We start from the raw sequence: 115,343 nt of genomic DNA on the forward strand, positions 1-115,343 counted from the left end.
TCCATGTGAGTGGAGTCACTTCCCGCATGGCCCCAACGAGCGCCAGCGATTTCACCTTTTGGCTTGATGTAGCTGTATCCACTGGTGGTACCGATAAACTCTGGCCATGAACGGATGCTGACCAGTGACGCATCCTGGCGATGCAGCAAGCCGCGAGCCTGTGTCATATCCAGCATCAATTGTGGTTGGGCGGGGATCGTGACGCCAAAATCCGGTTCTGGTTTGACCGTCGGTGGGGTGCCGCGTTCGACGGGTAAACCTGCGTCGGACCAGGTTTGCCAGCCACCGTCGAGCAGGCGAACATCTTTTACACCCGCATACAGCATGATTTGTGCCACGCGTGCGGCGGCGTACACATCGCGGCCATACAAAATGACCGTGGTGTCGTGGCGGATACCGTGTTTAGCCAGCATCGCTTTTAGCTGTTCGTCGGAGACTTTATTCCACAGCGGTTCGCTTTCCACTTCGTTAGTGTCAATGTATCCCGCACCCGGAATATGGCTCAGCAGATAAAATTTTGGCGCACCCCAGGCCGCTTCAATGACTTTCCAGTCACCAGCCGGTTTTGCGGTAACGTCTTTACCTTGCTGAAGATCGTGCAGCCATTGTGGGTAGACCAACTGTTCGAAGTGCGGCAGGCGCTGCAAGCGTGCAGGGTCCTGTAGCGCATCGCTAAGGGTCGAAATATGGTTAAAACCCACTTTTTGCAGGCGGTTTTTGACGGCTTTCACATCGCTGTCGTTGCCATACAGTGCCACTGGCGCATCGGCTTTTAACTGATGTGCCTGAACCCAGGCGGTAAGTTGTTCATCGTTCATCTTGTCGAGCCAGGCGGCAGACAGATTCAGTGCGGAGGGTTCGTGCCCGGAAGGGCCATTGAGCGACTGAGGCCAGCCATTATAAAAAGCGCTCTGACGGGTATCGATTGCCGCGCCTTGTTTTTGCTGTAACTGGTTGAGGGTAAGCGTTTGTGCTGTTTCAGCAGCCCAGGAAGAAGCGCAAGCGAGCCCTAAAGCCAGTGCCAGCGCGGTCATTTGAGAAACACGTTTCATCGAATAGCCCGACGTTGAAAAAAAGAGGACGACATTGTGTGCCGCCGGTTAAGTAAAATCCTTGCGTTAACGCAGCATAACGCCACATTCACGCCCAGGAATCCATTTGTACTACACGGCCTGCCGGGGGGATGTCTTGCGTATCGTGGGTTACTTGCACCACAGGTATCCCCAACTTCCGCACTTCGGTGAAAACCCACAGGCGAAACGTATCCCGCAGTGACGCATCCAGGCGACTGAAGGGTTCATCCAGCAGCAAAGCCTGCGGTTGTGCCAGCAAGGCGCGAAGCAGGGCGATGCGTGAGCGTTGCCCTCCGGACAGCGATGCCGGGTCGCGATGATAAAAGCCTGCCAGGTCCGCGCGCTCAAGGGCATGTTCCACTTCATCGCGTCTCGCCGTACCTTTCAGGTCAGCGGGTAGTGCCAGTGATAAATTTTGCCCAACACTGAAATGATCAAACAGCAGGGCATCCTGGAACAGAATACCAATCTGGCGCTGTGCGGTAGGTAATGTGTCAATGCGCCGTTCATTGAGCCATAGTTGACCGGAGGCACGAAGTTGATCGGGGAGCGCACCAATCATCCACGAAAATAGTGAAGACTTGCCGCTACCCGAAGGCCCCATAATAGTGACGATGTCACCTTTATTGACCTGAAGGTTGACGCCCGTCAGCAGCGGAGTTGAACCCAGGTACAGGGAAACATCTTTCACTATGAGCATTAGCGGAGTCCTTGTCGAAAGCGGCCAACCCAGGCGGAGAGCGAGGCTGCGAGTGCGAAAACAACCAACGGTAACAGCAATTGCCATAGCGCCTGTGCCGCCAGAATAGCGGTGCTGCCACCGCTGCTTAATGCTACGGCTTCGGTCGTGAGTGTGGGATAACGACCTGCGCCCAACCATAATGTTGGCATGTACTGGGCAATACTCACCGAAAATCCTACGGCGAAAGCAATCAGTGCCGGGCGCAGAATCAACGGGCATTTTACCTGCCAGAAGATGCGGTTTTGTGTCCAGCCCAGCGTTTGCGCAATCACAATAAGGCGCGAGTCAATACGCTGCCATGCAGGTTTAAGCACAAACAGCATCCACGGTGTTACCCACAATAAATGCCCCCAGACCACCGTGATAAACTGGCCATCCTGTTGGGCATATAGCGCCAGCGTATATTGCCCGGTGACCAGCGGTAACGCGGGTAAGATAATGGGCAACCAGACCCAACGGTGCCCGGTTTGTGGCCCCCATTCCAGCCATATCAACAGCGTGGCCAGCGCAAGCGTACTGGCCAGAAGCCCCATTAGCAGGCTATTGATCAGCGCATCTCGGTTCAGCGATGAGTATTCTGCCATCAGGAGCAAAACGACTGCGCACACAATGCCGCTGAGGGGCAGAAGCTGTATCAGCGAGCGTCCGGCTGTACAGGATGAAAAATGCAGGCGTACACCGCTGATTGCCGGAATTGTGCGCCGCCAGCCGCGCCAGAGCAGATAGCCCGCCAGCGCAAAAATGACCAGTAACAGCACCAGCAGCAAACTGGCGAGCGCGCCTTTTGTCTGCTGGTCGGCGTCGCCCTGACTTAACCATTGCCAGCTCAATACCGCGAGTGTTGGCGGGTTGCCGGGGCCAAGGACGATGGCGACATCCACGACGGAGAGCGACCACGCGACAATCGCCAGCATAACTTTCCCTAGCGCTGGCGCGATAGAGGGCAGTACCAGCCAGTTCAGACACTGCAATCGGCTGTAACCCAGAGAGTCCAGCACGATGACCTGTTGCGACAACTGCTTGTCACTCAATAAAGCGGAAAGGATCCAGAGCAAGAAAGCGCTTTCTTTCACCGCCAATGTGATGCCCAGACCCACACCGTAGCGGTCCAATAGTGGGCTGAGAAACGGCAATAGACGGTAGAGCATGCCGCCTTCGGCAAAAAGTAACAGCGTGCTGGTGGCAAAGGCAACGTGCGGAACCGCCAGCAGCCAGGGGAGGTGAGTACAAAGCCGCACCCATCTGGCGCCGGGCCAGAATGCAAGAACGGTCAGCAGGGCGATACTGAGCGCGCCAGTGGCTGCCAGCGTGACAGAAACCAGTGTCGCCAGTAGCGCTTGCAGGAGTTGGGGATCGGCAAACAGCGCCAGCCAGTGTGCAATGGAAAGCGCTGGCGCAATTAGCGTAAAAGCCGCAGGGACCAGCGGCAAATAGATTGCCGTCATGAAGGCCCAGAGCAGCAGAATTAATGCGTACCGTAACGGCGTAGCCATTCTTGTTCCAGTGCATTTACCCAGGCTGCGTGTGGCTCAGGCAGGACAGCGGGGAGTCCTTTCGGGATTCGAGCCAGTAGCGCCTCCCGCTGTTCGGCTGGTAATTTTTTGGGGTCAAGCACTGAAGGATCGCCCCAAAAGGTGGGGTCAGCTTTGCGGAGCTGCGCTTCAGGCGAGAGCAGGAAGTTAGCCACCACTTTCGCCCCAGCACTGGCACGCGCATTAGCGGGAATGGTGACAAAATGCACATTGCCCAGCATGCCCTGAGAGAAGCCAAAACTATAGCTATTTTTCGGTAACTCGCCGCGAGCGATTTTTTGCTGTGCATGCGCGGGGTTAAAGGTTAACGACATCCGCAGCGTGCCGCTATTCAGCAGGGCATCCATCCGCGCAGGCGTAGGGGGAAAGTCTTTCCCTTCGCGCCACAGTACGGGATGTAAAGCATCAAGATACTGCCACAAGGGGGCGGTAACCTCGGCGAACGTGGCTGCATCGGGAGCACTTTTCAGTGCTTGTGGTTTTGCAGTGAGCGTAATCAGCAACTGTTCGAGAAAAGCGGTACCGGTAAAGTCGGGTGGGCGCGGATAGGTCACCGTGCCGGGATGCGCTCGCGCAAACTCCAGCAGTGCCTGCGCAGAGCGAGGGGGGTGTTCTGTGATATCCCGATTGGCGATAAAGGTTAACTGCGCGCCACCCCACGGAGATTCGGCACCCTCAGTTGGAATGGCGAAGTCTTCAGTCACCGGTTGTTGGGTATCCACGTAGCGCCAGTTGGGCAGCATTTGCGCCCACTGCGTTTGCAGCAGACCAGCGTCTTTCAGCGTGCGAAAATTCTCGCCATTGACCCACAGGAGATCAACCGAACCGCCTGTTTTACGCCCTGATGCCGCTTCGGTCTGGATGCGTTTTACAGCATCGGCGGCATCCGCCAGACGGACAATTTTCAGGTTAATGGCATAGTGTGTTTTCATCTCACCGCTAACCCAGTCGAGATACTGATTAACGGCGTTATCGCCTCCCCAGGCGTTAAACCACACCGTCTGACCCCGGGCGTCGTTTTTGATGTGCTGCCAGTTATCACTCTGCGCAAAGGTCGCCAGCGGAGAGAGCAGCAAACTCAGGCACAATAAACAGTAACGCATAGTATCTCCAGTCGTTTATGGAGGCTTCAGGAACGCTTCCTGTGCCGCTCAAGATAAAGGCCTCTTGCCACTGAAATCACGACACTCAGGGCAAACAGAATAAACAGCCCGGTCACGAACCAATATGTGCCGCCGGTCAGCAGGCTACCAGCCCATGAGTAAACGATAGTGGCGGGCAACTGGCCAATACCGGTGGCGATGAAAAAATGACGAAAGCGGATGGACGTCAGGCCGGCGGCGTAACTGACCGGATCGAATGGAACGAAAGGTAACAGGCGGCAGACCAGAATGGCGTGTTTACCGTAGCGCTCAAAAAAGGCGTCCATATTTTTCAACACCGTTTTACCGGTTAATCTTTCTACTGCACTGCGGCCGAACACCCGGGCGATAAAAAAGCAGAGTGCTGCCCCCGCCATCGCACTGGTCCAGGAGAGAACACCTCCCCAGAATGCGCCAAACAATGAGGCATTCGCAAAGGTGATCAGGAAGGCGGGAAGCGGGGCGATGATCGCCTGTAAAATCATCAGGAAGAACGATACGACCGCGGCCTGGGGACCCCAGGAACGAATGAAATTTTCAAGAGCATGCTGATCAAGCGTGGTAAACGCAGTCAGGCTCTGTGTGAGAAAGTCTCTCACGTCGGGCAGCCATGCCCACGCCATTAACGCGACGACCAACAGGGCAATGAACCCAGCCCGGCAACACTTTCTTAACTGTGTCTTATTCAGCGTTCTCATTTACCGGCAAGCTCTCGATTTGCAGAGGGGTAGACATGTTTATATCGGGCCCAGGCTTTTGCCGCCTGCACAAGGGCAAACAAGGCAAAGCCTGCAACACTGAGTTTAACGATAAACGCCCAGGTGATGCCTTCACTGGCGAGTTCGTGTGACATCAGCGTATAGATAAAGATACCAGGTAACGTGGTGACAGCTGAAATCAGAGTAAATGACCAGAACGGAATGGCCGTCAGTCCGTAAGCATAGTTTTGAATATTATAAGGAAACAGGGGGACGAGACGGGTCAGGATCAGAAAGTCGATACCGCTATGGGCAATCCCTTTTTCGATCGCCTGAAACGTCGCCGTATGCCCGACGTGTTTCAGTAATAGTTCCCGCCCAAGCCAGCGTGCCAGTAAAAATGACAATGCCGAGGCAACGGTTGCTGCCAGTAAAGAGATGAGCGTGCCAACCAGTGGGCCGAAAAGGATACCGCCGACAATCACCAGAATGCTGCCAGGTATCAGGCACAGTGCCGAGACGATAAAGAGCAGAATATAAAGCGCGTAGCCGAACAGCCCGCTTTGGCGGATGACAGCTTGTAAATGATGGAGATTGGTTATCAGGTCAGACAGACCAAAATAGTGGAAAACCCCAGCCAGGGCGCAGAATAGCACTGCCACAATCAGCAGTCGGTATTCTGCCTTATGCGAACTTCTTTTTCATGGGGGGTCTCCTGTAAATCCGTGGGTGATGAAGCGCTTTCACCAGCGAAAAGTGCGCGCGAAGATATATTAAAATCCCGCTCGCAACAATGTATTACCGTCGCTTTATTGATTTTGCACAGAATATACTGACTCTCCAGGCGAGGCCCGGAGAGCGAAAAAATGCTGATGATTAGACGCGGAATTTTGCCCACACTGGCGCGTGGTCGGACGGTTTTTCCATGCTGCGGATCTCATAGTCGATACCCGTTTCTTCGCAGCGTTCCGCCAGCGGATTGCTTGCCAGCAGCAGGTCAATACGCAGACCACGGTTATCGTCGAAGCCTTTCGAGCGGTAATCAAACCACGAAAACTGGTCGTTTTTATCAGGATGCGCGTGACGATAGGTGTCCACCAGTCCCCAACCTAACAGACGTTCCATCCACTCGCGTTCTTCCGGCAGGAAGGAACATTTCCCGGTACGCAACCAGCGTTTGCGATTCTCTTCTCCGATGCCGATATCCAGGTCGGTTGGGCTGATATTCATATCACCCATGATCAGCACCGGATTATCGCGTTTCAGCTCCGTCTCAAGATAGTTTTGTAAGTTCTGATAGAACGCCGCTTTTGCCGGGAATTTAGTTTCATGGTCGCGGCTTTCACCCTGTGGGAAGTAGCCGTTGATGACGGTGATGTTGCCAAGCGGAGACGGGATCTCCGCCATAATGATACGGCGCTGAGCCTCTTCGTCATCATTCGGGAAACCACGGCGCACTGCGATCGGTGTTTCTTTGGTTAACAGTGCCACACCGTAATGGCCTTTCTGACCGTGATAGAAAACGTTGTAGCCCAATTTTGCTACCTCTTCGAGAGGGAACATATCGTCGTGAACTTTTGTCTCCTGTAAGCCAATAACATCCGGTTGGTGTTTTTCGACAATGGCTGCCAGTTGATGAGGTCGGGCACGCAGGCCGTTGATATTAAAAGAGACAAATTTCATAGTCGCTGCCACTTTGTAAGATGAATAGTGCAAGGATGGTAGCAGAATTTCTACGAACTGACTGCTTCTTGTCACCTGATTCCAACAATGATTGCTAATGGTGTTAACGATGGAGCAAAAACTGCACCGTTTTGGCGCGAAGCGCGTCGCTATGGGGCAATAATTTCCGATAAATTTCGTATACGATCACAATTCCAGAATTATATTTGGCGACTGAATAAAATTGCGGTTTTTCCTCTATTTAGTCCTCTGATACGCAAACATATTCACTTTATATGCACAGATAGTGAATATCGTTGTGTTGTAACTTGTTGATATTCCGTTCAACGACTCCGTTTATGCACTTTTTTCGCTGGCTGGCACGAACCCTGCAATCTACATTTACACCGCAAACACTATATTTATTAACATATAAATAACCTTTTATTTACCGTTGAGGTCGCTATGTCTCTGTCAGTTACGCGTGAAAATTTTGATGAATGGATGATGCCTGTCTATGCCCCAGCGCCTTTTATTCCGGTGCGTGGTGAAGGTTCACGTCTGTGGGATCAACAGGGTAAAGAGTATATCGATTTCGCGGGAGGCATTGCGGTTAACGCACTGGGACATGCGCATCCGGCATTGCGTGAGGCATTAAACGACCAGGCCAGCAAATTCTGGCATACCGGCAACGGTTACACTAACGAACCGGTATTACGTCTGGCGAAGAAGCTTATCGACGCGACGTTTGCCGAGCGTGTTTTCTTCTGCAACTCCGGCGCAGAGGCTAACGAAGCCGCACTAAAACTGGCGCGTAAATTTGCCCACGATCGGTTTGGCAGCCAAAAAAGCGGCATTGTGGCATTTAAAAACGCCTTCCACGGTCGCACGCTGTTTACCGTCAGTGCCGGGGGGCAGCCAGCCTATTCACAGGATTTCGCACCACTGCCGCCGGATATCCGTCATGCGGTGTATAACGATCTCGACTCCGCCAGCCAATTGATTGATGACACCACCTGTGCGGTTATTGTGGAGCCAGTGCAGGGGGAAGGTGGCGTCGTGCCGGCAACCACCGCGTTTTTACAGGGGCTGCGTGAATTATGCGATCGTCATAATGCGCTGCTGATTTTTGATGAGGTACAGACCGGCGTTGGGCGTACCGGCGAACTGTATGCCTATATGCACTACGGTGTGACACCAGACCTGCTGACGACGGCCAAAGCGCTTGGCGGTGGATTCCCTATTGGCGCGTTATTGACTACAGAACGTTGCAGCAGCGTGATGACCGTGGGCACTCACGGCACAACTTACGGCGGAAACCCATTAGCCACTGCCGTAGCGGGTAAGTTGCTGGAAATTGTTAACACGCCGGAAGTCCTCAATGGTGTGAAACAGCGTCATGACCGGTTTGTGGAGCGTATTAACGCTATTAACGAACGTTTTGGATTGTTTAGTGAAATCCGTGGCCTGGGGCTGCTAATTGGTTGTGTGTTGAATGCGGAATTTGCCGGAAAAGCGAAACAGATCTCCCAGGAAGCGGCCAATGCAGGCGTCATGGTGTTGATTGCCGGCGGTAACGTGGTGCGTTTTGCGCCTGCGCTAAATGTCAGCCAGGAAGAGGTGGCAACCGGACTCGATCGTTTTGCGCTGGCATGCGAACGCATTAAAGCAGGAGGTTCATCATGATGGTGATCCGTCCTATTGAACACGCGGATATCACCGCGTTAATGCAGCTTGCCAGTAAGACCGGCGGTGGGTTGACGTCATTGCCCGCAAATGAAGCCACGCTGGCGGCGCGTATTGATCGTTCGTTGAAAACCTGGCGTGGCGAGTTGCCTAAAAGCGAGCAGGGCTACGTTTTTGTATTGGAAGACAGTGCCACCGGAACCGTGGCGGGGATTTGTGCGATTGAAGTGGCGGTAGGGCTTAACGATCCCTGGTACAACTACCGTGTTGGCACGCTAGTTCATGCTTCGAAAGAGTTGAATGTCTATAACGCATTGCCGACGCTGTTTCTCAGTAACGATCACACCGGAAGCAGTGAGCTTTGTACCCTGTTTCTCGATCCGGACTGGCGTAAAGAAGGTAACGGCTATTTGCTGTCGAAGTCGCGCTTTATGTTTATGGCGGCGTTTCGTGACCGTTTTAACGAAAAAGTCGTTGCAGAGATGCGGGGTGTCATTGATGAACACGGTTATTCACCATTCTGGCAAAGCCTTGGCAAGCGCTTTTTCTCGATGGAATTCAGCCGCGCAGATTTTCTCTGTGGCACCGGACAAAAAGCGTTTATTGCAGAGCTGATGCCTAAACATCCTATATATACCCACTTCCTGTCGGAAGAAGCGCAAAGCGTGATTGGCGAAGTGCATCCGCAAACGGCGCCAGCCCGTGCGGTGCTGGAGAAAGAAGGGTTTCGCTACCGCAACTACATCGATATTTTCGACGGCGGGCCGACGCTGGAATGCGATATCGACCGGGTACGTGCTATCCGCAAAAGTCGACTGGTGGAAGTGGCTGAAGGTCAGCCTGCACTGGGCGAATTTCCTGCCTGCCTGGTGGCTAATGAAAATTACCAAAACTTCCGCGTCATGTTAGTGCGTGCCGATCCGAATACCCAGCGACTGGTACTGACGGCAGCGCAACTGGACGCCCTGAAATGCCACGCGGGTGACCATGTACGTTTTGTGCGTCTTTGTGCAGAGGAGAAAGCAGCATGACATTATGGATAAACGGCGACTGGGTGACCGGGTTGGGCGCACGTCGGGTGAAAACGAACCCGGTGAGCGGGGATGTGCTGTGGCAAGGCAATGATGCCGATGCGACTCAGGTAGCACTGGCATGCCAGGCGGCGCGGGCTGCCTTTCCGGGTTGGGCAAAACAGGCTTTTGCTGCCCGCCAGGACATTGTCGAGAAATTCGCGACGCTGCTGGAGAGTAATAAAGCAGAACTGACGGCGATCATTGCACGGGAAACCGGCAAGCCGCGTTGGGAAGCTGCAACCGAACTGACGGCGATGATCAATAAAATTGCCATCTCAGTGAAGGCGTATCATACCCGTACCGGAGAACAGCATAACGCGCTGCCAGATGGTGCAGCGACGTTACGTCATCGCCCACACGGTGTGCTGGCCGTGTTTGGCCCGTATAACTTCCCCGGTCATTTACCTAATGGTCATATCGTTCCGGCGTTGTTGGCTGGCAATACGCTGATTTTCAAGCCCAGCGAGCTGACGCCGTGGACCGGTGAGGCGGTGATCAAACTGTGGGAACAGGCGGGATTACCGCCGGGCGTATTGAACCTGGTTCAGGGGGGGCGTGAAACAGGACAGGCACTGAGTGCGCTGGAGGACCTTGATGGTCTGTTGTTTACCGGTAGCGCCAATACGGGTTATCAGCTGCATCGTCAGCTATCTGGCCAGCCGGAAAAGATCCTCGCGCTGGAGATGGGCGGGAACAACCCGCTGATTATCGAGAACCCCGAAGATATTGATGCGGCGGTACATCTGACTATTCAGTCAGCGTTTGTTACAGCCGGGCAACGGTGTACCTGTGCCCGTCGTCTGCTGGTTAAAAAAGGGGCGCAGGGCGATGCGTTTCTGGCGCGGCTGGTGGATGTCTGTCAGCGTTTAATACCGGACAACTGGGATGCACAACCGCAACCGTTTATTGGCGGGCTTATTTCTGAACAGGCCGCGCAACATGTTTGTGACGCCTGGCAACGCCTTGCAGCGCAGGGAGGGCGAACCCTACTGGCACCACGGCAGGTACGCGCGGGGACTTCACTGTTGACCCCCGGCATTATTGAACTGACCGGCGTGGCGAATGTCGCGGATGAAGAAGTCTTCGGCCCGCTGCTCGGTGTCTGGCGTTATGACAGCTTTGATGATGCGATTCGCATGGCCAACAATACCCGCTTTGGTTTGTCGTGCGGGCTGGTTTCACCGGATCGCAATCAGTTTGACCAATTGCTGCTGGAAGCTCGTGCGGGCATCGTCAACTGGAATAAGCCGCTAACCGGGGCGGCAAGCACCGCGCCGTTCGGTGGGATTGGTGCTTCAGGCAACCATCGCGCCAGTGCGTGGTATGCCGCAGATTATTGCGCCTGGCCGATGGCGAGCCTGGAATCTCCGACCCTGACGCTGCCGACTGCGCTTAGCCCAGGACTCGATTTTTCACGCGAGGATAAGCCATGAAAGCGCGCGAAGTAAATTTCGACGGTCTGGTGGGACTGACTCACCATTATGCGGGGTTGTCATTTGGCAATGAGGCCTCAACCCGACACCGTTTTCAGGTGTCGAATCCCCGTCTGGCGGCGAAACAGGGCCTGTTGAAGATGAAGGCGTTGGCCGATGCCGGATTCCCGCAGGCGGTGATCCCACCTCACGAGCGTCCCTATATTCCCGTGCTGCGTCAGTTGGGATTTAGCGGCAGTGACGAACAGGTGCTGGAAAAGGTGGCACGGCAGGCACCTCACTGGCTCTCCAGTGCCAGTTCCGCTTCGCCGATGTGGGTGGCGAATGCGGCCACGGTCTGTCCTTCGGCAGATTCGCTGGACGGGAAAGTGCATCTGACGGTCGCCAACCTGAATAACAAGTTTCACCGTTCGCTGGAGGCTTCGACCACTGAAGCGTTGTTAAACGCGATCTTCCGTGATGAGAGCCGCTTTACGGTCCATACTGCATTGCCACAAGTTGCGTTACTGGGTGATGAAGGTGCGGCTAACCATAACCGCCTCGGCGGTGATTATGGTGATCCCGGCGTGCAGGTGTTTGTCTATGGTCGTGAAGAGGGCAACGGCGCGCAGCCGAAGCGTTATCCGGCGAGGCAATCACGTGAGGCCAGCGAAGCTGTTGCGCGCCTGAATCACGTGAACCCTAAGCAGATTATCTTTGCTCAGCAAAACCCGGATGTTATCGATCTTGGTGTGTTTCATAACGATGTTATTGCGGTATCAAATCGTCAGGTGCTGTTTTGTCATGAATTGGCGTTTGCCAACCAGCAGGCGTTGTTAGAGCAGTTACGTAGCCAGGTGGCGGGATTTACGGCGCTGGAAGTTCCCCTGGCGGAAGTGTCAGTGCAGGATGCTGTGGCAACGTATCTGTTTAACAGCCAGCTACTCAGTCGTGATGACGGTTCAATGATGTTGGTCTTGCCGCAGGAATGCCGGGAGCATGCAGGGGTATGGCATTATTTAAACCGTCTGCTTGAAGATGACAACCCGATTGACGATCTACGGGTATTCGATCTGCGCGAAAGCATGTCCAACGGTGGTGGCCCGGCGTGTCTGCGACTTCGGGTCGTGTTAACCCCACAGGAGCAACAGGCGGTGAACCCGGCGGTTCTCATGAATGATGTGCTGTTTAACACGCTGAATAACTGGGTTGATCGTTACTATCGCGATCGCCTTACCGCAGCCGATCTTGCTGACCCGCAGTTGCTGCGCGAAGGGCGTGAAGCATTGGATACGTTGACACAATTACTCAAACTCGGTTCGGTGTATCCCTTCCAGCAGGAGCGTACACGTCATGGATAATTTCCTTGCGCTGACGCTTGCGGGAGACTCGCCAGATACCTCCCGGGGGAAAGCTCACGGTTTTGACTGGCAATGGATTGGGCATGGCATGCTGGAACTGACGCCGGTTGTCCCGGTTGAGCGTTCGCTGGTTTTGTCTGCGGGCATTCATGGTAACGAAACCGCACCAGTAGAAATACTGGATACATTGCTGTCCGGGTTGTTTAGCGGCAAGCTGCCGCTGACATGGCGGCTATTGGTGATCCTGGGCAATCCGCAGGCGCTAGCTGCGGGCAAACGCTATTGTCATAGCGATCTGAACCGTATGTTTGGTGGCCGCTGGCAGCTCTTCGATGAGAGCAGTGAAACACGGCGTGCCCGCGAGCTTGAACTGTGTCTGGAAGATTTTTACGCGCGGGCAAAGGCACCTGTTCGCTGGCATCTCGATCTCCACACGGCTATTCGCGGGTCACATCATTTGCGTTTTGGCGTGCTACCGCAGCGTGATGTGGCATGGGATGAGGCGTTCCTTCGCTGGCTGGGGGATGCGGGGCTGGAGGCTCTGGTTTTCCACCAGGCACCAGGCGGAACGTTTACCCATTTTAGTGGGGAGCATTTTGGCGCGCTGGCCTGCACGCTGGAGCTGGGCAAGGCGCTGCCGTTTGGGCAAAACAACCTGTCACAGTTTGCTCACACTGCGCAGGCGCTGGCAATGTTGTTGACAGGCAGCCCCGCAGCGGCAGCTGAGACGCCGCCGTTACGTTATCGCGTGGTAGCGCAAATTACACGGCGCAGCGACGATTTCATTCTCTACATGGACAACCAGACACTTAACTTTACCGCATTTAAAGAGGGAACCGTACTGGCTCAGGATGGTGATGAACGTTTTATCGTCACCCATGACGTTGAATATGTTCTCTTTCCTAATCCCAATGTGGCCTGTGGTTTACGCGCGGGACTGATGCTGGAAAGGTTGTAAAAGATATATCCGCCCTTGGGTTAATCTCTGAGGGCTTATTTTTGCGTGCTGTTTATATTTATTACGGATTATTCCTGGTAAGTTGCTTTCTTAATAACCAGAGTTCAGGTATAGTTCTTCATAATCCTTTCAAAATCATCCTGTTGTAATTTTTTATTTCAACTCTCCGCAATTTATTCTTTTTTTCTTCATAATTGATGAAAGTTTGTTTTTTACACTTTCATTGTTTTACCGTTACTCTGATTAATTGACGCTTAAGCCGGTAAAGTTAATCTCGTCAACACGACATCACATTGCATAAGAGTCGTATGAATGTCGTAAGAATAACTGAAAGGAAGGATAGAAATTATGCGTAAACTGACTGCTCTGTTTGTTGCCTCTACCCTGGCGCTGGGCGCTGCAAATCTGGCTCATGCCGCTGACACGACCACAGCCGCTCCGGCAGATGCCAAACCGATGATGCACCACAACGGTAAGTTTGCCCCGCATCATGACATGATGTTTAAAGACCTGAACCTGACCGATGCACAGAAACAACAGATCCGCGACATCATGAAAGGTCAGCGCGATCAGATGAAACGTCCTCCGCTGGAAGAACGCCGTGCAATGCACGATATCATCGCCAGCGATAGCTTCGATAAAGCGAAGGCTGAAGCGCAGATTGCGAAGATGGAAGAACAGCGCAAAGCTAACATGCTGGCGCATATGGAAACGCAGAACAAAATCTACAACATTCTGACCCCGGAACAGAAAAAACAGTTTAATGCCAATTTTGAGAAGCGTCTGACAGAACGTGCAGCGCAGAAAGGTAAAATGCCACAGGCTGCTGAATAATCGGTAGGCGTCTATACTCAAACATTCACGCTGTGTCGGAGCAGATTGCCCCACACAGCGTGAAAAAAAACTCAAGACCGCCGGCCTTGTCCACAACACGTTTAACGATGTGGGCAGGATCGGCGGTTTTTTCTTTCCCACCTATTGCACAGCGCTTCGGACACGTTATGCTCCTGATGCCCGCGAAAATGCTACCTGGATCAGCGCGTTAAACTTTTTTGCAAAACGCCATGGTCATCGCTAAGGCAAATCAACTCTGCTGCCGATAACAACGTGCAGGGTGAATGATAACAATGATGATTTGGCTGCCTGATGACGGCATGTCGGCGCACAGTGCCTTTCTGGAGGGATGATGGAGTACTTTGATATCCGCAAGATGCCGGTTAATCTCTGGCGTAATGGTGCGGGAGAAACGCGTGAAATATGTTGTTTTCCGCCAGCAACACGCGACTTTCACTGGCGGGCGAGTATTGCCTCCATTGCTGCGAACGGCGAATTTTCACTTTTCCCGGGAGTTGAACGCGTTATTACGCTGCTCGAAGGGGGAGAAGTCACGCTGGAAGGCGCTAACACGCTACCGCATACGCTAAAACAGCATCAGCCTTTTACTTTCGCCGGTGACCGTGTGGTAAAAGCGAAGCTGACGGAAGGGCAGATGTCGATGGATTTTAATATCATGACCCGTCGGGATGTTTGCCAGGCTAAAGTTCGTGTGGCTGACCGGACGTTTACGACCTTTGGTTCGCGTGGCGGCGTGGTATTTGTGATTAGCGGAGCCTGGCAACTGGGGGATAAGTTGCTGACGGCTGACCAGGGGGCGTGCTGGCATGACGGTAAGCATACGTTGCGACTGTTGGAGCGCGAGGGGAAGTTGTTGTTTAGTGAGATTAACTGGAAGCCAGGTTTTTCGCCTGATTCGGTGCAATGATGTCGTTTGGGCCGGATAAACCCTTTTGTGGTTATCCGGCACGGGTAAATCAGCGAATTACGCTTTTTTCCAGAAGTCGTCAAACACCGTAATCGGTGGGCGGCGTTTGTGTTCTGTCTTCACGTACCAGCCTTCAATTTTCTTCGCAACGTCGGCATCCAACGTTTTTCCTTCCAGATAATCGTCAATGTTGTCGTAGGTAACGCCTAATGCGGCTTCATCTGGCAGAGAAGGGCGATCGTCTTCGAGGTCGGCGGTTGGTGCTTTCTTATATAAGTGCTCAGGGCAACCTAATGCAGCAAGAAGCTGCTTACCCTGACGCTTGTTGAGGCGGAATATTGGGTTAATGTCCGTGCCGCCATCGCCATACTTAGTAAAGAATCCGGTAATGGCTTCTGCGGCGTGATCGGTACCCACGACAACACCGCTGGTCATTCCGGCGATACTGTATTGTGCCTTCATACGCTCGCGGGCTTTTTCATTGCCGCGCACAAAATCACTCAGTTCGATACCTGCTTCACGTAATGCCTGCTCGCTGGCCAATACCGCGCCTTTGATGTTGACGGTGAGCACGCGGTCAGGTTGTATGAACGCGATCGCGTCCTGACAGTCTTGTTCATCGGCCTGTACACCATAAGGCAGTCGTACAGCAATAAACTGTAACGCATCGTTACCCGTTTCTTCGCGTAACTCGGAAATCGCCATTTGGCATAACTTTCCGGCCAGGGTGGAGTCCTGCCCACCGCTAATCCCTAACACCAGTGATTTAAGGAAAGGGTAGGTTTTGAGGTACGATTTCAAGAAATCCACGCTGCGGCGAATTTCCTCTTCTGCATTAATGTGTGGTTTGGCACCAAGTGCCCGGATTATCTCTTGCTGCAGAGTCATTTAACCCCCTCCAAAAAATGAAATGATCAAAAATAACGATGTGTTAAAGCTAACGCGTTGACGCCCAAACGACAAGGGATGCAGCCGGATATAACATCATTTTGTTTTGATAGAATTTTCTGAAATGACCCGAGTATCCACTGACAGCTTGAAAAATGCGTTGTTGTGCTCCAGGCTTATATAACACGCTGAAAAAAAAGAGGACGGAATATGAACAAGAATCTAACAGGAATTCTGAGCGCAGCGGCGGTATTGACTATGCTGGCAGGGTGTACGGCTTACGATCGTACCAAAGACCAATTTGTGCAGCCCGTGGTGAAAGATGTGAAGAAAGGGATGAGTCGGGCGCAAGTGGCGCAGATTGCCGGCAAACCGTCATCTGAAGTCAGCATGATCCATGCGCGTGGTACATGTCAGACCTACATCCTGGGTCAACGAGATGGTAAAGCAGAGACCTATTTTGTTGCATTAGATGATACTGGGCACGTGATTAATTCCGGCTACCAGACCTGCGCGGAGTATGACACCGACCCGCAGTCTGCGAAGTAGTTGCATCTGTTTATTGCCTGAGCACTCTGCAGAACCGGCCACTGTGCCGGTTTTTTTGTGTCACGCGATCTTATTTATTGTCGCGAATTATTTGCCTGAAGTGTGAGGGGTGTCATAACCACAGGTCAAGGAGAGACAATTTAGTTGGTCAATGAAATACCATCCGCGGGTGCAATCCCGTATACTCATTTCAGCCACCTAAAAAAGTAATTTAGCTGACGCAAGTTACCCAGAGCATGGATGCAGGTTATGGCTTGCGGAGTGTCTGGTACACAGATAATCGCACATGAGGATCGTTTTAATGGAAAAGAAACACATTTATCTGTTTTGTTCTGCGGGCATGTCGACTTCTTTGTTAGTCTCGAAGATGCGTGCTCAGGCTGAAAAATACGAAGTACCGGTTATCATTGAAGCGTTTCCCGAAACGCTGGCCGGAGAAAAAGGCCCGGTAGCCGATGTTGTGTTATTAGGCCCACAGATTGCTTATATGTTGCCCGAAATTCAGCGTTTGTTACCCAACAAACCTGTAGAAGTGATTGACTCGCTGTTGTATGGCAAAGTCGATGGTTTAGGCGTGCTTAAGGCTGCAGTTGCAGCAATTAAAAAAGCCGCAGCAAATTAATTATTTTATTTTAAATTTTCCCGTCAAAGAGTTATTTCATTAACATTCACCGCAATTGTTAATTGCGGTATTTAAGGGTATTTTTCTATGAGTAACGCTATTGCTTCACTTGAAAAGGTACTCCTTCCTTTTGCTGTAAAAATTGGAAAGCAGCCACACGTTAATGCAATCAAAAACGGTTTTATTCGTTTAATGCCGTTAACCCTCGCAGGGGCAATGTTTGTATTAATCAATAACGTTTTCCTGAGCTTTGGGGAGGGGTCGTTTTTTTATTCCATGGGCATTCGACTTGATGCTTCAACTATTGAAACGCTAAATAGTTTAAAAGGCATCGGTGGGAACGTCTATAACGGTACGCTGGGTATTATGTCATTGATGGCGCCATTCTTTATCGGTATGGCGTTGGCAGAAGAACGCAAAGTCGATGCACTGGCTGCTGGTTTATTATCTGTCGCCGCATTTATGACAGTCACACCTTACAGCGTGGGCGAAGCCTATGCCGTGGGTGCTAACTGGTTGGGCGGTGCAAACATTATTTCCGGTATTATTATCGGCCTGGTGGTCGCGGAAATGTTCACCTTCGTCGTGCATCGTAATTGGGTTATTAAATTACCTGATAGCGTTCCGGCTTCTGTTTCTCGCTCGTTTTCTGCATTGATTCCTGGCTTCATTATCCTCTCTATTATGGGGATCATCGCCTGGGCGTTGAACACCTGGGGAACGAACTTCCACCAGATCATCATGGATTCCATTTCAACTCCGCTGGCGTCACTGGGTAGTGTGGTGGGTTGGGCGTACGTGATTTTTGTTCCGCTGTTGTGGTTCTTTGGTATTCACGGTTCTTTGGCACTGACTGCACTGGACAGCGGTATCATGACCCCCTGGGCGCTGGAAAACATCTCTATCTACCAACAGTTTGGTTCCGTAGACGCGGCACTGGAAGCGGGTAAGACGTTCCACGTCTGGGCGAAGCCGATGCTGGACTCCTATATTTTCCTGGGAGGGAGTGGGGCAACGTTGGGTCTGATTATTGCTATCTTCCTGGCTTCTCGTCGCGCTGATTATCGTCAGGTAGCAAAACTGGCACTGCCATCAGGTCTGTTCCAGATTAACGAACCTATTCTGTTCGGTCTGCCGATTATCATGAACCCGGTTATGTTTATTCCATTCATCCTGGTTCAGCCGATTCTGGCAGCGATTACGCTGGCTGCGTATTACACAGGCATTATTCCACCGATTACCAACATTGCACCGTGGACGATGCCAACCGGGTTGGGCGCATTCTTTAACACCAACGGTAGCGTCGCTGCTCTGCTGGTCGCGTTGTTTAACCTTGGTATCGCAACGCTGGTGTACCTGCCATTCGTGGTCGTCGCCAACAAAGCTCAGAACGTGATTGATAAAGAAGAAAGCGAAGAAGATATCGCTAACGCATTGAAATTCTAAATTTAATCCGGCATGGCTATGCGGCCATGCCGGACTGAACCAGAGGAAAAGAGTATGTTAGATATCGAAAATATCGTCGATACGCAGTCAGAGGCTGAAGAGCTTGAAGAAGTGGTGATGGGGCTCATCATCAACTCGGGTCAGGCACGTAGTCTGGCGTACGGCGCGCTCAAATTGGCCAAACAGGGTGATTTTGAGTCAGCGAAGACCATGATGGAGCAGTCTCGCATGGCGCTGAACGAAGCACACCTTGTCCAGACCAAACTGATTGAAGGCGATCAGGGTGAAGGTAAAATGAAAGTCAGCCTGGTGCTGGTCCATGCACAGGACCACCTGATGACGTCGATGCTGGCACGTGAACTGGTGACAGAACTGATTGAGCTTCACGAGAAGCTGAAATAGCGAGGAGTGCAGAATGCAGCTACAGGTTAACGCACCGGAAATCAAAACCGTCTATGAGCAGCAGCTTTTTAATGGCAAAAATTTTCATGTGTTCATCTATAACAAAACTGAGAGCATCAGTGGGCTGCATCAGCATGATTACTACGAATTTACCCTGGTCTTAACTGGACGTTACTATCAGGAGATCAACGGTAAGCGTGTACTGCTTGAGCGCGGAGACTTTGTCTTTATCCCGTTGGGATCGCACCATCAAAGTTTCTATGATTTCGGCGCGACGCGAATTCTTAACGTTGGTATCAGTAAACGTTTTTTTGAACAGCACTACCACCCGTTGCTGCCATTTTGTTTTGTTGCATCGCAGGTGTATCGGGCGAACAGCTCGTTTCTTACCTACATCGAAACGGTTATAGCATCACTGAACTTTCGTGAAAGCGGACTGGATGAATTTGTAGAAGTGGTCACCTTCTATATTATTAATCGGTTACGCCATCATCGGGAAGAACAGGTGCTGGATGATATTCCACAATGGCTTAAAACTACCGTGGAAAGCATGCATGACAAAAGGAAGTTCAGCGAAAATGCGCTGGAAAATATGGTACACCTGTCCGCAAAATCCCAGGAGTATCTGACCCGTGCAACCCAGCGTTATTACAGTAAAACGCCAATGCAGATTATTAATGAAATCCGCATTAATTTTGCTAAAAAACAGCTGGAAATGACTAACTATTCTGTAACTGATATTGCCTATGAGTCTGGTTACAGTAGTCCGAGCCTGTTTATTAAAACGTTTAAAAAGCTGACGTCGTTTACACCTAATAGCTACCGTAAGAAATTAACGGAATTTAATCAGTAAATTTTATTTACCAACAACCAATTTTTATAGCTTGCCCAAAATAGCGCTGGGACTGCCACGCTATACCTGACGAATGGGTTGAGCATAATACGTGTCAGTGTTTTTACACTGAAGGGAGAAATTATGAGCCAGAAATTAAAAGTCGTCACTATCGGTGGCGGGAGCAGCTACACCCCTGAATTACTTGAAGGCTTTATTAAGCGTTATCATGAATTACCGGTCTCTGAATTGTGGCTGGTGGATGTCGACGGTGGTAAAGAGAAGCTGGACATTATTTTTGACCTCTGCCAGCGCATGATTGATAAAGCTGGCGTCCCGATGAAAGTGTACAAAACGCTGGATCGCCGAGAAGCGCTGAAAGATGCTGATTTTGTCACCACGCAGTTGCGCGTAGGACAACTTAAGGCTCGTGAACAGGATGAACGTATCCCTCTGAGCCATGGTTATCTGGGGCAGGAAACTAACGGTGCTGGAGGCCTGTTTAAAGGACTACGTACCATTCCGGTGATCTTTGACATTGTGAAGGATGTGGAAGAACTGTGTCCGAATGCGTGGGTGATTAACTTTACCAACCCGGCTGGCATGGTAACTGAAGCGGTCTATCGCCATACTAACTTCAAGAAGTTTATCGGCGTGTGCAATATTCCAATCGGTATGAAGATGTTTATCAGCGACGTCCTGGCGCTGAAACAGAGTGATGATTTATCCATCGATCTGTTTGGTCTGAACCATATGGTCTTCATTAAGGATGTTCTGGTCAACGGTGTGTCACGTTTTGATGAACTGCTGGACGGCGTAGCGTCGGGTCAGTTGAAAGCCTCTGGCGTGAAGAACATCTTCGATCTGCCGTTCAGTGAAGGGCTGATTCGTTCACTGAAACTGCTACCGTGCTCGTATTTGCTGTACTACTTCAAGCCAAAAGAGATGCTGGCGATTGAAATGGGCGAATATTACAAAGGTGGCGCACGCGCACAGGTAGTACAGAAAGTTGAGAAGCAACTGTTTGATCTGTATAAAAATCCTGAGCTGAATGTTAAGCCGAAAGAGCTGGAACAGCGTGGCGGGGCTTATTACTCTGATGCCGCGTGTGAAGTCATCAATGCTATCTACAACGACAAGCAGACCGAGCATTACGTCAACATTCCTCATCATGGTCATGTTGATAATATTCCTGCGGACTGGGCTGTTGAGATGACCTGCACGCTGGGACGCAATGGTGCAACGCCGCACCCGCGTATCACCCATTTCGATGAAAAGGTCCTGGGCCTTATCTATACCATTAAAGGTTTTGAAGTGGCGGCGAGCAACGCAGCACTAAGCGGCGAGTTGAATGATGTACTGTTGGCGTTAAACCTGAGTCCACTGGTGCATTCAGACACTGATGCTGAAATTCTTGCCCGTGAGCTGATCCTGGCGCATGAAAAATGGCTGCCAAATTTCGCTGGATGCATCGAGAAGCTTAAAAGCGAACAACACTAACTGAGGTTGGCTATGGAACGCGTACTGATTGTGAATGCGGATGATTTTGGCCTGAGCAAAGGGCAAAACTACGGCATTGTTGAAGCCTGTCGCAATGGCATAGTCACCTCAACCACTGCTCTGGTGAATGGCGAGGCGATAGAGCATGCGGTACAGCTTAGTCGCGATTTACCGGAACTTGCCGTTGGGATGCACTTTGTCCTGACGCTTGGCAAACCGTTAACGGCGATGCCGGGTCTGACGCGTGACGGTGTGTTAGGGAAATGGATCTGGCAGATGGCAGAGGAAGATACATTGCCGCTGGACGAGATTTCTCAGGAGCTGGCTGCACAGTATCAGCGTTTTATTGACCTGTTCGGGCGGGAGCCGACGCATCTGGATAGTCATCACCACGTGCATATGTTCCCGCAGATTTTCCCGATTGTCGCCAGTTTTGCCGCGGAGAGGGGTGTTGCGTTGCGGATCGATCGGCAGACGGTGTTCCTGGCGTCCGATTTACCGGAAACGTTGCGTACCTCCCAGGGATTTAGCAGTGAGTTTTATGGCGACGCGATTTCTGAGGCCCTGTTCTTGCAGACGCTGGACGCGTCCGCAGACCGGGGAGAGTCCTCGCTGGAAGTGATGTGTCATCCGGCGTTTATCGATGACATCATTCGACAAAGTGCCTACTGTTACCCCCGCTTAACTGAGCTTGACGTACTGACGTCTTCGTCATTGAAATACGCTATTGCGGAGCGCGGTTATCGTCTTGGCAGTTTTCTGAACGTTTAATTCCTGAGTTGGCGGCGCGTCGGTGCGCCGCATTTTTTTGTCTGCGTCATTGATATTTGCCGCAACCAGTCCGTCCCCCCCCCGTTATCGCCACCCACTTCACGAATTCACTGTTTTTGCACCGTCCGAGGGTAAAATCAGCTAAGATAGCGTTTTTCAGATTTTTAGAATTTGTCTTTAGTGAAGCAACTGATTATGAAACCTCTTCGCCAACAAAATCGTCCGGTTATCAGCTATGTTCCTCGTGTGGAGCCAGCTCCACCAGAGCATGCGGTGAAAATGGATGCGTTTCGTGACGTATGGATACTGCGCGGAAAATATGTCGCTTTTGTCTTAATGGGGGAGGCGTTTCAGCGTTCGCCTGCATTTACGGTTCCGGAGTCGGCACAGCGCTGGGCTAACCAAATTCGCCAGGAAAACGAACTGAGCGATTAATTAGATATAAAAAAACCGCCGGAGCATAACTCACCGGCGGTTTTTTGTTTTATACAGACAGGATTTTAGCGATGCGCCAGTTCGGCGTGATCGTCGCTGTCCAGAATCGTTTTATCGGTCTGTTTCAGCCATTGGCTGGTAAGCGTACCCGCGGTCATGGAACCGCTAACGTTCAATGCAGTACGGCCCATATCGATCAGTGGTTCAACAGAAATCAGCAGAGCAACCAATGTGACCGGCAGACCCATGGCAGGCAGTACGATCAGTGCCGCGAAGGTCGCGCCACCGCCCACACCCGCAACCCCTGCGGAACTGACGGTCACGATACCCACCAGCGTGGCAATCCACATTGGGTCCAGCGGGTTAATACCGACAGTCGGTGCCACCATCACGGCCAGCATCGCCGGGTACAGACCCGCACAACCGTTTTGACCAATCGTTGCACCAAAAGAGGCGGCAAAGCTGGCAATGGACTCAGGGACGCCCAGGCGACGGGTTTGTGCTTCGACGTTCAGTGGAATAGAAGCGGCGCTGGAGCGGCTGGTGAAGGCGAAAGTCAATACCGGCCAGACTTTGCGGAAGTATTTCAGTGGGCTAACGCCGTTAATACCCAGCAGGATGCCGTGTACGACGAACATAATGCCCAGGCCGAGATACGAGGCAACGACGAAGCTGCCCAGCTTGATGATGTCCTGCAGATTGGAACCGGCAACCACTTTGGTCATCAGCGCCAGAACACCGTACGGAGTCAGTTGCATCACCAGACGAACCAGCTTCATCACCCAGCTCTGCAGGGTATCGATAGCCGTTAATACGCGCTCGCCTTTTGGCGCATCATCTTTCAGCAGTTTAAGTGCCGCAACGCCCAGGAAGGCCGCGAAAATAACGACGCTGATAATCGACGTCGGGTTTGCACCCGTAAGATCGGCAAATGGGTTTTTCGGGATAAACGACAGCACCAACTGCGGCACGCTGAGGTCGGCAACTTTACCCACATAATTGGTTTCAATGGCGGTCAGGCGTGCGGTTTCAGCGCCGCCTTGCACCAGCCCTTCAGCAGTCAGACCAAACAGGTTTGTCACCAGAACACCCACCAGCGCGGCGATCAGCGTGGTAAACAGTAGCGTTCCGATAGTGAGGAAACTAATTTTGCCCAACTGAGAGGCGTTATGCAGACGCGCAACGGCACTGAGAATAGAGGCAAAAACCAGCGGCATAACAATCATTTGCAGCAGTTGTACGTAACCGTTGCCGACAATGTTAAACCACTGTACGGAATCTTTCAGTACCTGGCTGTCGGACCCGTAAATGGTGTGCAGGGCGAGACCAAACACCACGCCCATGACCAGACCGACCAGTACTTTTTTGGCCAGACTCCACTGTTTGTGGCGGGCTTGCGCCAGCACGAACAGCAGTACTACGAACACGATAATGTTCGCGATTAATGGAAAGTTCATCCCCGTTCTCCTGATCTTATTATGCGTATCACCATGTAATGGTGATTCTGTTGGCGCAAGATTAGCAGAACTGTGACTTGCCTCTTATATTCAAATGGAATTGTTTATACCTAAAATGACATTTTGGCTGTTTTATTAATCAGCCTGGTGCTTTATAAACCGATTAAACTGCATCTGTAGCGTGTTAATCATCTGCGATGACCAGCGCACTGCGCTGTTTTCCGGCATCGTCTGAGGCATCCAGATGGCCCAGGCAAACAGCGCCATGCACAAAAAGCGCTCCAGCTGATTTCCCTTCTGCGGGACGAGGATTGGCAGACGAAAGCGCCAGCGACAGGGCCAAAGCAGGGGAACGCCTGCCGGGGTCAGCATATCGGCCAGTATGTGACTGAGATAGCCCAACACCATACCTTGTAGCGCATCGGCCGGGATTATCCAGCTATCCGGGACTTTCAGGTAAAACGTGGCCAGCAGGGCAAAGACGGCCAGCAGGCTGTGTGTAAACCCGCGATGGCCAAATGCCCGGGCAATAGGCTTTGATATCCACTTCAGCCGCTGCCCAAGCAGGGATTTCGGGTGATCGATATCGGGCAGCAGACACGTTAGAATGGCCGAAGGCACAATATGCCACCAGTCACCCTGAGCGAGAACGGGTGTCAGCTCGGCATTTTTGGCAAATACCGCACAGGCAATAGAAAAAAGAAGGTGGCCTTCCGCCGTCATGATAAAACCCAATAAACTGTCAATTCATACAGTATAGGGGTTTTATACAGTAGGCGGAAGAGGTGACGTTGTAACCCTTTGTCACAAATGCACGATTAACGCGCCAACCAACCGCCGTCTACGGCAAGCGTGTAACCATTAATATAATCAGAAGCCTGGCTGGCGAGAAAAACGACCGGGCCTTGTAAGTCATCCGGTGTTCCCCAGCGCCCCGCGGGAATACGATCGACGATTTGCTGATTACGCGTACTGTCTTCACGCAACTGCTGCGTATTGTTTGTCGCCATATAACCTGGTGCGATGGCATTGACATTAATTCCCTGAGCTGCCCACTCATTAGCCAGTAGGCGGGTGATCCCAAGCACGCCGCTTTTTGATGCGGTGTAGGACGGAACGCGGATTCCCCCCTGAAAAGAGAGCATTGAGGCAATATTGATAATTTTACCGCCGTTACCCTGCGCCAGGAACTGACGCGCCACTGCCTGCGACAGAAAGAAAACGGATTTGAGATTCAGGTTCATTACGTCATCCCAGTCTTTTTCACTAAAATCCAGCGCGTCCTGGCGACGAATCGTACCTGCATTGTTAACCAGAATATCGACCCGACCAAATACCGCAACAGTTTGCGTCACGATGCTGGACAGCGCCTCCTGTTGGCTGAGGTCGGCCTGAATGGCCATAAAGCGCCGACCAACTGCGGTGATTTTTTCCTCGGTGTCATGCGGGATTTTGCGGTTTACGCCAACCACGTCACATCCGGCTTCAGCCAGCGCCAGGGCCATACCTTGCCCAAGCCCGGTATCACAACCGGTGACGATTGCGACTTTATCCTTAAGACGAAACGCGTCCAGAACCATGTTCACCTCAGCTATTTTTACTGTTAATGCATTGCGATAGCAGAAGGATAGAAGAGGTTGAACAAAAATACAATAAAATTGAAACGGTGTTTTAATTTTATTGGTCAAGCAAAGAAAAGGGCAATATGGTCATTGCCCGGAGGGAGATTAACCGTGAAGATGCCCGGCAGTGAGCTCCGTCAATGAGGCCAGTTTGACGTCGGCAAGCACAAAACGGGGATCATCCTGATTTTCATGGGCGGGGACAACAATTGAGCGCATTCGAGCGGCTTTCGACGCAATCATCCCGTTCACGGAATCTTCCAGCGCAACACAAGATAACGGGGATACCCCCAGCTTCTGGGCACAATCGAGGTAAACCTGCGGGTGCGGTTTGCTGTAAGGTAATTTTTCTGCCGAGGCCAGTGCGTCAAAGCTATCGCGCAGATCAAACATGGTCAGCACTTTTTCCAGCATATGCAGCGGTGACGCGGAGGCCAGTCCTACCAGCATCCCCTGGGATTTGCATAGCGCTACAGCTTCACGTACGCCCGGCAACAGTGGTCTTGTTTCTTCTACCAGCGCAATGGCCCGTGTAATGATGCGTTCCGTCACCTCCTGACGAGAGGGACCGTTCCACGGTTGCTGTGCGAACCAAAGATCAACAACCATATCGATACGTAAACCGAGCGTATCGGGAAGTTCATGGCGGCGGGTGATATCTACGCCTAAACTTGCAATCACATCCAGTTCAGCCTGATCCCAGAGCGGTTCTGAATCGACCAGTAATCCATCCATATCGAAAATTGCAGCAAGAATTTGACGCGGGGTTGACATCACAACCTCTCCTTTAGGGTGATAACAGGGATTAAGAGCCCACCAGAACGAGCTCTAAGCGTTCATTATGGCTAATTTGGCAGTATACCGCCTTTAAAGATCAGGCGAAAACGGTTATCAACGGGTAAACTTAGGCCAAAATGACACGTCTTTATCAAGGGGAACTCATGACGTATCAACAAGCTGGACGCATTGCTGTCTTGAAAAGGTTGCTGGGATGGGTAATTTTCATCCCGGCGCTGATTTCAACACTGGTTTCAGTACTGAAGTTTATGTACGCGCACAGCGAAAAGCAGGAAGGGATTAATGCAGTCATGCTCGATTTTGCCCATGTGATGATCGACATGATGCGTGTGAATACGCCGTTTCTTAACCTGTTTTGGTATAACTCGCCGACACCGGATTTTCAGACCGGACTGAATCTTGTTTTTTGGTTGATTTTCATTCTGATATTCATCGGTCTGGCATTGCAGGACTCTGGCGCCAGAATGAGTCGTCAGGCACGTTTTTTACGCGAGGGCGTTGAAGATCAGTTGATTCTGGAACAGGCAAAAGGCAGTGAGGGGTTATCGCGTGAGCAAATTGAGTCGCGTATTGTTGTGCCACACCATACGATCTTTTTACAAATCTTCCCGCTCTATATTTTGCCGGTGATCGTTATCGTGATCGGCTATTTCTTCTTTTCATTACTGGGCTTTTTGTAAGTCCGCTATTATCAGGCCTGGACTGCGTGAAGCATCAGGCCTGATAAACAAAGCCGCCTTCGGGCTATCTGTACGTTAAGCAGCCAGTAACCTTTCCATCGCTTTTTGCGCCACCACCAGGTGCTGCCCGCCAAACAGAATTGCCCGATTAAGCAGCGTATACAGCTGATAGATAGGCTGCCTGTCGAGAAAATCTAACGGTAGCGGCGAGACAGACTGATAACCGTCATAAATCTGCGGTGGCTGATCGGTATGTAACGGCAACATTGCCAGATCGCACTCTCTGTCGCCCCAGTAACAGGCAGGGTCAAAGATGTAAGGGCCATTCGGTCCGAGTGCACAGTTTGCCGACCACAAATCGCCGTGCAGGAGAGAAGGCTGTGGCTGATGGGAGGATAGTCGCTGCTGAACGTGATCGACAATGGCGTCAATATTGCCAAACGCGATACCTTTTTCCGCCGCAAGTTCCAGTTGCCAGCCGATGCGTTGTTCGGCGAAGAAGGTTGACCAGCGACGCTGCCAGGCATTGGGTTGCGGTGTAGTGGAGAGTGCATTATCGAAGTCGAGGCCGAACTGTGGCTGATCGCTCCATTCGTGCAAATGTGCAAGTTGTTGTCCGAGAATAAACGCGTTGTGGGCATCAAGCGGGCGGGGAGGGAGGAAGTCCATAACCAGAAAACTGTAATCTCTGTCGGCACCCACTGCCCAGACTTTGGGAACAGAAACGGTTTGACTCCGGGAAAGCAGTTCTAACTGGTCTGCCTCCGCCGTAAAGCCAGACAACAGCTCTCTTTCATCACATTTGACGAAAAAATCGCGCCCCGCATAGCGTAAATGCCATGCGGCGTGGATCTCTCCGCCGGGCAGTTCATTACGCAGTTCGATTTCGCCTTCACCTAATTGCTCGCTTAAAAGACGACTGATAGCCTGCCACATGATGTCTCTCCCCATGTTGTCTGCCAGATCATAAGGTTAGCGCAAGAATGCGGTAAAAAAACACGAACTGACGCACACCGTAGACGCGTCATCGCTGGAAAGGCACTTATTGTATGTCGTGCTTCCACACCTCCCTGAGAAATGACGACTTTCGGTTTAACATGATTCACTTCTTTGTAATCACGTGATTTTTTATCATAGACGCATAATACACATGTCGACAGTTTTGTCGGTAAATCCCCCTTAATGCTTGATAAGGGGGATGGTGTAATCACTGGGCAAGATACGAATATATTTTTTGCGTATCGTCCAGCGCGCACAGACGAGTGCCCTGATTCAGCGTTGCTGCGCTACCCGCAGCGACGCCAAAACGCACAATCTCTTCAAACGGGGCATTTTCTGCCAGTTTCAACGTCATCGCGCCGACCATACTGTCGCCTGCGCCAACGGTACTTTGGCTTTTCACCGGCGGTGGGACGACCTGGACGCATGTTTCTTTATTGACGCCCAATGCCCCTTGTGGCCCAAGAGAGACCACAACGCGAAGCGCTTTGCCGCTTTGTATAATCTCCTGTGCTGCTTTGCGAACGTCATCGGGTTGTGTGAGTTCGCGTTTCACCAGTGCACTCAATTCTTTGAGGTTGGGTTTTACCAGTTCGATACCGCCGATGGCTAATGCCGCTGTCAGCGCCTCACCAGAGCTATCGACAATGCAGCGAATACCCTGTTTTTGTACGGTGGTGATGAGCCGTGTCAGTTTTTCTATTTGTACACCGGGCGGCAAACTGCCGCTAATGACCAGTATCGCACCCGATTCAATTTCCAGTACCTGATCCTGCAGTTGGTAGAATTCGTCATCAGTCAGCGTGGCACCGGGCATGACAAAACGATACTGCTCACCGCTGGATTCGACGTGGACATGGAGATTTTGTCGGGTCCAGTCTTTGGCTTCGATAGTCGAGACGGGAACATTTTCGTCGGCAAGTAAAGAAACTAAGTGCTCGCCAGTCGCACCACCGACCGGAAAGATGGCCGTTGCAGTTCCGCCAAGATGTGCAATGGCACGGGCGACGTTGATGCCTCCACCGCCAGGTTCAAAAACCGGTGAGGTACAGCGAAGTTTACCTTCGGGGTAGATTTGTGGGGTGATTGTTGCGCTATCGAGAGAGGGCGCAAGTGTTAACGTATAGATACGTACCATCTTTACCTCCTGTTAGGCTGACCCCAGTCTGGCACTTAACGTCACGAAAGTGAAGTAATTAACAACATGATTTCTCGCAGCTTTATTTAAAATTCTCGTGCCAAAGATATATAAATAAAATAAAGGATTAAGAACGCTCTTATTCAAAAAATGAAATAAGAATTTATTGCTATGTTATTCGAGTCTTTTTATAATTTGTTACCTTTCAAGGGTCTTTTGTCATTGATCCACATGAAAGTTTCCGAGACCGTTATGGTCTCTTTTTTTGTTGTACGGACTCTTTATAAATGAAGCTTTTGAAGACAGTGCCCGCAGCAGTATTGCTGACGGGGTGCGTGTTTGCGTCAATGCATGCCGCCGCCGATGATTCCGTTTTTACTGTCATGGATGACCCTTCCAGCGCGAAAAAACCCTTTGAAGGTAACCTGAACGCGGGATATCTTGCCCAGTCAGGCAACACAAAAAGTTCTTCTTTAACCGCAGACACCACCATGACCTGGTATGGTCAATCTACGGCGTGGTCTCTGTGGGGAAATGCCAGCAACACCTCCTCAAATGATGAACGTTCATCTGAGAAATATGCTGTAGGTGGTCGTAGTCGTTACAACATGACTGACTATGACTATCTCTTTGGTCAGGCCAGTTGGTTAACAGACCGTTATAACGGATATCGTGAGCGTGATGTGCTAACGGCCGGTTATGGTCGCCAGTTTCTTAATGGACCGGTGCACAGCTTCCGCTTTGAATTCGGTCCTGGTGTACGTTATGACGAGCACACTGATGGCACCACTGAAACGCAGCCGTTAGGTTATGCGTCCGGGGCTTATGCGTGGCAGATGACGGACAACACCAAGTTTACGCAGGGGGTGTCGGTATTTGGTGCCGATGATACAACGCTGAATTCTGAAACGGCTTTGAATGTTGCTATCAACGAACACTTTGGATTGAAGGTTGCGTACAACGTGACCTGGAACTCCGAACCGCCGGCAACCGCGCCGGAGCATACCGATCGCCGCACGACGGTTTCGCTCGGCTATCGGATGTAATAGTTAGCTGGGCCAGTTAAATGGCCCGGCTTTTATAAATTAACGTTAAGTACTTTTATTATCCTAACCGCGCTTTATTTTTGATGCTTTTCTGACATCCCGCATTTTTAGACGCTTTCAATTTAATGAATAAATAGGCTGTCCTGAAAATGGCATTTCAGCATTACCGTCATAATTAAACACAATTAACAGTCTGTAGAATATATTTGCTCAGGTTGGCATAGTACTTCTGACGTTTAACCCCAGATCATGGCTGCCCAGCGTAGCATCAGCATTGCCGCACAAATAACCAGCAGTATTACAACTATCTTCCCGTGTTTTTTGGCAAAACGATTTGTTGGCATTGTTCTTTTCCTGCCCAGGTCAGACCATTCGACTTAGTGTAACAAAGATAGAAGGGTGTCCGTGAATTGATTTACATCATGGAAAGCGCATTGATTGCAGCTTTGATCGGCTCGTAATGCCGTGTACACTGTCAAACGGTGTTATCAAAAAACGGGCGTAGGTCCAGCGTTGCCTGTCAGGTGACCTGTGACATATTTCGCAGAGTGAAGCGGGAATCAGCCCAGACCTTTTTGATAATTTTAAATATTGAATCTTTGTATGTGCTCTTACGTGTGGGGCACCACTGCAAATAAGGATATAACATGCCTGTTATTACTCTTCCTGATGGCAGCCAACGCCATTACGACCACGCTGTAAGCCCCATGGATGTTGCGCTGGACATCGGTCCAGGTCTGGCGAAAGCGACTATTGCTGGCCGTGTTAACGGTGAGCTGGTAGATGCTTCCGATCTGATTGAAGATGATGCGAAACTCTCCATTATCACCGCGAAGGATGAAGAAGGTCTGGAGATCATTCGTCACTCTTGTGCGCACCTGTTAGGGCATGCGATCAAACAACTTTGGCCGAACACCAAAATGGCGATCGGACCGGTTGTTGACAACGGTTTTTACTACGATATCGATCTTGACCGTACGTTAACCCAGGAAGATGTCGACGCGCTCGAGAAGCGGATGCACGAGCTCGCTGAGAAAAACTACGATGTCATTAAGAAGAAAGTCAGCTGGTACGAAGCGCGCGAAACCTTCGTGAAGCGTGGTGAGACCTATAAAGTCTCTATTCTTGATGAAAACATTGCCCATGATGACAAGCCTGGCTTGTACCATCATGAAGAATACGTCGATATGTGCCGTGGTCCGCACGTGCCGAACATGCGTTTCTGTCATCACTTCAAACTGATGAAGACCGCAGGGGCATACTGGCGCGGCGACAGCAACAACAAGATGCTGCAACGTATTTATGGTACTGCATGGGCCGACAAAAAAGCCCTGAATGCATACCTGCAACGTCTGGAAGAAGCAGCCAAGCGTGACCATCGCAAAATTGGTAAGCAGCTTGACCTGTATCATATGCAGGAAGAAGCACCGGGTATGGTGTTCTGGCATAACGATGGCTGGACTATCTTCCGCGAGCTGGAAGTTTTTGTTCGCTCGAAACTGAAAGAATATCAGTATCAGGAAGTTAAAGGTCCGTTCATGATGGACCGTGTGCTGTGGGAAAAAACAGGTCACTGGGACAACTACAAAGATGCGATGTTCACTACCTCGTCTGAGAACCGTGAATACTGCATTAAACCCATGAACTGCCCGGGCCACGTTCAGATCTTTAACCAGGGTCTGAAATCCTATCGTGATCTGCCGTTGCGTATGGCTGAATTTGGTAGCTGTCACCGTAACGAGCCGTCAGGTGCGCTGCACGGTCTGATGCGTGTACGTGGCTTTACTCAGGATGATGCACATATCTTCTGTACTGAAGAGCAGATTCGTGATGAAGTTAACGCTTGCATTCGTATGGTCTACGATATGTACAGCACTTTTGGCTTCGAGAAAATCGTCGTCAAACTGTCCACTCGCCCCGAAAAACGTATCGGCAGCGATGAAATGTGGGACCGTGCTGAAGCTGACCTGGCCGTTGCGTTGGAAGAAAATAACATCCCGTTTGAGTTCCAACTGGGTGAGGGCGCGTTCTACGGTCCGAAAATTGAATTTACCCTGTATGACTGCCTCGATCGTGCATGGCAGTGCGGTACTGTACAGCTGGACTTCTCCCTGCCGTCCCGTTTAAGCGCCTCTTATGTTGGCGAAAACAACGAACGTCAGGTGCCGGTTATGATTCACCGCGCAATTCTTGGGTCTATGGAACGTTTCATCGGTATCCTGACTGAAGAGTTCGCCGGCTTCTTCCCGACCTGGCTTGCGCCGGTTCAGGTTGTGGTCATGAACATTACCGATTCTCAGTCTGAATACGTCAACGAATTAACGCAGAAACTACAAAATGCGGGTATTCGTGTAAAAGCAGACTTGAGAAATGAGAAGATAGGCTTTAAAATCCGCGAGCACACTTTACGTCGTGTCCCTTACATGTTGGTCTGTGGCGACAAAGAGGTAGAAGCAGGCAAAGTTGCCGTGCGCACCCGTCGTGGCAAAGACTTGGGCAGCCTGGACGTAAATGAAGTGATTGAGAAGCTGCAACAAGAGATTCGCAGCCGCAGTCTTCAACAACTGGAGGAATAAGGTATTAAAGGCGGAAAACGAGTTCAAACGGCACGTCCGAATCGTATCAATGGCGAGATTCGCGCCCTGGAAGTTCGCTTAACAGGTCTGGAAGGCGAAGCTTTGGGTATTGTGAGTCTGAGAGAAGCGATCGAAAAGGCTGAAGAAGCTGGAGTAGATTTAGTTGAAATCAGCCCTAACGCCGAACCGCCAGTTTGTCGTATTATGGACTACGGCAAGTTCCTTTATGAAAAGAGTAAGTCTTCTAAGGAACAGAAGAAAAAGCAAAAAGTTATCCAGGTTAAGGAAATTAAATTCCGTCCTGGCACCGACGATGGCGATTACCAGGTAAAACTCCGCAGCCTGGTACGCTTTCTGGAAGATGGCGATAAGGCTAAGATCACGCTGCGTTTTCGCGGTCGTGAGATGGCCCACCAACAGATCGGTATGGAAGTGCTCAACCGCGTCCGTGACGATCTGAGTGAACTGGCAGTAGTCGAATCCTTCCCAACGAAGATCGAAGGCCGTCAGATGATCATGGTGCTCGCTCCTAAGAAGAAACAGTAAGGCCTTCAAGTAGCAATGTCTGTGGAGCCTGCGGGTTCCACAGCCGTTGTTCGCCTACGTTTCGTTTATTAACAATGCGAAGTGGAAGTTATTAAAATGCCAAAAATTAAGACCGTACGCGGTGCTGCTAAGCGTTTCAAAAAAACCGGTGGTGGTGGATTTAAGCGTAAGCACGCAAACCTGCGTCATATTCTGACCAAAAAATCTACTAAGCGTAAACGTCACCTGCGTCCAAAAGGCCTCGTGTCTAAAGGCGATCTGGGTCTGGTTATCGCGTGCTTGCCGTACGCATAAGCCGTTAACGTTTAATTCATTTTTTTACTAAGAATATAGAGACAGGAGAGCACATATGGCTCGCGTAAAACGTGGTGTAGTTGCCCGTGCACGTCACAAGAAAATTTTGAAACAAGCTAAAGGCTACTACGGTGCGCGTTCTCGCGTATACCGCGTTGCCTTCCAGGCTGTTATCAAAGCTGGTCAGTACGCTTATCGTGACCGTCGTCAGAAAAAGCGTCAGTTCCGTCAACTGTGGATTGCGCGTATCAACGCAGCAGCACGTCAGAACGGTATTTCTTACAGCAAATTCATCAACGGCCTGAAAAAAGCCTCTGTTGAAATCGACCGTAAGATCCTGGCTGACATCGCAGTATTCGACAAAGTAGCGTTCACCGCTCTGGTCGAAAAAGCGAAAGCAGCTCTGGCATAAGCCGGTGAAAAGAGGGAGCCTGGCTCCCTCTCTTTTATTTGTAGTTCAATCAATTGGTTGACAATTTATCCGTAAGCCTTTTCAATAAAGGTTGTCCGGTTTTTACCACACAAGGTAACGCAAGCATGAATGCTGCTATTTTCCGCTTCTTCTTTTACTTTAGCACCTGAACTCAGGAGGCTTGCGCGTGAAAGAAGAAACGGAAAACAGCGCCTAAAAGCCTCCCTGGTGGAGGCTTTTTTTATACGCGTCATCCTTCAAGTTGTCTCTGTGTTGGCTGCATTCGCTCTTTTGCCGCCTTGATACAACTTGAATGATTTTGCGTATATACGAGCGACTAGTGAATATCGCAACATAACGAGGAAAACCATGTCACATCTCGCAGAGCTGGTTGCCAGTGCAACGGCCGCCATTAACCAGGCTTCAGATGTTGCCGCGTTAGACAATGTCCGCGTCGAATATTTGGGCAAGAAAGGGCACTTGACCCTTCAGATGACAACCCTGCGCGAGCTGCCACCAGAAGAGCGCCCGGCAGCAGGTGCGGTAATCAACGAAGCCAAAGAGCAGGTACAGCAAGCGCTGAACGCGCGTAAAGCCGAATTAGAAAATGCTGCACTGAACGCGCGCCTGGCTGAAGAAACTATCGATATCTCCCTGCCGGGACGCCGTATCGAAAATGGTGGACTGCACCCGGTAACACGTACTATCGACAGGATTGAAAGTTTCTTCGGTGAGCTGGGCTTTACCGTGGCAACAGGTCCAGAAATTGAGGACGATTATCATAACTTTGACGCGCTGAATATTCCTGGCCATCACCCGGCGCGTGCCGACCACGATACCTTTTGGTTTGACGCAACGCGTCTGCTGCGTACGCAGACCTCCGGCGTGCAGATCCGCACCATGAAAGAAAAACAGCCGCCGATCCGCATCATTGCGCCGGGCCGTGTATATCGTAACGACTACGATCAGACGCACACCCCGATGTTCCATCAAATGGAAGGCCTGATCGTTGATACCAATATCAACTTCACCAACCTGAAAGGTACGCTGCACGATTTCCTGCGTAACTTCTTTGAAGAGGATCTGCAGGTTCGTTTCCGTCCTTCTTACTTCCCGTTCACTGAACCTTCTGCGGAAGTTGACGTCATGGGTAAAAATGGAAAATGGCTGGAAGTACTGGGCTGCGGTATGGTTCACCCGAACGTGCTGCGTAACGTCGGTATCGATCCAGAAATTTACTCCGGTTTTGCCTTCGGCATGGGGATGGAGCGTCTGACCATGTTGCGTTATGGCGTTACCGATCTGCGTTCTTTCTTCGAAAACGATCTGCGTTTCCTCAAACAGTTTAAATAAAGGCAGGGTAATACAATGAAATTCAGTGAACTGTGGTTACGCGAATGGGTTAACCCAGCAATTGATAGCGATGCGCTGTCAAACCAAATTACGATGGCGGGCCTGGAAGTTGATGGTGTGGAAGCCGTTGCCGGTGAATTTAACGGTGTTGTTGTCGGTGAAGTAGTTGAGTGCGGTCAGCACCCGAACGCTGACAAACTGCGCGTCACCAAAGTGAATGTCGGCGGCGATCGCCTGCTGGATATCGTCTGTGGTGCGCCGAACTGCCGCCAGGGACTGAAAGTTGCGGTAGCGACCATTGGTGCCGTTCTGCCGGGTGATTTTAAAATCAAAGCGGCGAAACTGCGTGGTGAGCCGTCTGAAGGCATGCTGTGCTCGTTTTCTGAGCTGGGTATTTCCGACGATCATAACGGTATTATTGAACTGCCTGCCGATGCGCCGATTGGCACCGACATCCGTGAATATCTGAAACTCAACGATAACACCATTGAAATCAGCGTTACGCCGAACCGTGCCGACTGCTTAGGCATTATCGGTGTTGCGCGCGATGTGGCTGTGCTGAACAAAGCTCCGCTGGTTGAACCGGAAATCACCCCGGTAGCGGCGACCATTAACGATGTACTGCCTATTCAGGTCGATGCTGCTGACGCGTGCCCACGCTATTTGGGTCGTGTGGTGAAAGGTATCAACGTGAAAGCGCCTACGCCACTGTGGATGAAAGAGAAACTGCGCCGTTGCGGTATTCGCTCCATCGATGCAGTGGTTGACGTGACTAACTATGTGCTGCTCGAACTGGGCCAGCCGATGCACGCATTCGACAAAGACCGCATTGAAGGCGGAATTGTCGTGCGTATGGCAAAAGAAGGGGAAACCCTGGTCCTGCTCGACGGCAGTGAAGCAAAACTGAGTGCGGATACGCTGGTGATTGCTGACCACAACAAAGCGCTGGCCATGGGGGGGATCTTTGGTGGTGAGCACTCTGGTGTGAACGATGAAACGCAAAACGTTCTGCTGGAATGCGCGTTCTTCAGCCCGTTGTCTATTACCGGTCGCGCGCGCCGTCACGGCCTGCACACCGATGCTTCTCACCGTTATGAGCGTGGTGTCGATCCTGCGCTGCAGTACAAAGCAATGGAACGTGCAACGCGTCTGCTGATTGATATCTGTGGCGGCGAAGCCGGCCCAGTGATTGATGTGACCAACGAAGCGACGTTGCCGAAGCGTGCCACTATTACGCTGCGTCGTAGCAAACTGGATCGCCTGATCGGCCACCCTATTGCCGATGAGCAGGTGAGCGATATTCTGCGTCGTCTGGGCTGTGAAGTGACTGAAGGCCAGGGCGAGTGGAAGGCTGTCGCGCCGAGCTGGCGTTTCGATATGGAGATTGAAGAAGATCTGGTCGAAGAAATCGCCCGCGTATACGGTTACGACAATATCCCGAATACCCCAATTCAGGCAGGACTCATCATGGGTGAGCATCGTGAAGCGGATCTCTCGCTGAAACGTGTTAAAACCATGCTGAATGACAAAGGCTACCAGGAAGTTATCACCTACAGCTTTGTTGATCCTAAAGTCCAGTCGTTGTTGCATCCGGGAGAAGAGGCGTTGCTGCTGCCAAGCCCAATCTCTATCGATATGTCAGCAATGCGTCTGTCTCTGTGGACCGGTTTGCTTTCAACGGTGGTTTATAACCAAAACCGTCAGCAAAACCGTGTGCGTATTTTTGAGACGGGTTTGCGTTTTGTACCGGATACGCAGGCTAACCTTGGGATCCGTCAGGATCTGATGCTGGCGGGCGTGATCTGCGGCAACCGTCATGATGAACACTGGAATCTGACGAAAGAGACGGTTGATTTCTATGATCTGAAGGGCGATCTGGAAGCGGTTCTCGACCTGACCGGCAAACTGGCGGACATCCAGTTCAAAGCTGAAGCGAATCCGGCCCTGCATCCGGGTCAGTCTGCGGCGATTTATCTGAAAGGTGAACGTATTGGTTTCATTGGGGTTGTTCATCCTGAACTGGAACGTAAACTGGATCTGAACGGTCGCACTCTGGTGTTCGAACTGGAGTGGAATAAGCTCGCAGACCGCGTGGTGCCTCAGGCGCGTGAAGTTTCTCGCTTCCCGGCGAACCGCCGTGACATCGCTGTTGTTGTGGCAGAAAACGTTCCCGCAGCGGATATTTTATCCGAATGTAAGAAAGTTGGCGTAAATCAGGTAGTTGGCGTAAACTTGTTTGACGTGTACCGCGGTAAGGGTGTTGCGGAGGGTTATAAGAGCCTCGCTATCAGCCTGATCCTTCAGGATACCAGCCGTACACTTGAAGAAGAGGAGATTGCCGCTACCGTCGCCAAATGTGTAGAGGCATTAAAAGAGCGATTCCAGGCATCATTGAGGGATTGAACCTATGGCGCTTACAAAAGCTGAAATGTCAGAATATCTGTTTGATAAGCTTGGGCTTAGCAAGCGGGATGCCAAAGAACTGGTCGAGCTGTTTTTCGAAGAGATCCGTCGTGCTCTGGAAAATGGTGAGCAGGTAAAACTCTCTGGTTTTGGTAACTTCGATCTGCGTGATAAGAATCAACGTCCGGGACGTAACCCGAAAACGGGCGAAGATATTCCCATTACAGCACGGCGCGTGGTGACCTTCAGACCCGGGCAGAAGTTAAAAAGCCGGGTTGAAAACGCAACGCCCAAAGAAGAGTGATTTAACGATACGCAAAGTATGACGCGTATAACTAAAAAGGCCGCTATGCGGCCTTTTTCCTTTTCACTACTGAATCAGCACCGTAGAATCTCCCCATCTTTTTTCAGCAGAATGGAAAACATGCTGACTTTCGCCCATCAACAGCAGCGACGAAACGTGCGCTGGATACTGTCTCTGTCAGTGCTGATGCTGCTGGCAACCATGATAAGTTTGTGCGCAGGAGAACAGTGGATTGCTCCCGGCGATTGGTTTAGCGCTCGTGGCGATCTGTTTGTCTGGCAAATTCGGCTGCCCCGTACACTTGCCGTATTGCTGGTAGGTGCCGCACTGGCCCTGGCTGGCGCGGTGATGCAGGCGCTGTTTGAAAATCCGCTCGCGGAGCCTGGCTTACTCGGTGTGTCTAATGGCGCGGGGGTAGGGCTTATTGCGGCTGTGCTGTTGGGGCAAGGGCAATTGCCCGGCTGGGCATTGGGCCTATGCGCCATTGCTGGTGCGCTGATTATCACTCTCATTCTTCTTCGTTTTGCCCGTCGACATTTATCGACCAGTCGTTTGCTGTTGGCAGGCGTGGCGCTGGGGATTATCTGCAGCGCTCTGATGACCTGGGCTATCTATTTTTCCACCTCTTTTGATCTTCGACAGTTGATGTACTGGATGATGGGGGGCTTCGGTGGCGTAGACTGGCATCAGGCCTGGCTCATGGTCGCGTTGCTCCCCGTATTGCTGTGGATTTGTTGCCAGTCGCAGCCGATGAATATGCTGGCGCTGGGCGAAACCTCCGCGCGCCAGCTGGGGCTGCCTTTATGGTTCTGGCGCAACCTGCTGGTGGTTGCCACGGGATGGATGGTTGGCGTGAGCGTGGCGCTGGCAGGGGCAATTGGTTTTATCGGGCTGGTAATCCCCCATATTCTGCGACTGTGTGGATTAACCGACCACCGCGTTTTACTCCCTGGGTGTGCGTTGGCAGGGGCAATTGCACTACTGTTTGCTGATGTCGTCGCACGTCTGGTACTGGCATCGGCTGAATTACCCATTGGTGTGGTGACAGCCACTATGGGTGCACCGGTATTTATCTGGTTATTGTTAAAAGCTGCGCGCTAGAAAGTGCAGGTTCGGTCTATGCTTAAAAGCTGAACAGGGTCATTCCACTATTCACCTGTTGTTCTGGAGATGCTATGCAAAACACGCTTTTTAATACGGAAGTGACAACCATCGACGGCGAGGCGACCTCATTGCAGGCGTATGCCGGAAATGTACTGCTAATTGTCAACGTAGCCTCAAAATGTGGGTTAACACCGCAGTATGAGCAACTGGAAAACCTGCAGAAAGCCTGGCATGGGCAGGGTTTCACCGTTCTGGGATTCCCCTGCAACCAGTTTCTGGGGCAGGAGCCCGGCAGTGAAGACGAGATTAAGACATATTGCAGCACAACCTGGGGCGTTACCTTCCCGATGTTCAGTAAGATTGATGTCAATGGCGAAGCCCGCCATCCGTTGTATCAGAAACTGATTGATGCGGCACCCACGGCGGTTGCACCTGCAGATAGCGGATTTTATGCGCGCATGGCGAGTAAAGGCCGCGCACCACTCTACCCGGACGATATTCTGTGGAACTTTGAGAAGTTCTTAGTCGGTCGGGATGGGCAGGTGCTGCAGCGTTATTCACCTGATATGACGCCTGAGGACCCGATTCTTGTCCACGCTATAAAGACTGCATTGGCCAACTAATGTCCCGATTAATGCTGCTACAGGATGTTGCGGAATCTACCCGACTCGGCCCGCTATCTGGTGAAATTAAAGCAGGAGAGATCCTGCATTTAGTGGGCCCCAACGGCGCGGGGAAAAGTACGTTGTTGGCGCGAATGGCGGGACTGACGACGGGAGAGGGAAGCATCACCTTTGGTGATACACCGCTCGGAGACTGGCCGGCAGCGAAGCTGGCGCAGTATCGTGCTTATCTTGCGCAACAGCAAAATCCGCCATTTGCGATGCCGGTCTGGCATTTTCTGACGCTGCATCAGCCTGATAAAGCGCGAACAGACCTGCTGCAGGAGGTGGCTGATGCGCTTGGGCTGGGAGATAAACTGGGACGTGGTGTAAATCAGCTGTCAGGGGGGGAATGGCAACGTGTGCGTCTGGCGGCCGTCATTCTGCAAATGAGTCCACAGTCTAATCCGCATGGGCAACTTTTGTTGCTGGATGAGCCGATGAATAGCCTGGACGTGGCGCAACAAAACGCGCTGGATAGATTGTTGAGCCAGCTGTGTCTGCAAGGAATCGCCATTGTGATGAGCAGTCATGATCTTAACCATACGCTACGCCATGCGCACAAGGCGTGGTTGCTCAAACGCGGAAAGCTGCTGGCGAGCGGTTCGCGTGATGTGGTGCTGACGCCAGCAAATTTGTCGTTGGCCTATGGTGTAAATTTCCGTCGCCTGGATATTGAAGGCCACAGAATGCTCATATCAACCACTTAAGTTAAATGGGTTCTTGAAAATCACATAATTTCCACGCTAAATTGACACAAAAATAAAAATCAGAGGATTCGTCCTGAATGCGCTTTTGGCTCCTTTTCATCACAGCATTGTTTTTGGCGGGGTGCAGCAGCCATCGAGCTCCTGCGCCGAATGCCCGACTGTCGGACTCTATCGCCGTTATCGCGGGTCTTAACGATCAGTTGCAAACCTGGCATGGCACTCCCTATCGCTATGGCGGTATGAGCCGTAGCGGGGTGGATTGTTCGGGATTTGTGTTGATGACGATGCGTGATCAATTCGATCTTCAATTACCGCGAGACACACGTACTCAATCAAAGATTGGTACCGAGATCGATAAAGATGATTTGCTACCCGGCGATCTGGTTTTCTTTAAAACGGGTTCCGGTGAAAGTGGTCTGCATGTCGGAATTTACGATACCAATAATCAATTTATCCATGCTTCAACCAGTCGCGGAGTGATGCGTTCTTCACTGGATAACGTCTACTGGCGTAAAAACTTTTGGCAGGCACGCCGAATTTAATCATTACGGGTGACGAGAGCGGCTCGCGGCTTTCTCGTCATCCTCATTTTAAATGTCAACTTTCACTTCTGCTGTTTGTCGGTCAATAACCCCAAACGTTAAGAGCGTATCTTGCTAAAAATATGATTTATCCCGAGATATTAAAAAGTGCAAAGCTGGATATTCGTTTATAATCAGGATAAGCTAAAAAAAAAGGATTCGATTTACTGGCTAAAAAGGGAAAAATGAAAGGGCCTCTATTTGTATCAGCAGCAACGTATTTTTCCATCCTTTGCTACAGGATGCCGGATTACACCCATGCAGAGGGGCTGGCACAATGATTGTTTCACTGGATTATCTTTATCATTCAGAGTTCTCTTTTCTTCCTGCACGAAGTGAAAAAGGTGACCTTGAGTTCGTCGATATTGTTACAAACTTTGTCAGCCCGGATGGCAACGTACGCATGCCAACAGAGCTGGTTATGCCCCGGATGTCAGACGACGAGCAATGTCGTTTATTTGCCGAGAAGCTGGAATTAATCGAAACGTGCCAACACTTTTTTATTCAACGCAAAATTCCGGCCTGGATTAATTTAACGCCAGCGGTTGCTAATACTTTATTATCAGACGCAGAATATGCTTCACGTGTTGAACGATTTTCATTTATTGAACTGACGATTAATGAAAGTTATCCGGAGTTAAACAGTGGCAAAGAAAATCCCACACTGGCGGCTCTGGCTGCGCGGTTCCCATTAATACTGACAAACTACGGTGCCGGGGGCATATCCACGCGGGCAATTTTTGATGGTCTGTTCAAACGTGTCGTGCTGGATAAAAACTTTGTTCAACAAAGGATTACACATATTTCGTTTGAGCCGTTTATGCGGGCTATTCTGGCGCAATTATCCCCCAGTTGTGAATCAATCATCATTAGCGGTATTGATACACAGGAGATGCTGGCGCGGGTATTGCCTTTGGGATTCGGCGCTATGCAAGGAGGACTGTGGCCGGCGGTATCACCTGCAAAGATCATTTCACTGGTAAAATGATAACCCTTTTATTTGCTGGTGTTTAACAGGCTATTAACAGTCTACACTAGAGACAGGAGGCCCTATGACCCTGTCTTTTACTACTCGCTGGCGTGATGAATTACCAGCAACCTATACCGCTCTTTCGCCCACCCCCCTGAAAAACGCGCACATAATCTGGCATAACGATGCTCTGGCTGCGCAATTGGGTATTCCAGATGCGTTGTTTGATGTTTCTGGTGGGGCAGGTGTATGGGGGGGCGAATCGCTACTACCTGGGATGTCGCCATTGGCACAAGTCTACAGCGGGCATCAGTTCGGTGTCTGGGCCGGGCAACTCGGCGATGGACGAGGGATTCTGCTGGGTGAGCAATTGCTTGCAGATGGCACAACCCTTGACTGGCATCTGAAAGGCGCTGGATTAACGCCTTATTCCCGCATGGGGGATGGGCGCGCCGTGCTGCGCTCGACGATTAGAGAGAGCCTGGCCAGTGAAGCCATGCATTATTTGGGGATACCCACAACCCGGGCCTTGTCGATTGTCACCAGCGAGACTCCGGTGCAGCGAGAGACCACTGAAGCAGGCGCGATGCTTATTCGCGTGGCACAAAGCCATATGCGTTTCGGTCATTTTGAGCACTTTTATTATCGTCGTGAACCGGAAAAAGTACGCCAGCTTGCTGACTTTGCGATCCGTCATTACTGGCCACAATGGCAGGAAGAGGCGGATAAGTATCAGTTGTGGTTTACGGATGTTGTTACGCGCACCGCGGTGTTAATGGCCGACTGGCAAGCCGTAGGCTTTGCGCATGGGGTGATGAACACGGACAACATGTCGATTCTTGGCCTGACGATGGATTATGGTCCCTTCGGTTTCCTTGATGATTACGTGCCAGATTTTATCTGCAACCACTCCGATCATCAGGGGCGCTATAGTTTTGATAATCAGCCTGCTGCGGCGTTGTGGAACCTACAACGTCTGGCGCAGACGCTGTCGCCATTCATTCCGGTTGATGTGCTCAATGATGCGCTGGACGGATATCAACTGGCCTTGCTCACCCGCTATGGGCAACGCATGCGGCAAAAACTGGGTTTCTTTAGCGAGCAGAAAAACGATAACGAAATCCTTAGCGAACTGTTTAGCCTGATGGCGCGGGAAGGTAGCGACTACACGCGAACGTTCCGCATGCTCAGCCAAACGGAACAACACAGTGCCTTGTCCCCACTGCGCGATGAGTTTATTGACCGTGCGGCATTCGACGACTGGTTCACACGTTACCGCACGCGCCTGCAACAAGACAATGTAGCTGATGTTGTCAGACAAGCGCAGATGAAGACGGCGAATCCGGCTATGGTGCTACGTAACTGGCTGGCTCAGCGGGCAATAAGCCAGGCAGAGCAGGGTGATTATACCGAACTACATCGGTTACACGCTGCGTTACGTTCGCCGTTTATCGATCGGGATGATGATTATATCAGCCGTCCACCTGACTGGGGTAAACGGCTGGAGGTAAGTTGTTCCAGCTAAGGTGCGAGAAAAACTTGTGGGGATGCGTTGGCCGGGTGTTGGCCAACGTGAACCTGAGCACCATACCAGCGCATCAGATCATCAGCCTGTAACACGGCGTCGGGTCTCCCTTGAGACACAATGCTTCCTTGATGGAGCAGTATGATCCGGTCAGCCCACAGTGCTGCCAGATTGAGATCGTGAAGCACAATGCACACATGCAGCTCTCCCGAAGCGGTTAGCGTCTTCAGCAAGCGTAACAGGTGCTGCTGGTGATAAAGATCCAGCGCAGAGGTGGGTTCATCAAGGAATAACCAGCCGTGAGGCGCGCCGTTGCACCAAAGTTGTGCCAGTGCACGGGCCAACTGCACTCGCTGTTGTTCGCCACCGGAAAGCGCGGCGTATTGCCGGCCCGCCAACGGTGTGCATCCGGTCATTTCCATTACCTGAGCGATAAGTCGGGGTTCCTGCTGTTGGGTCCAGGGTGCGCGGCCCATCGCGATGACGGCTTCTGTCTGCCAGTCAAAACCTACCTGCGTTTGCTGACGCATAACCGCGCGATGGCGCGACAGCGTCTGCGTACTCCAGTCAGCCAGTGATTTGCCATCCAACAAACAGTGTCCGGCAGTCGGTTTTAGAAAGCCGGTCAACAGACGTAGCAGGGTGGATTTTCCCGCACCATTCGGCCCGATTAGCGCGACCAGTTCACCTTTAGCAAGTTTGAGCGATACGTCGTCAATAACTGAGCGACCAGCAAGGCGATAGTGAAGCCCTTCTGCAATAAAATGTTCAGTCATGCGCTCCTCGCTGACGAAAAATAAGCCATAAAAACCATGGCGCACCGAGAATACTGGTCAGCAGACCAACGGGCATTTCCGCAGGCGCAACTGCGGTGCGGGCGAGAGTATCGGCAATCAGTAGTAAAAATGCGCCAGCCAGAACAGAACCGGGGATCACGGCCCGATGGTCTGAGCCGAGCCACATACGCATTAAATGCGGAACAACCAAACCGATGAACCCAATGACTCCGCTGACCGCTACAGCAGCGGCCACGAGTAATGCGCTGCACAACAACAAAATACGCTGGATCGTCCGGACATCAACGCCGAGATAATGCGCCTCCTCCTCACCCAGTTGTAACAGGTTCAGTGCCGCAGCCAGGCGCCAGATAACCAGCACTGTTGGGAGCATTAGCGAGGTGACGGCCAGTAGTGTTGACCACTGCGCCGAACCCAAACTGCCCATCCCCCAAAGTGACAACTGGCGCAGTTGCGCATCATTGCTGATCCACGACAGAACGCCGACCGCCGCCCCGCAGAGTGCGTTGATGGCAATTCCGACCAACAACAGACGCGATAGCGAACCGCCACGCTGTTGGCTGAGGATAAAAATCACCACGGTGGCAGCCAGTGCCCCGAGAAATGCCGCCATCATTGGCGCATACAGCATGAGTAACGCGGGTAATGAGACCGGTAACACTACCCACAGGGCGACGGCGCAGGCCGCACCGCTGCTAATGCCCAGTAGCCCTGGGTCGGCAAGCGGGTTGCGAAACAATCCCTGCATGACGCAACCAGCCAGTGCCAGTGAGCCGCCAATCACCAGCGCGAGCAGAACGCGCGGTAGCCGAATGGTGAGCCAGATTTGACGCAAAGCGTCATCTCCGCCCTGCCAGAGCAGGCTTACCGGCAGGCGCAACGCGCCAAAACCGGTCGCCAGTATCGTCATGACACCCAGCATAAAGGCCAGCGTCCATAACGAGCAGGTGATTCGTCGGGTCATCAGGGCAATTGCTCCGCTTTGGCGCGTAGCTGCAAAATGGCCTGTGGCGTGCGAACGCTAAAGCCCAGTAATGCCATATCATCAATCTGCAGTACCTGCTTATTGCGCCCGGCAGGCGTTTGCGCAAGTCCAGGCAGTGCCCACAGGTTAGCTTCACCACCAACGGCCTGAATACCATCCCGTGAGATCACCACCAGGTCGGGCTGGCTGGCTATTACGCCTTCTTGTGATAACGGCTGGTAACGGCTAAAACCCTGCATTGCGTTACGTAAACCGGCCGCGCGAATAGCGGCATCGGCTCCGGTATGCTGGCCCGCCGCCATCGAGGTCATCCCGCCATGATTGAGAATAAACAGCACGCGTTTGTTAAGTTCAGATGACGGCAATACCGTCATTTCCTGACGTAAGCGGGTGCGCAGCGTTTCACCGTCAGCCTCCCGATGGGTGGCTTTGGCGATGACGCGAATTTTTTCATCAATCACGTTAAGATCGTTACTCGCCGGGATCGTGACAACCCTGACGTTGCTCTGCTCAAGCTGTTTTAGCGCCAGAGAAGGCTGCGCTTGTGCGCTGGCTAGCACCAGCGTAGGGCGGGTAGCCAGGATCCCTTCAGCGTTGAGTTGGCGTAAATAACCAACATCCGGTAGCGTGTTTGCCGCTTCAGGCCACTGGCTGGTGCTGTCTCGCGCCACAAGGGAAGACTGTGCTCCCAGTGCGTATACAATCTCGGTGACATCACCACCGAGAGCCACAACGCGTTCTTCGTCAGCAGCCAGCGCTGCGATGGGCAGCAGCGCAATCAGGACCAGCAGTTTTTTCATGCGGCCAGTCCTTTTGGCGTTAAGGCATCGATCTGCGCTCGCCATTGTGCCTGCTCCGGTTCACCTTCCGTACGCTGTCCATAAAGCTGGGCGATTTGCGTGCCATCTGCGGCAAACAACTCCAGGCTGGTCACGTGACCATCGGCGGTCGGTTTACGTGTTACCCACGTTTCGGCGACGCGCTCTTCCAGCAGATGCAGGGTAAAGGTCGGGTTGAAAATATTGAGCCAGCCTTTCATCGGCACCAGTTTTTCTACCACGCCGGTAAAGATCTGCACGCAGCCGCGATTACCCACAAATACCATGATTTCGTTGCCATCTTGTTGTGTGGTTTCGAGTAACTGTGCCAACGCGCCATTACTGACTTTACAGGCTAGGTCGTCACCTACCAGATTAAATGCATGTTGGCGGGTCAGATTATGGCGCTTCAGTAGGCCGAAGAACTGATGAACATCGGTCATGGCGCGCCACTCTTTGTCCACTGTCGCAGCGTCTACGTTAACGGCGGGAACGACGGGTTCGACAGTTTGCAGCGTCAGCGGCGGGTTTTCTGCAAAGATGAAACGGGTCAGCAGCGAACCCCATGCGGTAATATCGGTATTCTCCGTGACATAAACCTTCAGCAGCGCATCACCCTGATGGTCGAAAAATTGGATACTTTGACGTTCGCCACGGGCGGTGGTTTCGCTGATATGGAAGGCGCTGGCCCACTGGTTCAGGAACAGACGTAAATCGAGGGCGCGTGGGTTCAGTACCAGCCCGGCATGACCGTTAAGGTGTTGGTTGGTAAAGGCACCGGTTTGTTCATGCACTGCATATTCATTACGGCAAATACATTTTGTTTCGCCTACGGTTTCCAGAGCGCCCAGGATCTCGCGCACTTCGCCGCGTAAACGCCACGCGTCATGACCGACGCGTGCGAAGGTCAGTTCAGCTTCGCTAATGTTCATCAACCCTGCGATGTCACGGGCATATTTTCCAGGATGTTCTTTTTTCAGTTCCAGCCAGCGTGTGTAGTGATTCATTGCCTCTTCCTTCCAGATTGCTGCCCCGGCTCGTCGGGGCAGGGTGATTACCACTGATAACTCACGAAAATTTTGCCGTTACGGCCATCTTGCGGAATGCCTTGCGGAGACCAGTACTCTTTGTCAAAAGCGTTACCCAGTACCAGCGTGGTGGTCATACCTTTCAGTGCCTGTTGACCCTGATAGCTCACGTAAAAGTCGTTTACTGCATAGCCGGGCTGTTTGGTGTAGCTGCTGCTGATATGGGTTGAGCGGTCCGCAAACGTACCTATCCAGCCGACTGAGAAACCGCTGTGTGCTACGGGTATGTTCAGTTTGCTGGTGACGGTATCCGGGTTAATGCTGGAAATGTATTCACCGGTGTCGGTATCTTTGCCTCGTGTACGGTTGTAGGCCATGTCTAAACTGAACAGATCGGCGGAGTACTTCGCCATCACGTCCCAGCCCCAGATTTTGGCATTGGGTACGTTATAGGACATGGTCGTCGCGGCAGCAAAATTGACGCTGGTGGAGATGTAATCTTTCGCTTTGGTATCGAAATAGCTGGCTTTAAATTCGAGCGCATCGCTTGCCATCAGCAAATCGTCAAAGCGCAAACCGAAGCCATACTCCTGCGTTTCGTTGGTTTCCGGACGCAGGTTAGGGTTGGGTACCCAATAGTTGGTGTAAAAACGGCCGATGGAGAAGTGTTTTGCATCGTTGTACATCTCGCCCATTGTCGGCGCGCGGAAAGCCTGAGCCCAGGACCCGAACAGCATCAGCCAGTCGGCCGGCGTGACGGTCATTCCTGCGCGGGACGACCATTTGTCGGCATCGACATCCGCGTAACCATCGCTGCTACCGCGATATGAGTCATAGCGTGTACCACCCAGCAATGTTACTGGCAGATCTCGCAGGGTGATTTCATCCTGTAGCCAGCCGGAGCTGAAATCAATTTTTGCCTCAGGGAAACCGGTTGTCGCACCGCCGGGGCGTTGTTCCTGGCGATAGTACTCCCCCCCGTAAGTTAACAGGTGAGAAGCAAAAGAGTCGGTAAACAACCGGCTGCGGTTATCAATTTTTCCGCCTTTGGTCGTTTGTTTGCGAAACTCATTAGTTGCATCCGGATTCTGGGCATTAATGCGCGCCTCGGACCAGTAAATGCGAGCATCAGCGTTCAGCCAGTCATTGTCCGCAGGGGCGAGCGTGTAGGTCAACTGTGCGTCACGCTGGATCGTTGAGCGATCGGTCATCGGGTTGTTACTGGTATCAGCTGCGCTGGTTTGCGGATTTTTGGGCTCACGTGCATCATTGTTGTAATAACGTAGTGAGCCTGCCAGCGTCTGGGCGCTGTCAATTTTCCAGCTACCTTTTGCCAGCATATTGTTTATTGCTTCATCGTTCGGCGCGGTGGTACCGTCGCTCTGGCGTAAGTCACCGCGATCGCGAGTTGACCAGGCGAGCAGACCGTCCAGCGTGTCGGTTCGACCAAACGCGCTGGCCCCCATGCCGAGGCTATGATCGCCCGAGGCAGCAGTACCGAACACGCGGTAACCGCTGTTTTTACCCGCTTCAAGTAAGTCTTTAGCGTCCGCTGTGTCATAGGCGATGACCCCGCCGAGCGCACCGCTGCCGTACAGCAGAGCCGAAGGGCCACGCACCACTTCGATACGTTTAATGAGCGCCGGATCCAGAAATGTACTGTTCAGGTGTCCGGTGTCGGTTCCCTGACGTACGCCGTCTACCAGCACCAGCACTCCGCGGCGGTCATAGCCGCGCAGATTGACGTCCTGACCGTTGGTTCGTCCCGTACCATCAAGGGTAAGTCCAGGCACTTTACGTAACAGATCTGCCGCTGAACTGGCCGTTTGGTTTTCCGGCGCGGTCGCATCAATCACGCTGACCATCATTGGCGCTTCAAAGGCACTGCGGGCATTGCCGGTGGCGGTGACAGTCATATCTTCAGCCGCCGCATAGGCGGCGACGGGAAGGTGACTTATGATCGCCAGTGCCAAAAGCGATGGGCGCAGCGATGTCGTGTGCAGGTGTGGCATAGCAACTCTCCATTAGAAAATCGAAAGCGCTGGCTGCCTGGGTATCACCTGGGTGGCTGGCGTAATAGGTATTTATTTAGTCAGAATGAGTTTTCCGGCATGTGTCTGGCGCAGCAGGTAGTGCTGACCATCATGTTCTATGATCACTCGTCCTTCATTTCCCAGCAGGCTTTTACTGTCAATCCGACGTTCGTTAGGCGTGACAGAGGGCGGTGTTTTTTCTTTTGCAGGCGTTGCTGTAGTGTTATCCATACGTGACATAGTGTTTAAAAATGACAATCAATGTAACAATGATAATCATTATCAATAAACTGAGAATTTGCATCAAGCCTTTTTGTGAAATAATTGTGACGGGATCAAATTTGCGTGATTGTGCTGCATTAAAAAAGCCCGGTAGCATTACGCTGACCGGGCCTGGAGGGGCACGAACCGTAGGTCGGGTCAGGCGAAACCGCCACCCGGGCATGATGTTAGAATCGACTGTCTACCGCCGCGGCGAGTTTTTCGACCAGCAGTTCCGTATCTTCCCAGTTCAGGCAGGGATCGGTGATTGACTGACCATAAACCAGTGGCTGGCCGCTGACGATTTTTTGCGTACCTTCGCGTAAGAAACTTTCCGCCATGATCCCGGCTATTGCCGTCGAACCATTGCGAATCTGCTGACAGACGTCATCGCACACTTCTAACTGACGGCGATGCTGCTTCTGGCAATTACCATGGCTGAAATCCACCACCAGATGCTCCGGCAAAGAGAATTCATGCAGTGTATCGCAGGCCGCGGCAATATCTTCGGCAGAGTAGTTCGGCTTTTTACCACCGCGCATGATGATATGACCGTAGGGGTTGCCGCTGGTCTGATAGATAGTCATCTGCCCGGTTTTATCCGGTGAGAGGAACATGTGGCTGGCGCGTGACGCACGAATAGCATCGACGGCGATACGTGTATTGCCATCTGTCCCGTTTTTGAACCCGACAGGGCAGGAGAGCGCGGAAGCCATTTCACGGTGAATTTGGCTCTCTGTGGTGCGTGCACCAATTGCGCCCCAACTGATCAGATCGGCAATAAACTGACCTGTCACCATATCGAGGAATTCAGTGGCTGTCGGTACACCCAGTTCATTGACCTGTAACAGCAGTTTACGTGCCAGCTCAATACCATGATTTACACGATAGCTGCCATTCAAATCCGGGTCGGAAATGAGGCCTTTCCAGCCCACGACGGTACGCGGTTTTTCAAAATAGGTACGCATCACGATTTCCAGACGCGCCTGGTGTTTAGTACGCAGTGCCTGCAAACGCGTGGCGTATTCCATGGCGGCATCGAGATCGTGAATCGAGCAAGGGCCAACGATAACCAGCAAGCGAGGGTCTTCACCATTCAAAATTTTTTCTATCCGGCGTCGGGAATCCGTAACATGGCGGGCGACGGAGGACGAAACAGGATGCCGTTGCGCAAGCTCTGCTGGAGTGACCAGGTTGTCAATACGCGCAGTACGGAGTTCATCGGTTCTGTTCATTACTTATCTCAGAAATTTGTTGCTTCAACGGCAGGACTACCGGGAAGTGATGTACATCACAATATCACACTCATCCTGCCTGGTGGCGAGCATAATAACAAAAAATCGAACCAATGCACTAGCATTCTAGTACATGCGGCGATTCAGCCCCATGATGTCGAGGATCTTGGTGGCAATCTCTTCTACTGAATAATTGGTACTGTTTAACCACGGAATTTGATTTTTCCGGTACAGCGCCTCGACTTCAGCAACTTCCATTCGGCACTGGCGCAGCGAGGCGTAGCGACTGTTTTCACGGCGTTCTTCGCGGATGGCCGTCAGGCGTTCAGGGTCAATCGTCAGACCAAACAGTTTGTGTTGTAACGGCTTCAAAGAGGCGGGCAGTACCAGATTATCCATATCATCGGCAATAAAGGGGTAGTTAGCGGCCCGGATACCAAACTGCATTGCCAGGTATAAGCTGGTAGGCGTTTTTCCGCAGCGGGAAACGCCAAGCAGGATCACCTGTGCCTGATCAAGGTTGCGCAACGAGATACCGTCGTCGTGCGCGAGGGTGTAATCAATGGCGGCAATACGCGCATCATACTTGTTGAGATTGCCAGGATTCAGGCCGTGCGTGCGATGCGCGATCGGTGTGGGGTCGAGTTTCATCTCGTGTTGCAACGGGGCGACCAATGCCTGGACGATGTCCTGGCAAAAACCCTCGCTTTGTAAAATGATCGAGCGAATTTCCGGCAACACGATGGAGTAGAACACCAGCGGACGCACACCCGTTTGTTGATAAATGGCGTCAATCTGGTCTTTAACCGCACGAGCACGACTCTCATTTTCAACAAACGGCAGCGTAATGCTGCTGATCGTGACCGGAAATTGCGACATTACCGCGTGACCCAATACCTCTGCGGTGATGGCTGTGCCATCAGAAATATAAAATACATGACGATCAACAGCATTATCCATTTTGCTCATCCTGGGGGCAGACATAATTCTCTGAAAGCATAAATTAAAATTCGTCAGAAGCGAATATTGCTGTATCTACTTTATAAAATGAAACGCTATTTTTATATTTAATGAAAAGTACATTTCATTTTTCGGAACAAATGTTTATACCGACTGATTTTGTGGTGATCCCGTGCCGTTCGCGGGTTTGCGCAAATGCGGAAAGAATCTGAAAAAATAAAAAATAAAGTTGCTTGAACGATTCACCGTTTTTTTCGCTGAGGTAAATATGCCAAGATAATTACGCAAAATTGAGTTTCCTAACCTCGTTCATATATAAGGATTGTTCGATGTCCAACAATGGCTCGTCACCGCTGGTGCTTTGGTATAACCAACTCGGCATGAATGATGTAGACAGAGTTGGGGGCAAAAATGCCTCCCTGGGTGAAATGATTACTAACCTTTCAGGTATGGGCGTTTCCGTACCGAATGGTTTTGCAACGACCGCCGATGCGTTTAACCAGTTTCTGGACCAAAGCGGCGTAAACCAGCGCATTTATGAGCTGCTGGATAAAACGGATATCGACGATGTTACCGAGCTTGCAAAAGCGGGTGCACAGATCCGCCAGTGGATTATCGACACTCCTTTCCAGCCTGAACTGGAAAATGCCGTCCGCGATGCCTACGCGCAGCTGTCAGCGGACGATGCCAATGCTTCTTTTGCTGTGCGTTCCTCCGCTACCGCAGAAGATATGCCAGATGCGTCATTCGCCGGCCAGCAGGAAACGTTCCTTAACGTCCAGGGCTTTGATGCGGTACTGGTCGCTATCAAACACGTGTTTGCCTCGCTGTTTAACGACCGCGCAATCTCCTATCGTGTTCATCAGGGCTATGATCACCGTGGTGTAGCGTTGTCTGCGGGCGTTCAGCGGATGGTGCGTTCTGACCTGGCGTCTTCCGGCGTCATGTTCTCCATTGATACCGAATCCGGCTTCGACCAGGTGGTGTTTATCACCTCCGCGTGGGGACTGGGTGAAATGGTGGTGCAGGGTGCTGTGAACCCGGATGAATTCTACGTGCACAAACCGACACTGGCGGCCAACCGTCCGTCCATCGTGCGTCGTACTATGGGCTCTAAGAAAATCCGCATGATTTATGCGCCGACTCAGGAGCATGGCAAGCAGGTTACCATTGAAGACGTTCCGCAGGCGCAACGCGATATTTTCTCACTGACCAACGAGGAAGTGCAGGAGCTGGCGAAGCAGGCGGTGCAAATCGAGAAGCACTACGGTCGTCCGATGGACATCGAATGGGCTAAAGACGGTCATACCGGTAAGCTGTTCATTGTACAGGCTCGCCCGGAAACCGTACGTTCTCGCGGCCAGGTGATGGAACGTTATACGCTGCATGCTCAGGGTAAAATTATTGCTGAAGGTCGCGCCATCGGTCACCGCATTGGTGCTGGTCCGGTAAAAGTCATTCATGACATCAGCGAAATGAACCGTATCGAGCCAGGCGATGTGCTGGTTACCGACATGACCGACCCGGACTGGGAACCGATCATGAAAAAAGCGGCGGCGATCGTCACCAACCGCGGCGGTCGTACCTGTCACGCGGCGATTATTGCCCGTGAACTGGGCATTCCGGCGGTTGTTGGCTGTGGCGATGCGACCGAACGCATGAAAGACGGCGAGAAAGTCACTGTCTCCTGTGCGGAAGGCGACACCGGCTACGTGTATGCCGACATGCTGGACTTCAGCGTGAAGAGTTCCAGCGTGGAAACCATGCCGGATCTGCCGTTGAAAGTGATGATGAACGTCGGTAACCCGGACCGCGCTTTTGACTTCGCTTGTCTGCCAAACGAAGGTGTCGGCCTGGCGCGTCTCGAGTTTATTATCAACCGTATGATTGGCGTGCACCCACGTGCACTGCTGGAATTCGATGATCAAACGCCGGAACTGCAAAACGAAATCCGCGCGATGATGAAAGGGTTTGATTCACCACGCGAGTTCTACGTAGGTCGCCTGACTGAAGGGATCGCGACGCTGGGTGCGGCGTTTTATCCGAAACGTGTCATCGTGCGCATGTCGGACTTTAAGTCCAACGAATATGCCAACCTGGTCGGCGGTGAGCGTTATGAACCGCATGAAGAGAACCCGATGTTGGGCTTCCGTGGCGCCGGTCGTTATGTTGCGGATAGCTTCCGTGACTGTTTTGCGCTGGAATGTGATGCCGTAAAACGTGTCCGTAACGACATGGGGCTGACTAACGTGGAAGTAATGGTACCGTTTGTTCGTACCGTTGCTCAGGCGAAGGCGGTCGTGGAAGAGCTGGCACGTCAGGGGCTGAAGCGCGGCGAGAATGGACTGAAGATCATCATGATGTGTGAGATCCCATCCAACGCCTTGCTGGCTGAACAGTTCCTCGAATACTTCGACGGCTTCTCTATCGGGTCTAACGACATGACACAGCTGGCGCTGGGTCTGGACCGTGACTCTGGCGTGGTTTCTGAGCTGTTTGATGAGCGTAACGATGCGGTGAAAGCACTGTTGTCGATGGCGATTCGTGCTGCTAAGAAACAAGGCAAATACGTTGGTATTTGTGGCCAGGGCCCATCTGACCACGAAGACTTCGCGGCCTGGCTGATGGAAGAGGGGATCGACAGCCTGTCGCTGAACCCGGACACCGTAGTACAAACCTGGCTGAGTCTGGCTGAACTGAACAAGTAATATCATGCCTTATCCGGCCTATTCAACGTAGGCCGGATAAGATGCGTTAGCATTGCCATCCGGCGCTTTATCCGGTAATACTCTCCACGCTCAAACGCTGAATAATATCCTGACGTAGCTGAAATTTTTGGATCTTGCCAGACGCCGTGCGCGGTAACTTCTCGACAACCACGATGTGCTCCGGGTACTTGTATTTTGCTACCCGTTTACGGCTAAAAAAGGCCACGACAGACTCCAGCGACAGCGAATGGTGCGGAGGTTTTAGCACCACATACGCACACGATCTTTCGCCTAAACGATCGTCAGGCATTGCCACAACGCAGGCATCATGGATACGCGGATGCTGCAACAAAATATCCTCGACCTCGCGGCTACTGATATTTTCTCCACCGCGCACAATAATATCTTTCTTACGCCCGGTGATTTTGATGTATCCGGCATCGTCCATTCGGCACAAATCGCCGCTGTAATACCAGCCGTCGTTATCCAGTGCTCGGGCGGTCAGTTCAGGTTCATCAAGGTAGCCCATAAAAACATTGGGTCCGCGGGATGCCTCTTCTCCTTCCATCCCCGCAGGCAACGTGTTACGTGCCTTATCGACGACTTTAATTTCCACGCCGGCAGCGGCATATCCGTCGGTGTTCATCTGGCGGGAAAGCGAATCATTCAGATTGACCACCGCGTGCGGCGAGCTTTCTGTTGAGCCATAGACGCTTAAAAGTTTAATGCCGAGCTGCTGACAATCGCGGGCTATTTTTTTCGGAATGGTAGTGCCGCCGCATAAGAAAAAGCGTAACGACGAGAGATCGTAGGGATGTTTTTCCACGCAACACAGCATGTCATAGACGAACGGTGTAGCGCCGAGTACGCAGGTACAGCGCTGTTGTTCCAGCAATTCTAGACAAGCTGCGGGAGTAAAAATATCCAGCAGTACGCTGCGTGCGCCAAGTAAAAACGGTGCGGTCACGCCATGTAAAAAACCGGTAGCATGGCCGAGTGGCGCGGGCATTAAAAAGACATCCAGCCAGGTGAGATTAAGACGGGCACAATAGGCGCGTTCACTGGCCAGGATGTTGTTGTGGGTCAGCATTACCCCTTTGGGCATCCCCTCTGTTCCGGAGGTAAACAGCACCGCAGCCAGCTCATCGGCATGCACGTTGACTGGCTGAGTTAAGGGTGGAGATAAAAGAAGCTGGCTGAGTGCCAGTGAGTCTGTCGCGGGTGCCAGCTTATCGACGGCAACAATCTGTTGCAGATGTGGTAGCTGGTTTTGCAAGGGTAGGATCAGATCCACCGGCCGGGTTTGTTTAAACAGCGTAGGAGCGAAAAAAATCTTTGCCTTGCATTTGTTCAGAACCCATACCAGCTCGGCTTCGCGCCAGGCAGGAAGTAGTGGTACGGAAACCGCCCCGGTTTTCAAACAGGCCAGATAGATAAGGGTGAATTCACACCAGCCGGGCAATTGAAAGGCGACGCGGTCACCAGGCTGGATTCCGCAGGCTAACAACCAGGTCGCCAGGCGGCTGGCGGCACTGTCGAGCGCGGCGTAGGTGTATGAATCGCCGTGATTATCGACCACAGCGATTTTGTCCGGCATCGCCTGGGCGGTTTGGCTCCAGTAATCACCCAGCGATGCATCCCCCCAAAATCCTTGTTGTCGATAAGCTTCCCGACGTTCGGCATTAAACGTTAATGTGACACTCATGAGTTATTCCCTGGATAATTTCGGTACACGTCCTGCCGGATAACAGACGTGCTGTACCCGGCGTACAACAGGCGATACGTGTTAGCCGTAACGGAAATCCACACCAAATGTCCCAACCGGGTATTCCCATTGTTCGAGGATAGTGGAACCGCACAGAACCCGGCAGGTACCACATTCCAGGCAGCCGGCGGAATCAAAATGAATATTTCCACTTTCGTCCTGCTTATAAAGTCCAGCAGGACAGGCTTTCAGCAGCTTGCGAAATTCTTTCATGTCAGGATGTTCGGCAAGGATGATGTGCGGATGCCCCTCATCGACATTGAATTTGTTAACGCCCAGTTTGACGTCAACATTTACGGTGTTGTCCTGACTCATAGCGCGGTTGCTCCCTTGATGCCGTCTTTCAGTAGGTTCATCAGCCCAATCTGCTTCGCGTGGGACAAAATGGTCTTGCGAATTGGCTGGTTCGGGCTGCCATCAACGGTGAACATATCGCTCATGATATCGGCCACCATGCGCGGGTATTGGGTAAACAAACGGGGGTTTTCCATTAGCGCGGGGATCTTACGGAAATGTTGTAAATCACGTATTACACAACCCTGTTCAAGGGCGCGTTTGTAGTCCATCAGGCTGCTGGCGGAGAAATCCTGACGTTCTTTCGCGGCAATGGCGGTTTTGGCCGCAGCCTCTGCAGAAGCGATCGCCAAATCCATGCCACGCACGGTGTAGCCCAGGTTCAGACAAAAACCGGCGGCGTCGCCGACGATCATCACCCCGTCATCAACCAGCTTCGGTACCATCGCCAGGCCACCTTCCGGAACCATGTGCGCGGAATACTCCAGCAGCTCACCGCCGGCGATCAGTGGGCGAATAGTTGGGTGTTGTTTAAAATCTTCCAGCATTTGCGGAATGCTTTTTGTCGCATGCTCGATATCGCCCAGACCACATACCAGCCCCAGAGAGATGGAGTCTTTGTTGGTGTACAGGAAACCTCCGCCCATCAGTCCATTAGATGGCGAACCGGCAAACAACCAGGCGGCCCCTTCATTTCCTGATAGATTAAAACGATCTGCAATGACTGCTGGTGGCAGGCCGATCAGTTCTTTTACGCCAACGGCATAATGATGCGCCGAAGAGGGCGGTACCATTCCCAGTGAACGGCCCAGCATAGAATTGACGCCATCAGCAAGGATAACGATATTGGCTTCCAGGATATCGTCACCCGCCTGCACGCCAGTGACTTTGTTGCCTTCTCGGATCAGGGAATCGACGCGAACGCCCGGAATAAACTGAGCCCCGGCCTGTTCGGCTTTTTCCATCAACCAGGGATCGAGTCTGTTGCGCAATACGGTATAGGAGTCCTGCGCTGGGCTGTTGTCTTTTTCACGATGGAAATCGAGGGTGACAGCACTTTCTTCGGTAAGGAAAGAGATTTTTTCGCGAGTCACTTTCCGTTCGACAGGGGCTTCCTCTGCGAAGCCGGGCATAATATGCTCAAGGCTATGTGTGTAGAGCCGTCCTCCGGTCATATTTTTGCTGCCAGCACTGTTTCCGCGTTCAATAACCAGCACGTCCAGCCCAGCCTGGGCCATAACGTAACCCGCTACCGCACCCGCCACGCCAGCTCCGACCACAATGGCATCAAATTTTTCATCTGACATGTTATTTGCTCCTTTCCCGCCGCGAGTGCAGCGGGATATGTGCGTTAAATGTGGCAGTTAGCGACTGAGCTGTTCGATAAGGGCCGGGACGACTTTGTAAATGTCACCAACCAGACCGTAATCGGCGTAGTTGAAGATAGGGGCTTTTTTATCTTTATTGATGGCGACTATGATCTTCGCGCCGTTCCCGCCGACCATATGTTGAATTTGTCCTGAGATGCCCAGTGTCAGGTACAAATCTGATTTCAACAGCACGCCGGAAACGCCAATATAGCGCTCGCGCTCCATCCAGTTTTCACCTTCGGCAATAGGGCGTGAACAACCCACTTCGGCACCCAGAACGGTGGCAAGATTGCGTACCATCTGCAGATCGCTCTCGGCAACCAGGCCACGACCGACGCCAACCACGCGTTTGGCTTTGCTGAGATCCACGCTGCTGAGGGATTTGGCTCGACGTTCCTGGCAAACAATCTCATGAAGTGGCGTGATATAAGGTGCAGAGACCACAGGGCATGTGTGTGCAGGATTGGCTGCTACGGGTTCAAACATGCCTGGGGCAAGTGTGATAATGGCCAGCGCGCTATTCAGTTTTTCTTTACCGAATGCCAGACCGCCATACATACGGTGTTCTGCAAACAGCGCACCAGCATCGAGAGTGACCGATGTGGCGTCGTTTACCATCGCCGCATTGAGTTGAATGCTCAACCGCGCGCCCAGTGATTTTGCGCGTTTAGACGCAGGCATCAGCAATAGCCCGGTGTGTGTTTGCAGTAAGGCTGAGAGAGTCTCGGCGTAGTTTTCAACACGTTGCAGCCCACAAGCGTGTTCGAGCACGATGATGTCATCGGCACCCAGCGCTTTAACCTGATCGGCCTGTTCGTTACCCTGCACAATAAGGTGTACCTGCTCGCCCCACTGGCGGGCACCGGTCATTAATTCCGCATAGCGTTCTACGTTATCGCTAAACACCCATACGTTGGCTAATTTACTCATGATGATTGTTCTCCGTTGGGCTTAGTTCAGGGCTTTTTTCAGATGTTCGGCCAGTTCGGCAATGGCTTCTGCTGAGTCATTTTCCAAAATGATGTGCTTGCGTTCTGTCTGCGGTGGAACACTGAGGCTGACTAATTCCGCTAGTGGTGACGTTGGCGTCCAGCCGATATCGCTGGCCTGCCAGGGGGTGACGGGTTTTTTGCCGGCCCCAAGAATGGCTTTCATTGACGGAATCCGCGGTGTATTAATATCTGAGGTAACGCAAATTACTGCTGGGAGCGGCAGGTCAATGACTTCGACTTCATCTTCAAGGGTGCGCTCAACCAGTATGCGGTCGCCATTACGTTGGATCCTGCTTACCGCGTTAATCACAGGAAGCTGCAGGAGCTCGCCTACCAGTAAACCGACCTGTTGTGCGTAGACATCGCCGGACCCTTCACCGAACAGCATCAGATCGAATTCAATGTTTTTAGCCGCACAAGCCAGTGCCTGGGCAGTATCGCGCGGCAGCGCATGTTCCAGCTGTGGATCTTGCACCATAAACAGGCTATCCGGACCGCGGGATAGCACGTCTTTACGTACTTTAGAATTTTGCAACAAGGAGCCGCCCACCGTTAAGGCGACAATCTCATCGCCTTCAGCGGTAAGTTGTGTGGCGGCTTCAATCGCATTCAGATCAAATTGACTGATTTTGGCATCGGCCCGATCAAAGTTAAGCGAGCGCTCTGGGGTAACAACAATGTCCTGTTCTTCAGGCACCAACTTAAAGCAGGTTATTATTTTCATGGCATCTCCAGTGAGTCACGTTCGGATGATGACGGTGCGCGTCATTATCGGCAGTAGGGAAAATTTGACTGAAAATAGTGTGCGGCAGAGCGGGGCCTGTTTTCGACGGGGCAATCTGTTTTCATTCCCAACAATCTTGCAGAAAAATGTGCAATGGGAATGCTCAGTTTCTAAGCGAGGGGTAAATATTGTGTACAGAAAATTACACCACGGAAACCCGAGTCGGGAGGGTAATTGAGAAATGCATCATATTTTTAATCGATATCTGGCGGCGTTTGTTTCTGGTATGTAAATCGTTAATGTTGAATTAATAACATTTATTCTTTTCAATTAGTATAAAACGTAAATAACGCAAGCTAAGAGCATTCTTGAGCAAGAAGTGTCATCTTGCAGACGACGCAAATAATTTTGTTTCGCTTGGATAGAATATCGTTGTATAACGTGGCTAATCGTTATCATTTAACACTATTAATTTTCCGCATATTTACCATCTAAAGGTGGAGGCTGTCATGTATCAACGATGTTTTGATAATGCCATGGAAACCCTTTTTGAGCAGGGGAAGACCCCCAGATTTTCGCGATTTGTCATCAGTGATGATCCTAACTGGGAGTCTGGTCACCATGTTCATGACAATGAGACAGAGCTAATCTATGTCAAAAAAGGTGTCGCGCGATTAATCATTGATTCTTCACTGTACGTCGCACATGCTGGGGATATTGTGGTGATAGAACAAGGGAGGTTGCATGCCGTCGCCTCGGATAGCAGCGCGCCTGCCACTACCTACACCTGCGCACTGTACGGTTTTCGTTTCAATGGTTGGCAGGATAACCAGTTGTTGCAGTTACATTCGTGTCCGGTCATCAGCGTCGGCCAGGGAAAAGAGGTTATTAAGAGTATTTTTAATGAACTGAGTATTATGATACCGCAGTGTAAAAATAATCTGTCATCCTCAGCTTATGATGCCTTTGCCTATGCATTAACCGTCTTGTATTACGAAAACTTTAAAAATGCTTATCGTTCGGAGCAGGGGTATATTAAAAAAGACGTGTTAATTAAAGATGTTCTGGTGTATTTGAATAACAACTTTCGCGAAAAAATCACACTTGACCAGTTGTCTAAAAAATTTCGAGCCAGTGTGAGTTATATCTGTCACGAATTCACTAAAGAATATCGTATTTCGCCGATTAATTATGTTATTCAACGGCGGATGACGGAAGCAAAATTTTCGCTGACGAATACGGAAGCGTCATTAGCGGAAATCTCGTGGCGGGTAGGGTATGAAAATGTTGATCACTTTGCCAAACTCTTTCAGCGACACGTAGGCTGTACTCCCAGCGATTATCGTAAGCAGTTTAAAAATAATCTGACCGAGCAGGAATGCCTGCAGCCGGAAGTCTGATTTTCTGGCGTAAGTCCGGATAGCGTTTATCCGCTATCCGGATGACAGAACGGCTTACTTGTTTTGATAATCTTTCAGGATCTGACGTCCGGCGACGTAGATCATGATTTCATCGGTGCCACCGCCAATGCGTTCACAGCGCACATCGCGCCAGAACCGGGATACACGGGCTTCATCGGTATAACCCAGACCACCCATTATCTGAATCGCGTCGTCGATAACTTCCATCGCTGTGCGGGCGCAGTACAGTTTTGCCAGCGCCGCACTGGTACGCAGTGATTGTTCCTGATCGGCCTGCCAGGCGACTTTCAATACCATATTGCGCATGTTTTCGATTTTAACCGCCATCAGCGCCAGTTTTTCCTGGATCATCTGGTTGTGGCCAATCGGTTTACCAAAGGCGATACGCTGGTTGGCGTAACGTGCGGCATCCTCGAAAGCGCATTCGGCAAAGCCGGTGCTGCGTGCTGCGTTGATCAATCGCTCCATTTCGAAGTTGTACATCACGTTGAGGAAGCCCATACCTTCTTCGCCGACCATATCACTTTCGTCAACTTCAACGTCATCAAGATAGACTTCGCAGGTACTTAACATGTGCCAGCCGATTTTATGCAGCGGATTAACTTTGATGCCGGGTTTCTTCGAATCCACCCACCACAGGGTAAAGGCTTTCTTCGGATCTTTCGGTTCGGGATCGCGAGCCAGGACCAGCATATACGGGTACTCTTTGGCACCGGTAATAAAGGTTTTTTGCCCGTTAAGGTACACCTTGCCGTTTTTGCGGATGTAGCTGGTGGTGGCACTGTTGTTATCTGAGCCAGCGCCCGGTTCGGTTAACGCCAGCGCATAGGCTGGATCGCCTGTCTCCATAGTGCTTTCAGCTGTTTTACGTAGCTGCTCCGCGGAGCCAAAACGGCGCATACTGTGGATACACTGACCGTTAGTGATCAGAAAGGCAGGCGCACCACATTTCGAGACTTCCATCAGTGCCAGCATTTGCGTGACGTAATCTGCCGGAATGCCACCGAACTCTTCCGGCACGCCCAGCATCGAAATGCCGTTATCCGCAAGCGCGCGCATAAATTCTTTAGGGTAGGTGGAAGTTTGATCACAGGTACGGAAATATTCTTCCGGGAAATTACTGGTGATCAGTTCCCGAATGCTGGCAAGCAGCAGCTCTTGTTCTTCAGTTAATGAAAAGTCCATCAGGGTACTCCTTTTAATTGGCAGCGTCGGGCAAAACAAAACCCATCGTGGCATCGATAAATAATCTTTCGTCCATCAGTTTCAGGTCTGGAGAAATAACGGGAGTGAAATCCATTTTGTCCAAAATGTCTTCTTGTAAAGAAACGCCCGGGGCAATTTCCACTAAATGGAGACCGTCTTCTTTTAACGTAAATACGGCGCGCTCGGTGATGTAACGCACATCCAGTCCACGTTCGAGGGCAATTTTTCCACTGAAGGTGATTTCAGGTAATTCGCTAACGAATTTCTTCACCCGACCTTCCTGCACGATATTCAATTTGCCGTCGGCAACATCTGTTTTCAGACTGCCGGCAGTCAGGGTGCCGCAGAAAATAATTTTCTTCGAGGTGGCGCTGATATCAATAAAACCGCCAGTGCCCATGATCTTGCCATTAAATTTATGCACACCGACGTTGCCGTGCTGATCGACTTCGGCAAAGCTTAAATAGCACACATCCAGGCCGCCACCATGGTAGAAATCAAACTGGGAGGTCATATCCAGAATAGCGCGGGTATTGACGTTGGCCCCAAAAGCGATGCCCTGCGAGGTAATACCGCCGATTGGCCCGGTTTCAACCGTCAGTATGAAGTCATCGGCACAGCCTTCTTCACGCGCGACGAGACCAATACCATCGGCAATTCCTACGCCAACGTTACCCACTGCACCTTTCCGCATTTCGAACAGCGCACGTCGGGCTACCAGTTTACGTTGGTTAAGCGGCAGGGCAGTTTGCAGGCTGTCATCAAGGATGAAATCGCCTGAAATAAAGCGGTTAACCGGCGCTCCGCCATACAGCTGAGTCTGTTCAGGATCGATAACGACGATATCCACCAGATAGCCAGGGATCCGCACTGCTTTAGGGTGCAGTGTGGCTTTCTTCACCATTTTTTGTACCTGCATCATGACGATGCCGCCGTTGTTATGCACGGCCTGCGCGATGACCAACGCATCGAGATACATCACTTCGTCTTCAAAGGTGGCGTAGCCTTCGCTGTCACAGGTGGTGGCACGAATAAAGGCGATATTCGGTGCAATGGCTTTGTAGTAGAGATACTCTTTGTTATCAATTTCTACCAGTTTGATCAGATCTTCGGTGGTCACTTCATTGAGTTTGCCACCTTGTTGGCGAGGATCGACAAACGTACCAATGCCGATATCACTCAAAATACCTGGCTGATGGGCCGCAGAGGCACGCAGGGTTTGAGTTAATACGCCTTGCGGATAGTTGTAGGCTGCAATTTTATTTTGTTCCGCGAGGTCGGATATACGTGGGGATTGCCCCCAATGGCCGCACAACGCCCATTTAACTAAACCTTCCTGAGCCAGTGGACTAATCCCCCGGTCTGCGCGGTCGCCCAGTCCAGTCGGGCTAATTAGCGACAAATTACGCGGGGATTGGCTATTTTTATATTTCTCGGCCAGTGCATTAATTAATGTTGTGGCCTCAAGTATCCCACCACCAGCGCCTAATACGCAGAGGGTGGCTTCATCCGGAATATAATCAATTGCGTCAGCTGCAGATAATACCGGTACCCGACCATTTAAACGTGTTGGTCTTGAAAGTTTCATATAAACTCCAGGTTATATTCGTGCGAATACCTATCGCTATATTCGATAATAGTGTTTTATGTTATTTGAAAATATTTAATCATCTGCCAGATATTCGTGGTAAAACGAATATCTGGGGCAGGGCGTTATTTATTACAATTTAAAAATATTCGGCTATTAAGCCTGGTGTAATATTGTCAGAACGGTACGTAGATCGGTTACGGAGATTTGTCCTGGGGCCGAGGCTTTTTTCACCGCACCAAACGTCGCCGCTGAGCCGAAGACTTCACCGGACAGTCGTGAGATCACACCGGTTTTCGCCATTGACATGGTAATAATAGGGCGGTCGGCGTAGCGTTCCTGCATCTCCAGCGTTGCGCTAAGCAATGTCAGCACATCCGTTTTGCTTTGCGGCATCAACGCGATTTTGGGAATATCTGCACCAAGTTCCTGCATTTTACGCAGTCGCTGGACAATATCATCGGCTGCAGGTGTCTTGTGAAAATCATGGTTCGACATAATAACGAAGACATTTTTCGCGTGTGCATGCTCGACGGTGGCTTTAACCAGGTCATCACCGGTGAAAAGCTCCAGGTCGATCATATCCACCAGACCGCTGTCCACTGCTGCCAGATTTAATGCAATATAGTTTTCGACGGACAGTGCCTGTTCACCACCTTCCTGTGCACTACGGAAGGTGAACAGCAACGGTTTATCAGCCATCACATCACGGATCGCACGTGCGGCTTCCAGTACTGCGTCAATGGAAGCGACATCGGCGAAATGGTCAACACGCCATTCCAGAATGTCGAAATCCGCTTCGCGATAGGCCAGTGCTTCGCTTTTTACCGTTGAGATGTCTTTACCCATCAGTGAGACAATGATCTTCGGCGCACCCTCGCCAATCACGAGGTTTCTTACGGTTACGGTTTTCATTGATTACCCTTTAACTATTCACAAATACTGCCCATCAGGCTGTAAAACCCATAACCTGTTTGACATACTCCAGCGGGAAATCTTTCCCGGTCCAGAGCTTGAACTGCTCAGCCCCTTGCCACAACAACATGCCGTAACCATCAATCGTTTTGCAACCGGCATGTTGTGCCTGTTGCAACAACTTGGTCATATGCGGGTTATACACACATTCGGTCACCAGCAGTTCCGGGCGAAGCAGGGAAACGTCGGTCACAATAGATTCGTTATCTAGCGGTTTCATGCCGACTTTCGTGCCGTTGGTCAAAATATCCGCGCTGGCGAGAGCCTCGGCAAAAGCCTGGCGATCGGCAAGGTCGATAACGGTGACAACGCAGTCGGTGTTTTCATTAACACGTTTGGCGAATGCCTGCGCCTTTTCAAAGAACTCATCTTTACGGTTAAAGATCTTAATTTCTTTGATGCCTTCAATAGCTGCCTGAGCGCCAATGGCTGTAGACGCGCCGCCCGCGCCCAACAGTACCATGGTTTTACCCTTAATATCGAAGCCGCTTTCTTTAATCGCGCGAATATGGCCGGTGCCGTCGGTGTTGTAACCACGCAGGTAGCCATCATCATTAACGATGGTGTTGATTGCGCCAACCAGTTTGGCGGCAGGCGTCAATTCATCAACATATTCACAGGCCAGCTGTTTATTGGGCATGGAAACCCCGGTACCACGCATTTTTAACGCTTTTAAACCGGCAATGGCATTAGCAAATGTTGAGTTATCGACTTCAAATGCCATGTAGGTAAAAGGCAGCCCTGCTTTTTCTAATGCTTTATTTTGCATTTCAGGGGACAGACTGTGTCTGATAGGGTAGGCCATCAGACCAATCAGTTCATATTTTGCAGTTACGTCCATTTGATACTCCTTCTAAACAATTTATTGAAAATAACGTTCGCCCAACCGCACATCGTTTTTGGGGATATCAAATACGCGGTAATAGCGAATAAAGACGATGATGGCGGTGATGAATGCCAGCAGAGCAAATGCAAGGTCCAGCAAGATGATGTATTGCAGGCCGATGTTAGAAAGGTATCCGGTGATCAGTGGGATAATAAAGTTGGCTACACCACCCATCATCATATAAACACTGGTGACTTTGGCTTTGCTCTTCGGGAAAAACTCCGACATCACCGAGACACCGAGCTGTAAAATACCGCCAGCAGCAGAGAAGCCAATCAGAAACGATCCTGCGTTACAAACCAGCGGAGAGGGATACAAATAAATGACCGCAGCGGTAATGCTTGCCAAACCTGCGTTAAAAACGTTAGCCCAAATGGGGCGAACCATTTTCTTCAGGAGGGCAGCAAAGATGAATACGCAGACCAGCGATCCCATGCTGTAGTAAGAGATGGTTTTTAAGGCGTCAGTTTCTGCCATGCCAGCAAATGCCATGGCATATTTCGGCATCCAGACCACGATGACATAGAAGGTTGAGAATGCGGCAACCCCAAACAGCACGGAAGCGACACCTTCCAACCAGACCAGGGGTTTACTGTTCATCTGTGGCAGATCTTTGGCGAGACCCGCGTCCACCATCTGGCTGGGAAAGCGACTTTTTAACAGCATCAGGGTGATGACCACGAACAGGACACCCGGGATGATGACCGCATAGCCGTACCAGACATGGTTGAGCAGCATGGTACTGACGATGATGGGGTAAATCATCTGGCCAAACGACACCATGGCTTTAACCAGAATAACCGCCGAGCCGGATGCTTTAGGGAAACATTCCATTAACGCAGGATAACCACCGGTATCCAGCGCTGAATTTGCTACGCCAACGCATACAGCCAGAATAAAGGCAATCATCAGATTGGGGCTGGCGGGAATACCGAAGAAGAACAGCATATATAGAATAACGCCTAACAGAATGATAGCCCGGCGACCGAACTTATCTGATAGAACGCCAAAGAATAAAATACTGACCAGTCGACCAAGACCAATACCGGAAATTAGATAGGCAATTCCTGCATTATCGGTTGAAAACTTTTCAGCCAGGGAGGTCATGTTTTGCGCCAGTGTGATGACGCTAATACCGTGTAAAAAATAACTTAAATAAATACAGGTTATCGCCAGAAGAAATGGCGTGTTAAAGGTCTTTTTCTGAGACATTTTTTCACAACTCCTTGCGGATTTTAAAATTATTCTGTGCTCGTCGGTGTAGTTTAAATTTCGGCGACCTTGTAATTAATATACCAGGCAGTAGTTATTGTACCTACATAGCATGGCGTTTAAGTTACCAGGTATATTGCATATCAAACTGTGAAATCTAATTCGTCAGACCGACGTTTTGCCGTTATTTTAAAAATACGTCCAATTATTTTGCAGAAGAGGGGAACAATATTGCATCCGCGCTATTGCGCGAGCGGAGCCATGTTTAACTGACGCTTTGCGGCAAGTCGGCTGCGATAACCAATAAACAGTGCCAGCAGGAAGCCGAGCGCAGCAATGCCTGCATCAAACCACATGATGTGCGCAATACTGGTTTCGGAGAGCCTGGCGGTAATCAGTGGGATTGTGAAGGTCGCGATACTGCCCGCGCTGTAGTAAATACCGGTAGCTTTACCTTTCGCATGCGGAAAGCGAGCAGCCATTAGCGTTAGACCGATTTGTACGACGCCACCGGCTGAAGAGAATCCGATGACAAAGGCGAATGTAATCACGACCCAGGTTGTTGGATGCAGGCAAACCGCCAGCAGCGCGACAAAGGAGATAAAGGTGTACAGCATTAACAGAGATGTTGCACGACCCGCTTTTCTCGCCAGGGGAGCAGTAATGAATACGCACAACAGCGAACCACAGGTGTAAATACTTAACAGCTTGATAGATAACGTATACGGCATACCGGCGACAAACTGACCATACTGTGCCAGCCACTGGCTAACCAGATAAAATGTGGCCATCGAGATATAGCCATACAACGTGTAACTCCCCAGATCGAGAAGGGAACAACGGTGCTCTGGTTGGATCGGTTCCTGTAAAACGGATGATGGCGTGATGGAATGCTTCGGTCCAGGATGTGCAGGGAAGCGGCAACGAAACAAAAATATGCCGTTGACTGCCATAATACCCGCCGCCAGCAAGAAGGACCAGCCAAACCAGAGTTCAGCCCACACCAGCAGACTGATAACCATCGGCAACAGAAACTGGCCGCTGGACACAAAGGCTTTAATCAGAATATTGGCGGTGCTGGGCGAGCGGGGGAAGGCCTCCATCAGACTTGGGTAGGTTCCGGCATCAAGAAAACTGTTTGCCATTCCCGCTAAAAAACCAAAGGCGTAGGCAATCACAATGCTATGAGTATTGATGATGCCAAAAAAGAAGATTAGGTAGCAGATCATGCCAAAAATGATAAACGGTCTGCGGCCATAGCGATCGGAGAGCATGCCTGCAACTAATAGAACGCTTAACCGACCGATACCAAGGGAGGAGATGACAATCGAGACCCCCGCTGCATTAGTTTGCCACTGTTGTTCAAGTGAGGACATATTGAGGGACATTAGAATGACCCCCATACCGTGTACCAGGTAATTAAGGTACAGCCCTATCGCAGTGGAGAAATAGGTGTTTTTCATAATGTGTTACTCAGCGAAGAGGCTAAATGGATGTTGTGTTCTGTGTCGCGTAGGGCGTGTTAGCCCAAATAGTATGCAGACTGCGCGTGAGCGAGGGCATATTGTCGGGTGCCCGTGTTGCAACGTAGTGGTGACGTTATAACCGCTTAACACAAACGCTCAAGGTTGTGTGCATAGAGTTCCACAGCAGCCGATTGATAGATTTTCCAGTCGAGAAAATTGTCGTGACTATAAACTGCCTGAAAAGAAACCAGATCGGGGAAAAAACGCATCGTGTTATTACCGATACGATTATTTATTTTTTCGATGATCGCGTTAATTCTTAACTTTCTCTTTGCTTTCATTTCTGTACAAATGCGCGCGATGTTTTCTGGGATTTCTTTTTCACCGCTTTCCCATTGTTGCCAGGCGACAATGTCGCCATCCCGCGCGATATACGCGGCGCTTTCTTCCACCGTCATAGCAAAAATATGGCGGATAGCCTGCAATTCTAATGCGTTCATTATTTAATCACTTCATAAAAGACAGTGGAATAGTAATAACATTAATGTGGATATTTCGGCTTGAAGAGAGTCACAGTATCTTGTGCAATATTATTTGTTATTAATCTGTGAAGTCGGTGCATTTGGTGTGAGAGTGAAATAAAGCAATGGGCTAGCTGATGCGATGTAGGTCGTTAGGGGGAGAGTTCAGGATAAAAAAAAGCCCATCGTGGGAGATGGGCAAAGACTACACACAGCAATTCGTTATTTCACTCAGGGGATTTCCATGCTTATAAATCAATGTGTTGATCTAAAGCCTTGGGGTAATAGTAGGCATGCTGCTTTTTCACGTCGATCAGATTCATCTCAATAGTTTAAAAACTGTAAAGAATTTGCGACATAAATGAGTATTCACACAGGGCTGGCGTTGGATTCGGTTCGGGGAGCTGTGATGCGATTATAAGCAATATTAAACAATCAGGCGGCAATGTTGCCGCCTGATGTTGTACTACTTATTGCTTTCGATTTCAGCGATTTCTTCGAGGATTTGGTCCGGGTCGGTGCCCGGTGCAGGGGCTTCGTTGACCCATGCGGAGAACAGGCGCCATGAAACAGCCAGCACCACTGGGCCGATAAACAGACCAATCATACCGAATGCAATCAACCCACCGATCACCCCGGAAAGAATGAGGATCAATGGCAAATCAGCACCCATACGAATCAGCATGGGACGAATAACGTTATCCAGTGTTCCGACCACACCGCTCCACACAAGTAGCACCGTGCCCCAGGTAGAGTCACCTGTCCAGTAAAGCCAGATAATAGCTGGAACCAGCACCGGTAAAGGCCCCAGTTGCACCAGACAGGAGAGGATCATCAACACCGCCAGTAGTGTAGCGTAAGGTACCCCCGTTACCGCCAGACCAATGCCACCGAGGACGGCCTGCACCAGCGCCGTGACGACCACGCCTAATGCAACCGCACGAATGGCCTGTGCTGCCAACAGAATTGCAGCGTCACCGCGTTTCGATGCAAGACGGCAGGCGAAGTGGCGAATACCTAGCGCCACCTGCTCACCGCGCCAGTACAGCAGGGCGCTGAATAGCAACATCAAGCCACAGTGCATCATAAAGCGGCCAATATGCGCGGCCTGGCCAACAAACCAGGTGGTTGTGGTACCGATATAGGGACGAACCTTAGCCATGATAGCCGAACCGCCCATATCCAACAGGCTGTGCCATGCGCCATAGAGTTTGGCACCCACCAGAGGAATACTGTTTAACCACGCCAGATCCGGCAGCGTCATATCACCGGCGGTAACGGCATGAATCAGAGGACCACTGCCATCAACGATGCTGTTGACCAACAGAGCGATAGGAATAATGAATAACAGAACTAACAACAGGGTCATCACCAGCACGGCAAGCGAACGGCGTTCCCACAGCAATTTTTGTATACGTATCAGGATGGGCCAGGTCGCAATGACCACCGTACCTGCCCAGGCAAAACCGAGGATAAAGGGTTGCACAATCCAGAGACAGGCCACAATCATGATGGCTAAAAACAGCACCGATAGCAGCACTTGTGCAATATCCCTGGGCTGACGGAAATTTACCATAAATACTTTTCACCTTTGTCTTTGCGTCAGAACGTTGACGCGACGTGAACACGTTAATCACACTCTATAATGATGAGCAATTTCAGCGGTTTTGAACAGGCGGATTCTGCCTGTAAATCTGCTGAGCGTATTAGAAAAAAATGTGATACAACAAACAAAGCAACACGCAAACGATTAAATTCACAACACAGACCGCAGGAAAGGGTCACTATAATGATTCCACAAATTTCTCAGGCGCCAGGTGTCGTTCAACTGGTGCTCAATTTTTTGCAGGCGCTGGAGCAGCAAGGGTTCACGGGCGATACGGCAACGAGCTATGCCGATCGTCTGACAATGTCGACGGATAACAGTATCTATCAGCTTCTGCCTGATGCCGTGGTGTTTCCTCGTTCGACGGCTGATGTGGCACTTATCGCTCGCCTGGCGTCAGAGCCGCTCTTTTCGTCGTTGATTTTTACCCCTCGCGGTGGCGGCACAGGCACCAACGGTCAGGCGCTTAATCAGGGCATTATTGTTGATATGTCCCGTTACATGAGCCGCATCATCGAAATCAATGTGCAGGAAGGTTGGGTGCGGGTAGAGGCGGGGGTGATAAAAGATCAGCTTAACCAATATCTGAAACCCTACGGCTATTTCTTTGCGCCTGAATTGTCCACCAGTAACCGGGCGACGTTGGGGGGAATGATCAACACCGACGCTTCCGGGCAAGGTTCGTTGGTCTACGGTAAAACCTCCGATCACGTGCTGGGTATCCGCGCGGTATTGATGGGCGGGGATATTCTCGATACCCAGCCGATGCCGGTTGAGTTTGCCGAAATGCTCGGTAAAAACAATACGGCGATTGGGCGTATCTATAAAACGGTGTATGAACGGTGCCGTGAGAATCGGCAGTTGATCATTGATAAGTTTCCCAAGCTTAATCGCTTCCTGACAGGTTACGATCTGCGGCACGTCTTCAATGATGCGATGACCGAGTTTGATTTAACCCGCATCCTTACGGGGTCTGAAGGTACGCTGGCATTTATCACCGAAGCCCGCCTTGATATCACGCCGCTGCCTAAAGTTCGGCGATTGGTCAACGTCAAATACGATTCGTTTGACTCTGCATTGCGTAATGCGCCGGTGATGGTAGAGGCGCGTGCGCTGTCGGTCGAAACCGTCGATTCCAAAGTGCTTAATCTGGCGCGGGAAGATATTGTCTGGCACTCCGTCAGCGAATTGATTACCGATGTCCCGGATAAAGAGATGCTCGGGCTGAATATCGTCGAGTTTGCGGGTGACGATGAAGCATTAATTGATTCGCAGGTCAGTGCGCTGTGTGAACGCCTGGACGGGCTAATTGCCCGGCAGGAAGCCGGTGTGATTGGCTGGCAACTGTGTACCGAACTGGCCGGCGTAGAGCGCATCTACGCCATGCGGAAAAAGGCCGTTGGTCTGCTGGGTAATGCCAAAGGCTCTGCGAAGCCGATTCCGTTTGCCGAAGATACCTGCGTACCGCCGGAACACCTGGCCGACTATATTGCCGAGTTCCGTGCGCTACTCGATAGCCATGGCCTGAGCTATGGCATGTTTGGTCACGTGGATGCCGGGGTACTGCACGTCAGACCCGCGCTGGATATGTGTGATCCGCAGCAAGAAGTGCTGATGAAACGCATCTCTGATGATGTGGTGGCACTGACGGCAAAATACGGTGGCCTGCTGTGGGGCGAACACGGGAAAGGTTTCCGTGCTGAGTACAGCCCGGCGTTCTTTGGCGAGGAACTGTATCGCGAACTGCGCAAAGTGAAGTCGGCGTTTGATCCGCAAAACCGGCTCAATCCGGGGAAAATTTGCCCTCCGGAAGCCATCGATGCGCCAATGATGAAAGTGGATGCGGTTAAACGTGGGACTTACGATCGTCAAATCCCGCTGGCCGTTCGACAGGAGTGGCGTGGAGCAATGGAGTGTAACGGCAACGGGTTATGCTTTAACTTCGATGCGAAAAGCCCGATGTGTCCGTCGATGAAAATTAGCCTCAATCGCATTCACTCGCCAAAAGGGCGGGCAACGCTGGTACGGGAATGGTTACGCCTGTTGGCCGATCGTGGGATCGACCCCGTGAAACTGGAAAAAGAGTTGCCAGAAAAACGTGCCAGTTTACGTACGCTAATCGCCCGTACCCGCAACAGCTGGCATGCACGTAAGGGCGAGTATGATTTCTCGCATGAAGTGAAAGAGGCGATGTCCGGGTGTCTGGCATGTAAAGCGTGTTCGACGCAGTGCCCGATAAAAATTGACGTTCCGGAATTCCGCTCGCGCTTCCTGCAGCTGTATCACACGCGCTATCTGCGCCCGCTCCGCGATCATATGGTCGCCACCGTTGAGAGTTATGCACCGCTAATGGCGCGCGCACCTAAAACGTTCAACTTTTTCATCAATCAACCGCTGGTACGTAATCTGGCTAAAAAACACATCGGCATGGTGGATTTGCCGCTGTTGTCTGCGCCATCATTACAACGACAGTTGGTCGGGCATCGTTCGGCCAATATGACGCTGGAACAGCTTGAAGCTCTCAGCCAGGAACAAAAAGCCCGTACGGTGCTGGTGGTGCAGGACCCTTTCACCAGCTATTACGATGCACAGGTCGTGGCTGATTTCATCCGACTGGTAGAAAAATTGGGTTTACAGCCGGTGCTGTTGCCATTCTCGCCTAACGGTAAAGCGCAGCATATAAAGGGCTTTTTAAACCGGTTTGCGAAAACGGCGAAAAAGACCGCTGAATTCCTCAACCGGGTGGCAAAGCTGAATATCCCGATGGTCGGTGTCGATCCGGCGCTGGTGCTATGTTATCGCGATGAATACAAGCTGGCGCTCGGCGAGCAGCGCGGTGATTTCCATGTCTTACTGGTCAATGAGTGGTTATCGGCTGTATTGGCGTCAGAACCGTCGGTCGCTGTTGGTGGTGAACCGTGGTACTTCTTCGGACACTGTACCGAAGTGACCGCTCTGCCGGGAGCACCTGCGCAGTGGGCCGCGATTTTTGCCCGGTTTGGGGCCAAACTGGAAAATGTCAGCGTGGGGTGCTGCGGGATGGCGGGTACGTATGGCCATGAAGTGAAGAATCACCAGAACTCTTTAGGGATCTATGAGTTATCATGGCACCAGGCAATGCAACGATTGCCGCGTAACCGTTGTCTGGCTGCCGGGTATTCATGTCGCAGCCAGGTTAAACGCGTAGAAGGCACGGGCGTTCGCCACCCATTACAGGCATTACTGGAGATTATAGGATGATCTGGAAACGTGAAGTCACACTCGAGGCGCTCAACGCCATGGGTGAAGGAAATATGGTAGGGCTGCTCGATATTCGTTTTGTGCATATCGGCGACAATACTCTGGAAGCCACAATGCCCGTGGACCATCGCACCAAACAACCCTTTGGTTTGTTGCACGGCGGGGCGTCTGTCGTGCTGGCTGAAAGCATTGGCTCGGTGGCTGGATATCTGTGTACGCAGGGCGATCAGAAAGTGGTGGGCCTTGAGATTAACGCCAACCACGTTCGTTCTGCACGTGAAGGGCTTGTCAGAGGGGTGTGCAGCCCTGTGCATACCGGTTCACGTCATCAGGTGTGGCAAATCGAAATCTTCGATGAGCAGGGCCGGTTATGCTGCACCTCGCGACTGACGACTGCTATTTTGTGATGCATGTTGAGTTTGGTCATTATCTGCGCAGGTAATGGTGTTATACTGTGCAGGTTCTGAACACAAGCGAGGATGATATGTCTACCCAATTAGACCCGGCCCAACTGGCAATAGAATTTTTACGTCGTGATAAAACCGATCTTTCACCGGCTCAGTACCTGAAAAGACTGAAACAATTAGAGCTGGAGTTTGCCGATTTATTAACGCTCTCTTCGACTGAACTGAAAGAAGAGATCTATTTTGCCTGGCGCTTGGGCGTTCATTGATTCCGGTATGCCTGTCGTAATAAAAACCCCGACACATGTGTTCGGGGTTATTTTTTGTCTTAAACCTTGTTTACCACTTCATCTCACCGGTATTCACTTTCGCACTCAGTTCCAGAGAGCTTTCGTCTGCAAGGCCAGGCCATGCTGTGGTCATTGTTTTTATCACGTAGGCTGAACCTTTTTTCGCGCCCAGCGCCTGTTCAAACGACTGAAGGTAATCCTGGGTGAAGCGAATTGCGTTATCACCCGCCGGGCGTTCGCCAATATAATGACCTGGAACCACCTGGGCAGGATGTAATTGCTGCATTTCGCTCAGCACGTTACGCCATGCCATGCGCTCAGCCGATGACTGCGTATCCGCTGTCCAGACGTGAATACCTGAAGCGATACCGGTTCCGCCAATGATGGCGCGGTTCGCGGGGATCCAGACATATGCCGCATAGTCATTAGGATGGCGTAACTCCAGCGTTTCGCCATCAACCGTAAAGCGTGTTTGCGTGATGGCCTGCGGTACAGTGAGCGAAGTGGGGGCACCGTCTTTCATCTGTGGGCCCCAGAACTGTAATTTGGCTTCTTTGGTGGCACGGATATGATCCACCACGTGCGGCGTAGCCAGCACGTTGACACCTGGGAAGGCTTTGACGAGTGGCTCAAGGCCAAAATAGAAATCCGGATCGCCAGACGTGATCACAATGGCTTTCAGCGTCTTACCGCTGGAGCGAATCATTTGCACCAGTTTTTCACCGTCTTTGGTGCTGAATTGGGCATCAAACAAAATGGCTTCTTTCGGGCCGGACACCAGCGTAGAAGAGACCGGGAAAATAGCCTTTTCCTGCGGATTATAGACATCCAGCTGTAGCGGAGCGGCAAATGCCGAAGAGGCAAACAGGGGTAACAGCATAGCCAGTGTATTGATTTTCATAACGGGGAACCTTGTGCAGGACATTGTCTTTTGATCGTTCCTGTATTTTAAGGAAATTCGGATCTGTTAGAATTCCCTTATCAGGACATGCTGAGTTTCATAAAACGATCGGATGGGATGCAATGGACAGAGTCATGGCGGCAACCGTTTTTAACCACATCTGTGATTTAGGCAGTTTGAGTGCCGCCGCGCGTGCGCTGGGGCTTTCCCGACCGATGGTCAGTCGCTATCTGGATGAGATGGAAAAGTGGACCGGGGCGCGGCTTATCCATCGTTCGTCACGACGGTTGACAATCACACCTGCCGGCGAAGAAGCGTTGGTGAAAACCCGCACCCTGGCACAGCTTTCGCGAGATATCGGTGCCGCCGGGCTCGCGCAAACCCCATCGGGCACGCTACGGGTAGCGTGTGCACATTTTACTGCCATACATATTCTGGCGCCGGTGCTGCCCGCGTTTCTTGCTCGCTATCCTGAACTCCGCATTGAAGTTGAGATCAACAATCAACCGGTAAGCCTGGTTGGGGAACGTATTGATGTGGCGATCCGCATCACGGAAAATCCCGAGCCCGGAACGATTGCCCGGCGCTTAGGGGATTGTGAATCGGTGTTATGTGCCTCCGTGGATTACCTTAACCAGCATGGCATCCCAAAAACCGTCGACGATCTTGCGCAGCATAATTGCCTTTATTACAGTGGATTTGCCGGAAAGTCATGGCACTTTCTGGATGCGCAAGGGCAAGCCGTCACGGTGGCCATTAAAGGGAATTTAAGCGCCGGTATCTCGTCACTGCTATGTGAATCCGCCCTGGCGGGGATGGGGATTGCGTTGGTTCCTGAGCAGGAGGCGAGAGAAGGGCTGGCGCAGGGGAGATTAATACGACTTCTCCCCCAACTACAGCCTAAACGCCTGCCGATTTATGGTTTATATCTTTCCCGCGATCACCAGCCTGCGGGGTTGCGGCTGTTGCTGGACGAACTGAATGAGACACAGCGCTAACTATGTGATTGAGCGTGTTTATAAAATAGTCAAAGCGCAATTTGTGTTAAAAAAAATTTATCAGTGTATGAGATTATTCTGATCGCCCCTTCAAGAGCTAAGCCATTGTGAGTGCCGGAGATAAGCGCCGGATGGGGCCGGAACCCTTAAGTCTGCCAGCATGCAGACTTAAGGGTTTTTTATGGCCCACATGCGTTTTGAACCGCATTGTTCCCCCGTAGTCATCCCCACCTATCCCTTAAATAGACATTATCTATACATCTTTTAGCATTTGACCTGCCGGAACGATTACATATTCATAATCTATTATTAATCAATGTATTGAACAAAAAAATCCATCCCTGTTAACCCTCGCCGCAGGGTCTATGCTTAATAAAAGTCGTCAAAAAGGGCGGTTAACCCGAATGCCCCTGCTGTTGAGGGGTTGAAGTGATAATCATTATCACTAACATGGTGTTATAGCTTGAAAGCTAATGACTCGAGGTAACCCTATGGAATTGCATTCAGGAACATTTAATCCCAACGATTTTGCGTGGCGCGGGCTGACGTTAACGCCAGCGGCAGCGGCGCATATCCGTGAACTGGTGGCAAGGCAACCCGATATGTTGGGCGTGCGGTTAGGCGTGAAACAAACCGGATGCGCGGGATTCGGCTATGTGCTGGACACCGTCAAGCAACCTGAGAAAGACGATCTGCTATTTGAAACCGAGGGCGCCAGACTTTATGTCCCGTTACAGGCGATGCCGTTTATCGATGGAACTGAAGTCGATTTCGTTCGCGAAGGATTAAATCAGTTATTTAAATTTCATAACCCGAAAGCCCAGAACGAATGTGGCTGTGGCGAAAGCTTTGGGGTATAGGCGGTACTATGTCTCGTAACACTGAAGCAACTGACGATGTCAACACCTGGGCTGGCGGGCACCTCAATTACAAAGAGGGGTTCTTTACCCAACTCAAAACCGATGAATTGGCCAAAGGGATCAACGAAGAGGTTGTGCGGGCAATTTCGGCAAAACGAAATGAACCTGATTGGATGCTGGAATTCCGTCTGAATGCGTTTAACGCGTGGCTGACGATGGAAGAACCACACTGGCTAAAAGCGCACTATGACAAACTGAACTACCAGGACTATAGCTATTACTCTGCACCTTCTTGCGGTAACTGTGATGAAACCTGCGCCTCTGAGCCGGGAGCGGTTCAGCAAACGGGCGCGAATGCGTTTTTAAGCAAAGAGGTTGAAGACGCGTTCGAGCAGCTTGGCGTGCCGGTCCGTGAAGGCAAAGAAGTGGCGGTGGATGCCATTTTCGATTCGGTGTCAGTCGCGACGACCTACCGCGATAAGCTGGCGGAACAGGGTATTATTTTCTGCTCGTTCGGCGAGGCCATTCACGATCATCCTGAACTGGTAAAAAAATACCTCGGTACCGTCGTCCCGGGGAATGACAATTTCTTTGCCGCGCTGAATGCGGCGGTGGCATCGGACGGCACGTTTATTTATGTGCCGAAAGGCGTGCGCTGCCCGATGGAGCTGTCGACCTATTTCCGTATTAACGCGGAGAAAACCGGGCAGTTCGAACGCACTATTCTGGTGGCGGATGAAGGGAGTTACGTCAGCTATATCGAAGGTTGTTCGGCTCCGGTACGTGACAGTTACCAGCTGCATGCGGCAGTGGTTGAAGTGATCATCCATAAAGATGCTGAGGTGAAGTATTCAACGGTACAAAACTGGTTCCCCGGCGATGGCAATACCGGCGGCATCCTGAATTTCGTGACCAAACGTGCGCTGTGTGAAGGTGAAAACAGCAAAATGTCATGGACGCAGTCAGAGACCGGTTCAGCCATTACCTGGAAATACCCGAGCTGCATTCTGCGCGGTGATAATTCGATCGGCGAATTCTACTCCGTTGCGCTGACCAGCGGGCATCAGCAGGCTGATACTGGCACTAAAATGATTCACATCGGCAAGAACACGAAATCGACCATTATCTCGAAAGGAATTTCTGCCGGACATAGCCAGAACAGCTATCGTGGCTTAGTGAAAATTATGCCTACCGCCACTAACGCCCGTAACTACACCCAATGTGACTCAATGTTGATTGGTGCGGACTGTGGGGCGCATACCTTCCCGTATGTTGAGTGCCGTAACAACAGCGCTCAGCTTGAACACGAAGCGACGACCTCGCGCATTGGTGAAGACCAACTGTTCTACTGCCTGCAACGTGGCATCAGTGAAGAAGATGCTATTTCAATGATCGTCAATGGCTTCTGTAAAGACGTGTTCTCTGAGCTGCCGCTGGAATTTGCTGTGGAAGCGCAAAAACTTCTCGCCATAAGTCTTGAACACAGCGTCGGCTAAAATTTAAGGAAAGCACATGTTAAGCATTAAAGATTTACAGGTCAGTGTGGAAGAGAAGGCGATCCTGCGTGGGCTGAGTCTTGAGATTCGCCCCGGGGAAGTACACGCCATTATGGGGCCGAACGGTTCCGGGAAAAGCACGTTGTCTGCGACACTCGCCGGACGAGAAGATTATGAAGTCACGGGCGGGACGGTTGAATTTAACGGTAAGAACTTGCTGGAACTGTCACCGGAAGACCGGGCTGGTGAAGGTATCTTTATGGCGTTTCAGTATCCGGTAGAGATCCCCGGCGTCAGCAATCAGTTTTTCCTGCAAACGGCACTGAATGCGGTGCGCAGCTACCGTGGCGAAGAGTCGCTGGACAGGTTTGACTTCCAGGACCTGATGGAAGAGAAAATTGCATTGCTGAAGATGCCGGCAGATTTGCTCACCCGTTCGGTGAACGTGGGTTTCTCCGGTGGTGAGAAAAAACGTAATGACATTCTGCAAATGGCGGTGCTGGAACCCCAGCTGTGCATCCTTGATGAGTCTGACTCTGGTCTGGATATCGATGCGCTGAAAATCGTGGCAGATGGCGTGAACGCATTGCGTGACGGAAAGCGTTCGTTTGTTATTGTCACCCACTACCAGCGAATCCTCGACTATATCAAACCCGATTACGTCCACGTTCTCTACCAGGGGCGCATTGTGAAGTCCGGTGATTTTACGCTGGTTAAACAACTGGAGGAGCAAGGGTATGGCTGGCTTAGTGAACAGCAGTAACGTGCTCCAGCAGTGGCACCATCTGTTTGAAGCGCAGGGTGAGCGTCGTTCACAGCATGCGCAACAACACCTGCAACAGATGTTGCGGCTGGGGTTGCCGACGCGTAAACATGAGGACTGGAAATATACGCCGCTGGAAGGGTTAACCAACAGCCAGTTTGTCAGCCGTTTTTCTGCAATAACGTCAGCACAGTGCGACGCGCTGAGCTGCGCTATTGATGCCCTACGTCTGGTGTTTGTTGACGGTCAGTACTGCGAGGCGCTTAGCGACAGCATTGACGGCAGCGGCTTTGACATTACCGTTGATGATGCGCGTCAGGCGCTCCCTGCGGCTATCCAGCCAGAGGTGTTTCTGCATCTGACCGAAAGCCTCTCACGCAGCGTCACGCGCATTCAGGTCAAACGACATCAACGTCCAGCGAAACCGCTACTGTTGATGCACATCACCCAGGGGCTGGCGGGTGATGAAGTGAATACCGCGCACTATCGCCACCATCTTGAACTGGCTGAAGGCGCAGAAGCTACCGTCATTGAGCACTATGTTAGCCTGAATGCGCATCGACATTTTACCGGCGCACGCTTAACGATGAACGTGGCGGCAAATGCCCATTTGCACCATATCAAACTGGCGTTTGAGAATCCGGTTAGCCACCATTTCGCGCATAACGATATCCAGTTAGGGGCAGATGCGACGGCGATGAGTTACAGCTTCTTACTCGGTGGTGCGGTATTACGCCATAACACCAGTACCCAGCTTAATGGAGAGAACAGCACGCTGCGCCTTAACAGCCTGGCGATGCCGGTGAAAAATGAAGTTTGCGATACCCGAACCTGGCTTGAACACAATAAGGGGTATTGCAACAGCCGCCAGTTACATAAAACGATTGTCAGCGATAAAGGCCGGGCGGTGTTTAATGGCCTGATTAACGTGGCGCAGCATGCCATTAAAACTGACGGTCAGATGACGAACAATAATTTACTGCTCGGTAAACTGGCAGAAGTGGACACCAAGCCGCAACTGGAAATCTACGCTGATGACGTGAAATGCAGCCACGGGGCGACGGTAGGGCGGATCGACGATGAACAGATGTTCTATCTGCGTTCGCGTGGGATTGGCCAGCAGGATGCACAACAGATGATTCTCTACGCGTTTGCCGCTGAGCTGACGGAAGCCCTGAGCGATGAAACGCTGAAACAACAGGTACTGGCGCGGATAGCCCAACGTCTGCCGGGAGGCGTAGCATGACATTTCCCATTGAAAAAGTACGGGCGGACTTTCCGGTCCTGACGCGCGAGGTCAACGGCTTACCGCTGGCTTACCTCGACAGTGCTGCCAGTGCGCAAAAGCCCAACCAGGTGATTGATGCTGAGGCTGAGTTTTATCGGCATGGCTATGCGGCAGTCCATCGGGGTATTCATACGCTCAGTGCCCAGGCGACGGAAAAAATGGAGAATGTACGCAAGCTGGCGTCATTGTTTATTAACGCACGTTCTGCCGAAGAACTGGTGTTTGTCCGCGGCACGACGGAGGGCATCAACCTGGTGGCGAACAGCTGGGGCAGTAGCAATGTCCGGGCGGGTGATAACATCATCATCAGTGAAATGGAACACCACGCCAATATTGTCCCCTGGCAGATGCTGTGCGCCCGTGTAGGTGCGGAACTGCGTGTTATCCCACTGAATGCCGACGGGACGTTGCAACTGGAAATGTTGCCGACGCTGTTTGATGACCGTACGCAACTGCTGGCCATTACCCACGTATCGAATGTCCTGGGCACGGAAAACCCGCTGCCGGAGATGATTGAGCTGGCGCACCAGTATGGCGCAAAAGTGCTGGTAGATGGCGCGCAGGCGGTCATGCACCACCCAGTGGACGTGCAGGCACTGGATTGTGACTTTTATGTCTTCTCCGGACATAAGCTGTATGGACCCACCGGCATTGGCGTGCTGTATGCCAGGGAATCGCTGCTGCAGGAAATGCCGCCGTGGGAAGGCGGTGGCTCGATGATAGCAACCGTCAGTCTGAGTCAGGGAACGACGTGGGCCAAAGCCCCCTGGCGTTTTGAAGCCGGAACGCCGAACACCGGAGGGATTATCGGTCTGGGAGCGGCCATTGAATATGTTAGCGCGCTGGGGCTGACTGAAATCAGTGAATATGAGCAGTTCATGATGCGTTATGCGCTGGAGCAACTGGCGGAGGTACCTCATCTGACGCTCTACGGCCCGGAAAATCGTTTAGGCGTGATCGCCTTTAACCTGGGCAAACATCACGCGTATGACGTTGGTAGCTTTCTTGATAACTATGGAATTGCCGTGCGTACAGGGCATCACTGCGCGATGCCGTTGATGGCTTATTATCACGTTCCCGCGATGTGCCGGGCTTCCATTGCCATGTATAACACCCATGAAGAAGTGGATCGCCTGGTGACGGGACTCAAGCGTATTCATCACTTGTTGGGATAACAGGGAGGCATTATGGCTGCGCTACCGGATAAAGAAAAACTGTTGCGTAATTTTCTGCGTTGCGCTAATTGGGAAGAGAAATACCTGTACATCATTGAACTGGGTCAGCGGCTGCCGGAATTAAATGCCGACGATCGCTGCCCGGAAAATAGCATTCAGGGATGTCAAAGTCAGGTATGGATTGTTATGCGGCAGAATGCTGAAGGTATTATTGAATTGCAGGGCGACAGTGATGCGGCAATTGTGAAAGGACTTATCGCCGTCGTCTTCATTTTGTATGACCGGATGACGGCTCAGGATATTGTGAATTTTGATGTGCGTCCGTGGTTCGAAAAAATGGCGCTCGCACAGCATCTCACACCTTCACGTTCACAGGGACTGGAAGCGATGATACGGGCGATCCGCACCAAAGCCGCAACTCTTAGCTAAACTGATAAAACACGTCATCTTTCAGGCTGACTGGAATGATTCCGTGAAAGGCACCGCAATGACTCGTAGGCCGGATCGGACGCTTGCCGTCATCCGGCAGTAACGCCAGGGGGGTGAGTGAGTATGAAACGCGCGTCTATTATTACGTTAATGCTGATCGGCGCTTACAGCGCTATACAGGCCGCTTGGGCGGTCGATTATCCGTTGCCTGCGGCGAATAGCCGTCTTGTTGGGCAAAATCAAACCTACACCGTGCAGGAAGGCGATAAGAATCTCCAGGCGATAGCCCGGCGTTTTGACACCGCTGCAATGCTTATCCTTGAAGCAAATAACACTATAGCCCCCGTACCCAAGCCTGGAACCCTGATTACCATTCCCTCGCAATTATTGCTACCGGATGTACCACGCGAAGGGATTATTGTGAATCTGGCGGAACTGCGTTTGTATTACTTCCCGCCGGGAGAAAATATTGTTCAGGTATTCCCCATTGGCATTGGTTTGCAGGGGCTGGAAACACCGGTGATGGAAACCCGTGTTGGGCAGAAAATACCCAATCCGACCTGGACGCCTACACCGGGCATCCGTAAGCGCTCTCTGGAGCGCGGCATAACATTACCGCCGGTAGTACCTGCGGGGCCAAATAACCCGTTAGGACGCTTTGCATTGCGTCTGGCGCATGGAAATGGTGAATATCTTATCCATGGGACCAGTGCTCCTGACAGTGTTGGCCTGCGCGTAAGCTCTGGCTGTATCCGTATGAACGCGCCGGATATCAAAGCGTTGTTCGAGCAGGTGCGACCAGGTACGCCTGTCAGAGTAATCAACGAGCCGATAAAGTACTCCATTGAGCCAAATGGTATGCGCTATGTTGAGGTGCACAGGCCGTTGTCACCGGAAGAGGAACAAAACGTTCAGACCATGCCCTATGTATTACCGGTAGGTTTTAATCAGTTCAAAGAGAATAAGGCTGTCGATAACAGTCTGGTTGAGAGAGCACTGTATCGTCGTGCGGGTTATCCCGTGACCGTTAGTGCCGGGCAGACACCTGTCGTTGCCAATGGACCAGAAGTGAAATCAGCGCAGAACGGTGCGCCAGGGGAGGATGCGCAGATGCGCACAACGCAGTAACAGGGAAGAAAATAACGGGCAAAAAAAATGGCGCACAATGTGCGCCATTTTTATTACACAGATACTATTACTTGCGGTATTTAGTAGCTGCGTTGTCCAGACGCTGGTTAGCGCGAGCTGCGTCATCTTTAGCAGCCTGAACGTCGGAACGCATTGCGTTCACGTCGTTGCTCAGCTGGTCAACTTTAGCGTTCAGAGTCTGAACGTCAGAAGACAGCTGATCGATTTTAGCGTTGCTGGAGCAACCTGCCAGCAGAGTAGAACCCAGGATTACCGCGCCCAGTACCAGTTTAGTACGATTCATTATTAATACCCTCTAGATTGAGTTAATCTCCATGTAGCGTTACAAGTATTACACAAAGTTTTTTATGTTGAGAATATTTTTTTGATGGGAATGCACTTATTTTTGATCGTTCGCTCAAAGAAGCATCGAATTGTGCAAAAACAGCTAAAAACCCGAGAGAAAACAGAAAGCTTCCATCGGATTCATCTTAGATAATCTCGGATTAGATAGTGAAATCCGATTTGATTTTTTATTAATCGTGGCTATCAAGAAAATAAAAAAAGCGCCGCAAGGGCGCTTTTTAAGCAAATTAATTCGCGATGGAATTATTACAGCACGTGAACAGATGCCGTATTGGTCGTGCCGCTCGGAACCAGTGCGCCGGAAACCATAACAACGACGTCACCTTTCTGTGCCAGACCGCTTTCCAGCGCCACTTCTTTGCCCAGACGGTAGAAATCATCAGTAGAGGTGATTTCTTTAACAACCTGTGCAACGACACCTTTGCTCAACACCAGCTGGCGAGCGGTAGTTTCGTTGGTGGTCAGCGCCAGGATGGTTGCATCCGGGAAGTATTTACGCACAGCACGTGCAGATTTACCGCCCTGGGTTGCCACGACGATCAGCGGAGCATCCAGTTTTTCTGCAGTTTCAACAGCACCACGGCACACCGCTTCAGTGATGCGCAGTTTACGGCTGTCATTATTGAAGTCCAGGCGGCTGGTCATCACACGGTCGGTACGTTCGCAGATGGTGGCCATGATGGTCACAGCTTCCAGCGGGTATTTACCTTTCGCGGATTCACCAGACAGCATAACGGCATCGGTACCATCGAGGATGGCGTTCGCAACGTCGCCGGCTTCAGCGCGGGTCGGACGTGGGTTTTTGATCATGGAATCCAGCATCTGGGTCGCAGTGATAACGACCTTACGTGCACGGATACATTTCTCGATGATCATCTTCTGCGCGAAGATAACTTCTTCAACCGGGATCTCAACGCCCATGTCGCCACGAGCAACCATGATGCCGTCGGACGCTTCGAGGATTTCGTCGAAGTTGTTCAGGCCTTCCTGGTTTTCAATCTTGGAGATGATCTGGATGTTTTCGCCGCCGTGTGCTTTCAGGTGCTCACGGATTTCAACGACGTCAGAACGTTTACGGATAAAGGAGGCCGCAACGAAGTCAACGCCTTGCTCACAACCGAAGATCAGGTCCTGTTTGTCTTTTTCAGCCAGTGCTGGCAGGGCAATGGAAACGCCTGGCAGGTTAACGCCTTTGTTTTCACCCAGATCGCCGTTGTTCAGCACTTTACAGATAACTTTGTTACCTTCAATAGCGGTAACTTCCATGCCAATCAGGCCATCATCAACCAGTACGGTGTTGCCGACAGACAGGTCTTTTGTGAAGCCTTCGTAGGTAACAGCAACGATTTCGTTGTTGCCCACAACAGATTTATCGGTAGTGAACGTGAAGGTCTGGCCCGCTTTCAGAGAAACGTCGTTGCCGCCTTCCAGCTTAATGGTACGGATTTCCGGACCTTTGGTATCGAGCAGAATCGCGGCTTTTTTACCGGTTTTGCTCATGACGTTGCGCAAATTCTTGATGCGCTGACCGTGTTCTGCGTAATCACCGTGGGAGAAGTTCAGACGCATGACGTTCATGCCCGCGTCCAGCATTTTGGATAACATCTCTTCGGATTCGGTTTTCGGACCGATGGTGCAAACAATTTTCGTCTTTTTCATGACAGTCTTAGTCTTTAAGTTGAGAAGGATATGGAAATCTGGCTTCCATCGCGCACGGATGGAAAGCTAAACCTGAGTTACGAAAGTTGTGATGCCTCGCTCTAAGAATAGGTGACATCGATAAAGCGTGCAGAGGAATGTGTGCTTGCGTTTCAGCCCAACGGGATGGTGAGTTTTGTAGTCGTTGAGTTTTACAGGTCAATGTGCTGAAACCATTCAAGAGACAATTGGCGCGCATTATACGCTGAAAATTATCAAAAAGGAAAATGGAAACAGCGTTTCAAAAGAGTTCTGTGCAGTTTAACAAAGAATCTGCATTAAATTGTTTCAGGTTGGTTAACAAAACACCGCCCAACGTCAGGCGGTGTTGCGCAACAAGAAAAAATAACCTGTTGCAAACTCAGTATTCAGACGACTTAGTCGAGCAGCTTTCGCCCCTCAAGATCGATATTGATGTCCTGCTTATGCGCTTTCCGATACCACAGAATCGCCAGACCGATGACAGACCAGATGCCCCCCAGCGTCAGCGCGTGAATGTTCATATTCATACAGACATAACCGATGACGACCATGCCCAGCACAGGAGAGATCACGTGAGGGAAAAGGCGACGATGTTCTTTCATCTTTACGTTGTAGAGCACAAAGACACACAGGTTTACCACAAAGAAGGCGAAAAGCGCGCCGAAGTTAACAAGGGTGGATATGGATTCAATTTTCCCGGAAAACAGGTAGCTAAGAAAGAGTGTCACAGCCCCGGTGAACAGAATGGCATAGTCAGGTGTTTTTCTTTTATTGTGTACGTGCGCCAGGAATGTGGGCAACATTTTGTCGCGCCCCATAGAGAACAGAACGCGGGATACGGCGGTTTGTGCCGTAATGATATTGCCGACCGCGCAAACGAACGCCACGATGATAGAAAATGCGACTTTAAGCCAGATACCGCCAACATCACCTGCAATCGTGAAGAAGGCTTCGTTTGTTTCAGTGCCGTCGGCAAAGCTGTCTATTTTGCCGGTGGCGAATGCGGCAAACGTCACCACAATAATAAACAGCACGGTGGCCAGGATCAGGGCGAGAAGAGTTGCCTTACTGACCGCTTTTCCGCCGCCTTCGCTTTCTTCGCTTAAGGTACTGATGGCATCAAACCCGAGGAAGTTGAGTGCCGCAACAGAGATAGCGGTAGCAATTAAGCCAGGCGTAAACCACTGAGAGTCAAAAAAGGGTTTGAAAGAGAATGACACATGGCTGCTATCGAGCATCAGCAGACGCAAAATCAGCACCACAAAAATGGCCAGAATACCGAGTTGAATAAAGACCAGCAGCTTGTCGAATTTAGCCGTTTGTTGTATTCCCAAATAGTTTATGCCCGTTCCGATGGCCACATAAATTAACGGCCACACCCAAATCGGTATTTGCGGAAGTATGGCATGAACAGCAACACCGCCCAGCACGGCAACCAGCGTAGGGAATAACAGATAATCCAGCAGCAAAATCCAACCGGTGAGAAAACCCACCGCGGGGTTGATGCACACGCCCGCATAGGTATAAGCCGACCCGGAGGAGGAGATGTGCTTTGACAATGTTGAATAGCTGTGGGCGGTAAAAAACATCGCGATAGCGCCAATAATATACACCAGCGCGACCATGCCATGAGATAAATTATAGACGACACCATAGAGAGAAACCGGCGCGATCGGAACCATAAATACCAGCCCGTACAGCACCAAATCTGTAAGAGATAACTTTTTGATTTTACTCATAGTAAACACCTCAATTCGTGTTAATCAAGGGCGCGTAAAAACGCACGGACCGCAGTGAGGCAAGGCCCGGTATTTTCTTCATGCGGGTTATGGCTGCTGTCAGGAATCGTGACGCCCCGACAATGGGTTATATGGGTAATAAGCGGTTGAACGACCTGCGATGTCGCCTGATCGTGCTCGCCATGAAGGACTAATCCAGGGCATTGAATCTTGTGCAATGAATCGGTGATATCCCACTGTGCCAGCGTGCCATTGACCGCCAGCTCATTGGCGCCCCACAAAATGTGGTAAGCCGTGGGGTCGGCGGCGAATTGCGCATTAGCACGCTGAATATGCAGCGGTTCTTGCTGCAGGGAATAAACATGCCTGGCGTAATAGGCAATAAGCTGCTCAGGCGGATGCTGATAGATTTTTGCCTGCATAATGACATCGTCTGGCATTGTATCCGCGCCAGCCGTGAGTTCTTTAAACAGTCGCAGGACTTCACTTTGCCAAAGTGGGATGCTGGCAGGAGAGCTAGCGTATATCACACCACCTAATCCTTCCGGCTGCGTGCAGGCATGCTCTGCTGCCAGCATGCCTCCCCAGGAGTGTCCGAGTAATGAATATCGCTGGCCAATATTCAGATGGCAGATTAATTGCTGGAGTTGCTGAAGATAGCGTTCTATTGTCCAGAATGAGGCCTCCGCCAGCGGGAAATGCGTGGAACGACCGCAGCCATATTGATCGTAAAATACCACCATGCGTCCATCATCAGACAGCTGGTGATAATTTAAAAGATAATCAAAACCGCCTGATGGGCCGCCGTGTAAAATAATTAATGGCATTAATGAAGATGCCGGATCACCGTAGATACGATAGCTGGTTAATATGCCATTGTAAAACATTTCACCATATTTGTAGTGACTTTGCATATTTTTAACCGATACAGAGAGAAAAGGGCAGGTGATTCAATAATCACCTGCAGACAGACACTTATTTTTTAATTGATTGCAGAACGTTACACCAAAATGGCGTGTAATGTTCCCATTGCATAAATTGTGGACTACCCCAGTGCGGCGCACAATCACTGGCAAAACAACCGACTTTCCCTTTATTGTATTCACCGAGAACTAATAGCGGGTCGTCATTTATTTTGACCAGCGTTGTCGCGTTTACTTTGGCGTGCAGTTTGTTATAACCGAGTAAGGGGGGCCACTGCGTCAGATCTTGCGTAATGACATGTTGCTCATCAGTGTTGATTGGGCTGCATCCTTCTGGAATTTCAACGCGATCGTCATAGTCCAGCATTTCGACAGGCAAAACGTCGGCCAGCAAGGTGTTTTTATAATTCGCTTTAGCTTCAATGCCGGTGAAGGACAGATATCCGCCAATCATTAACAGACCGCCGCCATTGGAGACATATTCTTTAATCAGCGCTAACGCATTTGGGATGATATTCATCTGATAAAAGGTTTTGTTTTGCAACAAAAAGGTATTGCTGCCAATATCACTAATCACGATCGCGTCGTATACGTCGAGTTCCGCTACGGTTTGCGGAAAACGAGTTTGTACAATATGCGCTGGCATATAGTCGATAGTAATATTCTGCTGGCGCAGACAGGATAAGAGATAGTCAGCACCTTCTTCGTATTTACTGGATGTGAAGCTGTCATATCCCTTAGAATGAATCATATGAATATGCCATGACTCACCGATAAATAAAATTTTCATACTGATATCCTATTATTTGATATTAACAATTTCATGCGATTGAGTGCGCATTCGGTGCAGTACCTGCTCATGTTGCGGCATGCTCGATGCGCCTTCTTGTTCTACTGCCAGTGAAGCAAAGGCAGAGGCATACTGAATGGCTGACACAAGGTCTGATTTCCGGGCAAGTGAGGTGGCCAGTGCGCCATTAAATGCGTCACCCGCGCCTGCGGCATCCTTGACGACGGCACTCCAGGCGGGGATAAACAACGTTCGGTGATGTTCGCACAGCAATGATCCTTGCGCGCCAAGAGTGATAATGACCTTCTTAACGCCTGACTGCAGAATGATATTCCCTGCTTTTTTGGCATCATCAATACCGGTAATGGTAATACCTGACAAAAATGAAGCCTCGGTTTCATTAGGTGTCAGGATATCGATGGAAGATAATAAATGGTGGATATTTTTAGTATAGGGTGCTGGATTAAGAATGATAGTTTTGTTTTCTAATTTACCCAGGCGCACGAACTCTTCAATAGCATCGATATTCGTCTCCAGTTGCATCAGCAGGACATCGGCTTCAGAGATATAACCCTGCTGTTCATTAATTTCTTGTTTGCTCAGCGTCATATTAGCGCCGGGATAGATGGCGATGATATTATCACCATCCTCCGCTGAAACATAAATGAGTGCACTCCCGGTGGGGGCATCATCGGTTTGATAGGCACAATAAGAGTTGATGCCCGATTGAATAATATGATTGAGCGCGAAAGCGCTGAACTGATCTTTGCCAACTTTAAAAATAAAATGGACATCAGCACCCGCATTATTTGCGGCCAGAGCCTGGTTGGCACCTTTTCCTCCCGGATAAAAACCGAACTGGCTTGCGAGGATAGATTCACCGCTCTGAGGCAGCCACGGCACAGTGGCGGATACGTCAATATTAAATGAACCTAAAATACAAACTTTGCCCGACATTTTAGCCCCTTCTTTGTTTAAGCGAATATCTTTGTTTGCCGGAGTTGCTATAGTGCCGGAGATATCTATTTTATTTTCAGTAATAAGTTTGCTTAATGCCTGACGATTAACAATACCACCACCGTAACAACGCACCAGCATTCCTGTTTTCTGAAAATAATAAAGATCTGAACGAATAGTCTCCTGGCTCACATTAAAAAGAACGGCAAGTTTACTTACGCTTACGCTATGATCTTTGATCAACAAGTTAAGAATAGTGGCGCGCCTTTCTTCTTTAAACATTAAAGCCTCCGTGTATTTCGTTGAATTGTATTTAGAGTAATGTTGACATGTGGTGAAATGAATCACAGATCATGCTGTAAACCGGAAGCAAAACCAAATTATCACGCAGGGTAAAAAGACATTTTCATTTTATTAGTTCTTATATGCTTACACTTGTGGGGCTATAGTTTGTGATGATTGTCATATCTCAGTGATGCAATTTTTGAACGCTTCTTATAAAGGTGTTGGCTTTCTCGATTCAGTTTTAAATAACCACGGTTTGGTCAGTTAAAAATCAGTGAGTAAATATTTCAGAAGAATTTTTCATGCTGTCAGCCCACTCGGATGTGGAAGTGAACGCGGACTGAGTCTCTTGTTGCGGTATGGATATTCCTTAAAGTTATATCAAATTCGTTTTAATTCATTTTAAAACACCATCTCGCTGATTACACTCATTTGGACATCCATACTGCTAAACAGCTAAAGGCACTAGCAGGATAACAATAAGCAGCAGCGGATACCCAAACGATATGATTGTCCTGAAAAATATTTCGAAAGTGTTTACGCCAGGCAGGCTTTCCATTACCGCTGTCGATGATGTCAACCTGACGGTTGAGCAGGGGCAGATTTACGGGATCATTGGCTACAGTGGTGCAGGGAAGAGTACCTTGATTCGCCTGCTGAATGGTCTTGAGAAACCCTCGTCCGGCAGCGTGACCATTAACGGTCACGCTATTTCCGCCGCCCGCGGGGAATCGTTGCGTCAGGCACGGCTGAAAATCAGCATGGTGTTTCAGCACTTTAATTTACTGTGGTCACGCACCGTCAGTGAAAATATCGCTTTCTCTATGCAAATTGCCGGTGCGCCGAAAGCGATGATTAAGGCGAGAGTGGCCGAGCTGATTACCCTTGTCGGTCTGAGCGGTCGCGAAAATGCGTATCCATCGCAGCTCAGCGGCGGCCAAAAGCAGCGCGTAGGGATCGCCCGCGCGCTGGCGAATAATCCTGATGTACTGCTCTGTGACGAGGCCACATCAGCGTTGGATCCGCAAACCACCGATCAGATTCTGGAGTTACTGCTCGATATTAACCGTCGCTTCAAATTAACCATTGTGTTGATCACCCACGAGATGCATGTGGTGCGCAAAATCTGCGATCGCGTCGCGGTGATGGAAAACGGCAGGGTAGTTGAAGAGGGCGATGTACTTACTGTCTTTACCCATCCACAGCAGCCAATTACCCGACAGTTTGTCCGGCAGGTGAGCCAATACACCGAAGAGGATGAGTTTAATCCGCAACTGGCAAGCGAACTGGGCGGTGTCGTGATCAAGTTAACTTTTACCGGGCAGCGCACTCACCGACCGGTGGTTGGAGAACTAACCCTGCGCTATGGCCTGCCGTTTAACATTTTGCACGGCAAGATGACGCAAACCGCGCATGGCGTGTTCGGGCAACTTTGGGTGCACGTTGTGGCTAGCGAAGAACAACTCAGCAATATTCTGGCCGACCTGCGCCACAGCGACATTGAAGGCGAGGTGATTCAACATGCCTGAAGATCTGTTTCCCCATCTGAAGTGGGACCAACTGCTGGCAGCGACCCAGGAAACGCTCTACATGACGGCGCTTTCTGGCGCGGCAACGTTTGTCCTTGGGATTGCACTCGGGATGGCGCTGTTCCTGACCGCGCGCGGTGGACTATTCCAGAACCGCGCCTTGTATAGCGCGATCTCGCTGGTGGTCAATATTTTCCGCTCGATCCCGTTCATCATTCTGATCGTGTTGTTAATACCTTTTACCAAAACGATTGTTGGCACCATTCTCGGTGCAAATGCCGCGTTGCCCGCGTTGATTGTGGGTGCTGCACCTTTTTACGCACGCCTGGTCGAAATCGCCCTGCGTGAAGTAGATAAAGGCGTTATTGAAGCGACGCGCTCGATGGGCGCACGTCTGACGACGCTTGTATTTCGGGTTTTACTACCGGAATCCTCACCCGCTCTGGTGTCCGGGATCACCGTGACGCTGATTGCCCTGGTTAGCTACAGCGCGATGGCGGGGGTGATTGGTGCCGGTGGTTTAGGGAACCTGGCTTATCTGGAAGGATTCCAGCGCAACCACAGCGACGTCACGCTGGTGGCGACGGTCACGATTCTGCTCATCGTCTTCATCATTCAGCTTTGCGGCGATGTGATCACCTCTCTGTTAGATAAACGCTAATAAAATACGGAAACCATCATCATGAAAAAATCACTGACATTACTCGCAGCAGCAACCTTAAGCGCCCTGAGCTTTGCTTCCTGGGCTGATACGCTGGCCGTTGGCGCGTCAAACGTACCCCATGCGGAGATCCTTGAGCAGGCCAAGCCGATTCTGGCGAAGCAAGGGATAGACCTGGAGATTAAACCATTCCAGGACTACATTCTGCCGAACACAGCCCTGGCGGGTCGTGAGATTGATGCAAACTATTTCCAGCATATCCCGTACCTGAATAGCGTGATTAAAGATCATGCTGGCGACAAATCCTATGATTTCGTTAGCGCAGGGGCGATTCATATTGAGCCGATTGGTATCTATTCGAAAAAGGTGAAGTCACTGAAGGATCTGCCGGAAGGTGGCAAGGTGATCATGCGTGATGCGGTATCTGAAGAAGGTCGTATTCTGTCGATTTTTGAAAAAGAGGGCGTGATCAAGCTGAAGCCGGGTGTGGATAAAGTGACGGCGCGCATTAGCGACATCGTAGAGAACCCGAAAAAGCTGAAGTTCTTACCTAACGTTGAAGCAGCGCTGTTACCGCAAATGTATAACAATGAAGAAGGGGATGCGGTCGTGATTAACGCCAACTACGCAATCGACGCCGGGCTGGATCCGGTGAAAGATCCGATTGCCGTAGAAAGCGGTGAAAACAACCCGTATGCCAATATCATTACCGTTCATCGCGGTGATGAGAAGAAAAAGGATATCGTGGCACTAGTTGATGTGCTGCACTCAAAAGAGATCCAGGACTGGATCCGCACCAAATATAAAGGCGCGGTTATCCCGGTAAATAACTGATCCGTTTATGCCGTACCCGGCCTACGATGTGCTGTAGGCCGGATAAAACGCGTTAGCGTTGCCATCCGGCACCCGAGTTACACTCGTTCAAGCTTCGCTGGCAACCCCTGGCGCACTGCGGCTCCTGAAACCCAATCCAGCCAGGTGTTGGCCACTTTTCGTGTCGGATCCGCAAAACCCAGATCGTTGATATTGATTCCCGACTTTATCTTTTTATCAAACGGCATCGGCTCACCGTCGAGCGTATGCTGCGCAGCGCCCATCTCTTTATGCCCATAGCCATGCTCAATCGCGATTACCCCTGGCATCACGCCATGCAGTAAGCTGATTTGCGCGTCAACCTGCCCGCCCGGCGTGGTGATGCGAACGGTATCGCCGTGAGATAAACCATAGCGCTTGCCGTCCTGCGGGTTAAGCGCCACCAGATTGACTGGCTTAAGATGATGCAGCCTGGGGATCACGGCCGACGCGCTGGACATGGTATTCGATTTAAATGAAATCAACTTCAGCGGCCATTCCTGCTCAGGGAATAGTTCCTCCACTGAACGTCCGTCAGAGAGTCGCGAAGGATACCAGGCCGGACAGCCGCTGTAGCGTTCACCGGTAATCGCATGACGGTGTGCAGCGACATCCGCATTCCAGATTTGCAGCGGTTTTTCCCACGCATTGCCGACGCGGTTATCGACCCGACCACTGTTGTCTGGCGCAAAACGGCCACCGCGCGAATAGATAAACGCTACGCGACTCACCTCATCGGCTTTTAACGTTTGGGTCATTACCGGCAAGATTCGTTGCACCCCGGTGAGCGCGATATCCTCTTCCCGAGCCTCTGCCACCGGCGCTTTGCCCATAAAGGCAATGTTGGCGGCAAGGCGCAGATAATAATCTTCGGCGCGGTTGAGCGGATACACGTTGCCCTGTGGATCGGAAATGGCATTGTCGCCAAAGCCGGGGAGACCAATGCGCTTTGCCACCGCGATGCAGAAAGCCTCCATCGAGATGGGTTGACCGTCAGCGGTCTGACGGGTAGCAGGCCTGACCACAGGCCAGCGGGCGGTGGTGGCTTTACTGGCGACACCGGCCCACGGGGCGCTGAATCCCCAGCTTTCGAAGTTATGCGTGTCCGGTACGATGTAATCCGCAAGCGCGGTTGTTTCGTTCATGAACGCATCAATCGCGATAAACAACGGCAAACGCGCAGGGTCTTTTAGCTTTTCTTCTGCTACACCGCGTAAGCCCGCAATCCCATAAAACGGGTTGGTCATGTTGGAGATCCAGGCCTTTAGCGGATACGGATAACCTTCCAAGGCAGAAACCAGTAATTCGGTAAGCTGGCCTGCGACAAATGGATACCAGGGCGCTTTGGCCGGGAAGGGCGATTGCCCGGTGGCGACTTTGTTGCGGTACTCGTCGGAAGACTCATAGGCTGTCTTGCTGCGGGCAATGCTCAGACCTTTAGGTTTCACCTTCCCGGCAAAACTGTCCATATTGTAGCGCGGGCCGTCAGTTGCACCGTTGAACTTACCGCCGCCGACGAACACGCCGCCTTCGAGGCTCAGGTTCCCGATCAACGCATTAAGCATCATCACCGACCAGGCATTATAAAAACCGTTACCCGCCATCATCCCGCCGTGGGTGATCACTGCTGCTTTTCGTCCGTGACGGGTGAAAGCATCGGCCAGCGCGCCAATGTCTGCCTCAGAAACACCACACTGCTGGCTGTATTGCGCCATTGACAGTTTCTCAGCGGACTCTTTCAGACACTGGAAGCCACTTTTTACCGTGACAGTTTGCCCCCCGGCCAGCGTGACTTCACGGGAGATGAACAGTTGGGCACGTTGGCAACTGCTGGCGGCGACAATCTCTCCGGCTTCGTTAATGACGGTGGGTTCGTTGGCGGCGTCTGCGCGTAAATGCGCCAGCGTTAAATGCTGACCGGCGAGCGTTGGAATTTCATCGGTAATGACCAGATGGGTAGCGTTGGTCCAGCTTTTTTCCCCGGCCTGCTTCATAGCCTGTATGTCAGGAATCGCCAGGTAATCAGCGTTATAGCGCTGCTTTTCGATTATCCAACGGATCATCCCCATCGCCAGTGCGGAGTCCGTCCCTGGACGTACGGGCTGCCAGTGCCCACGATCGTCGGCAAGCACTGTCGTTAGGGGGAGGGCTGGTGCAACCACAATATAGCGGAAGTCATCACGTAAACGGGCACTGGCAAGCTGGCGAGCCTGGCGCTTAAACGGGTTGCCGGATTGTGCTGGAGATGTCCCCATAAACAACGCAAATTCGACATTATCCCAGTCGGGTTTCACGTGGGTATTTTTATCCAGATCGCCCATCAAAGCGCCAGACCCGGCACGATAGGCCAGACCACAGTACGCGCCATGTGCGCCGAAGTTTTTGCTGCCGAAACTGTTCAGGGCAAAGCGGCGCAAAAATGTATCACGTCCTTCATCACTGGTATTGGTGACCAGTAGCTGATTGGATTTTGGGCCGAAACCGGGGTGTCGGGCATCAATCGGCGTATCGGGATCGTGGATCGCGCGCAGACCGTCAACGTGGCCTTCGCCGAACAGATCGCCGCCTTCCACCACTTCTTTGATCAGTTGCTCAAAGCTGATGCGCTGCCATTTGCCTTCTCCACGTTTACCCACGCGTTTCATTGGCTCCAGAATACGCAGTGGGCTGTACAGGCCTTCAAGTAACGTTGCACCGCGAGCGCAGGCGGTGGAGCGGGCATCGAGGCCGGTTTCGCCCGCCAGTTGTTCCATCGCGGCGGCAAAGGGAACAGAGGAGTCAATGTGGTGTTCGTGAGATAGTGGATGGTACGGGTTGCCCGCAATACGCAACACTTTGCCTTGTTCGTTATCAACACGGACACGCACGCCACATTGCGTCCAGCAGCCGAAACACTGCGTCATAGAGATCACCTGCTGCGGGTTCTGTTGCCAGCGCGGTTGGGCATGTGCTTCGGGGATGAGTGCATTACCAAAGATACGATCGCGGGTTATTTTTCCTGATGTTCCATCAAGCAAACCATCAATCGCGCGCTTCGCCACGTCCCGATAACTCAGGCCGAAGGTCACCATGCCCCCGACAGCAAGACCGACTTTTAGCCACTGACGACGAGTTAAATTAGCCATGTTGCATTCTCCTTGCGATCGCGTTCAGGGCTTCACGAACCATAATGATCAGTGCGACCCACAGGCCAAAAGTGCCAAGAATAGCCAGCCAGCCATCAGTGCCACCGGGCAGGGTATAGGGGTTAAACTGGGCGTTAAATTTCGGTACGGTCTGTACCTGAATGAGCAATGTCCAGCGCATCAGCCAGCACAATGCCATTGCGCTTATTGCCAGCAACATACGTAATGGCAGTGATAACGGATGGCGTAACACCAGGGCGCAAAGACCCAGTGAGGTAACCCAAAGTGCAATCCAGCCGATGGCGTAATGCCGCGCAGAAGCCGCCACATCCAGCCACTGGCGAATCGCTGACCCCGATAGCGTGTTGCCACTTGCCCACATCACCACCACGATAGCCAGCGCGCACAGCGTGACTATCTGTCCCCATGCCAGTTTGCGCGGTAATGTTGTCCCTGCGTTTTTCACCGTGGCGATAAGCAGGGCAAGGAACGTTTGCAGGGCACTGAGGAACATCGCTACCGGGAAGGCGTAGCTGAACCAGATCGGACGCGCCTCGACAATAGAGACCTCGCGACCGGTATAGACCAATAGTCCTATGGCCGACAGTGCACTTCCCACGGCCAACCATTTAGTGACACTGTAACTTTTGGCGGTTAATCGCTTAACGTGTTGTGCTATAAACCACAGTCCTAAAAACCCGGTAAACAGCGGTAAAAATAGCGCCCCCCACGGCATCCATGACCACGGTGTCGGGTAGACATAGAAATGCCAGACGCGTGCCGTCTGGTGTAAATCAGCCGTCAGTGCCAACGGTGCGGTAATCGCGCAGGTCAGGGCTACCAGCAGCGTGAGGTTTTCTAACTCGGGCCTCTCCTTTTTGCGCCAGTGGAGCACGCAGGCAAACAGTGCCGCGCAGGCGGCAATGCCGATAAAAAAGAAATATTGCACAGCCCAGGGTAACCAGCTTACGTCCTGTGGATGCGTCAGAACCTCTTCGATAATCAGGGTAGGGTTCATTTAAACCTCCTGCCAGAGCGCGGGCTGGGCGCGCCCCATTAATGGTGTCACAAAGGCCTCATCCAGGCCCAGATAGAACACGTGCGGCGAGGTGCCACTTTCCGGTTTCAGGACCTTGATGGCGTCATGATGTTGCTGCAGCATTTGAGAAATCCGGCTGTGTGGATCTTTGATATCACCGATGATGCGCGCGCCGCCAACGCACGACTCGACGCAGGCCGGGAGCAGGCCCGCTTCCAGTCGATGAACGCAAAAAGTGCATTTATCGGCGGTTTGCGTTTCATGGTTGATAAACCGTGCATCGTATGGGCAGGCCTGCACACAGTAGGCGCAGCCAACACAGCGTGTGTTGTCGACAACCACAATGCCATCTTCGCGCTGGAAGGTAGCCTGCACCGGGCACACCGGCACGCAAGGGGGGTTATCACAATGGTTGCACAGGCGCGGCAGCAGGACGTTGGTGACGTTTTGCTGACCTTCAAGTTGCACCTGATACTGATTCACGTTGGTACGAAACTCACCTTGCGGCGTCTGGTTTTCAATCGCGCAACTCACGGTGCAGGCCTGGCAGCCGATACACCGACGCAGATCGACCAGCATGCCGTAGCGATGCTGGGGCGATCCTTCATGTCGTTCAGGCGAAAAGGGAAACTGGGCCTGTGCCAGGGGAACCAGTGATGCGCCAGCGGTCAGGACGCCCAGTTGCTGGAGAAACTGCCGTTTACTGCTGTCCATATTTTCTCCCGTCACGATGCAACAACGAAACATTGGTCACGCCGTTGATTTGCGTGTGATGAATAAAGAATCTCAATGATTTACAGTGTAAAAATCGTGGCGGGGGCAGCTCTATTGTGGTTAACCACATACCCGGCTTGTTGTTGATCTAAAACAACATAATTGACAGGGATAATTCAGTGGGATGTAACGTCTTTCGCTGTCTGACGCTATTGGCCTCCGTGTGGATGCTCGGCAGCGTGGCATGGGCAGGTTCGTGGAATGTAGGTGTTTTGGCGATGCGTGGAGAGGTCTCTACACGTACCCACTGGCAACCGCTGGAAACCCTGTTAAATCAACAAATCCCGGGCGAACAGTTTCATATTCAACCGCTGGATCTGCAGCAGATGCAGGAGGCGGTTAACCGTGGAACCGTCCAGTTTGTGGTCACCAATCCTGCGCAATTCGTGCAGCTCAACAGCCATGCAGCGCTTCGCTGGCTGGCATCATTACGCTCTACGCGTGGCGGAAAGGCAACCAGCAACGTGATTGGCAGTGCTGTCCTCGTCAGGCGTGACAGTGGGATTGTGAATGCACACGATCTGATTGGTAAAACGGTAGGTGCTATTGATGCTCAGGCATTTGGCGGTTATTTGCTGGGATACAAAGCACTCAGCGATGCCGGTTTGCGCCCTGAGCGTGATTTACGTCTGACGTTTACCGGCTTTCCTGCTGATGCTTTGCTGTATTTATTACGTGAAAAAGCGGTTCAGGCGGTGATTGTGCCCGTGTGTCTGCTGGAAAAAATGGATGAAGAAGGGCTAATCCGCAAAGCGGACTTTAGGCCCGTGATTACCTATCCAACGTCAATTCCTTGCGTAACCAGCACGCCGCTCTATCCTGACTGGTCGTTTGCTGCCTTGCCCGCGGTCAGTGATGAACTCGCCGATCGCGTGACGCGGGTACTGTTTAACGCGCCACAAAACGCCGTCTTTCGTTGGGGAGCGCCGGCCTCGACCCGCGAAGTAGAAGCTTTACTGCGCGATGTCCGTCAACACCCACAGCAGCGCCAACTCTGGCTGGATGTCAAAAGTTGGTTTATTCAACATCGTCTGGCCATGGGGGCAGCGGGTATCGTCCTGTTGTTGCTGACGCTCAATTACATCTGGGTCATGCTGTTGGTCCGCCGGCGCGGAAGACTGCTTGAGCGTAATAATGTGCTGTTGCGCAAACAGGAACAGGCGCTGGAAACCGCGCGTCAAATGAGTGTGCTGGGCGAGATGACGTCCGGATTCGCTCATGAACTTAACCAACCGCTTTCGGCTATCCGCCACTATGCACAGGGCTGTCTAATTCGTCTGCGTGGCCAGGATCAGCAGCATCCGTTGTTACCCGCCCTTGAACAGATTGACGCGCAGGCGCAGCGGGGCGCCGATACGCTACGCAATTTACGTCAGTGGGTCAGTCAGGCGCAGGGAAATCCGGTGATGACCGACGACTGGGAGCCTATTAACGTTCATGATGCGATCCATCATGTCTGGCAGTTGTTACGCATGGCACAGCAATTCCCGACGGTAATGTTACAAACGCAGGTCGACAATTCGCTCACGGTTACACTGCCGACCGTTTTGCTGGAGCAGGTTCTGGCTAATCTGGTACTAAACGCGGCTCAGGCGGGGGCAAAAACGGTGTGGTTCTCCGCGTACAGTGAGGAGCATGGTGTGCGCATTCTGGTGCAGGATAATGCCGGAGGGATCGACGATGCGCAGTTATACCAGGCATTCCAGCCCTTTATGACCACCCGCAAGGAAGGGATGGGACTCGGGCTGGCCATTTGTCAGCGACTGGTTCGCTATGCAAATGGCGACATCAGCATCAAAAATCACCCAGCGCCTGACGGCCTGGCGGGGGCAGTGGTGACATTACATTTTAAGCAAACACAGGAAGGAGGGCCTCGTGGCAATAATTCATCTGTTGGATGACGATATAGCGGTGACTCAGGCCTGTGCATTTTTACTGGAAAGTATGGGGTACGAGGTTCGTTGCTGGGAGCAGGGCGAAACGTTTTTGGCTCAGGCCGATCTGCACCAGGTCGGCGTATTGCTGCTGGATATGCGCATGCCGGTACTGGATGGGCATGCCGTGCATGAAGCAATGCGTCAGCGCGAGAGCACCCTGGCGGTGGTATTTCTTACCGGACATGGTGATGTGCCCATGGCGGTTGAACAAATGAAGCGCGGAGCCGTCGATTTCTTACAGAAGCCGGTTTCAGCCGCGCCGCTACAGGCTGCGCTGGAAAATGCTTTGCAGACCTCGGCAGCGGCTTTTTCGCGACAGAAAATTGTTGCTTGCTATCAGCAACTTACACCGAAGGAACGAGAACTGGCGAATCTGGTTGCAAAGGGATTGATAAATCGGGAAATAGCCGATGCCATGAATATTGCCGTTCGCACGGTTGAAGTGCATCGGGCGCGGGTGATGGAAAAAATGCAGGCCGGAAGCCTTGCCGAGCTGGTAAATCGGCTTCAGCGGATCCAGTAAAATTGTGACATTTATTTGATTTTCATTGGATTTTGTCTAATTCGCCAGAGTGATATATGCTGTGGGTTTGAGTTAATGACGAGCGGGTGAATATGGGAAATCAGACCAAAGACGACGAGCTGTACCGCGAGATGTGCAGAGTAGTCGGTAAAGTAGTGCTGGAAATGCGCGATCTGGGGCAAGAGCCTAAGCATATCGTCATTGCTGGCGTACTGAGAACAACCCTCGCCAATCAGCGTGTGAAGCGCAGTGAGTTAGAAAAACAGGCCATGGAGACGGTGATCAAAGCATTGGCCGGTTAATCCATAAAAGAGGTCGGTAGAAATATTCTGCCGTCCTCTTATTTTCATCTTCGTTATCTTCCAATAAATATAATTTAGTTCGGTCACTAAAATTACAAACTTCGTTGTATATTCTATTATATATCGATTGACATATAACACAGTATTTGTGATTGCACTCCCAATTATTTTTCATGCATATGAAATGTTATTTCAATCTCGCTTAATGATAATAAATATCACTCCACATTAATTATTTTCCTTCCGATTTTTAATTGATAACGATCAAGGTTACAGGGGGGGAATAACCACATTATTTATCCGCCTAACCCTAAAGGATTATACCCGTGTTTAGGGTATGGATTGATTCAGTTTAACCACCGTCATCTGTGCGATCAGGTTAGGGCAAAAATTCACGTGTTGTTGGCAACATTTATGGCCGATTTGACCTGATCTGCATTCATTAAAATTAGCCTGGATCTGTTGCTACTACAGCGTTTGCGAAGAGGATGCGAAATAAATGAACCAGGTTGATCGTCCATTTTTAGATTGTGGTTTAACGCGGCTTGAGTTTCTGCGTATATCAGGGAAAGGTCTGGCAGGATTAACGATTGCCCCCGCTCTGCTATCCCTTTTGGGTTGTAAGCAGGAAGATATCGACAGTGGCACCGTCGGACTTATCAATACGCCGAAAGGGGTGCTGGTGACTCAACGGGCTCGCTGTACTGGCTGCCACCGCTGTGAAATTTCCTGTACTAATTACAACGATGGCGCTGTTGGCACCTTCTTTTCCCGCATCAAAATTCATCGTAACTACTTCTTTGGCGATGATGGCGTTGGGTCCGGTGGTGGGTTGTACGGCGATTTAAACTACACCGCAGACACTTGCCGTCAGTGTAAAGATCCCCAGTGCATGAAAGTCTGCCCGATTGGCGCAATTACCTGGAAACAGGAAGACGGTTGTATTGCCGTAGATCATAAACGCTGTATTGGCTGCAGTGCCTGTACCACGGCCTGCCCATGGATGATGGCGACCGTTAATACCGTAACGAAGAAATCCTCAAAATGTGTTTTATGCGGGGAATGCGCTAATGCTTGTCCGACTGGGGCATTAAAAATTATTGAGTGGAAAGATATTACTGTTTGATGGATGGCAGGGCTGCCTGATACGCGTCATTTATTGCCAGAAAAATCGCAGTTTTTGAATAAAAGAACTGCCTGAAAGGTGGCGAGTATATCTATCGGACCTTCTTGCAAAGGAAAACATGATGGCTAATGGTTGGACAGGTAATATTTTACGGGTCAATCTCTCCACGGGTAATATCACCGTTGAAGATTCCAGTAAATTTAAGAAATTTGTCGGTGGGATGGGCTTTGGCTATAAAATTATGTACGACGAAGTCCAGCCAGGCACCAAACCTTTTGATGAAGGAAATAAACTGGTTTTCGCGACCGGGCCGCTAACCGGTTCGGGTGCACCCTGCAGTTCTCGCGTCAATATCACCTCATTATCGACATTTACCAAAGGCAATTTAGTGGTCGATGCCCATATGGGCGGTTTCTTTGCCGCACAAATGAAATTCGCGGGTTACGACGCCATTATTATCGAAGGGAAATCACCTTCTCCGGTCTGGATCAACATCAAAGACGATAAGGTCAGCATCGAAAAAGCGGACTTCATATGGGGTAAGGGTACGCGCGCAACCACCGAAGAAATTTGCCGTATCACCAGCCCGGAAACGTGCGTTGCAGCTATTGGTCAGGCGGGTGAAAACCTCGTTCCGCTTTCCTGCATGATTAACAGCCGTAACCACAGCGGCGGAGCCGGCACTGGCGCAGTCATGGGGTCGAAAAACCTGAAGGCCATTGCGGTAGAGGGGACCCAGGGGGTCAATATCGCCGATCGCAAAGAGATGAAGCGGCTTAATGACTACATGATGACCGAGCTTATCGGCGCCAACAACAACCATGTTGTGCCGAGCACGCCACAGGCCTGGGCTGAATACTCTTCACCGAATTCGCGCTGGACGGCCCGCAAAGGGCTGTTTTGGGGCGCGGCGGAAGGAGGGCCAATTGAAACGGGGGAAATTCCACCGGGAAACCAGAATACTGTCGGTTTTCGTACCCATAAATCCGTGTTTGATCTCGGCCCGGCCGCTGAGAAGTACACCGTCAAAATGAGTGGCTGCCATTCATGTCCAATTCGCTGTATGTCGCAACTTAATGTTCCCCGGGTGAAAGATTTTGGTGTGCCGAGTACCGGCGGGAATACCTGCGTGGCGAACTTTGTACATACCACTATTTTCCCGAATGGGCCGAAGGATTTCGACGATAAAGACGATGGGCGCGTCGTAGGGAACCTGGTTGGCCTGAACCTGTTCGACGATTATGGTATTTGGTGTAACTACGGTCAGTTGCATCGTGACTTTACGTACTGCTACTCCAAAGGCGTCTTTAAGCGGGTGTTACCTGCGGCAGAGTATGCAGAGATCCGTTGGGATCAACTGGAAGCAGGCGATCCGAACTTTATCAAAGATTTCTATTATCGACTGGCGCATCGTGTGGGTGAACTCAGCCACCTGGCTGATGGCTCTTACGCGATTGCAGAACGCTGGAATTTAGGCGAAGAGTACTGGGGTTACGCGAAGAACAAACTATGGTCGCCGTTTGGGTTCCCTGTTCACCATGCGAACGAAGCCTCGGCGCAGGTGGGGGCGATCACCAACTGTATGTTCAACCGCGACTGTATGACGCACACCCATATCAACTTTATCGGCTCCGGTTTACCGCTGGCGCTACAGCGCGAAGTGGCGGGCGAACTGTTTGGTTCACAGGATGCCTACGATGAAACCAAAAACTACACCCCGATTAATGCCGCCAAAATCAAATACGCCAAATGGACGCTGCTGAAAGTCTGTCTGCACAATGCGGTTACGCTGTGTAACTGGGTCTGGCCAATGACGGTTTCGCCACTGAAGAGTCGAAACTATCGCGGAGACCTCGATCTGGAAGCGAAATTCTTCCAGGCCGTAACGGGGGATGAAACAACGCAGGCTAGTCTGGATTTGGCCGCGGAGCGCATTTTTACCCTGCATCGTGCTTATACAGTCAAGTTGATGCAAACCATGGATATGCGTAATGAACACGACCTGATCTGCTCCTGGGTGTTCGATAAAGATCCGAAGATTCCGGTCTTTACTGAAGGGACTGACAAGATGGACCGGGAAGATATGCGTCAGTCGCTTACGATGTTCTATCAGGAAATGGGCTGGGACCCGGCGTTGGGCTGCCCAACTCGCGACACCCTTCACCGCCTCGGCCTTGAGGATGTGGCAGCCGACCTGGCTGCACACAATCTGTTGCCGGCGTAAGGAACGCAGATGACGTACGTGAGTAACGACCTGGCCACTGCAGAGGATGTGCATGGTGACGACGTGGATAGCCAAAAGAGACAGTGGCTGCACGCGTTACACCAGCCTGTCGCACACCGGAGTTCGTCATTAATTCAGGAACCCACCAGCCCAGAGTCGATAGTGGCGGATTTTATCCGCCAGCATTCTGCTTCAGGTCAGCTGGTGGCACGCAGCGTGTTTCTGTTGCCACCTTATTCGGTTCCTGAAAGTGACCTGGCTACGCTGCTGGACGCGATGCGTCAGCACGCATCCGACGCAGATATTACCTGTATCGAGGGCTCAGAGGATACCTACTTCTACTCGACGCAAACCATGACGGCAAACTACGCCGAAATGTGTGTGCAGGTGGTGGAAAATGATATCTGCCGTGCCATTGCAGAAGCGGTACGTTTTGACTGCCAAACGTATCCTCGCCCCTATAAGGTCGCCATGCTGGCGCAGCCGCCATACCACTTTGAACCTGAGCAGGTTACGGCGGCGCTCATGGCCATGGAAACGCATCCTGATTATGCAGACATACGTGCTGTGGAATCGTCGAATGCGGAACCTTATCTGTTTAGCGAGCGTTTTATGAGTTACGGCAAAGCGTATGGCCTGTGCGAATGGCTTGAGGTTGAGCAGTATCAGAACCCCTGAATTTTTCAGGTTGATGTCATGGAACGTGTGGACGATCACTGTCACAGCATTAGAGGATAACCCGATGTCCTTCACCCGACGAAAATTTGTCATTGGCATGGGGACGGTGATTTTTTTCACCGGCCCAGGCCAAAACCTGTTAGCGAGTACGAAGAGTACTAAAGACGTTCGTTATGTCATGATCCACGACGAATCATTGTGCAACGGATGTAACATTTGCGCCCGAGCGTGCAGGAAAACGAATCATGTTCCTGTTCAGGGGAGTCGTTTATCGATAGCCCATATCCCGGTAACGGATAACGATAACGAAACGCTGTATCACTATTTTCGTCAGTCCTGTCAGCATTGTGACGATGCCCCCTGCATTGAGGTGTGTCCTACCGGTGCTTCCTGGCGAGATGAAAACGGGATTGTGCGCGTCGATACCTCTCGTTGCATCGGCTGCAGTTACTGTATTGGCGCATGTCCGTATCAGGTACGCTATCTCAACCCACAAACCAAAGTGGCAGATAAATGCGACTTCTGCGCCGAATCACGTCTGGCGAAAGGTTTCCCGCCAATTTGCGTCAATTCCTGTCCAGAACATGCGTTGATCTTTGGCCGTGAGGACAGCCCGGAAATTCAGACCTGGTTACAGGAAAACAAGTACTACGAATATCAACTTGCAGGCGCCGGGAAGCCCCATCTGTATCGTCGGTTCGGTCAACATTTGATTAAAAAGGATAATGTATGAACGCGTCGCAGAAAGCCGAACAGTTTCACGCACAGCTTGCGCAGTACGTCCCGATGTTTTCGCCGGATTACTGGCCCGTCTGGTTGGTTTTCGCCGGGTTAATGCTGGTGGGGATGTGGCTGGTGCTGGCGCTCCACGCAATGTTGCGCTTTCGTTCAGCGAATAAAGCGTCGGCAGGACACGGAGAGAAGGTCTATTTATACTCGAAAGCTGTCCGTTTGTGGCACTGGTCGAATGCGCTGTTATTTCTGCTGCTGCTGGCCAGCGGCCTGCTAAACCATTTCACCGCGGTCAGTGCCCCAGTGATGAAAAGCCTGCTGACCGTGCATGAGGTCTGTGGCTTTTTGCTGCTTGCCTGCTGGATTGGTTTTGTCCTGATTAACCTGATTGGGGGGAACGGACATCATTATATTATTCAGCGTCAGGGCTGGATCGGCCGGGCGCAGAGGCAGACGCGATTCTATCTGTTTGGCATTATGCAGGGCGAAGCGCATCCATTCCCGGCATCAACGCGTTCGAAATTCAATCCGTTACAGCAGGCAGCGTATGTCGGCGTGATGTACGGTTTGCTGCCGCTACTGCTGATCTCCGGGTTGCTATCCCTGTACCCACAGGCTGTGGGCGATCTGTTCCCTGGCGTACGTTACTGGTTGCTGCAGGCGCACTTTGCGCTGGCGATCGTGAGCGTGTTTTTCATTTTTGGGCATCTTTATCTCTGCACGACAGGACGCACTCCGGGCGAAACCTTTAAGTGCATGGTGGATGGCTATCACCGGCATTAAGAGATGATGATTACTCGTGGTGACTTACGGGCCTGGCGCGTCGGGCCCGTGATGTATCGCTGGTTTCTGCGTGCGTTTCCTGAGGGAGGCAGCTATGCGGAGGTGCACCGTGCACTCCAGCTGGAAGGGTATAGTGACTGGGCAGATAGCCTCGTGGAATACGGCTGGTCAAGATGGCAGGATGAAGAGAATTTTGTCCAGCAGGATATCTGTGCGATGGGCCGTGTTGTCTGTCCGCAGACGGCAGACGACATCGGTAAACAATTGGCGAGTGCGGCTGATGGCGACAGTCTCGGTAGCGCGGGTGATAACATCAAAATCGTCAGCGCCGGGTACGCTGCGCAGATTGCCAGTGCAGGTTACAGCGCACGTATTGGCTGCGTGGGTTATAACGCTCATGTTGCCAGCTCCGGTGAGCGTGGTCGTATTGCCATCGCGGGAAACTCCACACGTGTCAGTAGTGTGGGAGGCGGTACACGGATGGCCAGCACGGGGATGCGGGTGCGCATCAGTTCGCTGGGTGACAGAAGTCGTATCGCCAGCAGTGGTGATTTAACCCAGATAGCCAGTTTTGGCGCAGCGTCGAAAATAGCCAACTGCGCGGACAACGTGCAGATCATGGCTAACGGGGAAAACACCGTTATTGCCAGTACTGGCGTGGTCGATTCGATAATCCTCGGCCCCGGTGGATGCGCGGCGCTTGCCTATCACGACGGTAAGAGAATGCGTTTTGCGGTGGCTATTGAGGGGGAAAATAACATTCGCGCAGGGGTGAAGTATCGGCTCAACGAAGACCATCAGTTTGTGGCATGTTGAGCCGTGGTGCTATTTCAACGCGAACCGGCGCTGAGTGATCTTCTCCAGGCTAAAGCACAGCAGGTAATAGACCAGTCCGGTAAAGACAAAAATGGCCGCCGGGTAAATTTGTACCCGGCTGTTAACCTGACCCGCCACCGTCGTGAGCTCAGGCACGTTGACGATAAATGCCAGAGACGTGTCCTTGAGTAGCCCGATAAAAATCCCCGTTAGCGAGGGGAGTACGTTGCGCAGAACCTGCGGCAACAGAATTAACCCGAGCGCCTGGAGTGGGCTAAATCCCTGAACGACTGCCGCATCATACTGACCGCCAGGCAATGCAGTTATGCCTGCGTACACGGAATGCATCACCGAAGCGGCGGTAAACCAGGCCAGTGCCAGTGTGACGGTTATGGCTCCCGGTAAATCACTGCCTGTGAGCATGGGTAACAGATACCACATCCAGAAAATCACGAAGATTAACGGAATACCACGAATAAACTCTGCCCAGATAAACAGCCCCTTACGTATCGCCCCAGGAAAACGCCAGGCACAGCAGGCGAGTGCGATCCCGGCGGGAAGCGCCAGTACCGCTGCGCCAATCGCCATCAGCAGCGTGAGCAGAACGCCCCCCGGTTGACCCTCTGCGACCCGCCCCCACAGGAGGTAGTCCAGATTGTCGGTAATAACCGAAATATTAGCGATCATGCTGTAGGCTCCTGAAACGAAATATGCCTGTTTTACGCGCCAACGGTTTACCTGCTGCAGGTACAGGGCCAAGACGGGTTAACAACATCCCCAGCACAATACCGGTCAACAGGTAGAGTGCCGTGCCGACGGCAAAGGCTTCCAGCGCATGGGCGTTATAGCTTTCAATTTGCCGCACCTGGTACGTCAATTCGGCAAAGCCAATGCCGCTGGCTAATGAAGACAGCTTCATCAGATTAAGATATTGCCCCACAATTGGCTGCCAGGCATTTGCCAGCCCCTGAGGGAGCAGGATGTGACGGAAAGTCGCCCATGACGAAAACCCCTGTGCTATGGCTGCCTCGCGCTGCCCGCCAGACACCGCCTGTAAACCGGAGGCGACCTCTTCGACCAGAAAGGCCGAGGTAAAGATACCCAGCCCCCATGCGGAGCAGAGAAACTCCGGCGTTAACCACCAGACATCTCCTGGCAGAATGGACCAGGCGTGTTCCGCATTAATGAAGGTAATCACGTCGCGAGGAAGGAGATTCCACGCAGCGAAGTACCAGAACATCAGCTGAACCAGTAAAGGGGTATTGCGAAAAACAGAAACCCACACGCTGACCACGGTGGTCGCAAAGCGGTGTCCTGTCAGGCGCAGGCTGAGCAGAAAGATGGCAAATACCGTGGCGAGTACCACGCCGGCTAGCGTGACCCAGAGTGTGGTCAGAAAACCGGAGATTATCCATTGCAGAGGTTGCCCGCTCAGCACCCCCTGCCAGTCCATTGCATGCATTATAACGATGACTCCTGGTGTAACGGGTCGAGCACTTTTTTCAGAAAACGTTGGGTCCTGGGGTGCTGAGGACGTGTGAAAAACGCCTCAGGAGGCGCGACTTCGAGAATATCGCCGCCATCAATAAACACCACACGATCGGCAATCTCCCGGGCGAAATGCATTTCATGCGTTACGACAATCATGGTGATGCCGCTATGGGCAAGACTCTTCATTACCTGCAACACTTCGCCGATCATTTCTGGATCCAGCGCGGAGGTGGGTTCATCGAACAGAATGATTTGCGGTGAGGAGGCCAGTGCGCGGGCGATGGCAACACGTTGTTGCTGTCCGCCGGAAAGTTGGGCGGCATATGCATCGGCTTTTTCGGCCAACCCTACCTGTTCCAGCAGTTCAAGTGCCCGTTGCTCAGCATCCGCTTTTTTCCAACCGTGAACATATTCCAGCGCCAGCGTGATGTTCTGCTGTGCTGTCAGGTGGGTGTAGAGATTGAATTGCTGGAACACAAAGCCAATTCGGCTACGAAGCTGACGCAATGCGGGGCCGCGCAGCTGACCGATGGGTTTGTCATCAATAAAAATATCGCCGCCGCTCAGTGACTCCAGTTGGTTGATCAGGCGAATTAGCGTCGATTTTCCTGAGCCAGAAGGCCCGAGAATGGTGACGACTTCGCCCGGTTCAACCGACAGGCTGACGCCGTTAAGCACGGTATGATTGTCATAGTGTTTTATGACATTACGCAGTTCAACACGTGCCTGGCGCAGATGCGTAAAATCCGCAGCCGAAGCTGCGGGTCGATTAAAAAGGCCTGAGAGCATATTACTTCGCTTCTATTTTGAAGGCGCGGGGCTGCGGGTTTTTGGTTTGCGGACCAAACCAGACATCATAAATTTTGGCTGCCTGCCCGGTAGACTCGAGCTTTAATAACTCGTCGTTCACGGCCTTCAACAGCGCAGGCTCACCTTTTTTCACACCCACGCCAATTTCTTCTTTGCTCAACAGGTCGGGCAAAATTTTGAAATCTGCTTTATCCGGCGCACCGCCTAACAACCCGGCCAGAATGGTGCTGTCCTGGGTGATCGCCTGGACATTACCATTACGCAGTGCGGTTAATGCCAGCGGAATATCGTCATAGGCCAGCACACGTGATTGTGGAAAACGCTGGTGCAACGCCTGCTCACCTGTCGTCCCTTTAACTGCGCCGATACGGGCCTTGCTGTAGTCATCAAGCTTATCCGGCGATTTTGCCGGAACGAGGAATTGCTGCCCGGTAACGAAGTAAGGGGCGGAGAAATCGATAACCTGTGCACGCTCAGGTGTAATAGTGATATCCGCTACGATTAAATCGGCCTTACCGGATTGCAATAACGGAATACGGTTAGCCGGATTGGTGGCGATCAGTTCCAGTTTAACGCCAAGTGATTTAGCCAGCGCTTCAGCGAAATCAACGTCGTAACCGACAATTTTATGCGTTTTTGCATCAATAGAACCGAACGGTGGATTGGCGTCAAAGGTGGCGATTTTTACCACACCTGCGGCTTTGATATCGGCCAGTTGATCGGCCTGAGCATTTGATGCGGCAATGCCTGACGCCAGCAGGACACTGAGTGCCAGCCATGTTTTTTTTGTGCTGTGAATTTTCGTTGCCATCATTTTCTTTGAATCCCTGTTGTTTTGGTTTGTGCTTTTTACGCTCCCATAACTTGCGGCGGTGACCAAATAAGAAAAAATTCTTATCTATATACAAAATGATATTAGTGAAAGGGGTGTTAATTACGGGTGAAAATAATGAAAAACTGAAATGCAAAATAGTGCACAACGTTGGCAAAAATTCGCATTTCATTTTTTACGCATTCTGCGTTGGAATACGTTGTGTCCAACAGACAGAGGCGGTGGAGAAGATGAACGGGGTTAAATATCTTTGGTTGCGTATCAAGAATCGACATCCACAGACGCCACAGCATAGTGCGGAACGAAATCTTCAGCGTGTTGTGGAGTCTGTTCTTCCTGTCGCCAGCCTGTATGGGGTGGATATCGCCAACATTGATCCGGAGTGGTTCCGTGATAAAACAACACGCTGAACTTCGCCTGACGCGCGAAATGTACTGGAATGAAGTGTGCAAAATAAGCAGAAATACTACTGAATCCCTATTCTGACCTGTAACATACGACAAAACAGGTCTGGATTGGGAACAAGCATGCTGCGTGATAATTTTAACGATCTTTATTATCTCATTGTCGTCGCCCGTGAACGCAGTTTTACCCGCGCCGCAGCGAAGCTAGGGGTCTCGCAGTCAGCATTAAGCCATGCCATTCGCGGGCTTGAGGAGCGACTGGATGTCAGACTGTTGACCCGTACCACGCGAAGCGTTGCGCCAACCGAAGCCGGTGAACGGCTTATCAACAGTATCAGTCCGCGTTTCGATGACATTGAAACGGAGCTATTGGCATTAACCGATATTCGTCAGCGCGTGGCGGGTAATATCCGTCTGACGCTCGGGGAACATGCGTTGCAATCGACAGTCTGGCCTGCACTACAGCCGTTTTTGCAGGCGTATCCTGATGTAAATGTGGAAATGACTATCGACAATAGCCTGACGGATATCGTGACGGGACGCTATGATGCCGGTATCAGACTCGGTGAGCAGGTGGCCAAAGATATGGTTGCTGTCAGGATCGGTCCCGACTGGCGCATGGTCGTGGTGGGGGCACCCGCTTATTTTGCCCGCCATGGCAAACCGCAAACCCCACACGATCTACAGAATCATAACTGCATCAATATGCGCATGCCGACCCTCGGTGGGCTGTATGCCTGGGAGTTTGCCAGGAATGGGCAGGATCTCCGTGTGCGGGTAGAAGGGCAGCTTATTTTTAACAATCTGCCACCGCGTATCAGTGCGGCAATTTCGGGCATGGGCCTGGCTTTTGTACCGGAAGATACCGTCGAACAGGCGGTAGCAGAAGGGGCGTTGGAAAAAGTACTGGAAGACTGGTGTGAACCTTTTCCCGGTTATTACCTGTACTATCCCAGCCGTAGACAACATACCGCGGCCTTTGCACAGCTAATTGAAGCGTTGCGTTATACGGCGTGAAGCGCAGGCTGACTAGAAAAAAACCGGCATTGCGCCGGTTCAGAAATTAGATTTTGCAGGCATCGCCGCAGTCGTTATCAGCAATAATTTCCTGCGCTTTTTTGTCCGCATCTTCCAGACGTTCAGCATTACGCTCTTGTGCTTCTTCCAGTCCATCAAAGACCAGATTATCGAGATCAATTTCCATCATTCACCTGCTCAGGTTCAGCGTTTAACATCGTTCCATTATATTGCAAAAATGTTGCTGAACAGCAGCGATTATTGCTACTAAGCACGTTCTTATACCAGGTCAGCGTATTTTTCCGGCAGCGTATCCCACAGATGGCGGTTCGCGGCGCTGAGAATAATATCGCGCATACATTCCCTGGCCGTCACGCCTTGACGCAGGCGTATCGCTTCCAGCAGCAGACGGTGCTGCTCAACAGCGTGCTCGGTTTCCCGCACCGAGGATTCCTGCGTCTGTTTAAACGACAGCATCATGGCGGCGGAAAGGGCGTTGCCAATCGACATTAAGAACGGGTTATGACACGACTTCAATAGCGCTGTGTGAAACGCCAAATCCCCTTCCTCAAACAGCGCAATTTCATCTTGTTGTTGCCCGCGCGACATCAGCGTCCAGGCCTCTTCAATCGCGGCCAGATCGCGCGCAGTTGCGTTGGCGGCAGCCAACGCGGCAGCGTTGGGCTCGAACATCAGACGGGTGACGACCAGCTGTTCTGCGACATCAGGCGAGATACCCACTTCTTCCATCCAGCCCAGCACATCCGTATCCAGAAAACTCCAGAGTTCGCGTGGGTTGACCGTACTGCGACGTTTAGCCTGAATCGACAGTAATCCTTTCGCCGATAAAACATGCAGTGCGTTTCGTACAGAAGTACGCGATGCAGAGTACTGCACGGCTAGCTCATTCTCGCCGGGGAGCATCTCCCCATCGCACAGGGTGCCGCGGAGGATTTTCATTGCCAGATCACGCGTGATCGTTTCGGAGATGGTGGCCAGGGAAGTCGTCATTGTTCGCCTTGAAAAATAGAGGGTTGCCCATTGTACGCATAAAACAAGGCGTTATGTATACAAGGAAGCATCACTTGTCCCTTCAGATAACACAATTATACGTTTTGTTTCACTTCACGATCGTGCTCACAGATCACTTACATAAAATTAACTACATTCTTGTCATACAAGATTTAATAATTGGGGTTACAAGATGAAATGGGAATGGATTGCGGTTGACTGGGGAACCTCAAATTTCCGGGCGTGGTTGATGGCAGGAGATGACGTGCTGGATAAACGTAGCGCCAACTGCGGACTGCTCCATGTCAAACAAGGTCAATTCGATGGCACGCTAAAAATGCTGCTGGATGAGTGGGTGACTAATGCAGCTCCGACAATAGCGATGGCCGGAATGGTGGGTTCGCAGCAGGGCTGGTATGAGGTTGACTATTGTCCGCTTCCTGCCAGTGCCGACAGTTTGCTTGCCCACAGCAAAACGTTCACGACCTCATGGGGAAGTGAGGCGTGGATTGTTCCTGGTTTGCGAGCGTCACCTGCTGGCGGCATACCGGACGTGATGCGTGGCGAAGAGGTTCAGTTGCTGGGGCTGGCGATACTGGAAGATATTGCGGATTTTCAGGCAATTTTACCGGGCACGCATAGCAAACATGTAGCGGTCGAGAATAGGCAGATTACTGATTTTTCGACATATATGACCGGTGAGCTTTTTCAGGTATTGATTTCTCACTCGTTACTTGGCCGCGGTCTTCCTGATGCGGTGATCGATGACAGTGCATTTCTACTTGGGGTAGAGGCATCCCAGCGTCACGCGGCGCTAAGCCAACTCCTTTTTTCCACCCGAACGCGGCGACTTTCAGGTGAATTACCTGCTGAATCCGTCAGTGATTATCTCTCCGGATTATTGATCGGTACAGAGTTCGGCGCTGACTGTCGCGGGCTTGTCTGGCTGGTGGGGAGTGCGGCGCTAACTCGCCGCTACCAGTTGGCGGCAACGGCGTTGGGTATTAAGACACGCTGCATTGATGGCGATTGCTGTTTTATCGCCGGAATGCAGTCCCTTCAACAACGGCTAACAGAGAAACACCATGGACAGTTTTGACTTTGCCACGTTGTGGCAGAAAACACCGCTTCCGATGATCGCCATTCTGCGCGGTCTGACACCTGAGGAAGCACCGGATATCGGGGATGTACTGCTGGAGGCCGGCTTCACCTGGCTGGAGGTTCCGCTAAATTCCCCGCGAGCGCTCGATTCTATCACGCTGCTACGTGAACGCGTTGGCGAGCGTGCTATCGTCGGGGCGGGTACGGTACTGACGGCGGCGCAAGTTGATAGCGTTGTCGATGCGGGCGGGCAAGTGATTATCTCGCCGAATATGAACACCTCGGTCATCCGCCGTAGCAGGGAGCGGGGGGCGATTAGCTTACCCGGTGTGATCACCCCAAGCGAGGCGTTTACGGCGCTGGATGCCGGAGCCAGCGGGCTGAAGTTTTACCCTGCGGAAATGATCTCCCCGGACATACTGCGAGCTATGTGCGTGGTCCTACCGCCTCACGTGATTTGCATGCCGGTCGGAGGTGTTTCAGCCGAGGCTCAGCAGTTGCAAAACTGGATGTCGGCGGGGGCAAAAGGCTTTGGCTGCGGGGGTGGTTTATACCGTGCGGGCACATGCCGTGAACAGGTTATGCATAACGCGCTGGCCTATGCTCAAGCCTGGCAACAGGTAAATACCTGAGCGTCGCGCCAATAACAACTTAAGAGGCTGAAAGATGAATACGCGTACCCTCGATACTGAAAATAAAAATGCGGTTTATCGTAAAGTGACCCGACGGCTGATCCCGTTTTTAATCCTGTGTTATTTCTTTGCCTATATCGATCGTGTAAACGTGGGCTTCGCCAAACTCCATATGCAGGATGCGCTTAATCTGAGCGATACAGTTTATGGGATTGGTGCCGGTATCTTTTTTATTGGTTACTTTATCTTTGAAGTCCCCAGCAACCTGTTGATGCAGCGGTTTGGTCCCCGCTTCTGGATTGCGCGCATCATGGCCAGCTGGGCGATATTGTCCGCGCTGACAATGTTTGTGACTACTCCGACCCAGTTCTATGTCGTGCGCTTTTTACTGGGTGTCGCGGAAGCCGGGTTCTTCCCAGGGATCGTTTACTATTTAACGCTGTGGTTCCCCTCATGGCGCTCTGCTCGTACGCTCGGGCTGTTTATCCTGGTCACACCGTTATCAACCATTATCGGCAGTCCACTATCGGGGCTGATCCTGAAAATGTTTGAGGGCGTGGGTCACCTGCATAACTGGCAATGGCTGTTCCTGGTGGAGGCAATCCCATCATTCCTGCTGGCCTTCGTGGTGTTGCGTTATCTCGATAATGACGTG

Annotated in this window: 114 protein-coding genes, 1 other RNA gene and 1 other annotated feature (2 of these 116 cut by a window edge); of the genes, 61 read left to right on the forward strand and 54 right to left on the reverse strand. The window is 51.4% G+C overall.

Features of this window, described 5'->3' with window-relative positions; all coding sequences use genetic code 11:
- The 7 genes from QMN38_RS01925 to xthA all read right to left on the reverse strand — a co-directional run.
- On the reverse strand, positions 1-1,052 hold the 5' portion of the coding sequence (locus QMN38_RS01925) for a sulfurtransferase (protein WP_271454278.1). The gene continues 256 nt to the left of window position 1, outside the view; 1,052 of the gene's 1,308 nt are visible here — the first part of the coding sequence; it begins with the start codon at positions 1,050-1,052; its stop codon lies off the left edge, out of view.
- A gap of 88 nt (positions 1,053-1,140) precedes the next feature.
- The gene (locus QMN38_RS01930) at positions 1,141-1,773 is read right to left on the reverse strand and encodes an ATP-binding cassette domain-containing protein (protein ID WP_323604372.1); all 633 of its coding nucleotides are present in this window, start codon (positions 1,771-1,773) and stop codon (positions 1,141-1,143) included.
- Entirely contained in the window at positions 1,773-3,308 is a 1,536-nt protein-coding gene (locus QMN38_RS01935; RefSeq protein ID WP_271441137.1) for an ABC transporter permease family protein, read from the reverse strand. Before QMN38_RS01935 ends, QMN38_RS01930 begins: the two co-directional genes overlap by 1 nt.
- Positions 3,281-4,450, reverse strand: a complete 1,170-nt coding sequence (locus QMN38_RS01940; protein ID WP_323604373.1) for an ABC transporter substrate-binding protein — start codon at positions 4,448-4,450, stop codon at positions 3,281-3,283. Before QMN38_RS01940 ends, QMN38_RS01935 begins: the two co-directional genes overlap by 28 nt.
- A 26-nt stretch (positions 4,451-4,476) precedes the next feature.
- The gene (locus QMN38_RS01945; RefSeq protein ID WP_416348249.1) at positions 4,477-5,178 is read right to left on the reverse strand and encodes a TVP38/TMEM64 family protein; all 702 of its coding nucleotides are present in this window, start codon (positions 5,176-5,178) and stop codon (positions 4,477-4,479) included.
- A gap of 5 nt (positions 5,179-5,183) precedes the next feature.
- Complete coding sequence (locus tag QMN38_RS01950; protein ID WP_323604580.1) at positions 5,184-5,843, reverse strand: TVP38/TMEM64 family protein; 660 nt, start codon at positions 5,841-5,843, stop codon at positions 5,184-5,186.
- Between the two features lie 220 nt (positions 5,844-6,063).
- Entirely contained in the window at positions 6,064-6,870 is an 807-nt protein-coding gene (xthA, locus tag QMN38_RS01955) for an exodeoxyribonuclease III (protein WP_116360166.1), read from the reverse strand.
- Positions 6,871-7,314: 444 nt separating this feature from the next.
- On the opposite strand from xthA, the gene astC reads away from it, so the two are divergent.
- The 7 genes from astC (at position 7,315) to ves (ending at position 15,101) form a co-directional block, all read left to right on the forward strand.
- A complete protein-coding gene (astC, locus tag QMN38_RS01960) occupies positions 7,315-8,535 on the forward strand; it encodes a succinylornithine/acetylornithine transaminase (RefSeq protein ID WP_323604374.1) in 1,221 nt (406 codons plus the stop codon).
- Positions 8,532-9,566: an arginine N-succinyltransferase gene (astA, locus tag QMN38_RS01965; RefSeq protein ID WP_271441134.1), complete on the forward strand. Its 1,035-nt coding sequence runs from the start codon at positions 8,532-8,534 to the stop codon at positions 9,564-9,566. Before astC ends, astA begins: the two co-directional genes overlap by 4 nt.
- Positions 9,563-11,041 (forward strand): succinylglutamate-semialdehyde dehydrogenase, encoded by a 1,479-nt coding sequence (gene astD / locus QMN38_RS01970; RefSeq protein ID WP_323604375.1) that lies wholly within the window; start codon positions 9,563-9,565, stop codon positions 11,039-11,041. Before astA ends, astD begins: the two co-directional genes overlap by 4 nt.
- Complete coding sequence (gene astB / locus QMN38_RS01975) at positions 11,038-12,381, forward strand: N-succinylarginine dihydrolase (RefSeq protein WP_323604376.1); 1,344 nt, start codon at positions 11,038-11,040, stop codon at positions 12,379-12,381. Before astD ends, astB begins: the two co-directional genes overlap by 4 nt.
- Positions 12,374-13,339 carry a succinylglutamate desuccinylase gene (astE, locus tag QMN38_RS01980; protein ID WP_323604377.1) on the forward strand — a complete coding sequence of 322 codons (966 nt, stop codon included), beginning with the start codon at positions 12,374-12,376 and terminating at the stop codon, positions 13,337-13,339. The genes astB and astE overlap by 8 nt, the downstream gene beginning before the upstream one ends.
- Before the next feature lie 348 nt (positions 13,340-13,687).
- A complete protein-coding gene (gene spy / locus QMN38_RS01985) occupies positions 13,688-14,173 on the forward strand; it encodes an ATP-independent periplasmic protein-refolding chaperone Spy (protein WP_115602141.1) in 486 nt (161 codons plus the stop codon).
- A 352-nt stretch (positions 14,174-14,525) separates the two neighbouring features.
- Positions 14,526-15,101 (forward strand): environmental stress-induced protein Ves, encoded by a 576-nt coding sequence (gene ves, locus QMN38_RS01990; protein WP_048211887.1) that lies wholly within the window; start codon positions 14,526-14,528, stop codon positions 15,099-15,101.
- A 57-nt stretch (positions 15,102-15,158) separates the two neighbouring features.
- Here the strand turns inward: ves and nadE are convergent, their stop codons facing one another.
- Entirely contained in the window at positions 15,159-15,989 is an 831-nt protein-coding gene (gene nadE / locus QMN38_RS01995) for an ammonia-dependent NAD(+) synthetase (protein ID WP_202038823.1), read from the reverse strand.
- Between the two features lie 210 nt (positions 15,990-16,199).
- Between nadE and osmE the strand changes: the two genes are divergently transcribed.
- The 8 genes from osmE to cedA all read left to right on the forward strand — a co-directional run bounded on the left by osmE (position 16,200) and on the right by cedA (position 22,546).
- On the forward strand, positions 16,200-16,538 hold the full coding sequence (osmE, locus tag QMN38_RS02000; RefSeq protein ID WP_202038822.1) for an osmotically-inducible lipoprotein OsmE: 339 nt from the start codon (positions 16,200-16,202) through the stop codon (positions 16,536-16,538).
- A 301-nt stretch (positions 16,539-16,839) separates the two neighbouring features.
- Positions 16,840-17,160 (forward strand): PTS N,N'-diacetylchitobiose transporter subunit IIB, encoded by a 321-nt coding sequence (gene chbB / locus QMN38_RS02005; protein WP_003832547.1) that lies wholly within the window; start codon positions 16,840-16,842, stop codon positions 17,158-17,160.
- An 87-nt stretch (positions 17,161-17,247) separates the two neighbouring features.
- Positions 17,248-18,606: a PTS N,N'-diacetylchitobiose transporter subunit IIC gene (gene chbC / locus QMN38_RS02010; protein ID WP_040233680.1), complete on the forward strand. Its 1,359-nt coding sequence runs from the start codon at positions 17,248-17,250 to the stop codon at positions 18,604-18,606.
- A gap of 54 nt (positions 18,607-18,660) precedes the next feature.
- Positions 18,661-19,008, forward strand: a complete 348-nt coding sequence (gene chbA, locus QMN38_RS02015; protein WP_137383373.1) for a PTS N,N'-diacetylchitobiose transporter subunit IIA — start codon at positions 18,661-18,663, stop codon at positions 19,006-19,008.
- A gap of 13 nt (positions 19,009-19,021) precedes the next feature.
- Positions 19,022-19,861, forward strand: coding sequence for a transcriptional regulator ChbR (gene chbR / locus QMN38_RS02020; protein WP_323604378.1), 840 nt, complete (start codon positions 19,022-19,024; stop codon positions 19,859-19,861).
- Between the two features lie 123 nt (positions 19,862-19,984).
- Positions 19,985-21,340 carry a 6-phospho-beta-glucosidase gene (locus QMN38_RS02025; RefSeq protein WP_137383371.1) on the forward strand — a complete coding sequence of 452 codons (1,356 nt, stop codon included), beginning with the start codon at positions 19,985-19,987 and terminating at the stop codon, positions 21,338-21,340.
- Between the two features lie 12 nt (positions 21,341-21,352).
- Positions 21,353-22,111 (forward strand): chitin disaccharide deacetylase, encoded by a 759-nt coding sequence (chbG, locus tag QMN38_RS02030; RefSeq protein WP_271441129.1) that lies wholly within the window; start codon positions 21,353-21,355, stop codon positions 22,109-22,111.
- A gap of 171 nt (positions 22,112-22,282) precedes the next feature.
- Entirely contained in the window at positions 22,283-22,546 is a 264-nt protein-coding gene (gene cedA, locus QMN38_RS02035; protein ID WP_071887334.1) for a cell division activator CedA, read from the forward strand.
- 65 nt (positions 22,547-22,611) lie between these two features.
- Here cedA and tcyP read toward each other — a convergent pair whose 3' ends face one another.
- From tcyP to hxpB, 4 genes are all read right to left on the reverse strand, one after another.
- Entirely contained in the window at positions 22,612-24,003 is a 1,392-nt protein-coding gene (gene tcyP, locus QMN38_RS02040; protein WP_137383368.1) for a cystine/sulfocysteine:cation symporter, read from the reverse strand.
- Positions 24,004-24,138: 135 nt separating this feature from the next.
- On the reverse strand, positions 24,139-24,726 hold the full coding sequence (locus QMN38_RS02045) for a metal-dependent hydrolase (RefSeq protein WP_170974385.1): 588 nt from the start codon (positions 24,724-24,726) through the stop codon (positions 24,139-24,141).
- Between the two features lie 95 nt (positions 24,727-24,821).
- Positions 24,822-25,583 (reverse strand): 2-dehydro-3-deoxy-D-gluconate 5-dehydrogenase KduD, encoded by a 762-nt coding sequence (gene kduD / locus QMN38_RS02050; protein WP_271441128.1) that lies wholly within the window; start codon positions 25,581-25,583, stop codon positions 24,822-24,824.
- Between the two features lie 147 nt (positions 25,584-25,730).
- Positions 25,731-26,399: a hexitol phosphatase HxpB gene (gene hxpB, locus QMN38_RS02055; protein ID WP_271441127.1), complete on the reverse strand. Its 669-nt coding sequence runs from the start codon at positions 26,397-26,399 to the stop codon at positions 25,731-25,733.
- 167 nt (positions 26,400-26,566) lie between these two features.
- On the opposite strand from hxpB, the gene QMN38_RS02060 reads away from it, so the two are divergent.
- The gene (locus QMN38_RS02060) at positions 26,567-27,103 is read left to right on the forward strand and encodes a YniB family protein (protein WP_048211877.1); all 537 of its coding nucleotides are present in this window, start codon (positions 26,567-26,569) and stop codon (positions 27,101-27,103) included.
- 75 nt (positions 27,104-27,178) lie between these two features.
- Here QMN38_RS02060 and QMN38_RS02065 read toward each other — a convergent pair whose 3' ends face one another.
- Together QMN38_RS02065 and pfkB are read right to left on the reverse strand one after the other, a co-directional pair.
- The gene (locus tag QMN38_RS02065) at positions 27,179-28,039 is read right to left on the reverse strand and encodes a fructosamine kinase family protein (protein WP_101741711.1); all 861 of its coding nucleotides are present in this window, start codon (positions 28,037-28,039) and stop codon (positions 27,179-27,181) included.
- A gap of 271 nt (positions 28,040-28,310) precedes the next feature.
- On the reverse strand, positions 28,311-29,240 hold the full coding sequence (gene pfkB / locus QMN38_RS02070; protein WP_323604379.1) for a 6-phosphofructokinase II: 930 nt from the start codon (positions 29,238-29,240) through the stop codon (positions 28,311-28,313).
- Positions 29,241-29,527: 287 nt separating this feature from the next.
- On the opposite strand from pfkB, the gene QMN38_RS02075 reads away from it, so the two are divergent.
- Positions 29,528-30,286, forward strand: coding sequence for a DUF481 domain-containing protein (locus QMN38_RS02075; protein ID WP_137383363.1), 759 nt, complete (start codon positions 29,528-29,530; stop codon positions 30,284-30,286).
- A gap of 236 nt (positions 30,287-30,522) precedes the next feature.
- On the opposite strand, the gene yniD is transcribed toward QMN38_RS02075, so the two are convergent.
- Positions 30,523-30,630 (reverse strand): small membrane protein YniD, encoded by a 108-nt coding sequence (gene yniD, locus QMN38_RS02080; RefSeq protein ID WP_204525063.1) that lies wholly within the window; start codon positions 30,628-30,630, stop codon positions 30,523-30,525.
- A gap of 303 nt (positions 30,631-30,933) precedes the next feature.
- Here yniD and thrS point away from each other — a divergent pair, with 303 nt between their 5' ends.
- From thrS to selO, 14 genes are all read left to right on the forward strand, one after another.
- Entirely contained in the window at positions 30,934-32,862 is a 1,929-nt protein-coding gene (gene thrS, locus QMN38_RS02085; RefSeq protein WP_271440754.1) for a threonine--tRNA ligase, read from the forward strand.
- Between the two features lie 3 nt (positions 32,863-32,865).
- Positions 32,866-33,408, forward strand: coding sequence for a translation initiation factor IF-3 (gene infC, locus QMN38_RS02090; protein WP_048997935.1), 543 nt, complete (start codon positions 32,866-32,868; stop codon positions 33,406-33,408).
- Positions 33,409-33,504: 96 nt separating this feature from the next.
- The gene (gene rpmI, locus QMN38_RS02095) at positions 33,505-33,702 is read left to right on the forward strand and encodes a 50S ribosomal protein L35 (RefSeq protein WP_003030583.1); all 198 of its coding nucleotides are present in this window, start codon (positions 33,505-33,507) and stop codon (positions 33,700-33,702) included.
- A gap of 55 nt (positions 33,703-33,757) precedes the next feature.
- On the forward strand, positions 33,758-34,114 hold the full coding sequence (gene rplT, locus QMN38_RS02100; protein ID WP_003030578.1) for a 50S ribosomal protein L20: 357 nt from the start codon (positions 33,758-33,760) through the stop codon (positions 34,112-34,114).
- Between the two features lie 120 nt (positions 34,115-34,234).
- Positions 34,235-34,359 (forward strand) — a sequence feature (Phe leader region).
- Positions 34,240-34,284, forward strand: a complete 45-nt coding sequence (gene pheM, locus QMN38_RS02105) for a pheST operon leader peptide PheM (protein ID WP_001386830.1) — start codon at positions 34,240-34,242, stop codon at positions 34,282-34,284. It overlaps the preceding feature by 45 nt.
- A gap of 124 nt (positions 34,360-34,483) precedes the next feature.
- Entirely contained in the window at positions 34,484-35,467 is a 984-nt protein-coding gene (pheS, locus tag QMN38_RS02110; protein WP_137383362.1) for a phenylalanine--tRNA ligase subunit alpha, read from the forward strand.
- A gap of 15 nt (positions 35,468-35,482) precedes the next feature.
- A complete protein-coding gene (gene pheT, locus QMN38_RS02115) occupies positions 35,483-37,870 on the forward strand; it encodes a phenylalanine--tRNA ligase subunit beta (RefSeq protein ID WP_271449092.1) in 2,388 nt (795 codons plus the stop codon).
- Between the two features lie 4 nt (positions 37,871-37,874).
- Positions 37,875-38,174 (forward strand): integration host factor subunit alpha, encoded by a 300-nt coding sequence (gene ihfA, locus QMN38_RS02120; RefSeq protein WP_003030571.1) that lies wholly within the window; start codon positions 37,875-37,877, stop codon positions 38,172-38,174.
- A gap of 120 nt (positions 38,175-38,294) precedes the next feature.
- A complete protein-coding gene (gene btuC, locus QMN38_RS02125; protein ID WP_271449091.1) occupies positions 38,295-39,275 on the forward strand; it encodes a vitamin B12 ABC transporter permease BtuC in 981 nt (326 codons plus the stop codon).
- Positions 39,276-39,349: 74 nt separating this feature from the next.
- Positions 39,350-39,901 carry a glutathione peroxidase gene (locus QMN38_RS02130; protein WP_271440757.1) on the forward strand — a complete coding sequence of 184 codons (552 nt, stop codon included), beginning with the start codon at positions 39,350-39,352 and terminating at the stop codon, positions 39,899-39,901.
- Positions 39,901-40,650 (forward strand): vitamin B12 ABC transporter ATP-binding protein BtuD, encoded by a 750-nt coding sequence (gene btuD, locus QMN38_RS02135; RefSeq protein WP_271449090.1) that lies wholly within the window; start codon positions 39,901-39,903, stop codon positions 40,648-40,650. The genes QMN38_RS02130 and btuD overlap by 1 nt, the downstream gene beginning before the upstream one ends.
- A 77-nt stretch (positions 40,651-40,727) precedes the next feature.
- Positions 40,728-41,192, forward strand: coding sequence for an NlpC/P60 family protein (locus tag QMN38_RS02140; protein ID WP_005120307.1), 465 nt, complete (start codon positions 40,728-40,730; stop codon positions 41,190-41,192).
- Between the two features lie 316 nt (positions 41,193-41,508).
- Entirely contained in the window at positions 41,509-42,219 is a 711-nt protein-coding gene (locus tag QMN38_RS02145) for an EAL domain-containing protein (RefSeq protein ID WP_271455365.1), read from the forward strand.
- A 64-nt stretch (positions 42,220-42,283) separates the two neighbouring features.
- Positions 42,284-43,726, forward strand: coding sequence for a protein adenylyltransferase SelO (selO, locus tag QMN38_RS02150; RefSeq protein WP_323604380.1), 1,443 nt, complete (start codon positions 42,284-42,286; stop codon positions 43,724-43,726).
- Here selO and QMN38_RS02155 read toward each other — a convergent pair.
- The 8 genes from QMN38_RS02155 to ppsR all read right to left on the reverse strand — a co-directional run bounded on the left by QMN38_RS02155 (position 43,723) and on the right by ppsR (position 51,843).
- Positions 43,723-44,502: a heme ABC transporter ATP-binding protein gene (locus QMN38_RS02155; protein ID WP_323604381.1), complete on the reverse strand. Its 780-nt coding sequence runs from the start codon at positions 44,500-44,502 to the stop codon at positions 43,723-43,725. The genes selO and QMN38_RS02155 overlap by 4 nt on opposite strands.
- Positions 44,495-45,487 (reverse strand): FecCD family ABC transporter permease, encoded by a 993-nt coding sequence (locus QMN38_RS02160; RefSeq protein ID WP_323604382.1) that lies wholly within the window; start codon positions 45,485-45,487, stop codon positions 44,495-44,497. Before QMN38_RS02160 ends, QMN38_RS02155 begins: the two co-directional genes overlap by 8 nt.
- A complete protein-coding gene (locus QMN38_RS02165; protein ID WP_323604383.1) occupies positions 45,487-46,308 on the reverse strand; it encodes a heme/hemin ABC transporter substrate-binding protein in 822 nt (273 codons plus the stop codon). The genes QMN38_RS02160 and QMN38_RS02165 overlap by 1 nt, the downstream gene beginning before the upstream one ends.
- Complete coding sequence (chuS, locus tag QMN38_RS02170; protein WP_323604384.1) at positions 46,305-47,333, reverse strand: hematinate-forming heme oxygenase ChuS; 1,029 nt, start codon at positions 47,331-47,333, stop codon at positions 46,305-46,307. The genes QMN38_RS02165 and chuS overlap by 4 nt, the downstream gene beginning before the upstream one ends.
- 47 nt (positions 47,334-47,380) lie before the next feature.
- Positions 47,381-49,366 (reverse strand): TonB-dependent hemoglobin/transferrin/lactoferrin family receptor, encoded by a 1,986-nt coding sequence (locus QMN38_RS02175; RefSeq protein ID WP_323604385.1) that lies wholly within the window; start codon positions 49,364-49,366, stop codon positions 47,381-47,383.
- 72 nt (positions 49,367-49,438) lie between these two features.
- Positions 49,439-49,627, reverse strand: a complete 189-nt coding sequence (hemP, locus tag QMN38_RS02180) for a hemin uptake protein HemP (RefSeq protein ID WP_271449083.1) — start codon at positions 49,625-49,627, stop codon at positions 49,439-49,441.
- 209 nt (positions 49,628-49,836) lie between these two features.
- Entirely contained in the window at positions 49,837-50,883 is a 1,047-nt protein-coding gene (gene aroH, locus QMN38_RS02185; protein WP_005120291.1) for a 3-deoxy-7-phosphoheptulonate synthase AroH, read from the reverse strand.
- A gap of 126 nt (positions 50,884-51,009) precedes the next feature.
- Positions 51,010-51,843, reverse strand: coding sequence for a posphoenolpyruvate synthetase regulatory kinase/phosphorylase PpsR (gene ppsR, locus QMN38_RS02190; protein ID WP_137383349.1), 834 nt, complete (start codon positions 51,841-51,843; stop codon positions 51,010-51,012).
- 329 nt (positions 51,844-52,172) lie between these two features.
- Here ppsR and ppsA point away from each other — a divergent pair, with 329 nt between their 5' ends.
- Positions 52,173-54,551, forward strand: a complete 2,379-nt coding sequence (gene ppsA / locus QMN38_RS02195; RefSeq protein WP_202038802.1) for a phosphoenolpyruvate synthase — start codon at positions 52,173-52,175, stop codon at positions 54,549-54,551.
- 67 nt (positions 54,552-54,618) lie between these two features.
- Here ppsA and fadK read toward each other — a convergent pair whose 3' ends face one another.
- From fadK to QMN38_RS02220, 5 genes are all read right to left on the reverse strand, one after another.
- Positions 54,619-56,256 (reverse strand): medium-chain fatty-acid--CoA ligase, encoded by a 1,638-nt coding sequence (gene fadK, locus QMN38_RS02200; RefSeq protein ID WP_323604386.1) that lies wholly within the window; start codon positions 56,254-56,256, stop codon positions 54,619-54,621.
- A gap of 81 nt (positions 56,257-56,337) precedes the next feature.
- Positions 56,338-56,631 (reverse strand): ferredoxin family protein, encoded by a 294-nt coding sequence (locus tag QMN38_RS02205; RefSeq protein ID WP_271440768.1) that lies wholly within the window; start codon positions 56,629-56,631, stop codon positions 56,338-56,340.
- Positions 56,628-57,917, reverse strand: coding sequence for an FAD-dependent oxidoreductase (locus tag QMN38_RS02210; protein ID WP_271449080.1), 1,290 nt, complete (start codon positions 57,915-57,917; stop codon positions 56,628-56,630). The genes QMN38_RS02205 and QMN38_RS02210 overlap by 4 nt, the downstream gene beginning before the upstream one ends.
- A gap of 57 nt (positions 57,918-57,974) precedes the next feature.
- Complete coding sequence (locus QMN38_RS02215; RefSeq protein ID WP_323604387.1) at positions 57,975-58,910, reverse strand: electron transfer flavoprotein subunit alpha; 936 nt, start codon at positions 58,908-58,910, stop codon at positions 57,975-57,977.
- A 21-nt stretch (positions 58,911-58,931) separates the two neighbouring features.
- Positions 58,932-59,696, reverse strand: coding sequence for an electron transfer flavoprotein (locus tag QMN38_RS02220; protein ID WP_271449078.1), 765 nt, complete (start codon positions 59,694-59,696; stop codon positions 58,932-58,934).
- A gap of 509 nt (positions 59,697-60,205) precedes the next feature.
- Here QMN38_RS02220 and QMN38_RS02225 point away from each other — a divergent pair.
- Entirely contained in the window at positions 60,206-61,096 is an 891-nt protein-coding gene (locus QMN38_RS02225) for an AraC family transcriptional regulator (RefSeq protein ID WP_271440772.1), read from the forward strand.
- A gap of 54 nt (positions 61,097-61,150) precedes the next feature.
- Here the strand turns inward: QMN38_RS02225 and QMN38_RS02230 are convergent, their stop codons facing one another.
- From QMN38_RS02230 to ydiK, 9 genes are all read right to left on the reverse strand, one after another.
- On the reverse strand, positions 61,151-62,302 hold the full coding sequence (locus tag QMN38_RS02230) for an acyl-CoA dehydrogenase (RefSeq protein WP_271440773.1): 1,152 nt from the start codon (positions 62,300-62,302) through the stop codon (positions 61,151-61,153).
- 13 nt (positions 62,303-62,315) lie between these two features.
- The gene (locus QMN38_RS02235) at positions 62,316-63,911 is read right to left on the reverse strand and encodes an acyl CoA:acetate/3-ketoacid CoA transferase (RefSeq protein ID WP_323604388.1); all 1,596 of its coding nucleotides are present in this window, start codon (positions 63,909-63,911) and stop codon (positions 62,316-62,318) included.
- A gap of 156 nt (positions 63,912-64,067) precedes the next feature.
- Entirely contained in the window at positions 64,068-64,826 is a 759-nt protein-coding gene (gene aroD / locus QMN38_RS02240; protein WP_323604389.1) for a type I 3-dehydroquinate dehydratase, read from the reverse strand.
- Between the two features lie 34 nt (positions 64,827-64,860).
- Positions 64,861-65,727: a quinate/shikimate dehydrogenase gene (gene ydiB, locus QMN38_RS02245; protein WP_271440775.1), complete on the reverse strand. Its 867-nt coding sequence runs from the start codon at positions 65,725-65,727 to the stop codon at positions 64,861-64,863.
- 21 nt (positions 65,728-65,748) lie between these two features.
- Positions 65,749-66,984 carry an MFS transporter gene (locus QMN38_RS02250; protein ID WP_202038793.1) on the reverse strand — a complete coding sequence of 412 codons (1,236 nt, stop codon included), beginning with the start codon at positions 66,982-66,984 and terminating at the stop codon, positions 65,749-65,751.
- Between the two features lie 242 nt (positions 66,985-67,226).
- Positions 67,227-68,447 (reverse strand): MFS transporter, encoded by a 1,221-nt coding sequence (locus QMN38_RS02255; protein WP_271440776.1) that lies wholly within the window; start codon positions 68,445-68,447, stop codon positions 67,227-67,229.
- Positions 68,448-68,593: 146 nt separating this feature from the next.
- Entirely contained in the window at positions 68,594-68,950 is a 357-nt protein-coding gene (locus tag QMN38_RS02260) for a YdiL family protein (protein WP_271449076.1), read from the reverse strand.
- A gap of 191 nt (positions 68,951-69,141) precedes the next feature.
- An RNA gene (gene rprA, locus QMN38_RS02265) (antisense sRNA RprA) lies at positions 69,142-69,249 on the reverse strand.
- A gap of 188 nt (positions 69,250-69,437) precedes the next feature.
- Positions 69,438-70,547 (reverse strand): AI-2E family transporter YdiK, encoded by a 1,110-nt coding sequence (ydiK, locus tag QMN38_RS02270; RefSeq protein ID WP_323604390.1) that lies wholly within the window; start codon positions 70,545-70,547, stop codon positions 69,438-69,440.
- A gap of 213 nt (positions 70,548-70,760) precedes the next feature.
- On the opposite strand from ydiK, the gene ydiJ reads away from it, so the two are divergent.
- The 3 genes from ydiJ (at position 70,761) to QMN38_RS02285 (ending at position 74,490) form a co-directional block, all read left to right on the forward strand.
- The gene (gene ydiJ, locus QMN38_RS02275) at positions 70,761-73,817 is read left to right on the forward strand and encodes a D-2-hydroxyglutarate dehydrogenase YdiJ (protein WP_323604391.1); all 3,057 of its coding nucleotides are present in this window, start codon (positions 70,761-70,763) and stop codon (positions 73,815-73,817) included.
- Positions 73,814-74,224: a 1,4-dihydroxy-2-naphthoyl-CoA hydrolase gene (gene menI / locus QMN38_RS02280; protein ID WP_137383333.1), complete on the forward strand. Its 411-nt coding sequence runs from the start codon at positions 73,814-73,816 to the stop codon at positions 74,222-74,224. Before ydiJ ends, menI begins: the two co-directional genes overlap by 4 nt.
- Positions 74,225-74,301: 77 nt before the next feature.
- The gene (locus QMN38_RS02285; RefSeq protein WP_005120249.1) at positions 74,302-74,490 is read left to right on the forward strand and encodes a YdiH family protein; all 189 of its coding nucleotides are present in this window, start codon (positions 74,302-74,304) and stop codon (positions 74,488-74,490) included.
- 70 nt (positions 74,491-74,560) lie between these two features.
- Here the strand turns inward: QMN38_RS02285 and QMN38_RS02290 are convergent, their stop codons facing one another.
- On the reverse strand, positions 74,561-75,412 hold the full coding sequence (locus QMN38_RS02290) for a Vmh family MBL fold metallo-hydrolase (RefSeq protein WP_323604392.1): 852 nt from the start codon (positions 75,410-75,412) through the stop codon (positions 74,561-74,563).
- A gap of 122 nt (positions 75,413-75,534) precedes the next feature.
- On the opposite strand from QMN38_RS02290, the gene QMN38_RS02295 reads away from it, so the two are divergent.
- The 8 genes from QMN38_RS02295 to ldtE all read left to right on the forward strand — a co-directional run bounded on the left by QMN38_RS02295 (position 75,535) and on the right by ldtE (position 83,549).
- Complete coding sequence (locus tag QMN38_RS02295) at positions 75,535-76,410, forward strand: LysR family transcriptional regulator (protein ID WP_271449072.1); 876 nt, start codon at positions 75,535-75,537, stop codon at positions 76,408-76,410.
- 491 nt (positions 76,411-76,901) lie between these two features.
- On the forward strand, positions 76,902-77,270 hold the full coding sequence (gene sufA / locus QMN38_RS02300; protein ID WP_005120243.1) for a Fe-S cluster assembly scaffold SufA: 369 nt from the start codon (positions 76,902-76,904) through the stop codon (positions 77,268-77,270).
- 8 nt (positions 77,271-77,278) lie between these two features.
- Complete coding sequence (gene sufB, locus QMN38_RS02305) at positions 77,279-78,766, forward strand: Fe-S cluster assembly protein SufB (protein WP_061067803.1); 1,488 nt, start codon at positions 77,279-77,281, stop codon at positions 78,764-78,766.
- Between the two features lie 16 nt (positions 78,767-78,782).
- On the forward strand, positions 78,783-79,529 hold the full coding sequence (sufC, locus tag QMN38_RS02310) for a Fe-S cluster assembly ATPase SufC (protein WP_286630411.1): 747 nt from the start codon (positions 78,783-78,785) through the stop codon (positions 79,527-79,529).
- Positions 79,504-80,775, forward strand: coding sequence for a Fe-S cluster assembly protein SufD (sufD, locus tag QMN38_RS02315; protein WP_323604393.1), 1,272 nt, complete (start codon positions 79,504-79,506; stop codon positions 80,773-80,775). Before sufC ends, sufD begins: the two co-directional genes overlap by 26 nt.
- A complete protein-coding gene (gene sufS, locus QMN38_RS02320; RefSeq protein WP_323604394.1) occupies positions 80,772-81,992 on the forward strand; it encodes a cysteine desulfurase SufS in 1,221 nt (406 codons plus the stop codon). The genes sufD and sufS overlap by 4 nt, the downstream gene beginning before the upstream one ends.
- A gap of 12 nt (positions 81,993-82,004) precedes the next feature.
- On the forward strand, positions 82,005-82,421 hold the full coding sequence (gene sufE / locus QMN38_RS02325; RefSeq protein WP_271440786.1) for a cysteine desulfuration protein SufE: 417 nt from the start codon (positions 82,005-82,007) through the stop codon (positions 82,419-82,421).
- Positions 82,422-82,544: 123 nt separating this feature from the next.
- The gene (ldtE, locus tag QMN38_RS02330) at positions 82,545-83,549 is read left to right on the forward strand and encodes a L,D-transpeptidase LdtE (RefSeq protein WP_323604581.1); all 1,005 of its coding nucleotides are present in this window, start codon (positions 82,545-82,547) and stop codon (positions 83,547-83,549) included.
- 67 nt (positions 83,550-83,616) lie between these two features.
- Here the strand turns inward: ldtE and lpp are convergent, their stop codons facing one another.
- The 7 genes from lpp to QMN38_RS02365 form a co-directional block, all read right to left on the reverse strand.
- Complete coding sequence (lpp, locus tag QMN38_RS02335; RefSeq protein ID WP_003029373.1) at positions 83,617-83,853, reverse strand: murein lipoprotein Lpp; 237 nt, start codon at positions 83,851-83,853, stop codon at positions 83,617-83,619.
- Between the two features lie 308 nt (positions 83,854-84,161).
- Entirely contained in the window at positions 84,162-85,574 is a 1,413-nt protein-coding gene (gene pykF, locus QMN38_RS02340; RefSeq protein WP_137383325.1) for a pyruvate kinase PykF, read from the reverse strand.
- Positions 85,575-85,581: 7 nt separating this feature from the next.
- Complete coding sequence (ynhH, locus tag QMN38_RS02345) at positions 85,582-85,776, reverse strand: protein YnhH (RefSeq protein WP_245163452.1); 195 nt, start codon at positions 85,774-85,776, stop codon at positions 85,582-85,584.
- 214 nt (positions 85,777-85,990) lie between these two features.
- Positions 85,991-87,334 (reverse strand): APC family permease, encoded by a 1,344-nt coding sequence (locus QMN38_RS02350; protein WP_271440787.1) that lies wholly within the window; start codon positions 87,332-87,334, stop codon positions 85,991-85,993.
- Positions 87,335-87,354: 20 nt separating this feature from the next.
- Positions 87,355-88,248 (reverse strand): proline iminopeptidase-family hydrolase, encoded by an 894-nt coding sequence (locus tag QMN38_RS02355; protein ID WP_323604395.1) that lies wholly within the window; start codon positions 88,246-88,248, stop codon positions 87,355-87,357.
- Between the two features lie 61 nt (positions 88,249-88,309).
- The gene (locus tag QMN38_RS02360; RefSeq protein WP_271440789.1) at positions 88,310-89,047 is read right to left on the reverse strand and encodes a glutamine amidotransferase; all 738 of its coding nucleotides are present in this window, start codon (positions 89,045-89,047) and stop codon (positions 88,310-88,312) included.
- Positions 89,048-89,059: 12 nt separating this feature from the next.
- Positions 89,060-90,286 (reverse strand): PfkB family carbohydrate kinase, encoded by a 1,227-nt coding sequence (locus QMN38_RS02365; RefSeq protein WP_323604396.1) that lies wholly within the window; start codon positions 90,284-90,286, stop codon positions 89,060-89,062.
- Positions 90,287-90,795: 509 nt separating this feature from the next.
- On the opposite strand from QMN38_RS02365, the gene QMN38_RS02370 reads away from it, so the two are divergent.
- From QMN38_RS02370 to QMN38_RS02380, 3 genes are read left to right on the forward strand one after another with little or no spacing between them, the layout of a single operon-like run.
- The gene (locus QMN38_RS02370; protein WP_323604397.1) at positions 90,796-91,818 is read left to right on the forward strand and encodes a methionine ABC transporter ATP-binding protein; all 1,023 of its coding nucleotides are present in this window, start codon (positions 90,796-90,798) and stop codon (positions 91,816-91,818) included.
- Positions 91,811-92,479, forward strand: coding sequence for a methionine ABC transporter permease (locus QMN38_RS02375; protein ID WP_271440792.1), 669 nt, complete (start codon positions 91,811-91,813; stop codon positions 92,477-92,479). The genes QMN38_RS02370 and QMN38_RS02375 overlap by 8 nt, the downstream gene beginning before the upstream one ends.
- Positions 92,480-92,500: 21 nt before the next feature.
- A complete protein-coding gene (locus QMN38_RS02380; protein ID WP_323604398.1) occupies positions 92,501-93,313 on the forward strand; it encodes a MetQ/NlpA family ABC transporter substrate-binding protein in 813 nt (270 codons plus the stop codon).
- A gap of 77 nt (positions 93,314-93,390) precedes the next feature.
- Here the strand turns inward: QMN38_RS02380 and ttrA are convergent, their stop codons facing one another.
- Genes ttrA through ttrB form a run of 3 tightly spaced genes read right to left on the reverse strand, consistent with a single transcriptional unit; the run spans position 93,391 to position 98,209 of the window.
- Complete coding sequence (ttrA, locus tag QMN38_RS02385; protein ID WP_323604399.1) at positions 93,391-96,456, reverse strand: tetrathionate reductase subunit TtrA; 3,066 nt, start codon at positions 96,454-96,456, stop codon at positions 93,391-93,393.
- Positions 96,449-97,474 (reverse strand): tetrathionate reductase subunit TtrC, encoded by a 1,026-nt coding sequence (ttrC, locus tag QMN38_RS02390; protein WP_323604400.1) that lies wholly within the window; start codon positions 97,472-97,474, stop codon positions 96,449-96,451. Before ttrC ends, ttrA begins: the two co-directional genes overlap by 8 nt.
- Complete coding sequence (gene ttrB / locus QMN38_RS02395) at positions 97,475-98,209, reverse strand: tetrathionate reductase subunit TtrB (protein WP_323604401.1); 735 nt, start codon at positions 98,207-98,209, stop codon at positions 97,475-97,477.
- Positions 98,210-98,436: 227 nt separating this feature from the next.
- Here ttrB and ttrS point away from each other — a divergent pair, with 227 nt between their 5' ends.
- The 9 genes from ttrS to ydhT all read left to right on the forward strand — a co-directional run bounded on the left by ttrS (position 98,437) and on the right by ydhT (position 107,390).
- Positions 98,437-100,170: a tetrathionate respiration histidine kinase TtrS gene (gene ttrS / locus QMN38_RS02400; protein WP_323604582.1), complete on the forward strand. Its 1,734-nt coding sequence runs from the start codon at positions 98,437-98,439 to the stop codon at positions 100,168-100,170.
- Positions 100,145-100,729, forward strand: coding sequence for a tetrathionate respiration response regulator TtrR (ttrR, locus tag QMN38_RS02405; RefSeq protein WP_323604402.1), 585 nt, complete (start codon positions 100,145-100,147; stop codon positions 100,727-100,729). Before ttrS ends, ttrR begins: the two co-directional genes overlap by 26 nt.
- 92 nt (positions 100,730-100,821) lie before the next feature.
- The gene (fumD, locus tag QMN38_RS02410; protein ID WP_040233753.1) at positions 100,822-101,031 is read left to right on the forward strand and encodes a fumarate hydratase FumD; all 210 of its coding nucleotides are present in this window, start codon (positions 100,822-100,824) and stop codon (positions 101,029-101,031) included.
- A gap of 499 nt (positions 101,032-101,530) precedes the next feature.
- Positions 101,531-102,157, forward strand: coding sequence for a ferredoxin-like protein (locus tag QMN38_RS02415; protein WP_005122832.1), 627 nt, complete (start codon positions 101,531-101,533; stop codon positions 102,155-102,157).
- A 121-nt stretch (positions 102,158-102,278) separates the two neighbouring features.
- Entirely contained in the window at positions 102,279-104,381 is a 2,103-nt protein-coding gene (locus tag QMN38_RS02420) for an aldehyde ferredoxin oxidoreductase (protein ID WP_271440817.1), read from the forward strand.
- A gap of 9 nt (positions 104,382-104,390) precedes the next feature.
- A complete protein-coding gene (locus QMN38_RS02425) occupies positions 104,391-105,059 on the forward strand; it encodes a YdhW family putative oxidoreductase system protein (protein ID WP_323604403.1) in 669 nt (222 codons plus the stop codon).
- A gap of 64 nt (positions 105,060-105,123) precedes the next feature.
- Positions 105,124-105,792 (forward strand): 4Fe-4S dicluster domain-containing protein, encoded by a 669-nt coding sequence (locus QMN38_RS02430; RefSeq protein ID WP_271450268.1) that lies wholly within the window; start codon positions 105,124-105,126, stop codon positions 105,790-105,792.
- On the forward strand, positions 105,789-106,574 hold the full coding sequence (gene phsC, locus QMN38_RS02435) for a thiosulfate reductase cytochrome B subunit (RefSeq protein WP_323604404.1): 786 nt from the start codon (positions 105,789-105,791) through the stop codon (positions 106,572-106,574). The genes QMN38_RS02430 and phsC overlap by 4 nt, the downstream gene beginning before the upstream one ends.
- 3 nt (positions 106,575-106,577) lie before the next feature.
- Entirely contained in the window at positions 106,578-107,390 is an 813-nt protein-coding gene (gene ydhT, locus QMN38_RS02440; protein ID WP_271440797.1) for a protein YdhT, read from the forward strand.
- 9 nt (positions 107,391-107,399) lie between these two features.
- Here the strand turns inward: ydhT and QMN38_RS02445 are convergent, their stop codons facing one another.
- The 4 genes from QMN38_RS02445 to QMN38_RS02460 are packed head-to-tail and all read right to left on the reverse strand — an operon-like array spanning position 107,400 to position 110,505.
- Positions 107,400-108,077, reverse strand: a complete 678-nt coding sequence (locus QMN38_RS02445) for an amino acid ABC transporter permease (RefSeq protein ID WP_323604405.1) — start codon at positions 108,075-108,077, stop codon at positions 107,400-107,402.
- The gene (locus QMN38_RS02450) at positions 108,067-108,852 is read right to left on the reverse strand and encodes an amino acid ABC transporter permease (protein ID WP_323604406.1); all 786 of its coding nucleotides are present in this window, start codon (positions 108,850-108,852) and stop codon (positions 108,067-108,069) included. Before QMN38_RS02450 ends, QMN38_RS02445 begins: the two co-directional genes overlap by 11 nt.
- Positions 108,852-109,670 (reverse strand): amino acid ABC transporter ATP-binding protein, encoded by an 819-nt coding sequence (locus QMN38_RS02455; protein WP_271440800.1) that lies wholly within the window; start codon positions 109,668-109,670, stop codon positions 108,852-108,854. Before QMN38_RS02455 ends, QMN38_RS02450 begins: the two co-directional genes overlap by 1 nt.
- A 1-nt stretch (position 109,671) precedes the next feature.
- The gene (locus tag QMN38_RS02460; protein WP_271450262.1) at positions 109,672-110,505 is read right to left on the reverse strand and encodes an ABC transporter substrate-binding protein; all 834 of its coding nucleotides are present in this window, start codon (positions 110,503-110,505) and stop codon (positions 109,672-109,674) included.
- A 248-nt stretch (positions 110,506-110,753) separates the two neighbouring features.
- Here QMN38_RS02460 and QMN38_RS02465 point away from each other — a divergent pair, with 248 nt between their 5' ends.
- On the forward strand, positions 110,754-110,933 hold the full coding sequence (locus QMN38_RS02465; protein WP_005122845.1) for a hypothetical protein: 180 nt from the start codon (positions 110,754-110,756) through the stop codon (positions 110,931-110,933).
- Positions 110,934-111,050: 117 nt separating this feature from the next.
- Positions 111,051-111,944, forward strand: coding sequence for a LysR family transcriptional regulator (locus QMN38_RS02470; RefSeq protein WP_271440803.1), 894 nt, complete (start codon positions 111,051-111,053; stop codon positions 111,942-111,944).
- A gap of 46 nt (positions 111,945-111,990) precedes the next feature.
- Here QMN38_RS02470 and QMN38_RS02475 read toward each other — a convergent pair whose 3' ends face one another.
- Positions 111,991-112,131: a hypothetical protein gene (locus tag QMN38_RS02475; RefSeq protein WP_003832695.1), complete on the reverse strand. Its 141-nt coding sequence runs from the start codon at positions 112,129-112,131 to the stop codon at positions 111,991-111,993.
- 92 nt (positions 112,132-112,223) lie between these two features.
- Complete coding sequence (locus tag QMN38_RS02480) at positions 112,224-112,955, reverse strand: FadR/GntR family transcriptional regulator (RefSeq protein ID WP_271450260.1); 732 nt, start codon at positions 112,953-112,955, stop codon at positions 112,224-112,226.
- Positions 112,956-113,148: 193 nt separating this feature from the next.
- Between QMN38_RS02480 and QMN38_RS02485 the strand changes: the two genes are divergently transcribed.
- The 3 genes in view from QMN38_RS02485 to QMN38_RS02495 are tightly spaced (at most 34 nt apart) and all read left to right on the forward strand, a layout consistent with a single transcriptional unit that may run on beyond the window.
- Positions 113,149-114,054, forward strand: a complete 906-nt coding sequence (locus QMN38_RS02485; RefSeq protein ID WP_323604407.1) for a 2-dehydro-3-deoxygalactonokinase — start codon at positions 113,149-113,151, stop codon at positions 114,052-114,054.
- A complete protein-coding gene (locus QMN38_RS02490) occupies positions 114,041-114,688 on the forward strand; it encodes a 2-dehydro-3-deoxy-6-phosphogalactonate aldolase (RefSeq protein ID WP_271455373.1) in 648 nt (215 codons plus the stop codon). The genes QMN38_RS02485 and QMN38_RS02490 overlap by 14 nt, the downstream gene beginning before the upstream one ends.
- 34 nt (positions 114,689-114,722) lie before the next feature.
- Positions 114,723-115,343: the start of an MFS transporter gene (locus QMN38_RS02495; protein ID WP_323604408.1), read on the forward strand. It continues 750 nt past the right edge of the window; 621 of the gene's 1,371 nt are visible here — the first part of the coding sequence; it begins with the start codon at positions 114,723-114,725; the stop codon falls past the right edge of the window.

The sequence above is a fragment of the Citrobacter sp. R-1.5.2 genome, assembly GCF_035064245.1.
Taxonomy (GTDB): Bacteria; Pseudomonadota; Gammaproteobacteria; order Enterobacterales; family Enterobacteriaceae; genus Citrobacter.

Excerpts from the sequence above, each read along its gene's own strand:
- QMN38_RS01930 (WP_323604372.1), bottom strand. The coding sequence starts at position 1,773 with ATGCTCATAGTGAAAGATGTTTCCCTGTACCTGGGTTCAACTCCGCTG.
- QMN38_RS01935 (WP_271441137.1), bottom strand. The coding sequence starts at position 3,308 with ATGGCTACGCCGTTACGGTACGCATTAATTCTGCTGCTCTGGGCCTTC.
- QMN38_RS01940 (WP_323604373.1), bottom strand. The coding sequence starts at position 4,450 with ATGCGTTACTGTTTATTGTGCCTGAGTTTGCTGCTCTCTCCGCTGGCG.
- xthA (WP_116360166.1), bottom strand. The coding sequence starts at position 6,870 with ATGAAATTTGTCTCTTTTAATATCAACGGCCTGCGTGCCCGACCTCAT.
- astC (WP_323604374.1), top strand. The coding sequence starts at position 7,315 with ATGTCTCTGTCAGTTACGCGTGAAAATTTTGATGAATGGATGATGCCT.
- astA (WP_271441134.1), top strand. The coding sequence starts at position 8,532 with ATGATGGTGATCCGTCCTATTGAACACGCGGATATCACCGCGTTAATG.
- astD (WP_323604375.1), top strand. The coding sequence starts at position 9,563 with ATGACATTATGGATAAACGGCGACTGGGTGACCGGGTTGGGCGCACGT.
- astB (WP_323604376.1), top strand. The coding sequence starts at position 11,038 with ATGAAAGCGCGCGAAGTAAATTTCGACGGTCTGGTGGGACTGACTCAC.
- astE (WP_323604377.1), top strand. The coding sequence starts at position 12,374 with ATGGATAATTTCCTTGCGCTGACGCTTGCGGGAGACTCGCCAGATACC.
- spy (WP_115602141.1), top strand. The coding sequence starts at position 13,688 with ATGCGTAAACTGACTGCTCTGTTTGTTGCCTCTACCCTGGCGCTGGGC.
- ves (WP_048211887.1), top strand. The coding sequence starts at position 14,526 with ATGGAGTACTTTGATATCCGCAAGATGCCGGTTAATCTCTGGCGTAAT.
- nadE (WP_202038823.1), bottom strand. The coding sequence starts at position 15,989 with ATGACTCTGCAGCAAGAGATAATCCGGGCACTTGGTGCCAAACCACAC.
- osmE (WP_202038822.1), top strand. The coding sequence starts at position 16,200 with ATGAACAAGAATCTAACAGGAATTCTGAGCGCAGCGGCGGTATTGACT.
- chbB (WP_003832547.1), top strand. The coding sequence starts at position 16,840 with ATGGAAAAGAAACACATTTATCTGTTTTGTTCTGCGGGCATGTCGACT.
- chbC (WP_040233680.1), top strand. The coding sequence starts at position 17,248 with ATGAGTAACGCTATTGCTTCACTTGAAAAGGTACTCCTTCCTTTTGCT.
- chbA (WP_137383373.1), top strand. The coding sequence starts at position 18,661 with ATGTTAGATATCGAAAATATCGTCGATACGCAGTCAGAGGCTGAAGAG.
- chbR (WP_323604378.1), top strand. The coding sequence starts at position 19,022 with ATGCAGCTACAGGTTAACGCACCGGAAATCAAAACCGTCTATGAGCAG.
- QMN38_RS02025 (WP_137383371.1), top strand. The coding sequence starts at position 19,985 with ATGAGCCAGAAATTAAAAGTCGTCACTATCGGTGGCGGGAGCAGCTAC.
- chbG (WP_271441129.1), top strand. The coding sequence starts at position 21,353 with ATGGAACGCGTACTGATTGTGAATGCGGATGATTTTGGCCTGAGCAAA.
- tcyP (WP_137383368.1), bottom strand. The coding sequence starts at position 24,003 with ATGAACTTTCCATTAATCGCGAACATTATCGTGTTCGTAGTACTGCTG.
- QMN38_RS02045 (WP_170974385.1), bottom strand. The coding sequence starts at position 24,726 with ATGACGGCGGAAGGCCACCTTCTTTTTTCTATTGCCTGTGCGGTATTT.
- kduD (WP_271441128.1), bottom strand. The coding sequence starts at position 25,583 with ATGGTTCTGGACGCGTTTCGTCTTAAGGATAAAGTCGCAATCGTCACC.
- hxpB (WP_271441127.1), bottom strand. The coding sequence starts at position 26,399 with ATGTCAACCCCGCGTCAAATTCTTGCTGCAATTTTCGATATGGATGGA.
- QMN38_RS02060 (WP_048211877.1), top strand. The coding sequence starts at position 26,567 with ATGACGTATCAACAAGCTGGACGCATTGCTGTCTTGAAAAGGTTGCTG.
- QMN38_RS02065 (WP_101741711.1), bottom strand. The coding sequence starts at position 28,039 with ATGTGGCAGGCTATCAGTCGTCTTTTAAGCGAGCAATTAGGTGAAGGC.
- pfkB (WP_323604379.1), bottom strand. The coding sequence starts at position 29,240 with ATGGTACGTATCTATACGTTAACACTTGCGCCCTCTCTCGATAGCGCA.
- QMN38_RS02075 (WP_137383363.1), top strand. The coding sequence starts at position 29,528 with ATGAAGCTTTTGAAGACAGTGCCCGCAGCAGTATTGCTGACGGGGTGC.
- yniD (WP_204525063.1), bottom strand. The coding sequence starts at position 30,630 with ATGCCAACAAATCGTTTTGCCAAAAAACACGGGAAGATAGTTGTAATA.
- thrS (WP_271440754.1), top strand. The coding sequence starts at position 30,934 with ATGCCTGTTATTACTCTTCCTGATGGCAGCCAACGCCATTACGACCAC.
- rpmI (WP_003030583.1), top strand. The coding sequence starts at position 33,505 with ATGCCAAAAATTAAGACCGTACGCGGTGCTGCTAAGCGTTTCAAAAAA.
- rplT (WP_003030578.1), top strand. The coding sequence starts at position 33,758 with ATGGCTCGCGTAAAACGTGGTGTAGTTGCCCGTGCACGTCACAAGAAA.
- pheS (WP_137383362.1), top strand. The coding sequence starts at position 34,484 with ATGTCACATCTCGCAGAGCTGGTTGCCAGTGCAACGGCCGCCATTAAC.
- pheT (WP_271449092.1), top strand. The coding sequence starts at position 35,483 with ATGAAATTCAGTGAACTGTGGTTACGCGAATGGGTTAACCCAGCAATT.
- ihfA (WP_003030571.1), top strand. The coding sequence starts at position 37,875 with ATGGCGCTTACAAAAGCTGAAATGTCAGAATATCTGTTTGATAAGCTT.
- btuC (WP_271449091.1), top strand. The coding sequence starts at position 38,295 with ATGCTGACTTTCGCCCATCAACAGCAGCGACGAAACGTGCGCTGGATA.
- QMN38_RS02130 (WP_271440757.1), top strand. The coding sequence starts at position 39,350 with ATGCAAAACACGCTTTTTAATACGGAAGTGACAACCATCGACGGCGAG.
- btuD (WP_271449090.1), top strand. The coding sequence starts at position 39,901 with ATGTCCCGATTAATGCTGCTACAGGATGTTGCGGAATCTACCCGACTC.
- QMN38_RS02140 (WP_005120307.1), top strand. The coding sequence starts at position 40,728 with ATGCGCTTTTGGCTCCTTTTCATCACAGCATTGTTTTTGGCGGGGTGC.
- QMN38_RS02145 (WP_271455365.1), top strand. The coding sequence starts at position 41,509 with ATGATTGTTTCACTGGATTATCTTTATCATTCAGAGTTCTCTTTTCTT.
- selO (WP_323604380.1), top strand. The coding sequence starts at position 42,284 with ATGACCCTGTCTTTTACTACTCGCTGGCGTGATGAATTACCAGCAACC.
- QMN38_RS02155 (WP_323604381.1), bottom strand. The coding sequence starts at position 44,502 with ATGACTGAACATTTTATTGCAGAAGGGCTTCACTATCGCCTTGCTGGT.
- QMN38_RS02160 (WP_323604382.1), bottom strand. The coding sequence starts at position 45,487 with ATGACCCGACGAATCACCTGCTCGTTATGGACGCTGGCCTTTATGCTG.
- QMN38_RS02165 (WP_323604383.1), bottom strand. The coding sequence starts at position 46,308 with ATGAAAAAACTGCTGGTCCTGATTGCGCTGCTGCCCATCGCAGCGCTG.
- chuS (WP_323604384.1), bottom strand. The coding sequence starts at position 47,333 with ATGAATCACTACACACGCTGGCTGGAACTGAAAAAAGAACATCCTGGA.
- QMN38_RS02175 (WP_323604385.1), bottom strand. The coding sequence starts at position 49,366 with ATGCCACACCTGCACACGACATCGCTGCGCCCATCGCTTTTGGCACTG.
- hemP (WP_271449083.1), bottom strand. The coding sequence starts at position 49,627 with ATGTCACGTATGGATAACACTACAGCAACGCCTGCAAAAGAAAAAACA.
- aroH (WP_005120291.1), bottom strand. The coding sequence starts at position 50,883 with ATGAACAGAACCGATGAACTCCGTACTGCGCGTATTGACAACCTGGTC.
- ppsR (WP_137383349.1), bottom strand. The coding sequence starts at position 51,843 with ATGGATAATGCTGTTGATCGTCATGTATTTTATATTTCTGATGGCACA.
- ppsA (WP_202038802.1), top strand. The coding sequence starts at position 52,173 with ATGTCCAACAATGGCTCGTCACCGCTGGTGCTTTGGTATAACCAACTC.
- fadK (WP_323604386.1), bottom strand. The coding sequence starts at position 56,256 with ATGAGTGTCACATTAACGTTTAATGCCGAACGTCGGGAAGCTTATCGA.
- QMN38_RS02205 (WP_271440768.1), bottom strand. The coding sequence starts at position 56,631 with ATGAGTCAGGACAACACCGTAAATGTTGACGTCAAACTGGGCGTTAAC.
- QMN38_RS02210 (WP_271449080.1), bottom strand. The coding sequence starts at position 57,917 with ATGTCAGATGAAAAATTTGATGCCATTGTGGTCGGAGCTGGCGTGGCG.
- QMN38_RS02215 (WP_323604387.1), bottom strand. The coding sequence starts at position 58,910 with ATGAGTAAATTAGCCAACGTATGGGTGTTTAGCGATAACGTAGAACGC.
- QMN38_RS02220 (WP_271449078.1), bottom strand. The coding sequence starts at position 59,696 with ATGAAAATAATAACCTGCTTTAAGTTGGTGCCTGAAGAACAGGACATT.
- QMN38_RS02225 (WP_271440772.1), top strand. The coding sequence starts at position 60,206 with ATGTATCAACGATGTTTTGATAATGCCATGGAAACCCTTTTTGAGCAG.
- QMN38_RS02230 (WP_271440773.1), bottom strand. The coding sequence starts at position 62,302 with ATGGACTTTTCATTAACTGAAGAACAAGAGCTGCTGCTTGCCAGCATT.
- QMN38_RS02235 (WP_323604388.1), bottom strand. The coding sequence starts at position 63,911 with ATGAAACTTTCAAGACCAACACGTTTAAATGGTCGGGTACCGGTATTA.
- aroD (WP_323604389.1), bottom strand. The coding sequence starts at position 64,826 with ATGAAAACCGTAACCGTAAGAAACCTCGTGATTGGCGAGGGTGCGCCG.
- ydiB (WP_271440775.1), bottom strand. The coding sequence starts at position 65,727 with ATGGACGTAACTGCAAAATATGAACTGATTGGTCTGATGGCCTACCCT.
- QMN38_RS02250 (WP_202038793.1), bottom strand. The coding sequence starts at position 66,984 with ATGTCTCAGAAAAAGACCTTTAACACGCCATTTCTTCTGGCGATAACC.
- QMN38_RS02255 (WP_271440776.1), bottom strand. The coding sequence starts at position 68,447 with ATGAAAAACACCTATTTCTCCACTGCGATAGGGCTGTACCTTAATTAC.
- QMN38_RS02260 (WP_271449076.1), bottom strand. The coding sequence starts at position 68,950 with ATGAACGCATTAGAATTGCAGGCTATCCGCCATATTTTTGCTATGACG.
- ydiK (WP_323604390.1), bottom strand. The coding sequence starts at position 70,547 with ATGGTAAATTTCCGTCAGCCCAGGGATATTGCACAAGTGCTGCTATCG.
- ydiJ (WP_323604391.1), top strand. The coding sequence starts at position 70,761 with ATGATTCCACAAATTTCTCAGGCGCCAGGTGTCGTTCAACTGGTGCTC.
- menI (WP_137383333.1), top strand. The coding sequence starts at position 73,814 with ATGATCTGGAAACGTGAAGTCACACTCGAGGCGCTCAACGCCATGGGT.
- QMN38_RS02285 (WP_005120249.1), top strand. The coding sequence starts at position 74,302 with ATGTCTACCCAATTAGACCCGGCCCAACTGGCAATAGAATTTTTACGT.
- QMN38_RS02290 (WP_323604392.1), bottom strand. The coding sequence starts at position 75,412 with ATGAAAATCAATACACTGGCTATGCTGTTACCCCTGTTTGCCTCTTCG.
- QMN38_RS02295 (WP_271449072.1), top strand. The coding sequence starts at position 75,535 with ATGGACAGAGTCATGGCGGCAACCGTTTTTAACCACATCTGTGATTTA.
- sufA (WP_005120243.1), top strand. The coding sequence starts at position 76,902 with ATGGAATTGCATTCAGGAACATTTAATCCCAACGATTTTGCGTGGCGC.
- sufB (WP_061067803.1), top strand. The coding sequence starts at position 77,279 with ATGTCTCGTAACACTGAAGCAACTGACGATGTCAACACCTGGGCTGGC.
- sufC (WP_286630411.1), top strand. The coding sequence starts at position 78,783 with ATGTTAAGCATTAAAGATTTACAGGTCAGTGTGGAAGAGAAGGCGATC.
- sufD (WP_323604393.1), top strand. The coding sequence starts at position 79,504 with ATGGCTGGCTTAGTGAACAGCAGTAACGTGCTCCAGCAGTGGCACCAT.
- sufS (WP_323604394.1), top strand. The coding sequence starts at position 80,772 with ATGACATTTCCCATTGAAAAAGTACGGGCGGACTTTCCGGTCCTGACG.
- sufE (WP_271440786.1), top strand. The coding sequence starts at position 82,005 with ATGGCTGCGCTACCGGATAAAGAAAAACTGTTGCGTAATTTTCTGCGT.
- ldtE (WP_323604581.1), top strand. The coding sequence starts at position 82,545 with ATGAAACGCGCGTCTATTATTACGTTAATGCTGATCGGCGCTTACAGC.
- lpp (WP_003029373.1), bottom strand. The coding sequence starts at position 83,853 with ATGAATCGTACTAAACTGGTACTGGGCGCGGTAATCCTGGGTTCTACT.
- pykF (WP_137383325.1), bottom strand. The coding sequence starts at position 85,574 with ATGAAAAAGACGAAAATTGTTTGCACCATCGGTCCGAAAACCGAATCC.
- QMN38_RS02350 (WP_271440787.1), bottom strand. The coding sequence starts at position 87,334 with ATGAGTAAAATCAAAAAGTTATCTCTTACAGATTTGGTGCTGTACGGG.
- QMN38_RS02355 (WP_323604395.1), bottom strand. The coding sequence starts at position 88,248 with ATGCAAAGTCACTACAAATATGGTGAAATGTTTTACAATGGCATATTA.
- QMN38_RS02360 (WP_271440789.1), bottom strand. The coding sequence starts at position 89,047 with ATGAAAATTTTATTTATCGGTGAGTCATGGCATATTCATATGATTCAT.
- QMN38_RS02365 (WP_323604396.1), bottom strand. The coding sequence starts at position 90,286 with ATGTTTAAAGAAGAAAGGCGCGCCACTATTCTTAACTTGTTGATCAAA.
- QMN38_RS02370 (WP_323604397.1), top strand. The coding sequence starts at position 90,796 with ATGATTGTCCTGAAAAATATTTCGAAAGTGTTTACGCCAGGCAGGCTT.
- QMN38_RS02375 (WP_271440792.1), top strand. The coding sequence starts at position 91,811 with ATGCCTGAAGATCTGTTTCCCCATCTGAAGTGGGACCAACTGCTGGCA.
- QMN38_RS02380 (WP_323604398.1), top strand. The coding sequence starts at position 92,501 with ATGAAAAAATCACTGACATTACTCGCAGCAGCAACCTTAAGCGCCCTG.
- ttrA (WP_323604399.1), bottom strand. The coding sequence starts at position 96,456 with ATGGCTAATTTAACTCGTCGTCAGTGGCTAAAAGTCGGTCTTGCTGTC.
- ttrC (WP_323604400.1), bottom strand. The coding sequence starts at position 97,474 with ATGAACCCTACCCTGATTATCGAAGAGGTTCTGACGCATCCACAGGAC.
- ttrB (WP_323604401.1), bottom strand. The coding sequence starts at position 98,209 with ATGGACAGCAGTAAACGGCAGTTTCTCCAGCAACTGGGCGTCCTGACC.
- ttrS (WP_323604582.1), top strand. The coding sequence starts at position 98,437 with ATGCTCGGCAGCGTGGCATGGGCAGGTTCGTGGAATGTAGGTGTTTTG.
- fumD (WP_040233753.1), top strand. The coding sequence starts at position 100,822 with ATGGGAAATCAGACCAAAGACGACGAGCTGTACCGCGAGATGTGCAGA.
- QMN38_RS02415 (WP_005122832.1), top strand. The coding sequence starts at position 101,531 with ATGAACCAGGTTGATCGTCCATTTTTAGATTGTGGTTTAACGCGGCTT.
- QMN38_RS02420 (WP_271440817.1), top strand. The coding sequence starts at position 102,279 with ATGGCTAATGGTTGGACAGGTAATATTTTACGGGTCAATCTCTCCACG.
- QMN38_RS02425 (WP_323604403.1), top strand. The coding sequence starts at position 104,391 with ATGACGTACGTGAGTAACGACCTGGCCACTGCAGAGGATGTGCATGGT.
- QMN38_RS02430 (WP_271450268.1), top strand. The coding sequence starts at position 105,124 with ATGTCCTTCACCCGACGAAAATTTGTCATTGGCATGGGGACGGTGATT.
- phsC (WP_323604404.1), top strand. The coding sequence starts at position 105,789 with ATGAACGCGTCGCAGAAAGCCGAACAGTTTCACGCACAGCTTGCGCAG.
- ydhT (WP_271440797.1), top strand. The coding sequence starts at position 106,578 with ATGATGATTACTCGTGGTGACTTACGGGCCTGGCGCGTCGGGCCCGTG.
- QMN38_RS02445 (WP_323604405.1), bottom strand. The coding sequence starts at position 108,077 with ATGATCGCTAATATTTCGGTTATTACCGACAATCTGGACTACCTCCTG.
- QMN38_RS02450 (WP_323604406.1), bottom strand. The coding sequence starts at position 108,852 with ATGCATGCAATGGACTGGCAGGGGGTGCTGAGCGGGCAACCTCTGCAA.
- QMN38_RS02455 (WP_271440800.1), bottom strand. The coding sequence starts at position 109,670 with ATGCTCTCAGGCCTTTTTAATCGACCCGCAGCTTCGGCTGCGGATTTT.
- QMN38_RS02460 (WP_271450262.1), bottom strand. The coding sequence starts at position 110,505 with ATGATGGCAACGAAAATTCACAGCACAAAAAAAACATGGCTGGCACTC.
- QMN38_RS02465 (WP_005122845.1), top strand. The coding sequence starts at position 110,754 with ATGAACGGGGTTAAATATCTTTGGTTGCGTATCAAGAATCGACATCCA.
- QMN38_RS02470 (WP_271440803.1), top strand. The coding sequence starts at position 111,051 with ATGCTGCGTGATAATTTTAACGATCTTTATTATCTCATTGTCGTCGCC.
- QMN38_RS02475 (WP_003832695.1), bottom strand. The coding sequence starts at position 112,131 with ATGGAAATTGATCTCGATAATCTGGTCTTTGATGGACTGGAAGAAGCA.
- QMN38_RS02480 (WP_271450260.1), bottom strand. The coding sequence starts at position 112,955 with ATGACGACTTCCCTGGCCACCATCTCCGAAACGATCACGCGTGATCTG.
- QMN38_RS02485 (WP_323604407.1), top strand. The coding sequence starts at position 113,149 with ATGAAATGGGAATGGATTGCGGTTGACTGGGGAACCTCAAATTTCCGG.
- QMN38_RS02490 (WP_271455373.1), top strand. The coding sequence starts at position 114,041 with ATGGACAGTTTTGACTTTGCCACGTTGTGGCAGAAAACACCGCTTCCG.